Genomic DNA, 112,778 nt, shown 5'->3' with positions numbered 1-112,778 from the left:
GCGCTCCTCGGCTGGTCGAGCGTGGCCGGATCCGTGAGGGCACGCTCGCCTACGTGGAGAGCACCACGGGCCGGCGGGCTCGGCACGCATACGACCGGGTGGCCGCACGGCTGGCCGGTGAGGAGGAGCTGGCCGTGTTCGGTCTCACCGGTCCAGCCGCCGTGCTCGTCGTCCGGCACGTGGTGTTCGACCTGGACGAACGGCCGTTGGAGTTCGCCGAAGCCGTCTACCCGCCGGACGCCTGGACCTACGAGCAGCAGTACACGATTCACTGACCTGCGCCGTCTGAGGATTCCTTAGGACCCCTTGCCCACCCCAAGTGGCATATGCCACTCTGTCAGAGCTGGCATATGCCACTAGCCAGATGACCAAGTGGCTAGGCGCATGTTCAGCGCGGACGAGATCACCAGGCGAGGTGAGATGAGCGACGGGCGAACGGCCAAGGAATGCCCCTCGTGCAAGGGGCGTGGCTGGAAGTGGGTGTCCGCGAGGCGAAGCCTGCTGGTACGGCGGGCTGCTCTCGGGAGCGGGCCGGAACCGAACCTCCGGCGAACGCAATGCCTGTGGTGTTCGCCTTCTTCTCGGGCGACGGCGGCCTGATTGGGCTGCGGGGCCGGCGGCGTGGTGGATGGTCGGCGCGGCAGGTGACTCCTTCGGTCGGCCGTACCTGGAGGGGAGGCCATGCCGCTGCGTCGCCGGTTCCCGCTTCGAACGGGTGGGGAGTGGACGCGATGGGTTTTGATCGGGCGCGGTTTGAGGCGGCGAACGTGCGGGTGGCGTTCGGGCCTCGCCGGTTGCATCTGGCGGCGCTGGATGCGGTGCTCGCCGGGCGGCAGGAGCTGGCGTGCGGGATCGTGGCGCGGAGCGGCGTGCCGATGTTGACCGTGGTCGCGGTGGGGGCGGCGCATCGGCCGGTCGAGGTGGGCTGCGACTACCTGAACGGGGCGTGGCTGTTCACCTGGGCCGACAGCGGGAAGCCGATCGGGCCGGTCACGGATCTGGCGAGGGTGGCCGATCAGGTGGCCGCTGCGTTGACCGGGAACGGGGCGGCCCGGTGAGTGGGCGGGACAGGGCCGGTCCGGCCGTGGGGGAGGTGGGCGTGCAGGTGCTCTACCTGCGGGCGGTGATCCGGGTGTACGGGCCGTGGACGACGTCCCAGACGATCAGCGCGGACGAGCGGGCGTTGGCGGTGCGGCGGGTGCGTTACGCCGGTGACCTGCTGGCGGACCTGGAGGCCCGACTACCGCGCAACGGGGTGGGGTGATGGGGCGGGCCGGTGCGGCGCGTGATGTCCGGCGGCTGTTGGAGGCGGGTTTGCGCCTTGTCCACCTCGGGGCTGAGGGAACCGGGATCAGCGAGCAGGCGTTCTTGGAGGTGGAGCGGCTGGCCGTCGAGTTGTCTCGTCGGCATGGTCGGTTGCGGTTTGTGGGGATGCTGGCGGTCGTCGTGCAGCGCGGGGTGGGGGAGCTGGCGCGGTTGACCGGCCGGTCGCCGGAGGACATCGCCGCCGAGCACACCGGGTTTTGCCCTGATCGTGGGCTGCGGGAGTGGATGGCCGAGGTCATGCGTGCCCCGGCCGGTGCCGCGTGGTCGCCGCCTCCGGCGGATGCGCCGATCGCTCCGGCGATGGCGCTGGTGCATCTGCATGTGACGGTGTGCCTGGCCCTGTGCGGTGCGCCGGATCGATGATCCTCTCTCGTAGGGCCTGGTTGAACGTCCTGGTCGGGGGTGGGGGCGGGTGGCTAGTGTGGGGTGGTCGTGTTGTCGAGTGGTCGGGTGGTTTCGATGGCGGCTGGTGGCGCGTTCGTGCCGAAGTATGTGCAGATCGTGGAGACGCTGCGCCGCCGGATCAAGGACGGCACCTACCCGATCGGCTCCAAGCTGCCCTCGGAGGCCGATCTGGTCCGTGAGTTCGGCGTCTCCCGCCCCACCGTGGTGCGGTCCTTGCAGGAGATGGCCCTGCTGGGTGAGATCGAACGCGAACACGGCCGCGGCTCCTTCGTCAGGGCGGTCGCCGAGAACCGCGAGGAACGGCGGCCTGCCCTGGCGGTACTGGACCGGCAGGAGACCGACGACTCGGTCAAGGTCGTCCAGGTCGGCCCGGAGGCGGCCCCGGCCCGGGTGGCGGCCCGGCTGGGGGTGGTGGAGGGGGCGCGGGTGCATCTGCGCCGCTCGGTGAGCTTCCTGGACGCTGACACGCCCGGTGAGGTCGTGTCGGTGTGGACTCCGCTCGACGTCGCCAAAGCGGCGGGCCTGGAACCCTCCGGACCACTGACCGTGCCGCTGCGGCGGCTGCTGACCGCCGGCACCGGCGAACGCCTGTCCCACGTGACAGAACTCCTCACCGCACGCCACCCGGTCGGCTCAGAAGCCGAACTGCTCGGCATCGCGCCCGATGAGCCGGTGCTCGGGGTGCTGGCCTCGGTCGTGGACGCCACCGACCGCGTGGTCCTGGTGGTGGAGGTCGTGCTGCCCGGCTCCCTGCACGACCTCGAAGACACCTACTCCTTGTGATCTAGATCACTTAAATGACTCACATCACGCACGTACATTGGATAGCAACTCGACAATACGAGTGGTCGAGAAGAGGCTAGGTGATTGTATGGATAGCACTCCTGATACGGGATCACCGATGGTCAAGACGCTTCCGCCACTGGCGCGCGAGGTGGTCGAGGCCGTCGCCATCGAACACGGCGTGTGCATCCGGCCGGTACCGATGCGCCGGGTCAACCTGCACACCGGCGAAACCGAACGGGTGGACGTGCCCTGCGGCCACACCCTCGCCTCGGTCTGCCCACCGTGTGCCGAGCACAAGCGCAAACTCCGCGCCGTCCAATGTGCCCAGGGCTGGCACCTCGACTCCGAACCCGTCATCGAGCGGGCCGACCCAGATGCCGAACAGCGCTACCTGATCGAGTTGCGCGCCAAGGCCCAGGCCCGGCGGGATCGCGTCGAGGTCCACGGGCCGGACGACGGCGGAGACCTGGCCTGGTGGGATGGCCTCCTCCTGGAACTGGACCGGGAGATCGAGCGGGCCGGGGTGGTCGGCACCCTCAAGACCGGTGACCAACCTTCTCGGCGGACCCGCTCGACCCGGCGGCGTCAGGACGTCCCGGACCTGCCCCGGCGGCCGGTGGAGAACCGCACGGTCGGGCGAACGTTCCTCGGCCGTGGCGGCAAGACCTTCCGGCCGTCGATCTTCCTCACCCTCACCCTCGACAGCTACGGCAAGGTGCGGGCGGACGGTACGCCGGTCGATCCGGCCACCTACGACTACCGGCGGGCGGCGCGGGACGCGCTGCACTTCTCCAAGCTGGTGGACCGGTTCGTGCAGAACCTGCGCCGGTTCGTCGGCTTTGACGTGCAGTACTTCGCCACTGTCGAACCGCAACGCCGGTTGGCTCCGCACCTGCACATGGCGATCCGCGGGACGATCTCCCGGGCGGAACTGCGGCAGGTGGCGGCGGCCACCTACCACCAGGTGTGGTGGCCTCCCACCGACACCGTCGTCTATCCGAACGGGCGGCTGCCGGTCTGGGACGCGGCGGCCGGTGACGGTGGCGGCTATGTCGATCGTGATACCGGCGTGGTGCTGCCCACCTGGGATGAGGCGCTGGACGCGATCGGCCAGGACGACGCGGCCGAACCCCTGCACGTGGCCCGCTTCGGCGAACAGGTCCACGCGGAGGGCGTGCTGGCAGACTCGCCGGACGCGCGGCGCTGTATCGGTTACCTGACCAAGTACCTGATCAAGAACGTGGCCGAGTGCCACACCGCGCAGAGCGACGCGCAGCGGGCGCACGTCGAGCGACTGGCCGACGCGTTGCGGTACGAACCGTGCTCCCCGACCTGTGCGAACTGGCTGCGCTACGGCGTCCAGCCCAAGAACCCCCGGCCCGGCCTGGTCCCCGGCTTCTGCAAGGGCAAGGCACACCGCCGCGAACACCTCGGCTACGGGGGCCGGCGGGTGCTGGTCTCCCGCCGCTGGTCCGGCAAGACCCTCGCCGACCACAAGGCCGACCGCAAGGCGTGGGTGCTGGCCCGGCTGGCGGAGGCCGGGATTTCGACAACCCGGCCTGAGGACCCGACCGGCGTCTACGTCTGGGAGCGTGCCGGGCCTGGTGACCCGGACGTCAAGCCGTTGGATCACCGGCTCCTGGTCCTCATCGAGGAACGCGTTCGGCAACGTGCCCTGCTCGACCAAGCAACCCAGACGATCACCGATCTTTCGGCAACCGGGAGGGCGGCGTGAGGGGCGGTCACCTGGCAGAGGCGAAGTTGCTGACGGTTCCCGAGGTCATGGCGGCCCTGCGGCTGGGTCGCTGGAAGGTCTACGACCTGATCCGATCCGGCGAACTGGAGTCGGTCACGGTCGGGCGGGCTCGGCGGGTCCCCGCTGATGCCCTCGACAGGTTCATTTCCCAGCTCAGAGAGGATGCGGCCTGATGGCGGACGGCAAGCGGCCCAGACAGCGGGCGAACGGTGAGGGGACCATCTACGAGCGCAAGGACGGCCGGTGGGAGGGCGCCGCCTACGTGCTGACGACGGACGGCACGTACAAGCGGGTCCGCATGTACGGCAAGACCCGTGAGGAGGTCCACGGCAAGCTGGTCGAGGCCCAGCAGCGGTCCAACCGGGGCGTCCCGGTCGCGGACAAGCCGTGGAAGCTGGGCGAGTACCTGGACTACTGGCTTGAGCACATCGCCCGGCCCTCGACCCGGTGGAACACCTACAAGAAGTACGAGCAGACGGTCCGGCTCTACCTCAAGCCCGGTCTCGGCAAGCAGCGGCTCGACCGGTTGCGGGTGGCCAAGGTGCAGACGTTCCTGAACGAGCAGATCAAGGCCGGTCACTCGGTGGCCAACGTCCACATCATGCGCATGGTCCTGGGCGCCGCGCTCACGCGGGCGATGCGCGAGGAACTGATCACCGTGAACGCGGCCCGGCTGACGACCTTGCCGCCGACACCTGGCCGCAAGGTCAAGCCCTGGTCGGCGGACGAGGCGCGGGCGTTCCTGGCCGCTGCGCGTACCGAACGGCTGTACCCGGCGTTCGTCCTGCTGCTGGTCTACGGCCTGCGGCGCGGTGAGGTCCTCGGCCTGTCCTGGGACGACATCGACCTGGACGAGGAGGTCATGCGGATCGAGTGGCAGATGCAGCGGGTGGACGGCCAGCTCACCCGGACGCCGGTCAAGACCGCTGCCGGTCGTCGGCACCTGCCGTTGCTCCCGATCGCCAGGGAAGCGGTGATCGAGCTGGCCGAACGGCAGATGTTCGCCCGGCGCCGGGCCGGTGACGACTGGGAGGAGACCGGCCTGATCTTCACCACCCGCAACGGGCGGCCGGTGGAGCCTCGGAACCTGGCGCGCGTCTTCGAGCGGATCTGCGATCGGGCGGGCCTGCGCCGGATCCGGCTGCACGACCTACGGCACACGTCGGCGTCGCTGCTCAAGAAGATGGGCGTCCCGCCCAGCGACGCAAAGGAGATCTTGGGCCATGCGCGTATCTCGGTGACGCTGGAGATCTACACCCACGGCGACAGCGAAAGCCACCGTGACGGGCTCGGGCGCGTGGCCGGTGAGCTGTTCGGAGATCGGGAAGACTGACGCCGTTGCCGTCACCGTTGCCGTCAGAAGCCCCCACCGGATACCCGGCGGGGGCTTCTGTAGTGGTGGGCCTAGGTGGACTTGAACCACCGGCCTCATCCTTATCAGGGATGCGCTCTAACCGACTGAGCTATAGGCCCCGGGTGCCGCCGTTCGGCGGGTACGGGAGAGGAGATTACCCCATCTCGGGGGGCAACCTGAAATCGGATTTCGTGGCTGCCCCTCCAGAGTACCCGCGGGCGGCGTGGTGTGGGCTACTCGGCCTCCTTGAGGGTGACCTCGACGCCGCCGACCAGGTCGGCGGCCAGGTTGTAGATGACCGAGCCGACGGTGGACAGGGCGGTGATGAGCAGGACGTTGAGGGCGCCGACCAGGACGGTGTAGCCGAAGATGCGGCCGAAGCCGAACCAGCCGCCGGCGTCGACGCCCGTGGTGGACTCGTTCTGGTCGCGGGTGAGGTCGTTGACGGTCTCGCTGATCGCGTCGAAGACGCCGAGGCCGGACAGGATCACGTACAGGACCACGACGGCCACCAGCAGCACGATGAAGGCGACCAGCGACATCACGAAGCTGAACTTCATCACCGACCAGGGCTCCAGCCTGGAGAGCTGGAGCTGGGCTCGGCGCGGGGACTTGCCGCCGGAGCCGCCGAGCCTGGCGACCGCCCGCTTGGCCTTGCCTGCGGCACCACCGGCACCACCGGGGCCGCCGGGACCACCGGCCCCGGCCGGGCCGCCCGCGCCGGGGCGGCCCACGGGCACCGGAGCGCCTCCCTGGGGGGACGGGGGGGCCATGTCCGGAGCGCCCATGGGCTTGGATGCTCCGGACGGGCCAGCGGACGGGCCAGCGGACCAGGCGGGCTCCGAGTCTCTGACCGGGGCGATGCCCTCCGGACGGGTGGCGTCGGGGAAGGACGCGCCGCCCTTGGCCGGGCCGGACGGCGACGCCGGCCCGGACGGCTGGGCGTCGCCCTTGGCCGGGCCGGTGCCGTTGGCGCCGGGACCGGTCGCGGGGTCGGTCTCCGAGGGACGGTTCGTGCTCTTGTTGGGCTGAGTGCTCACTCGTCCTCCTCGCGGCCCGGCGAGCTCATGCCCGCGGGTCGCTGCGACGCCCGGCCGGTCGCGTCAGTCACTGTGGATTCCTTCCCCCCGCCTCGGGGTCGCCCGTCTCGGGCTCCTCCATGGACTCTACGTTCCTCGCGATGGCGACGATGCTGTCACCTTCCGCGAGGTTCATGAGCCGTACCCCCATGGTCTGGCGGCCCGACTGCTTGATCTCGCCGGCGGTCGTCCGGATCACACCCCCGTTGGAGGTCATGGCGAAAACACCGTCCTCCGGACGGACCATGAGCGCCCCTACCAACCTGCCGCGATTTTGCACGATCTTAGCGGTGAGAACGCCCTTACCTCCCCGGCCTTGCACAGGGTATTGGTCAACGGGGGTGCGCTTGGCATAACCGCCCTCGGTGGCCACCAGCACATCCTCCTCGCCGTCGTGGACGACGTGCATGTCCAGGACGTGGCCGGAGTCGAAGCGCATGCCGATCACGCCGCTGGTGGCGCGGCCCATGGGGCGCAGCGACTCGTCGTCGGCGTGGAAGCGGATGGCCTGCGCGCCGGTGCTGACCATCAGCAGATCGTCGGCGGGCGAGACCAGCCGGGCGGCGATCACCTCGTCGTCCTCGGCGAGGTTGATCGCGATGATGCCGCCGGTGCGCGGGGAGTCGAAGTCGGTCAGCGCGGTCTTCTTGACCTTGCCCTGCTTGGTGGCCAGCACCAGGTACGGGGCGACGGAGTAGTCGCGCAGGTCCAGCACCTCGGCGATGTGCTCCTCGGGCTGGAAGGCCAGCATGTTGGCCACGTGCTGGCCGCGGCTGTCGCGGCCGCCCTCGGGCAGCTCGTAGGCCTTGGCCCGGTAGACCCGCCCCTTGTTGGTGAAGAACAGGATCCAGTGGTGGGTGGTGGTGACGAAGAACTGGTCGACGATGTCGTCCTGCTTGAGCTGGGCGCCGCGCACGCCCTTGCCGCCGCGCTTCTGCTCGCGGTAGGCGTCGGTACGGGTGCGCTTGGCGTAACCGCCGCGGGTGATGGTGACGACGATGTCCTCTTCGGCGATGAGGTCCTCGTAGGAGACGTCGCCGTCGAAGGGGATGATGTCGGTGCGCCGCTCGTCGCCGTACTTGTCGACGATCGGCACCAACTCCTCGCGGACGATGCGCCGCTGCCGCTCCGGGGAGGCCAGGATCTCGTTGTAGTCGGCGATCTCGGCCATCAGCCGGTCGTACTCGTCGGTGATCGCCTGCCGCTCCAGGGCGGCCAGCTTGCGCAGCTGCATGTCCAGGATGGCCTGGGCCTGGATCTCGTCGATCTCCAGCAGCCCCATCAGGCCCTGCTGGGCGGCCTGCGCGGACTCCGAACGCCGGATCAGCGCGATGACCTCGTCGATGCGGTCCAGCGCCTTGAGCAGGGCGCGCAGGATGTGGGCGCGCTCCTCGGCCTTGCGCAGCAGGAAGCGGGTGCGGCGGACGATGACGTCGATCTGGTGGTCGACCCAGTGCCGGATGAACTGGTCCAGCCGCAGGGTGCGGGGCACGCCGTCGACCAGCGCCAGCATGTTGGCGCCGAAGGTCTCCTGGAGCTGGGTGTGCTTGTAGAGGTTGTTCAGCACGACCTTGGCGATCGCGTCCCGCTTGAGGACGATCACCAGCCGCTGGCCGGTGCGGCCGGAGGTCTCGTCGCGGACGTCGGCGATGCCCTCCAGCTTGCCGTCCTTGACCAGCTCGGCGATCTTCAGCGCCAGGTTGTCCGGGTTGACCTGGTACGGCAGCTCGGTGACGACCAGGCAGGTGCGGCCCTGGATCTCCTCGACCTCGACCACCGCACGCATGGTGATGGAGCCGCGGCCGGTGCGGTAGGCGTCCTCGATGCCCTTGCGGCCGACGATCAGGCCGGAGGTGGGGAAGTCGGGGCCCTTGATCCGCTCGATCAGGGCCTCCAGCAGCTCGGTGTCGGAGGCGGCGTAGTTGTCCAGGTACCAGAAGACGCCGTCGGCGACCTCGCGCAGATTGTGCGGCGGGATGTTGGTGGCCATCCCGACGGCGATGCCGGCCGACCCGTTCACCAGCAGGTTGGGGAAGCGGGCGGGCAGTACGTCCGGCTCGGAGGAGCGGCCGTCGTAGTTGGGGGAGAAGTCGACGGTCTCCTTGTCGATGTCCCGCAGCATCTCCATGGCCAGCGGGGCGAGGCGGCACTCGGTGTACCGCATCGCCGCGGCGGGGTCGTTGCCGCGCGAGCCGAAGTTGCCGTTGCCGTCGACTAGGGGGTTGCGCATCACCCACGTCTGGGCGAGGCGCACGAGGGTGTCGTAGATGGCGCTGTCGCCGTGGGGGTGGTAGTTCCCCATGACGTCACCGACGACGCGGGCGCACTTGAAGTACCCGCGGTCGGGACGGTAGCCGCCGTCGTACATGGCGTACAGAACGCGGCGGTGCACCGGCTTGAGGCCGTCACGCACCTCCGGCAGCGCGCGGGCGACGATGACGGACATCGCATAGTCGAGATAGCTGCGCTGCATCTCGACCTGGATGTCGACCGGTTCGATGCGCTCGCCCGGTCCACTGCCCCCGGTGGTCACTTCCGTCACTGTCAGGACCTCTTCTTACGTGTAGACGTCGGATGGCCGCCTGCCGCCGCCCGCGCGATGCGCACGCCGGCGGCCCGGGGCACTAGATGTCGAGGAAGCGCACGTCCTTGGCGTTGCGCTGGATGAACTCGCGGCGGGGCTCGACGTCCTCGCCCATCAGGACGCTGAACAGCTCGTCGGCCTGGGCGGCGTCGTCGAGGGTGACCTGCAGCAGCACCCGGTGGGCCGGGTCCATGGTGGTCTCCCACAGCTCGTTGGCGTTCATCTCGCCGAGGCCCTTGAAGCGCTGGACGCCGTCGCGGGGGCGGGGGTCGCGCTTGCCGGCGGCGATGCCGGCCTCGATGATCTGGTCGCGCTCAGCATCGGAGTAGGCGTAGTCGGCGTCCTGGCCGCGCTGGTCCCACTTGATCTTGTAGAGCGGGGGCTGGGACAGGTAGACGTGCCCGGCCTCGATCAGCGGCCGCATGAAGCGGAACAGCAGCGTCAGCAGCAGCGTGTTGATGTGGTGGCCGTCGATGTCGGCGTCCGACATCAGGATGATCTTGTGGTACCGCAGCTTGGCGATGTCGAACTCGTCGTGCACCCCGGTGCCCAGCGCGGTGATGATCGCCTGCACCTCGTTGTTCTTGAGGATCTTGTCGATCCGCGCCTTCTCGACGTTCAGGATCTTGCCGCGGATCGGCAGGATGGCCTGGAAGTGCGGGTTGCGGCCGCCCTTGGCCGAGCCGCCGGCCGAGTCGCCCTCGACGATGTACAGCTCCGAGCGGGCCGGGTCGGTGGACTGGCAGTCCGACAGCTTGCCGGGCAGCGAGGTGGACTCCAGCAGGCTCTTGCGCCGGGTCAGGTCGCGGGCCTGGCGGGCGGCGATCCGGGCGCGGGCGGCCTGGCTGGCCTTGCTGATGATCTCCTTGGCCTGGCCGGGCTCGCGGTCGAACCAGTCCCGCAGGTGCTCGTTGACGACCTTCTGCACGAACGAGCGGGCCTCGGTGTTGCCCAGCTTGGTCTTGGTCTGGCCCTCGAACTGCGGGTCGGCCAGCTTGATCGAGATGATCGCGGTCAGGCCCTCGCGGACGTCCTCGCCGGCCAGGTTGTCGTCCTTGTCGCGCAGCAGGCCCTTGTCGCGGGCGTACCGGTTGACGATGCCGGTCAGCGCCGAGCGGAAGCCCTCCTCGTGGGTGCCGCCCTCGGCGGTGTTGATGGTGTTGGCGAAGGTGTGCACCGACTCCGAGTACGAGCCGCTCCACTGCATCGCGATCTCCACCGACATGCCCTCGGTGTGGTCCTCGAAGGCGATGACGTCGGGGTGGACGGCGTCCTTCTTGGCGTTGAGGTAGCGGACGAAGTCGGAGATGCCGCCCTCGTAGCAGTAGTGCACCCGGCGGGGCTCGTCGCCGCCGTCGCCGTTGAGGTGCTCGGGACGCTCGTCGGTCAGCGTGATGGTCAGGCCCTTGTTGAGGAAGGCCATCTCCTGCATCCGCCGCGACAGTGTCTCGAAGTTCCACTCGAGGGTCTCGAAGATCTCCCCGTCCGGCCAGAACGAGATGGTGGTGCCGGTGGTGTCGGTGGGCTCGCCCTTGGCCAGCGGCGCCGTCGCCCCCCGCCAGGTGTAGGACTGCCGCCACACGTGCCCATCGACCCGGACCTCGGCGTCCAGCCGGGTGGACAGCGCGTTCACCACGGCCGAGCCGACCCCGTGCAGGCCGCCGGAGACCGCGTAGGACTTGCCGTCGAACTTGCCGCCGGCGTGCAGCGTGGTCAGCACCAGCTCGATCGCCGGGCGCTTCTCCACGGGGTGCTCGCCCACAGGGATGCCGCGGCCGTTGTCGGTGACCCGGACCCCGCCGTCGGCCAGCAACGTCACCTCGATGGTGTCGGCGTAGCCGGCCAGCGCCTCGTCGACGGAGTTGTCGACGATCTCGTAGACGAGGTGGTGCAGCCCACGCTCACCGGTGGAGCCGATGTACATGCCCGGGCGTTTGCGAACCGCCTCCAGGCCCTCGAGGACAGTTATGGAACTAGCGTCGTACGCCAAAGGAGATCCTCCTGCCGGGGATGCCCGCCGCCGCATACGCCGCCCTTGAGAGAGTGCGTCCGGCGGTCGTGGTGTGCCCCGTAACACACTGAAAGGGTGTCCGCTGGTCTTCGGTACAGACCTCGGACGACCCGCGACGGCGCAGCATCCTGAACCCGACCCCATTCTACCCGGGCCGTACGTCAAAAAGGGCCACTCACGAGCGCTAGGAGCGCGTTTGGCGGACGATCGCGCCGTCAGACGAACCCCCCCATGCACCCGGGGGGCTTCTCTGGCCTACGTGGCGCTGGCCGCGAAACTCATCAGTAAGCGACCGAACAGATGTTCAGCGGCCCGGCAAGCCCCCGGACGGGGCCTCAGCGCACCCGCCAGCCGCCCGTCCGGCGCGGCCCGGAGGCGGGCCCGACGACCTTCACCCGGCGGACCGTGCCGTGCCCCAGCTCCTCGTTCAGCCGCCGTACGAGCTGGCTCGCCAGCAGCCTGACCTGCTGCGCCCAGGCGTTGGAGTCGGCGACGACGGTCAGCTCGCCGTCCTCGAACCGCTCCGGCCGGGTATGCCGGGCCAGCTCGGGGCCGACGATCCCCGGCCAGTTGCCGAACACCCCGCCGACCGCGGCCCGCTGCTCCCAGCCGCGGGCGGCCAGCAGCTCGCGGATCGCCGCGCCGAACGGCTTGGGGTCGCCGCCCCGGCCGGGGTCGCGCACGGGTTTCGGACGGCCCCCGCCCTTGCGCCGGCCCTGGCCCGGCACAGTCCCCCGCTTGAGGGCGTCGGCGCGGGCCTGTGCGAGCGCCTCGCGGGCCAGCTCGATGCCCGACTTGCCGGAGGCGGGCGCGGAGTCGTGCACAGCCTGTGGATCGTCGCCGGAGTCAGCGTTCACGCTTCACCTCTCCGTCCTCCACGGTGAACGAGGCACCGCTCAGCTCGGCGGGCACGTCCTCGGGCACCGCGGCGGTGATGAGCACCTGCTCGGCCGGGGCCACCAGCTCGGCCAGCCGGCGGCGGCGACCCGTGTCCAGCTCGGCGAACACGTCGTCCAGGATCAGCACCGGATCGTCGCCGTCGGCCCGCAGCAGCTCGAAGGCGGCCAGCCGCAGCGCCAGCGCGAACGACCATGACTCGCCGTGGCTGGCGTACCCCCGCGCCGGCATCTCCCCCAGTTGCAGGACCAGCTCGTCGCGGTGCGGACCGACCAGGCTCACTCCACGTTCCAGCTCCTGCTTGCGGGCCTCGCGCAGCGCCTCCTCCATGAGGGGCGCCAGCTCGTCGCGGCCCGCGCGCTCCGGCCCGGCCGGCAGGCGCTCGCCCAGCGAGCTGCGGTAGCCGAGCGAGGCGGCGCCGCTGCTGGGGGCCAGGGCGCTGTAGGCCTTGGCGACCAGCGGGCCCAGGTCGGCGACCAGGCCGAGGCGGGCGGCCAGCAGCTCGGCGCCGGTACGGGCCAGATGGGAGTCCCACACGTCCAGCGTCGCCAGCACCTCCGGGCCGGGGGCACGGCGGTGCGCGGCGGCCGACTTCAGCAGGGCGTTGCGCTGCTTGAGGACGCGGTCGTAGTCGGCGCGGACCCCGGCGAACCGCGGCGCCCGCGCCGTCAGCAGCTCGTCCAGGAACCGGCGCCGCTCCCCCGGGTCGCCCTTCACCAGGGCCAGGTCCTCGGGGGCGAACAGCACGGTGCGCAGCATCCCCAGGATCTCGCGCGGCCTGGGGACGGGGGAGCGGTTCAGCCGGGCCCGGTTGCTCTTACCCGGATTGATCTCCAGCTCGATCAGCGCCCTGCGGTCCTCGCGCACCACCCCGGCCCGGACGATCGCGCGCGGCGCCCCCTGCCGGATGAGGGGGGCGTCGGTGGCCACCCGGTGGCTGGCGTGCGCGGCGACATAGCCGATCGCCTCGACCAGGTTGGTCTTGCCCTGCCCGTTGGGGCCCACGAACACGGTGACCCCCGGCGCCAACGCGATCTCCGCGGTCGCGTACGAGCGGAAGTCCTGGAGCGACAGGTGGGCCACATGCACGGAACACGAGGGTAGGGCAGCGATCCGACCATCGCGGTCCACACGCGGCCCACGGCCGGTCCGCGCCGGACGCGAACACCCGTCCACAGGCATGTGGACGGGTGTGGACGATCTTCCCGAGGGGGCGGCGTCAGGGGGCCGGGGGAGTGACGTCCGCGCCAGGGGAGTCGGCGCCCTTGGTCGCCTCCGTCGCGTGCCCGCCGAACTGGTTGCGCAGCGCCGCCACCACCCGCATCGCCTCCGACTCCTCCTGCCGGGAGGCGAACCGGGCGTACAGCGCGGCGGTGATCACCGGCAGCGGCACCGCATGGTCGACGGCCGCCTGCACCGTCCAGCGGCCCTCGCCGGAGTCCTGTGCGTAGCCGCGGATGCCGTGCAGGTCGGGGTCGGCCTCCAGCGCGCGGACCATCAGGTCCAGCAGCCAGGACCGGATGACCGTGCCCTCCTTCCAGCTGCGGAAGGTGTCGGTGACGTTGGTCACCAGCCCACTGGCCTTGATCAGCTCGTAGCCCTCGCCGAAGGCCTGCATCATGCCGTACTCGATGCCGTTGTGGACCATCTTCACGAAGTGGCCCGCCCCGACCGGCCCGGCGTGCACGAAGCCGTACTCGCCCTCCGGCTTGAGGGTCTCGAAGATCGGCATCAGCCGCTTCACATGCTCTTCCTCGCCGCCGACCATGAGGGCGTAGCCGTTGTCCAGCCCCCACACCCCGCCGCTCACGCCGCAGTCGACGAAGCCGATGCCCTTGGCGGCCAGTTCCTCGCCGTGCCGCTGGTCGTCCACATAGTGCGCGTTGCCGCCGTCGATGATGACGTCCCCGGCCTCCAGGATCTCCCCAAGGCTGTGGATGGTCTGCCGGGTCGGCTCCCCGGCGGGCACCATCACCCAGACCGCCCGGGGCGCCGGCAGCCGCTCCACCAGCTCCCGCAGACTGCCCACGTCGCTGATGTCCGGGTCGCGGTCGTACCCGACGACCGTGTGGCCGCCGCGGCGCAGCCGCTCGGCCATGTTCCCGCCCATGCGGCCAAGCCCGATCATCCCGATGTGCATCGGTTCAGTCCCTCTCCAACGTGCCGATAAGACGGGCCGCTCAGCCGGGTCGTCCCGATGGGCATGGCTCGGCTCCCACCCGTCATGTCCTGGGCCTGTCGTTCGCCGCCCCGGGCTCCGTCCCGTGTCCATGGTCACGAGACCGGGGCCCGGGGGGCGGTTCCCTGCGGCGGTGGCCTGGCCGCGCGCCCTGCCACCGCGTTCCCGTGGTCGGGCTACCCGGATTCGGGCGGATCATCCGGAAAGCCGCACCGGCATGATCAGGTACCGGTAGCTGGGGTTGGCGCCCTCCTCCGGCGGCTTGCCGGTCAGCACCGCCGGCTTGGTCGGCGTGGTGAACGACAGCCGCGCCACGTCCGAGCCGATCGCCGCCAGCCCGTCCAGCAGGAAGGTGTGGTTGAAGGCGATGTTGATGTCCTCGCCCTCCAGCGTCGCCTCCAGCGCCTCGACGGCCTGAGCCTCGTCCCCGGTCCCGGCCTCCAGGACGACCTCGCCCTGGCTGAACGAGAGCCGTACGGGGGTGTTGCGCTCGGCCACCAGGGACACCCGCTTGACCGCCTCGATGAACGGGCCGGTCTGCACCTCGGCCAGGCCCGCGTACTCGCTGGGCAGCAGCGAGCGGTACTTGACGAAGTCGCCGTCCAGCAGCCGGGAGGTGGTGCGGCGGCCGCCGCCGGAGAACCCGATCATGCCCTCGCCGGTGCCGCCCGCGCCGCCGAGTGCGATCGACACCTCGGCGCCGGTGGTCAGCGACTTGGCGGTGTCGGCCAGCGTCCGGGCGGGCACCAGGGCGACCGCGGAGAAGTCCGGCCGCTCCGGCTTCCAGTGCAGTTCGCGCACGGCCAGCCGGTAGCGGTCGGTGGAGGCCAGCGTGACGGTCTCGCCCTCGATCTCCACCCGGACGCCGGTGAGCATGGGGATGGTGTCGTCCCGGCCGGCGGCGATGGCCACCTGGGCGACGGCGGCGGCGAACTCGTCGCTGCCCACCGCGCCGGCGGCCGGCGGCATGTCCGGCAGGGACGGGTAGTCCTCCACAGGCATGGTGAGAAGGGTGAACTTCGCGCTGCCGCAGCGCAGCATCACCTTGGCCCCGTCGGTGGTCACCTCCACAGGCTGGGGAGGAAGGCTGCGGCAGATCTCGGCCAGCAGCCGGCCGGACACCAGCGCGGTGCCCTCCTCCTCCACATCGATGTCCGTGGTGACCTGAGCGGACACCTCATAGTCGAACGCCGACAACTTCAGCCGGTCGCCCGCCTCGATGTGCATGCCCGCCAGCACGGGCACCGGCGGTCGCTGCGGCAGCGACCGGGCGGTCCAGGCCACGGCGTCGGCCAGGGCGTCTCTGTCGATTCGGAACTTCACGGGCCCCGCCTCCTGCAGGTGTCGCGTCGTGGTGGGTGGGCTCGGGGTCGTGTCGCGGAGCGCGCGTCATCCCCAGGCCCTGAGTTGAGTCGAGATTTTTCTTGAGTAGAGACAAGGTGCAGTACTCGTCATAGGGGCTGTGGATGTTGTGGAAGACCGCCCTTTCCGCAGGTCAGTGCCTGTTTCTTTGTCCACTGGGGGTGTGTGCGGCCGGTGGAGGAGGCGCGCCGGCCTGGGGACGGCGAATCCGTCCCCACACGTCGTCCCCACGTTGTCCCCCGGTTTTCCACGAGTTGTCCGCAGCCTCCGCGCGGAACATCCACCACTGTGGACCGTCGGACGATGATCGTGTGCGTTCTTGGCGGTCTTCCCGGCGGCCGTCCACCGGTGATCCCCAAGCCGTCCCCAGGATGTCCCCAGGTTCTCCCCAGGGCCGGGCAATGCCGTCCCCGGATGTGCACAACGGATCCACCGGTCGTCCCCAGGTTTTCCCCTGGGTTTCCACCAACGATCCACAGAGTTATCCCCAGCCTGTGTGCGTTCTTTACGTCGGGCTTCGTGTCGGACGGCGGAAGGAGCGCGCTCTGGCGGCGCGGCGCCCGTACGGGCACGGCGCCCCCCGAGGGACCGGCTCAGCGCTTGCGGGCCTGGTGCTTGATGCGTCCGGTGAGCTCGGTGACCTGGTTGTAGATGGCGCGGCGCTCGGCCATCAGCGAGCGGATCTTGCGTTCGGCGTGCATGACCGTGGTGTGGTCCCGGCCGCCGAACTGGGCGCCGATCTTGGGCAGCGACAGGTCGGTGAGCTCCCGGCACAGGTACATGGCGATCTGCCGGGCGGTCACCAGCATCCGGGAGCGGGACGGCCCGCACAGGTCCTCGATGGTGGTGCCGAAGTACTCCACCGTCTGCGCCATGATCATCGCGGCGGTGATCTCCGGCCCGGTGTCGTTGGGGATCAGGTCCTTGAGCACCAGCTCGGCCACCCGCATGTCCACCGACTGCCGGTTGAGGCTGGCGAACGCGGTGACCCTGATCAGCGCCCCCTCCAGCTCGCGGATGTTGGTGGCGATCTGCGAGGCGATGAACTCCAGCACGTCCGGCGGCGCGGCCAGGCCCTCCTGGCGGGCCTTCTTCTGCAGGATCGCGATCCGGGTCTCCAGCTCGGGCGGCTGGACGTCGGTGGTCAGGCCCCACTCGAACCGGTTGCGCAGCCGGTCCTCCAGCGTCACCAGGTCCTTGGGCGGGCGATCACTGGAGATCACGATCTGTTTGCTGGCGTTGTGCAGGGTGTTGAAGGTGTGGAAGAACTCCTCCTGCGTCTGTTCCTTGCCCTCCAGGAACTGGATGTCGTCGACCAGGAGGATGTCCATGTCCCGGTAGCGGCGCCGGAACCCGTCGGCCTTGCCGTCGCGGATGGCGTTGATGAAGTCGTTGGTGAATTCCTCGGAACTCACGTACCGGACGCGGGCCCCGCTGAAGAGGCTCTGCGCGTAATGGCCGATCGCGTGCAGCAGGTGGGTCTTGCCCAGCCCCGAGTCGCCGTAGATGAACAGCGGGTTGTATGCCTTGGCGGGCTGCTCGGCGACCGCCACGGCGGCGGCGTGGGCGAACCGGTTGGACGAGCCGATGACGAACGTCTCGAAGGTGTACTTGGGGTTCAGCCGGGCGTGCTCGGAGCCCGGCTTGGGCTCGGCCGCCGGTCGCCGCTGCCACGGCTGCTCGGGCTCGCCGCCGTCCACAGGGCGGTCGGTGCGGTTGTCCACAGGCCGCTCCAGGCGCCCGTGGTCCCGTCCGTGATCCACAAGGCCGTGATCCACAAGGCCGTGATCCACAAGGCCGTCCACCGGGGGCTGCCCGAAAGGGGGCGGCAGCGGTCGGCCCCCTGCCCCGAACGCGCCGTCGTAGGGCTGGGCCCCCGGGCCGGGCATCGGGCGGTGTCCCTGCCCCGGCTCCTCGGGCCGATGCCGCCCGTCGGGAGGCTGCCGGGGGTCGGGGAGCGAGAACAGCCCGGCCGGGCCCTCGCCGTGCCGGCTGCCGGCCCCTGCCGGGTCGTCGAACGAGCGGGAGTCCTCGTGCACGGCGCCGGGACGCAGCGGCTCGTTGCCGTGGTGGTCATGGCGCGATCCCGGCTCGCCCGCGGGCCGCTGTGCGTCCTCGTCGAAGCGCCCGTCATAACGGCCCTCGTAGGGGAGCGCGCGGTCGTTCAGAGGGGAGGGCGCGTGACCTCCGCGCCCCCAGGGCGCCTCGTCGTCGTATCCATGGCGCTGGCCGCCGCTGCCCTCCTCGCCATGGCCACGGGCCTCGGCGGGCGCCCGGTGACGTCCGCTTGACCCCTCGTCACGGGCATGGTGACGTCCCTCATAGCCGCCCTGATGCGGCGGGTACCCGTTGGGACGTCCGGGAGAGTGAGGGCCGTCATAGCCGCGCTCGCCGTGACCGTTGTCACGTGGCAGTGGATAGCCCTGACCGCCCGGCCCGGAGTAGCCGCCCTCGGGATATCCACCGGCTCCCCCGGGGCTGGGGGCAGAGCTGTGGATAACTCCGGGATGGGGCTGCCCCCCATAGGCCGCCGGTGGCTCGGGCACGCGCTCGGAGGGCGACGGGTCGGGCATCGGCTGGGGCGGCTCGGGCTGCACTGTCACCGCGACGCGGATCTCCCGGCCGAGCTCCTGGGACAGCGCCTGGGTGATGAGCGCGCGCAGCCGGGTCTCCAGGGCGTCCTTGGCGAACTCGTTCGGGGCGGCCAGCAGCGCGGTGCCCTCTACCAGGGCAAGTGGCCTCACCAGCGGCAGCCAGGCCCGGTAACTCGGCGGTAGGTCCCCGTCCGAGAGGGCTGCCAGCGTACGGGCCCACACCGACGCGAGGTCACGACCGTCCATACGCCACATCCCTCCCCAGGCTCCGTCGACCAGAGTCCCAAATCGGGTCTCCTGTCACAGGGGACTTACTCTCTCACGCGTCATCCACAGAGTTGTCCACACCTTGTGCACAACCTTTAGGTGGGGTGTGCAAAACTCCGTCGCGGGCTGGGGCGCGGGGGAAGGTTCCTGGCGGAGGACCGATCCGCAGCCGTCGCCGACAGGCTTGGAGGGGCTTGCCGGGGGCGGATCGGGAAAGCCTCGTCGGGCGACGGTAGTGGGTGGCGGCGGGTGCCCGCAACACGGGTACGGGATCTCCGCCGCCCGATTCCGGGCCGGCCGCGCCGGCGCCGGTTCCGTTTGACCGGACGGGGTCCGGACCCGTAACGTTCTACGGTCGAGTCGCTTCGACGGCGATCACGCGTGCCCGCGCACAGCTCTCCCGGGCGGCCGAGCCCTCATCGGCCGGTACAGTCGATGAGGCGAGCATCCAGGGCGAGCAAGGGCGGGCCCCCGCTGCGGGGGACCGGACGCGGCCGGCGATGCGACCGAACAGCCAGACCAACCTCAGGCACCTTACGGCCTGAAGGGATCCACGACCGCAGCACCGCACTGGAGTCTCGAGTGAGCAAGCGTACGTACCAGCCGAACAACCGCCGCCGCCACAAGAAGCACGGCTTCCGGCTGCGCATGCGCACCCGGGCCGGCCGTGCGATCCTCTCCGCGCGGCGCCGCAAGGGCCGCGCCAGCATCGCGGTCTGACCAAGCCCTCCCATGCTGCCCTCCGGTCACCGGATGCGGCGGCGGGACGAGTTCACGCTGGCCGTCCGGCGCGGACGCCGCGCCGGACGGCCTCATGTCGTCGTTCACCTGCTGCACCGTGCCGACACCAGTGAAGGCACCTCCCCCGCGCCCGGCGCCGGGGACCAGGCGCCGGTCCCCCGGGCCGGTTTCATCGTCGGACGCAACGTCGGCAACGCCGTCGTCCGCAACAAGGTGCGCCGCCGGCTGCGGCACCTGGTCGCGCAGCATCTCGACCGACTTCCTCCGGGTAGCCTGCTTGTGGTACGCGCCAATCCGGCCGCGGCCACGGCGCGTTACGACGAGCTGGCCACGGATCTCGGGTCGGCGCTCGACAGGCTGCTACGGCGACGGTCATAGGGGGTCGCTGGCGGACATGACCGCTAACGCAGGGGCCACGGCCCCCGGCGGGACGGCACGGAGCACACCGGCCGCCCGCGTACTCATGCTTCTGGTCCGCGGATACCGGCGCTTCCTCAGCCCGCTGCTGGGCCAGCAGTGCCGCTTCCACCCGACGTGCAGCGCCTACTCCCTGGAGGCGTTGCAGATACACGGAGCCCTGCGGGGCACGTGGCTGACGGCGCGCCGGATCGGCCGGTGCCACCCCTTCCACCGCGGCGGGTACGACCCCGTCCCCCCGCCCAAGGGTGACCTGACCCGTAGCGAGACTGCAGGCCGCACACCGAGCGGCCCCCCTATTGGAGAGCCCAAGGAGCTGCCCGGTGCTTGACTGGCTGTACGAACTCGTCGCTCAGCTCATCATCTGGATTCACAGTGGCCTGAGCACTGTGGTCGACCCCGACAGCGGCTGGGCGTGGGGCGGCTCCATCTTCCTGCTGACCGTCTTCCTGCGGCTGCTGCTGGTCCCGCTCTTCGTGAAGCAGATCCACGCCTCGCGCAAGATGCAGGAGCTGAATCCGAAGATCCAGGCCCTGCGCAAGAAGTACAAGAACGACAAGCAGCGCCTCAACCAGGAGGTCATGAAGCTCTACCAGGAGAACGGCGCCAACCCGCTGGCGGGCTGCCTGCCCCTCCTGGTGCAGATGCCGGTCTTCATCGGCCTCTTCCAGGTGCTGAACGGGATCTCCAAGGCCAAGGAGGGCGAGTCCAAGTACGGCATGTCGGCCGAGCTGATCCACAGCGCCCAGCACGCCGACATCCTGGGCGCCAAGATCCCGGACACCTTCCTCAACGCCTGGGGCACGGACCCGAAGGTGTGGAGCGCCATCGTCGTCACCGCCATCGCGGTGCTGGTCAGCTCCACCACCACGTTCTTCACCGTGCGCGCCAGCATGAAGCGCCAGCCGGTCATGGACGAGAACAACCCCATGGTCGCCGCGCAGAAGATGATGGTCGTCCTGGCCCCGCTGTTCGGCCTGTTCGGCCTGGGCTTCCCGCTGGGCGTGCTGATGTACTGGGTGACCTCCAACACCTGGACCCTGCTGCAGCAGCACTACATCTACTCCAAGTACCCGCCCGTCAACGTGACCGGCAACGGGGACAAGGCGGGCCCCGAGCCGGCCAAGGGGACCGGCCCGGCCAAGGGCAAGGGCGCCAAGACCATCCCCGCCCCCGCCTCCGGTGCCGCCAAGGGCAAGGTCAAGAAGGGGTCCGCGGCGGCTCCCGAGCCGGAGCCGGGGCCGAAGATGGTACGGCAGCAGCCGACCCGCAAGCCGCGCAGCAAGCGCAGCGGGTCCCCCAAACGCTAGATTGTCCATCCCGTCGACGAAGGAGTACCCGTGAGCCAGACCGACGCCACCGAGGTCGACGTCCAGGCGCTCGAGCAGGAGGGCGAGATCGCCGCCGACTACATCGAGGGCCTGCTCGACATCGGTGACTTCGACGGCGACATCGACATGGACGTCGAGGGCGAGCGCGCCCTGGTCGCGGTGGTCGGCGCGTCCCTGGACGAACTGGTCGGCAAGCGCGGCGAGGTGCTGGAGGCCCTGCAGGAGCTCACCCGGCTGGCCGTGCACCGCAAGACCGGCAACCGCACCCGGCTGATGCTCGACATCGGCGGCTACCGCGAGCGCCGCCGCGCCGAGCTGACCAAGCTGGGCCAGGACGTGGCCGCCGAGGTCAAGCAGAGCGGGGAACCCAAGCCGCTGGCCCCGATGACCCCGTTCGAGCGCAAGATCGTGCACGACGCGGTCGCCGCCGCCGGGCTGCGCAGCGAGTCCGAGGGCGAGGAGCCCGAGCGCTTCGTGGTGGTCCTGCCCGCCTGACCGCCTGCGGGGCACGACTCCCCGATCCCTCCGGTACGACAGAGTTCGCCGGGCCGCCCCGCGGCCCGGCGATCGCTTTTTGTGGGGGGTTGCCTCGGCCGGCCGCTTTCGGGCGGCCGTCCCGGCCGGATCGCGGGTGCCGGGACGGCCGCCCCCGTCTCAGGACGACTCTGTCCCGGGAGGGTTCGGCGTCGGGACGGGCGGTTCGCGCTGATCCGGTTCCGTCCCGGGCGGGTGCCGGGGTGGTGGGGCCGGTCAGATCCGTTCCTGCCGGATCTGGGTGCGCTCCTCCCCGATGTGGCGGCCGGGCTGCGGGGGCTGCGCCGGCTCCTGGACGTGCCCGGTGGTCTGCCCGGTGGTCCGCTGGAGCGGCTGGGCGACCGGGGTGGCCGGTGCGGCCGGTGCGGCCGGGTCCGGCCGGCCGTCGGGGGCGGCGTGCACGTGGGGCTGGACGGGCTCCGCGGGGGCGGGCTCGGCCGGGGCGGCGGTCTCCTCCGGGTGGACGATGTAGACCGGCTCCTCGTCGACGATCTCGGCGGTCGCGGCCCGGCGGCGCGGTCTGGTGTAGGCGAAGGTGAAGATCATGCTCGCGATGCCGACCAGGATGAGAATCCAGCCGACCATCTGGATGTTCACTCCGCTGAGATCGATCTGAAGGGCGAACGCGAGAATCGCCCCGATGGCGATGAAGGCTAGGCTGGTTCCGAAACCCATGAGCAGAGTTCCTTCCGGGGGTTGGGACACCGGCCTTCACCCGGAGTCCCGCGTAGGGCTTTCGCTGTGGTAGCTACCCGGTGGACGGTGAATATGCGGGAGAGCGCCCACCGTTCGTCCAGTACCAGGTGACCGCAGGTGCGGCCCGCGTTCCGGTCTGCCGGGGGCGCCCGGCGGCATGCCGGAATTGACCGCCGCTGACGGGAACGGCCGTCCGGCGGCCCGTGTGCGCGTCCGTCGCTGTTTGTGGAACGATTCGTACGGTGGGGGATCCAAAGTCGGTACCGGAGGCGGCACGGCAGATCTTCGGTGACGCGCTGCCCGTGGCGGAACGTTATGCGGAGTTCCTTGCCGATGCCGGAGTGGTGCGCGGTCTCATCGGCCCGCGCGAGGCCGATCGGCTGTGGGAACGGCACCTGATCAACTGCGCGGTGCTGGCCGAGGCGGTCCCGCGGGACGCGGCCGTCATCGACATCGGCTCCGGTGCGGGCCTGCCCGGCCTGGTGCTGGCGATCGTACGGCCGGACCTGTCCATCACGCTGCTCGAACCGCTGCTGCGCCGGACCACCTTCCTCACCGAGGCCGTCGAGCTGCTGGGCCTGGACAACGTTGAGGTGCGCCGGGCCCGGGCCGAGGAGGTCGCGCGCGACTACCAGGCCGACGTGGTCACCGCACGCGCGGTGGCCCCGCTGGACCGGCTGATCGGCTGGGCGCTGCCGCTGCTGCGGCCCGGCGGGGAACTGCTGGCGCTGAAGGGGGAGCGGGCGGCGCAGGAGTTGACGGAGGCCGGGCCGGTGCTGAAGCGGTTCGGTGTCCGGACGGCCGAACTGCACCGGCTGGGGCAGGGTAAGGTCGAGCCGCCGACGACGATTGTTCGCGTGGTCGCCGAACGGGTGCCGCGCCGCGCGAAGGGGTCGAGGAAGAGGTCTTCATGACGACGGGACCAGGACTGGGCTGGCCTGAGGCCGGTGAACCCGCACAGCACGATCCCGCCGGATTGGGCTGGCCGGCGGGAGACGACTCCGGGGACGGCCCGGCCGCACCGGCCGTGCCCGCTCCGGCGGCCCCGTCCTTCACCGCCGTCACACCTTCCGCTCCGAGCCCGTCCTCCGGACAGGCCGCCGCACCGGCCTCCGCCGCGGCGGGGGACGCGCCTTCGGGCCACGCCTTCTGGGGGAACACCACGTCCGGGACCGCGGAGACCGGTTACGTGCCGACCAGCGGCGGCACCGGCGCTCCCCGGACCGGGCGGGCGGCACATCGGGCATCCGCTCAGGGAGAGTCAGAACTCGTGCGCGAAGCGCTCCAGAACGCGGCCGTTTCACGTGAAACAGCGTCGGCACCGGTCCCCGCGGCCGTCCGCCCCGCCCTCCGGACGGCCGCGGGACGGGGCGGAGAGCAGTGGCCCCAGCCGCCCCAGTGCCGGGTGATCACCATCGCCAACCAGAAGGGCGGCGTCGGCAAGACCACCACCTCGGTCAACCTGGCCGCCTCGCTGGCCATGCACGGGCTCCAGGTGCTGGTCGTCGACCTCGACCCGCAGGGCAACGCCTCCACCGCGCTGGGCGTGGACCACCACGCCGACATCCCCTCGGTCTACGAGGTGCTCATCGAGGACCACCCGATGGCGGACATCGTGACGGCGGCCCCGGAGATCCCCAACCTGTACTGCGCCCCGGCCACGCTGAACCTGGCGGGCGCCGAGATCGAACTGGTCTCCAAGGTCGCCCGCGAGTCCCGGCTGCGGCGGGCGCTGGACGGCTACGACACCGCCAGGTTCGACTACGTCCTCATCGACTGCCCGCCCTCGCTGGGCCTGCTGACGGTGAACGCGCTCGTCGGCGCGGAGGAACTGCTCATCCCGATCCAGTGCGAGTACTACGCGCTGGAGGGGCTCGGCCAGCTGCTCCGCACGGTGGACCTGGTCAAGTCGCACCTCAACCCCCGGCTTGAGGTGTCCACCATCCTGTTGACCATGTACGACGCGCGTACCCGGCTGGCCGCCCAGGTGGCCGACGAGGTGCGCGAGCACTTCGGCGACGTCGTGCTGAAGACGGTGATCCCCCGCAGTGTCCGGGTCTCCGAGGCGCCCAGCTACGGCCAGTCGGTGATGACCTACGATCCGGGCTCCAGCGGCGCGCTCGCCTACAGCGAGGCCGCGTCCGAGATGGCCCATCGCGGCGCGGAGGGGACCAGATGACTCAGGCGATCCGGTACAGCACGGCGCGGGTGGCGCCAGGCGAGGTGACGAAGTGACACAGCAGCGGCGCGGTCTGGGCAGGGGGCTGGGCGCCCTGATCCCCACGGGACCGCCCCTCGGCGCGCCCGGGGGCATGGCCGGCGGGGACGGCATGGCGACCGCGCAGATGGAGCCGGTGGCCGGCGCCCACTTTGCCGAGCTACCCCTGGACGCGATCACGCCGAACCCGCGCCAGCCCCGTAGCCACTTCGACGAGGAGGCGCTCGACGAGCTGGCGGAGTCGATCCGGATCGTCGGGCTGCTCCAGCCCGTCGTGGTGCGCCGGGTCACGTCCGAGCGCTACGAGCTCATCATGGGGGAGCGCCGCTGGCGCGCCTCGCGGCGGGCCGGGCTGGAGGCCATCCCTGCGATCGTCCGGGAGACCGGGGACGATGACCTGCTCCGTGACGCGCTCATGGAGAACCTGCACCGCCAGCAGCTCAACCCGCTGGAGGAGGCGGCCGCCTACCAACAGTTGCTGGAGGACTTCGGCGCCACCCACGAGCAGCTCGCCACCCGGATCGGCCGGTCCCGCCCGCACATCACCAACACGCTGCGGCTGCTGAACCTGCCCCCCGCCGTGCAGCGGCGGGTCGCCGCCGGGGTCCTCACCGCCGGCCACGCCCGCGCGCTGCTCTCCCTGGACAGCCCCGAGGCTCAGGACGCCCTCGCTCACCGCATCGTCGCCGAGGGGCTCTCGGTGCGCGCGGTTGAGGAGATCATCGCCATGCGGGACATCGAGGACCCTCCCAAGGTCCCGCGTCAGGGCCGCAAGAAGCCGGTCGCCCCCGCGCTGCGCGCGCTGGCCGACCGGCTGTCCGATCGCTACGAGACCAAGGTCCGGGTCGACCTCGGCCGCAACAAGGGCAAGATCGTCGTCGAGTTCGCCTCGCTGGAGGACCTCGACCGCATCATCAAGGCGATGGCCCCCGATGAGCCCGGCGTCCAGGACCCCGACCTCTGATCTCCACCGCACCGAACGCCCCGGAGCCACCTCCGGGGCGTTCCGCTTTTTCGGGAACGGCCGTCCTCCGTCCATCGCCGCCTGCTCCAGACGCGCGAGCCGGACACCGGGTCCCTCGGACCGCCCCCGCGACCGATGAACCTGTTCATCCGGACGACCTGGACGGCGAGCCCTTGAGAGTGAGCGCGGATGGCGGACACCTGCCTCGGGCCGGGCGCTTCACCTGGACCCCGTCGGTCGCCTCGGACCCGCCCGTGCCGATGTCGTTCTACGGTCTGGGGCGTCGATGTTTCACGGGAAACGTCCGGGGAGGATGTTTCACGGGAAACGACGGCGGGCGATCAGGTCGCGGAGGGTGCGGCCGAGGTCGAGACCGGCGGCGGTGACGGCGCGGGGGAAGAGGCTGGTCTCGGTCATGCCGGGGGCCACGTTCACCTCCAGGAAGTTGACCCGGCCGACGGCGTCCACGATGAGGTCGGTGCGGGACAGGTCGCGCAGGCCGAGGGCACGGTGCGCGGTGACGGCGGCGTCGGCCGCCTGCCGGGCGGCCTCGTCGGAGATTCGGGCGGGGGTGACGAACTCAGTGTCGCCCGCGTCGTAGCGTGCGGTGTAGTCGTACAGCTCCCCGGCCGGGACGATCTCGACGGCGGGCAGGGCGACGGGCTCGCCGTCGCGTTCGATGACGCTCACCGCGATCTCGGTGCCCTCGACGTACCGCTCGATGAGGGCGGCGTCCCCGTAGGCGAAGCAGCCGACCATCGCCGCGGGCAGGTCGCCCGCCTCGCGGACGACCGAGACACCGAGGGCCGAGCCGCCCCGGGCGGGCTTGACGAACAGCGGCAGGTCGAGCCGGCTCACCACCCGATCGAGCAGGGCGGCGGCGCCGAGGTCGTGGAAGACCTCCTTGGGCAGCGTCACCGACGGCGGGGTGGTCAGCCCGGCCGCGCGCACCACCGACTTGGCGGTGGGCTTGTCCCAGGCGATCCGGCAGGCCTGCGGCCCGGCACCCACGTACGGGACGTCGAGCAGGTCGAGGACGTCGCGGATGGCGCCGTCCTCCCCCATGCTGCCGTGCAGGACGGGCAGCACGGCGTCCGGGGGAGCGGCCTGCAGCGCGTCCAGCAGGGTGGCGTCGGCGTCGCGGATCTCCACATCGAGGTCCAGGGAGCGCAGCGCGTCGGCGACCCGGCGGCCCGAGCGCAGCGACACCTCGCGCTCGTAGGACAGGCCACCGGCGAGGACGACGATGTGGCCGAGTTCGGGAGTGCGCAGATCGGCCAACGCCGTTCTCCTTCGTGGTCGTTCAGGCGGTGTCGGGGCCCGGGGTGTCCACACCGGAGCGCTCCGGTGCCCGGCCCGTACCGAAAGTGTCCCGCAACTCGATCTCCCGCTCGACCACGGAGGCCAGCCGGCGGACGCCCTCGCGGATGCGGTCGGGCTCGGGGTAGCAGTACGACAGCCGCATGTTCCGCCGCCCCTGCCCGTCGGCGTAGAAGCCGGTGCCGGGCACGTAGGCGACCCGGTCGGCGATCGCCCGCGGCGCCATCGCCTTGGCGTCCAGCCCCTCGGGCAGGGTCAGCCAGACGAAGAAGCCGCCGGCGGGACGGGTCCACGTGCAGCCGGCGGGCATCATCGACTCCAGCGCGTCGAGCATGGCGTCGCGGCGTTCCCGGTACATCTCCCGGAACGACTTGATCTGCTGGTGCCACGGCTGGGTCATCAGGTACTCGCGGACGGCGAACTGGCTGAAACTCGCATGGCTCAGAATGGCCGACTCGGCCGCCAGCACCAGTTTGGCGCGCACCGCGTGCGGCGCCAGCGCCCACCCGATGCGGAAACCCGGCGCGAACGTCTTGGAGAACGAGCCGAGGTAGATCACGTGGTCGGGGTCGTCGGCGCGCAGCGCCCGCATCGGCTCGCCGTCGAAGCCCAGCAGCCCGTAGGGGTTGTCCTCGATGACGAGCACCCCGTGGGCGGCGCAGATGTCGAGGAGTTCGGCGCGGCGGGCCGCGGTGAGGGTGACGCCGGCCGGGTTCTGGAAGGTGGGCACCGTGTAGAGGAACTTCACCCGCCGCCCCTCCCGGCGCAGCCGTTCCAGCGTCTCGCGCAGCGCGGCGGGGACCAGTCCCTCGCTGTCGAGGGGGACGTGCACCACGTCGGCCTGGTACATGGCGAACGTGCCGAGCGCACCCACGTACGACGGCGCCTCGGCGAGCACCACGTCCCCGGGATCGACGAAGATTCGGGTGAGCAGGTCGAGGGCCTGCTGGGAGCCGACGGTGACGATGACGTCGTCGGGGGAGCCGTGCACGCCCTCCAGCGCCATCACCTCGCAGATGCGGGCCCGCAGCTCCGGGTCGCCCTGGGCGGAGGCGTACTGCAGCGCTTCGGCGCCGCGCCGCCGGGTCAGCTCGTCCAGCATGCCGCCGATGACGTCGAGGGGGAGGGCGGCGATGTTGGGCATCCCGCCGGCCAGCGAGACGACTTCCGGCCGGGAGGCCACGGCGAACAGCGCCCGGATCTCCGAGGCCACCATCCCGGCGGCGCGGTCGGCGTAGCGGTCGGCGTACGGGTCTGTCCGCGAGTGCTGGTGCACGGTTACCTCCGGAGCCAGAGAGCGATATGCAAACTACGTCACCGTCGCGAGTGCGAGGAAAGGGCCCCGCGTCAACGACTCGCCCGGAGCGGCCGATATTCCCGTGAAGCCACGGACCGATGCCGGTTACCCGAAGTCCCCGTCCGATACGATGCCCGAAGGGCCCGTCGGGTTGCCGGAAAACCGCCCGACAGGGTGCCCGCGATCAGGGGACCTTATGGATCCCGTCCCCTGCCGCATCCGTTTCGGGCAGCCCGTGGTCGAGCGCGGGGACAAGCACCAGGGGGTGCCGATCTGGTGTCGCGTCGGCTGGTCAACATCACGCTGGACAACCTCGACGATCTTCCGCGCCGGTGTCGCGGCTGCGTGTTCTGGGAGCTCGATCCGGTCGGCGGCGAGCGGGCGGCGGAGGCCGGCGACCCGGGGCTGGAGAAGGAGGCGTGGATCTCCTCCACCCTGCTGGAGTGGGGCTCCTGCGGCAAGATCGTCTATGTGGACGGGGTGCCGGCCGGTTTCGTGCTCTACGCCCCGCCGCTGTACGTGCCGCGCTCGGTGGCCTTCCCCACCAGTCCGGTCAGCGCCGACGCGGTGCTGCTGATGACCGCGCACGTGCTGCCGGAGTTCTCCGGCGGCGGGCTCGGCCGGATGCTCGTCCAGGGGGTGGCGAAAGACCTCGTCCGCCGGGGCGTCAAGGCCATCGAGGCGTTCGGCGACCTGAAGGGCGAGGAGGGCGGCTGCATGGTGCCCGCCGACTACCTGCTGTCGGTCGGCTTCAAGACCGTACGTCCCCACCACCGCTTCCCGCGGCTGCGCCTGGAGCTCAAGTCGGCCCTGTCGTGGCGTGAGGACGTCGAGGTCGCGCTGGAACGCCTGCTGGGCTCCATGACCCCGGAGGGCGCCCTCCGTCCCGTGTGACGGACGCTCAGGCTCCCGGCCTGACATCGCCCGGGACGTGCTCCCGAACTCCTGGGGTGGGGGACCGGTAAGTACTCTCTTTGGACGGCCGGGACAATAACGGTGCGGCGAGGGTGTCTGGTGCATCCGTACGCCGCACGACGAGTGCGCCTGGCGACGCGGGAGGGCACATGGCGGACGTCTCCGGGATCCGGGCCGTGCTACGAGCGGGCGCCCATGCCCGTACCCGGACGAGGACGACGGGGGCATCGGGGGCATCGGGAGCGAGGGCGGCCGGGGCCTGTGCGGTGGGGCTCGCGCTGGCCGGGGCGCTGGCCGGGTGCGGTGCGGGCGAGGACGAGCGGAGCGGGCTGGGGCGGCCGGGCGGCACGCTCCGGATCGTCGGCGGCGCGGACGTCGAGCACCTCGACCCCGCGAGCGCGAGCGATGTGCACGCCCACGGCCTCAACCGGGTCTTCGCGCGGACGCTGTTCGCCACCAGGTCGTCCAACAACTTCGAGGAGACGCTGCCGGTCCAGGCGGACCTGGCCGAGCAGATCCCGTCCAGGGAGAACGGCGGGATCAGCAAGGACGGCCGGACCTACACCGTCCGGCTGCGCAAGGACGTCCGGTGGAACACCAGCCCGGCGCGTGCGGTCGTGGCCGGCGACGTCGTGCGCGGGTTCAAGCGGCTGTGCAATCCGGCCGCGCCCTCCGGCTACCGCGACCACTACATCGCCACGATCAAGGGCATGGAGTCGTTCTGCCGGGGCTACGCCGAGGTCGACGACGATGACGCCGAGGCGATGGCCACCTACCAGGACGAGCACTCCATCTCGGGGCTGAAGGCCACCGACGACTCCACGCTCGTGTTCAGGCTGACGCGCCCGGCGAGCGACTTCCTCAACATCCTGGCGCTGCCGTCCGCCGCCGCGGCGCCCGAGGAGTACGACCGGTACGTGCCCGACAGCCGGCGGTTCCGCCGGAACATCGTCTCCAACGGGCCGTACCGGATCGCCTCCTACGAGCCCGGCCGCTCCTACGTCCTGGAGCACAACCCCGCCTGGCGGGCGGACACGGACCCGCTGCGGGAACGGTTCGCCGACCGTATCCAGATCACGCTGGGGGTGGACTCCGCCGACGAGGTGCAGCGCCGGATCGAGCAGGGCGCCGCGGACCTGTCCTGGGACCGGCCGGTGCCGGTGCCGGCGATCGAGAGGCTGCGCGGGACCGCGGGTTTCGCGATCCGGCAGACCCCGGGGACCGGCCCGTACCTGCTGGTGGACGTGCCCGATCCACGGGTGCGGCAGGCCCTGCAGTACGCGGTGGACCGGACGGCGCTGATCGCGGTCTTCGGCGGACACGAGGTCGCGCGCCCGCTGCACACGCTGATCGCGCCGGGCAACGCCGGGTACTTCGAGCACAACCCCTACCCCACGCCGGGGGACGCCGGCGACCCGGGCCGCTGCCGGGACCTGCTCGCCGAGGCCGGTCACCGGAACGGGCCGAAGCTGACGCTCGCCCACCGGGACGAGCACGAGAAGATCGCCAAGGCCGTCCGGGAAAGCCTCGGCGACTGCGGCATCGAGGTGACACTCCGCCAGAAGGGTGGCGACCTCACCCTGATCTCCCCCGATCCCGACTGGTACGGCCTCAACGGCCGCTCGGCCCTGGCTCCCCTGCTCGACGGCCACCCCGACCCGCGGGTCGGAGGACTGGCCGAGGACGCCCTGACGGCCAGGAACACCGCCCGCGCCACCGGCCTGTGGAACCAACTCGACCGGCTGGTCATGCAGAACGCGACGGTCGTCCCCCTGGTGGACCGCGCCTGGCCCATCCAACGCTCCACCCGGGTCCGCGACGCGCTGTTCCTGCCGTCCGCCAGGACCTACGACTACACCCGCCTTTGGCTGGCCGACACCTGACCGGCCCGGGACGGGACCACCCCCGCACAGCGGCGGATCGGAGCGGCGCGGCGACGGGCCTACAGCCGGGTCGGTGAACGGCGGGGTGTGCTCTTCAGCGTGGCGGCCAGGTCAGCGGTGGGCGCAGGTTGCTCCCGGTGGATGAGGCGGCGGTGGGCGACCAGGGCGTGGACCTGACCTGGCGGCTGTTCCGGTTGGCCGGTGGGGGCAGGTGGTGGGCGATGTGGGTGATGTGACCGGCGGGCCCTACGCTGGGCGGGTGAGGCTGGCGGAACTTCGGGCGGTGGTGGGGGGCCGGGACTTCCGGTGGCTGTACGCGACACGACTGGTCTCCCAGATGACCGACGGGCTGTTCCAGGTGGCCCTCGCCGGCTACATCCTCTTCTCCCCGGAGCGGAACACCTCGGCGAGCCAGGTGGCGGCGGCCTTCGCGGTGGTGCTGCTGCCCTACTCGGTGCTCGGCCCGTTCGCCGGGGTCTTCATCGACCGCTGGTCGCGCCGGCAGATCCTGCTGTGGGCGCCGGTCCTGCGGGGCGGGCTGGTCGCCGGGACGGCGGCGCTGCTGCTGGCCGGGCACGAGGGGGTGGGCTTCTACCTCGCCGTGCTGGTGGTGATGGGGGTCAACCGCTTCTTCCTGTCGGCGCTGTCGGCGGCGCTGCCGCACGTGGTCCGGCGGGATCTGCTGGTCACCGCCAACGCGTTCTCGGTCACCTCGGGGACGGTCATCTCGTTCGCCGGCGGCGGGATCGGCTACCTGCTGCGGCTGGCGTTCGGCGGCGGGCGGGGCGGTGCGGCGGCGATCCTGCTGTGCGCGGCCGGGTGCTACCTGCTGGTCGGGCTGGTCGCCACCACCCTGGACCGCGGCAGGCTCGGTCCCGACCTGGACGAGGCGCCGCCGCAGACCCGAGAGGCGCTCGGCAACGTGCTGCGGGGGCTGACCGACGGCGCCCGGCGGATCCGGCGGGACCGCCCGGTGGCGCTGGCGCTGACCGCGATCGCCTTCCACCGGTTCTGCTACGGGATCACGCTGATCATGACCCTGCTGCTGTACCGGTACCTGTTCAGCTCGGACGTCGAGGAGGGGCTCGACCGGGCGGCCCTGGTGCTCGGAGTCTCCGGGCTCGGCTTCCTGCTGGCCGCCGTGATCACCCCGCCGGTGGTGCGCCGGATCGGCAAGAACGCCTGGATCATCGTGCTGCTGGGGTCCGCCGCCGTGCTGCTGGCGGTGTTCGGCCTGCCGTTCGCGGACCTGCCGTGGCTGGCGCTGGCGTTCGGGCTCGGCGTCGTCTCCCAGGGCGTCAAGCTCAGCGTCGACACGATCCTGCAGGAGCGCGTGGCGGACGCCTACCGGGGACGGGTGTTCGCCGTCTACGACATGCTCTTCAACGCGACGTTCGTGGGCGCGGCGGCCCTGGCCGCGGCCTCCCTGCCCGCCAACGGCCGCTCGCCCGCCATGCTGCTCGTCCTTGTTACCGCGTACGCGGTGGGCGCGACGGCCTACTGGACGTCGTCCGTCCGGATCGGCAAACCGGCCCGGCTGTAGACCGGCGGCCGGGGCCGCTCCCCGCCCTCCAGAACGCGACCCGGCCTCCGTCACTCACCCAGCACATCCCGCCGAAGACGCGGCGGTCACGAGACCTGGCGAAGGTGTGCAGCCACCGTGCTAGAGGGAGCGGGCGGCGGCGACCATGGCGGTGGTGATCTGGGCGATCTCGTCGGGGGTGCAGACGTAGGGCGGCATCGTGTAGATCAGGCGGTTGAAGGGGCGCAGCCACACGCCGTGGTCCATCGTGACCTTCTGGATGGCGGTGACGTCCACGGGCTGCTCGGTCTCGATGACGCCGATCGCCCCCAGGACACGGGTGTCCCGGACGCCGGGCAGGCCGCTGGTCTCGGCGAGCCCGGCCCGCAGCCCGGTCTCGATGGCGGAGACCTCGGCACGCCAGTCCCGGCCGCGCCCGTCCCGCCCGGTCAGCAACTCGATGGACGCGCACGCTACGGCGGCGGCCAGCGGGTTGGCCATGAAGGTGGGGCCGTGCATGAGCCCGCCGCCCTCGCCCTCGGAGATGCCGCGCGCCACCTCGTCGGTGCACAGCGTCGCGGCCATGGTGAGGTAGCCGCCGGTCAGGGCCTTGCCGACGCACATGATGTCGGGCACGACGCCGGCGTGGTCGGCGCCCCAGAACGTTCCGGAGCGGCCGAACCCGGTGGCGATCTCGTCCAGGATCAGCAGCAGCCCGTGCTCGTCGGCCAACTCCCGCAGCGCCCGCAGGTAGGCGGGCGAGTAGAAGCGCATCCCGCCGGCGCCCTGCACGACCGGCTCCAGGATGATCGCGGCGACCTCGCCGGAGTGCCTGCCGACCAGTGCGGCCAGCTCGTCCAGGTACGCCGGGTCCGGCTCGTCGTCGTACCCGCCGGGCGGCGGGGCCGCGAACAGCTGTCGGGGCAGGACGGCGGCGAACAGGTGGTGCATCCCGTTGACCGGGTCGCACACGGACATGTCGCCGAAGGTGTCGCCGTGGTAACCCCCGCGCACGGTCAGCAGCCGGTGCCGTTCGGGACGGCCCCGGGCCCGCCAGTACTGCAGGGCCATCTTGATCGCGACCTCGACCGACACTGAGCCGGAGTCGGCGAAGAACACCTTGGTCAGCGGCTCGGGGGTGAGGTCCACCAGCAGCTCGGCGAGCCGGACCGCCGGCGGGTGGGTCAGCCCGCCGAACATGACGTGCGCCATCCGGCCGAGCTGGTCGGTGACGGCGGCGTTGAGGACCGGGTGGTTGTAGCCGTGCACGGCCGCCCACCAGGAGGACATCCCGTCGATCAGCGTGCGCCCGTCGGCCATCGCCAGCCGTACGCCCTCGGCCGCCACCACCGGATGGTTCTCCACGGCGGCCGGCATCGGGCCGTAGGGATGCCACACGTGCTCCCGGTCGTAGGACCGCAGCCGTTCGATCTCCCCCGGGGGCAGTGCCGTGTGTTCCGCCATGGAGCCGAGCTTAGGCCCGGTGGCCGGAACCGGTCGCCGCCCCCATCGACAAGTCAACCCACTGGATCTTTGGAACGTCCTGCCTGTAGATCATTAGAGCATTGCGTGAATCTAAATCACAGTGCTGACATCCGTGAACCCTGCACTGAGCCAAAGGAATGCCGTGAAGCGCGCCCTCACCCTGGTGGTGACCTCACTTGCCCTGGCCCCCGTTCTGGCGCCGGGCACGGCCGAGGCCCGGTCCGCCCGGGCCGGCGGCATCAGCATCAGCCCCGGCACGGTCGTTCCGGGCGCCAAGGGCACCGCCGCGGTCACCGTCAAGGTCAAGCTCCCCGGCTTGGACCCCGCGTCGCTGGTGAACATCACCGCCCGCGGACCCCGGAGCGACCGCAACTGGGCCGACGCGAAGGACCCCGACGGTGACGGCGTCTTCGTGGGCACGCTGCGGTTCGACCGGATGAACGAGGCCGGCTCCTGGCGGATCGAGACGGAGATCTACGACGTCGGCAGCGGGAACGCCCACGCCGGGCCGTCGGGCAGGTTCTCGGTCAAGCGCCCCACCCGGCTGACCGTCAACGCCGCGCCCGAGCCGGTGAAGAAGGGCGCGACGATCGGGGTCGGCGGCAAGCTGACCCTGCTGACCCAGTACGGGAAGCCGGCTGACTACGTCCCCTACAAGGGGCAGCGGATCTACGTGTACTTCAAGCGGAAGGGCACCAAGAAGTGGGTGTCCAAGGGGTACACGACGACGAACAAGTCCGGCAATTACCTCAAGAAGTTCAAGGCCGCCTACGACGGCTACTGGTGGCCCCAGTACGCGGGCAGCGCCCAGTACGCGGGCGTGAAGAGCGGCGGCGACTACGTGGACGTCCGCTGACGATCCCCTAGACGCGGTGATCGGCCGGCCGAAGAGCGGGGCCGGCCGGCCGATCACCGTCCATCGGTCCCGGACCGGGGCCACGAAGGCGATGATCGGCCGCCGCCCCGGGGACGGCCGGCACGGGTCCGGTGCCTGCGGCGGGACCCGCGGGATCAGGACGAAGGTGGCTCCAGGCCCTGTTCGGACGCCCAGCGCAGGAGTTCGGCGGTGGCGGCCTCCTTGCCGATCACGCCCTGGTCCAGCCGGACGTCGAGCAGGTGCTTGTACGCCCTGCCCACCAGGGGGCCCGGCGTGATGCCCAGGACCGCCTGGATCTCGTTGCCGTCCAACTCCGGGCGGATCTTGGCCAGCTCCTCCTCCTCGGCGAGCCGGGCGATCCGCGCCTCCAGGCCGTCGTAGGTGCGCCGCAGCCGGTCCGCCTTGCGCTTGTTGCGGGTCGTGCAGTCGGCGCGGGTCAGCTTGTGCAGCCGCGGCAGCAGGTGCCCGGCGTCCCGCACGTACCGCCGCACCGCCGCGTCGGTCCACTCGCCGGTGCCGTACCCGTGGAAGCGCAGGTGCAGCTCCACCAACCGGGACACGTCGGCGACCACGTCCTTGGGGTAGCGCAGCGCGGTCAGCCGCGAGCGGGCCATCTTCGCGCCCACCACCTCGTGGTGATGGAACGTCACCCGGCCGCCCGCCTCGAACGAGCGGGTCTTGGGCTTGCCGATGTCGTGCAGCAGCGCGGCCAGCCGCAGCACCAGGTCCGGGCCGCGCTCCTCCTGCGCGATCGCCTGCTCCAGCACGATCAGCGAGTGGTCGTAGACGTCCTTGTGCCGGTGGTGCTCGTCGATCTCCAGCCGCAGCTTGGGCAGCTCCGGCAGCACGTGCTCGGCCAGCCCGGTGTCGACCAGCAGCGCCAGGCCCTCGCGCGGGTGGGCGGAGCAGACCAGCTTGGACAGCTCGTCGCGGATCCGCTCGGCCGACACGATCTCGATCCGCCCGGCCATCTCGCGCATCGCCCGTACCACCTCGGGCGCCACCGTGAAGCCCAGCTGGGCGGCGAACCGCGCCGCGCGCATCATCCGCAGCGGGTCGTCGCCGAAGGAGTCCTCCGGGCGGCCCGGCGTGCGCAGCACCTTGCGGCGCAGGTCGGCCAGCCCGCCGAACGGGTCGACGAACTCATGCCCGGGCAGCCGCGCCGCCATCGCGTTCACTGCGAAGTCGCGCCGCGCCAGATCGTCGACCAGGGAGGTGCCATAGGCGACGTCCGGCTTGCGCGACTTGGGGTCGTAGGACTCGCTGCGGTAGGTGGTGATCTCCAGTTGCAGGTCGCCCTTGCGCAGCCCGACCGTGCCGAACTCGATCCCGATCGTCCAGACCGCGTCCGCCCAGCCCTCCACCAGCTGCAGCACCTGCTCGGGGAAGGCGTCGGTGGTCAGGTCGACGTCCTTGCCGGGGCGGCTCAGCAGCGCGTCGCGGACCGGGCCGCCGACCAGCGCCAGCTCGTGCCCGGCCGCGGCGAACCGGCGGCCCAGCTCGTCGGCGGTCGGCGGGATCACCCGGCGCAGCAGCTCGGCGATCGCCTGGCGCTGCTGCGGGGTCGGTTCTTCGGAGGGAGCGGCGTTGGGCACGGGCATCGAGCGTAGGACCTCACGAGACGGCTTACAAACAGAAAATTTTGGCGGCGAATACCCGTTGAAGCGAAGGAATTTTGTTCCCAGTCTTCACAGGGTGCTAACCCCGCGTTACGTTCTGAGAACCCCGCGGTGAATCAAGTGAAGCATGGCGGGTATGCGGACAGTCCACCTCAGGCACCGGAGGTCGACGATGAAGGACGCTCTGACCATCCATCGGTCCCTGCTTGAACGGGAGATCGTGCACGAGATCGTACGGCTCCCCCGCCCGATCACGCAGGCCGACGAACTGCCCCGGATGCTCGATCTGCCCCCCGAACGCTGCCTGGCCACTCGGATGTACGGGTGCCTGGACGCCGCCCGCGGCGAGCGCTTCCTGGCCGCGCTGATCGTGCCGGCCGGCAGCCATCCGGACCTGGAGCCGGTACGGCGGGCCGTCGGCGCCCGGCTGATCCGCCCCGCCCGCCCCGACCTGGTCAACTCCATCGCCGACTACTGTGCCGACCTGGTCTGCCCCCTGCTGCTCCCCGACACCGTGCCCGTCCTGATCGAGCAGGACACCATGGACCTGCTGTCCCCTGACGTCGTCGTCTACACCGCCACCGGCGAGCCGCTGACCGCTCTGGGGCTGCGGATGGCCGACCTGTACGCGCTGAGCGGTGCCAAACCCGTGGGGCTCTGCCCGGCCGGGTGAGCGCGGCGGGGCCCCGGCGGAGGGGGATCTTCCGGCCGGGGCCACGGCGGCTTGGGGGGCCTTCGAGCACGGGTGCGGCGGGTGATCGGGGCCAGGGTCCGGCATGACGGTCGGACGAGAGGTGCGGCGGCACTAACATCGACGCGTGATCCGGAGTTCCGGCACCCTTCGCAAATGGACGGTTATGGCTTGAGGGTGTGGCGACGCGCGGCCGTTCTGGCCGTGCTCTCGTGTTACGTCACCGCGACCCCCGCGATGGCGTCTCCACAGCAGGTCCCGGCGGAAGCTCCGGGAAGCCCCGCCACGGAGGCGCGGGCGGCCGTGGTGAGCCCAGCCGAGCCGGGGCGGAGCACCGTCCAGACCCCGCTGAGCCTGGCGATAACCAACATCAACCGCACGGTGACCGCCAAGACCAGGCTCACCCTGCGGGGACACGTGGTGAACCGCTCCGGTCAGCCGCTGGCCGGCGTCCGCTACCGGCTGCGCTACAGCAACCAGCTCATCGGCAACCGCGGCCAGCTCGCCCAGCTCTCCCGGACCAGTGTGGCGAACCTGCCGGCCGTCACCGCCGACCAGCCGCTCGGCAACGGCACCCTGCCCGCCGCCGCCGGCACCCAGGTCCCCTGGAAGATCGAGGTCCCCGTCAAGTCCCTGGGCTTCGGCAACAAGTTCGGCGCGTACCCGGTCGGCGTGGAGTTCTACACCCAGGCCGGCCAGCCGCTGGCCGGGCAGGTCACCTTCCTGGTCTGGCAGCCGCCGGGCAAGCGGTGGTTCAAGCCGACCTCGATCGGCTGGGTGTGGCCGCTGACCGACCGGATGCACCGCACCGGCGACGCCGCCTTCCTCGACGACCGGCTGGAGACCGACCTGGCGCCGCAGGGCCGGCTGGGCGGGCTGGTCACCGCCGCCGAGAAGACCCCCACCCCGATCACCTGGGCGGTCGATCCGGCGCTGCTGGACGACGCGGAGGCGATGACCAAGGGGTACACCGTCCGACCCCCCGGCAAGAACGCCACCAAGAAGCCCGCGAGCGCGACGGCCAAGGGCTGGCTGGACCGGCTCAGGAGGGTCTCCGCCGGCGACCCCTACTTCGCCCTGCCGTACGCCGACGTGGACGCCGACGCGCTGGTCCGCAACAAGCTGAGCAGGCATCTGCAGGTCGGCTACGGCCATATGAAGGTCGCCGCCGACATCCTGGGACGCCAGCCCACCAGCAAGATCGCCTGGCCGGTGCCGGGGGTGTCGGAGAACCGGACCCTGTCGACCATGGCCGAGCTGGGCAGCGAGACGTTCCTGATGAACAGCGCGGTGTTCCAGCCCGCCAACGGCACCTACACGCCCAGCGCCCCGGCCTCGGTGCAGACCTCCGCCGGCCCGCGGGCGGTGGTCACCTACGACCCGGTGCTCAGCGACATCGTCAGCGCCGACACCCGCGACCCCGGCGCCCGGCTGCTGGCCGAGCAGCGCTTCCTGGCCGAGACCGCGATGATCACGGCGGAGCTGCCGCAGGTCGCCCGTACCATCGTGATCGCCCCCGACCGCCGCTGGAACCCCGACCCCGGCTTCGCCCAGAACCTGCTGAAGTGGACCGACCAGGCGGCGTGGCTGGACCCCGCGCAGATCGACCAGATCGCCCGGACCCGGCCCCAGCAGCCGCTGACCTTCACCGGCTACCCGGACTCCTACGCGGCCTACGAGCTGGGCCGCAAGTACCTCGGCGAGGTCAGGAAGATCGCCAACCGCGCCACCGGGTTCTCCGCCATCCTCGTCGAACCGGCCTCCCACCCCTACGAGCGGGCGGTGCTGCGGCTGGAGTCGGGGTCCTGGCGCGGCAACAGCACGCTGGCCCGCCGCGCCCGCTCCGCCCGCGACGAGCTCTCCCGGCAGCTCACGGCCGAGATCGACAAGGTCCGGCTGACCAGCCGGGACCGCAGCTCCATCCAGCTCGCCGGGCGCACCGGCCGGATCCTGATCACCTTCAACAACGGCCTGGACCACAGCGTCCGGCTGAACGTCAGGATCACCTCGCGGTTGCCGGCCAAGCTCCAGATCGGCAAGTACGAGTCCGAACTCCGGCTGGGCCCGCACGAGAACGGCTCGATCTACTTCGAGGTGGAGTCCTACGCCCAGGGCACCGCCTTCGTCGACGTCGAACTGCTCACCCCGCAGAACAAGAGCTACCGCAAGCCCCACACGCTGACGATCAAGACCACCGGCTACGGCCAGGTCGCCCTGCTTATCACCGGGGGCGCGCTTGCCGTACTCTTCGTCGGCGTCGGGTTCCGCGCGATGAGGGCACGGCGCCGCAACAAGATGGAGGCATCTGGTGACGGGTCACCCGGAGGCGAACCACCCTGGGCGGACGACGCCGGCCGTCCCGCAGCACCGTAACCCGGCGGGCGGGCCGCCGCCGGACGGCCCTCCGGTGGGACGTCACCACGCGCCGCCCTCCGCCGGACCGCCCCAAGCGGCACCGCCACCGGCTGAGACCCCGGCCTCACCTGGCGCCGCCGCCGAACCGGCCAAGGGCGGGCGCGGGGCGAACCTGCTGAGGTCCGGCGCCATGATGGCGCTCGGGACGCTCGCGTCCCGGATCACCGGCTTCCTGCGCACCGCCGTCCTGGGCGCCGCTCTGGGCACCGCCGCCCTCGGCGACGCCTACAACACCGCCAACACCATCCCGGTCATCGTCTACGACCTGCTGCTCGGCGGCATCCTGACCTCGGTGGTCGTGCCGCTGATCGTGCGGGCCAAGGAGCGCGACCCGCAGTACGGCGTCCGGTTCGAGCAGCGGCTGTTCACGCTGGCGGTGCTGGGGCTGGCGATGATGACGGCCGTCGCGGTGCTGCTCGGCCCGATCTTCATCGACTACATCTACGGGCGTGACTTCACCGGCGACAAACGCGACCTGGCGGTGCTGTTCACCCAGCTGTTCGCGGTGCAGATCTTCTTCCTGGGGCTGAGCGCCTTCGGCGGGGCCATCCTCAACACCCGCAACCGGTTCGCCGCGCCGATGTGGGCGCCGGTGCTCAACAACATCGTCATCTGCTGCACCGGCGTGGCGTTCATCCTGGTGGTCACCGGGACGGTCACCCCCGAATCGATCACCGGCGGGCAGGTGGCGATCCTGGCCGGCGGCACCATCGGCGGGATCGCGCTGCAGACGCTGGCGCTGTGGCCGTCGCTGCGCGGCTCCGGGTTCCGCTGGCGGCCCCGGCTGGACTTCCAGCGCGGCGAGCTCGGCCAGATCCTGGGGATGGCCGGCTGGAGCCTGCTGTACCTGGTGCTGACGCAGACCGGCTTCGCGGTGACCACCTCGCTGCTCAACAGCGCCGGCGAGCAGGCCCCCGGGCACGGCTACAGCCCCTACTCCTACGCCTACCAGCTCTTCCAGCTGCCGTACGCGATCATCGGCGTCACGGTGATCACCGCGCTGCTGCCCCGGATGAGCGCGCACGCCGCCGAGGGCAGGACCGCGCTGGTGCGGGACGACTTCTCCGCCGGGATGCGGCTGGCCTCGGTGATCATCCTGCCCGCCGCCGCGCTGATGGTGGTGCTCGGGCCGGAGATCATCGCGGTGGCGCTGGAGCACGGCAACATCGACCACCAGGCCGGTCTGGTGATCGCGCACATCATGCAGGTGTTCGCGGTCGCGCTGGTGCCGTTCGCCATCTACCAGCTCACGCTGCGGGTGTTCTACGCGCACGGCGACACCCGCACCCCCGCGTTCATCGCCGTCGCCACCGTCGCCACGAACGTCGCCCTGGCGTTCACCGCTTACCATGTGCTGGAGGCCGAGCAGGTCGCGATCGGCATCGCCGCCGGGTTCGCGGTCGCCAACACGGTCGGCCTGCTGGTGTCCTGGACGGTGCTGCGCCGCAAGCTCGGCGGCATGGACGGCCGCCGGATCGCCGGCGCCCATCTCAAGCTGCTGGTCGCGATCTGGCCGCTGATCGGGTTCGCCTACGCCGTGCAGGCCATCGTGGACGCCTGGCTCGGCCCGGGATTCGCCCCCGCTCTGCTGTCGCTGATCGTCGGCAGCGCCGGAGGTGGCATCCTGTACGTGGTCTTCGCCAGGCTGCTGCGGGTCGCGGAGGTGCAGACGATGCTGTCCACCGTTTCCCGGCGGCTGCCCGGCCGCGGCTGAACGTCCCGTATCCCGGCGGGGACAACGTGCTCGCCTGGACGTTCATCACAAATTCCGGTCAGGGTGAAGGACGCGCGGTGATTAGACGGTCCAGCCAACCGGGCAACCACTACCATGTTGGAGACTACGGCTTGCCGGGCGACACCCTGCGGAACGCAAAGAGGAGGGTCGGAGGCGTAAGCTGCCACGCCACGATAATGGGACTCGACCACTTGCGCAGGACGTTGCCGTGAGCACGTCCATCATCGAACCCGGAACCCGCCTTTCCGGCCGGTACCGACTCGAGGAGCGGGTCGGTGACTCCGGCGGATCCACCCTGTGGAAGGCGATCGACGAGATCCTGGCGCGTGCCGTGGCCGTGCGGACCTTCGACCCCGGCTTCCCCCGGGTGACCGAGGTCGTCACCGCCGCCCGTGCCGCCAGCCGCCTCACCGACCCCCGCCTCACCCAGGTCTTCGACGCCGACGACAGCGGCGAGCAGGCGTACGTGGTCAGCGAGTGGGCGGCCGGCGAGAGCCTGGAGGACATGCTCAGGCGGGCTCCGCTGGAGCCCGGCCGCGCCGCCACCCTGCTGTACGAGGCGGCCGAGGCCATCGCCGCCGCGCACGCCGCCGGGCTGTCCCATCTGCGGCTGTCCCCCCGGGACCTGCTGTGGACGACCGGCGGCACGGTCAAGCTGCTCGGTGTCGCGGTGGACGCGGTGCTGGCCGACCTCCGCTCCGACGACCCGGCGCTGGACGACACCCGGGCACTGGGCCGGATGCTGTACGCCTCGGTCACCGCGCACTGGCCGGGCGACCCCGCCGACAGCGACCTGCCCGCCGCGCCCGAGGTGGACGGTCTGTGCCGGGCCGCCCGTCAGGTCCAGGCCGGGGTGTCGCTGGCCCTGGACACCATCATCTGCCGCGCCCTCGGTCTTCCCGCGCAGGGCGGGCATGAGCCGCTGACCACCCCGGCCGACCTGGCCGCCGCGTTGAAGAGCGTGCCGCGCACCCCGCTGCCGCTGTTCGCCGGCCCGGCCGTGGGTCCACCGCCCGCCGTGGTGCCCAGGCCGTCGCGGCCCACCAGGCCCGCCGGCCCGGCCGGACCCGCGGGCCAGACCCGTCCGGCGTCCGTCCCGGCGGCCTCGCCCGCCGAGCCGCGGCCCCCCCGTCCCCAGCCGTCCTCGCACCGCGCGCAGCACAACGGGTACGCGGCCCCGCACGCCACCCGCCCGGCCGGTATACCGGGCGGCCAGGACCGCCGTCCGGTCAGCCGCACGCTGCTGGCCGTGGCCGCCGCGGCCGTCACGGTCATCGTCGGCATCAGCGCGTGGGCGCTGTCCAGCGGCGGTGACGACGACCCCGGCGCGCAGGGGAACGGCACCCCCACGCCCACCGGCACCTCTCAGCCGCCGGCCCCCAAGAAGCTGCCGATCAAGAACGCCACGGGCAAGTACGAGGAGCGGCAGGCCGGGCATCCCGACCCCACCGTCCTCAAGACCGCCGGCCTGGTCCACGACGGCAAGAACGGTACCGCGTGGCAGTCGCAGAGCTACGCCGACCCGATGTTCGGCAACTACCTCAAGGGCCTCGGTGTCGTGCTCGACATGGGCTCGGTCGTCAGCATCGAGCAGATCAAGCTGAACGTGCCGGACGGTGGCGCCGGCGCGACGCTGGAGGTCAGGGTCGGCAACGAGGACGCGCGCGGGGCGATGCAACAGATCGCCGAGCGCTCGACCGAGGCCGGCAGCTTCCAGATAGAGCCCGGCAAGGCCGTCCGGGGCCGGTACGTCCTGCTGTGGTTCACCAAGCTGCCCTCCAGCAACAAAGCGCAGATCGGCGAGGTCACGGTCCTCGGTCGGCCCGGCTGAGCGCGACCCCGGCGGCCTTCCCTCACCGTCCGGTATCGGAACGGCCCATCACCCGGCGGGCCGTGCCCCGCCGGGGAATCAGTCGGTATCGTGCCTGTCAGTGAACATGTCCCCATCCCCCCTGGAATTCGTGGTGCCAACTCCAGCAGCCGCTACCGAGAATCAGGACGCGCGGCCGTGGCGTCCGTGAGCGCGTCGCCCATGGACGAGGTCTCCGACAAGGAGCTGCTCTCCCGGCACGCCCAAGGGGACCCGCACGCCTTCGGCGAGCTGGTCAACCGGCACCGGGAACGGATGTGGGCGGTCGCGCTGCGCACCCTCGGTGACCAGGAGGAGGCCGCCGACGCTCTCCAGGACGCCTTCCTGTCGGCGTTCCGCGCGGCCGGCCGGTTCCGCGGCGACGCGGCCGTCACCACCTGGCTGCACCGCATCGTGGTGAACGCCTGCCTGGACCGGCTGCGCCGCAAGGCGATCCGGCCGGCCACCCCGATGGGCGACGAGGCCAAGATCGACGCGCTGGCGCCCAAGCTGCCCGACCCGACCGACGGGCACGGCACGCTGCTGGACGTCACGGCGGCGCTGCGCGAGCTGCCCTACGAGCAGCGGGCCGCGCTGGTCCTGGTCGACATGATGGGCTACGCGGTGGACGACGCCGCCGCGTTCCTGGAGGTCCCGCCCGGCACCGTCAAGAGCCGCTGCGCCCGGGGCCGCGCCCGGCTCGCGCCCCGGCTGGCGCACCTGCGGAACCGTCAGTCGCGCGGAAACGTCGAAGGAACGGACACGGAAGGAGGTGGCCGTCCCAAGTGAACCCCGCACACCTGGACTACGATGCCCTGGCCGATCTGGCCGAGGGCCTGCTCGACGACGCCGATGCCGCCTCCGCCAACGCGCATCTGGACGATTGCGCCGAATGCCGGGAGCGGTCCGCCGAGATCGCGGACGTCTCCCGGATATTGGCGGACGTTCCCGTACCACCGATGCCCGCGGAGCTGGCTGCGCGCATCGACGAGGCCATCCGGGCCGAGTCGATGCACGGATCAGGAGAGCACGCCACCATCGCGAGCATCCCGCACCATGCACTGGAGCGGCGGCGCGGGAAAAGGCGTCTACGGGTGATATCGGCCGCCGCGGCGGCGGTGGTGGTGCTCGGCGGCGGCGCCGTCCTGGGCAACATCACGCTCAACGGCTCGCTGGACGGTGACGACCATGCGGCGACCTCGCACGCCCCGGCGGACCGTGCCAGGCGCGAGGGCGGGGCCGCACCGCTGAACGCCGGCGCCGTCACCGTGACGCGCAGCGGCACCGTCTACCGGTCGGCGACGCTGGGCGAGCAGGTCTCCAGCGTGATCACCAGGGCCGGTGGTCTGCCGAAACTGGAGCGGCCCCCGGCCGGCCTGATCGGCTGTGTCGACCAGGTGACCCTGGGCACCCAGCCGGTGCTGGTCGACTCCGCCCGCTTCGAGAACCGTGAGGTCACGGTCATCGTGGTGCACACCGACGGCTCCAGCTGGCGGGTCGTGGTGGCCGGACCGAAGTGCTCGGCGGACGTCCGCGACGTGATCGCGGAGACCGAAGTCCCCGCCACGACCCCCTGACCGGGCACCCGTAGCGGATCCCACCGGCACCACGGGCTCGCCCACGACGCTCATGTCACCGGCGCCCGGGGAACGGCCCGGTGTCCCGACCTCCGGAGGTCGGGACACCGGGCCGTTCCCCGGGCGGGCCGTGGGGCTGATGTCCGTGCTCGTGGGTGTTCCGGCGGGTGCGTCTGCTGCCGGGTCGTCGATCGGACGGGGGCGTTCTCGGCCGTCCGTCGTTCGCGGCGGTGGCCGTTCTCAGGCGTCTCAGGCGTCGTCGGGCAGGTCGGTGAGGAAGTCCAGCACAATGCGCCAGGTGCGCTCGGTGGCGTCGGCGTCGAAGTCCGGCAGGTCCGGGTCGGTGTACAGGTGGCCCGCGCCCCGGTAGCGGTGCACCTCCACGTCGGCGCCCGCCCGGCGCATCCGCAGGTACCAGGCGTTCAGCCAGTCGTCGGTCTCGTACGGGTCCGGGTCGGCCACGTGCAACTGCACCGGGATCTCGGTCGCGGCGTCGTCGGCCACGTCCGACGTGCCGTGCAGCAGCACCAGCCCGCGCGCCCGTTCGTCGGCCAGCGCCAGGTTCTGGGCGAGCGCCCCGCCGAGCGAGAACCCGGCGTACACCAGTCCCTGGTCACAGTGGGGTGCGGCCGCGGCCACCGCCCGGCGCAGCAGCTCGTCCCGGCCGAGCTCCTCCCTGATCGCCTCGGCGTCCTCGGGGGTGTCGGCCACCCGGCCCGCGTACAGGTCCGGGACGTGCACCTCGTGCCCGGCCGCGCGCAGCCGGTCCGCCGCCGCGTGCACCGCCGGCCGCAGCCCGTACATCGAGTGCAGCAGCAGGATCCGCGCCACTGGTCTCCCTTTCTCCGCAGGTCTGGGACGGTGGCATCCTCCCACCACCGTGGGGCGCGCGGCGTACCGGGAATCCCCGGGCCCTAGGATCGGTTGACGCCACTGTCGGAGCGGGTTACGCCGGGGCCGTGCCCGAGAGCGGGCGGCCCGGCCCGACCGACCGCATCGGAACGAAAGGCGCACACGTGAGCGACGTCCGCAACGTCATCATCATCGGCTCGGGCCCGGCGGGCTACACGGCCGCGATCTACGCGGCGCGGGCCGACCTCAAGCCGCTGGTCTTCGAGGGGTCGGTGACCGCCGGCGGAGCCCTGATGAACACCACCGACGTGGAGAACTTCCCGGGCTTCCCCGACGGCGTCATGGGCCCGGACCTGATGGACAACATGCGCAAGCAGGCCGAGCGGTTCGGTGCCGAGCTGATCGCCGACGATGTCACCGCGGTCGATCTGACCGTCGAGCCCAAGGTCGTCAAGGTCGGCGACGAGGAGTTCCGGGCGCGCTCGGTGATCATCGCCACCGGTTCGGGCTACCGCGAGCTGGGCCTGCCGAACGAGAAGCGGCTGTCGGGCCGCGGTGTCTCCTGGTGCGCCACCTGTGACGGGTTCTTCTTCCGTGACCAGGACATCGTCGTGGTCGGCGGCGGCGACACCGCCATGGAGGAGGCGACCTTCCTGACCAAGTTCGCCCGGTCCGTCACCGTGGTGCACCGCCGCGACGAGCTGCGCGCCAGCAAGATCATGCAGGACCGGGCGTTCGCCAACGACAAGATCCGCTTCGTGTGGGACAGCGAGGTCGCCGACGTCCTCGGCGAGGACCGGGTCAGCGGCGTGCGCATCCGCAACCGCAAGACCGGCGAGGAGAGCACCCTCGACGTCACCGGGGTGTTCATCGCCATCGGTCACGATCCCCGCAGTGACCTGTTCAAGGGCCAGCTCGACCTCGACCCCGACGGTTATCTGCTGGTCGAGGCCCCCTCCACCCGTACCAAGATCCCCGGTGTGTTCGCCTGCGGCGATGTGGTGGACCACGTCTACCGACAGGCGATCACCGCCGCCGGTACCGGCTGCGCGGCCGCCATCGACGCCGAGCGCTGGCTCGCCGACCAGGGCGAGGCCGAACTCGTCCACCAGCCCGACGCCTGATCGGGCGCCCCTCCCGCACCATCCCGAGCCCCGCCGGGCCCACGCCCGGCGGGGCTCGGTCGTTCCCGCCGCGGATGCGGTCTCGTCGAACCGAATCAGGCAACGGTCGTGCCCGCCCTCTGGCGATCGTCGAGTTCCTTGGTACGGCTCCGGCGGCGGGACGGCCGTCCCCGGCGGCCGCGGGCGGTGGTCCGGCGACTTTTCCACACCCTGTGGACGAATCGCGCCATCAAGGACGGGCTGCCCGGCGTCGTGGCCGATGAGAGCCCCGAGAGGGCCGGGACGCCGGTCATGGCTGTGGAAGGCGATGAGGACACCGGTATCAGGTGCCCGGGACAGGCCGCAGGAGAAAGTCGTTCCCGTGAGACACCAGGGCCGATCCGGCCGAGATGGTGTGAGTGGAAGGAACGCAGCACGTGAACGCCGAACAGCAGGACATGCCGGCCCGGGGTCGTTGGGCACGCCGAGCGGCGACCGTACTCGTGGGCGGGGCCATCGCGGCCGGTGGGCTCGCGGCGCTCGCGGTCCCTGCGCACGCGGCGCCGACCGGATGCACCGTCCAGTACCAGTACCCGGGGGCCAAAGCGACGTGCACGGAGGGCGACGGCCTGTACCGAGCCAGGGCCACGTGCCTGTCAATGCGGATGGTCGGCCAGAGGCTGGTCTGGAGTGAGTACACCCGGTACGGCTCCTGGGTGGCCCCCGGCCCTGACAGCGCCTCCCTCGCCGATTGCCTCCCGGGAAGCGCCAAGGCCATCGGCATCGAGTACGCCTGATCGGTTCGTTCCGAGGCGACTCCGAGCGATCGGAGTCGTGCGGAGCGGGACCCGGGCGAAGGGAGAGCGCCCGGCCGGGGCGGCCTGTCCTGTCCCGGGAGGGCGGACGGGACCATACGGGACACCGCTCATGGGAGCGGGCGGGGAACAGGACCTCGGCAACAGGCTCCCGGGACGGGCCGACTGCGAACGTACTGCCGTGAAATGCCGAGGCCCGGTGGGCGGGCCGGCTCCGTGGGAGCGACGGCGTAGCGAAAAGGAGTGAAACGCATGGACAGCGAGCGGACACAGGACGTGCCGACCCGGGGCCGGTGGGCACGCAGGGCGGCGACCATGCTGGTGGGCGGGGCCATCGCGGCCGGTGGGCTGGCGGCGGTCGCGGCGCCGGCGCACGCGGCGCCGTCCGGCTGCACCCTGACGAACCAGTGGACCGGGTACCAGGCGACGTGCACGGAGGGCGACGGCCTGTACCGCGCCTACGCCAGGTGCACGAAGCTGATCTTCAACTCGCCGGCTCTGCCCAGGCGGGTCTACTACAACGAGTACGGCGAGTGGGCGACCCCCGGAGCCGGCAGCATCTCCACCGCCAGGTGCCCCTCGGGAGCCTGGACCGAGTACGGCCTCATCCAGTACTCCTGATCCGCTCAGGCCGGAGTGGCCGCCGCACGCCCGGACCGTAGGACGGATCCGCTCCACGACGATCGCCCGACCCGCCTGCTCAGAAGGTAGCCCCCGGCCTCTCGCAGGGCGGGCCGGGCGATCCCGTTCCGCCGGGGGCTCCGCGCCGCCCGCCCCGCCGCGGTGGAGGCCCGGCGAACGGAAGGCGCCCGGCCGGAAGGATCCGGCCGGGCGTCCTGAGGTCGTGCGGGACGGGCGTCCCGCCCAACCGGATCAGCGCTCGACGTCGCCGCGGATGAAGGCCTCGACGGCCTCGTGGGCCTGGTCGTCGCTGTACTGCTCCGGCGGCGACTTCATGAAGTAGGAGCTGGCCGACAGGATCGGGCCGCCGATGCCGCGGTCCTTGGCGATCTTGGCGGCGCGCACCGCGTCGATGATGACGCCGGCGGAGTTGGGGGAGTCCCAGACCTCCAGCTTGTACTCCAGGTTGAGCGGGGTGTCGCCGAAGGACTTGCCCTCCAGGCGGACGTAGGCCCACTTGCGGTCGTCCAGCCACGGCACGTGGTCCGACGGGCCGATGTGCACGTCGGCCTTGGCCATCTCGTGCGGGATCTGCGAGGTGACCGACTGGGTCTTGGAGATCTTCTTGGACTGGAGCCGGCTGCGCTCCAGCATGTTCATGAAGTCCATGTTGCCGCCGAAGTTGAGCTGGTACGTGCGCAGCAGCTCGACCCCGCGGTCCTCGAACAGCTTGGCCATCACCCGGTGCGTGATGGTGGCTCCGACCTGCGACTTGATGTCGTCGCCGACGATCGGCACGCCCGCCTCGGTGAACTTGCGGGCCCACTCGGGGTCGGAGGCGATGAACACCGGCAGCGCGTTGACGAACGCCACCCCGGCGTCGATCGCGCACTGGGCGTAGAAGCGGTCGGCCTCCTCCGAGCCCACCGGCAGGTACGACACCAGCACGTCGACCTCGGCGTCCCGGAGCGCCCGCACCACGTCGACCGGCTCGGCGTCGGACTCCTCGACCATCTGGCGGTAGTACTCGCCCAGGCCGTCGAAGGTGTGGCCGCGCTGCACGGTCACGCCGGTCGGCGGGACGTCGCAGATCTTGATGGTGTTGTTCTCACTGGCGGTGATGGCCTCCGCGAGGTCCATCCCCACCTTCTTGGCGTCGACGTCGAAGGCGGCGACGAACTCGACGTCACCGACGTGGTAGTCGCCGAACTGGACGTGCATCAGGCCAGGCACCCGCGTGTCCGGGTCCGCGTCCTTGTAGTACTCGACGCCCTGGACGAGCGAAGCGGCGCAGTTGCCCACGCCGACGATGGCCACGCGCACCGAACCCATCCGAATGCTCCTTCTCATGATCAGCTGGGACGTCCGACCGGCATGCTCTAGCGGTCGCCGTCCGTGGTGTTGTCTGCGGACTTGCCTGACGACTTCTCCCGCGCGGCCCGCCGGCTCTCCTGCTCGGCGCGTTCCCGGCCGATCAGCTCGTTGAGCCAGCGGACCTCGCGTTCGACGGACTCGAGCCCGTGGCTGTGCAGCTCGAGGGTGTAGCTGTCGACCCGTTCCCGGGTCCGCGCCAGGGCGGCGCGCACGCTCTCCAGCCGCTCCTCCAGCCGGCTGCGCCGGCCTTCGAGGATGCGCAGGCGTACGTCGGCGTCGGTGTGCCGGAAGAAGGCGAAGCGGACGCCGAAGCCCTCGTCCTCCCACGCCGCCGGGCCCGCCTCGGTAAGGAGCTGCTGGAGCCGCTCCTTACCCTCGGCGGTGAGCTTGTAGACGATCTTCGACCGCCGGCTCTGCAGGGTCAGCGCGACGTCGGGGCCCTCCGGCCGGTCCTCGACGAGCAGCCCCTGCGCCAGGAGCTGCTTGAGGCACGGATACAGGGACCCGTAGGAGAACGCGCGGAACATGCCGAGCAGGGTGTTGAGCCGCTTGCGCAGCTCGTACCCGTGCATCGGGGCCTCGTGCAGCAGGCCGAGCACGGCGAGTTCCAGCACACCCGAGCCCTTTCTGCCCGCCATGAAGCCCTCCGCATCTACGATCCTTGCTCGGCGGTTTAGACCGTCTCGCTCAGATGTATCGCTCTAATGTATCGGCTCGATACATCGCCACGATACGTACCGGTTACGCATCCTGGCAACCGGGCATCAACTTCGCGATCTTCCAACCGTCATGCGCCGGACGTACGCTGCCGCCATGGCGGTGCCCGTCGCGCACCGCCGGCACGACCGGTGAACCCGTCAGGGGGCGCGGATGACGCAGGCCGGACCGCGACCACGGCTGGTGGTCGACTATGGGCTCGCCAAACGGGCGGCCCTGCGGCGGCTGCGCGCCGGGCACCTGGCCAAGGCGGACGCCTGTGACGCTCACCCGTACCTGCTCCGGGCGGCCAAGTACCATGGCGAGCCGACCGACCACAGGTGCCCGGTCTGCCGCAGGGAGAGGCTCACCCATGTCACCTACGTCTACGGCGACGAACTCGGCCCCCACGCCGGACGGGTCAGGACGACCGCGGAGCTCGCCGCGATGGCCTGTGAATACGGTGAATTCAGGGTCTTTGTGGTCGAAGTGTGTCAAGGTTGTTCTTGGAACCACTTGACGGTGTCGTACGTCCTCGGCCATGGAGAGCCGCCCCGCAGCCGGCGGGGACCCGCCTCCCGGGGAAGCTGACGGGAACAGGACTGCCCCGCAACGCCGCGGGGTGATCAGTCGCGCGTTCTTCCGGCTTCAGCTCCCTACCGCCGTGGGCGGGATCGGACGCTGCACGGCGGTCGCCCCCTCATTCGCCTGCGCAGTACTGTCGGACGACGCACCAACGCCGTATCCCAGTAGCCGAACGAGGTCGCGTGAGTTACCCAAGCCAGAACGGACCGCAACGCGGACCGGGCAGACCGGGCGTGCCCGGCACCCCGTCCGCCGGCCGCCGGGCCGGTATGCCCGGTGGCGCGCCAGGTGGCTCGGCCAGGCCTGGGCGAGCCGCAGCCCCCGGACACGGTGGTGCTCCCGGTCGCCCGGGCGGCCCCGGTCGCCACGGTGCACCCGGTGGCAGGCCCCATGTCCCCACCGGTAACCCGATGGGCCCCGGCGGTCCCCCTCGCCCGCCCCGTCCAGGAGGTCCAGGTGGACCGGGTGGACCGGGTGGGCTGGGCGGGCCGGGCGGCCCCCGCTCCGGTCGTCCCGGAGGGCCGGGCGGCCCTGGAGGCCCCGGACGACCCGGTGGCCCTGGCAGGCCCGGGGGACCCGGCGGCTCCGGAGGATCGGACGGCCCCGGCGGGCGGCGCGGCAGGGGCGGCAAGGGCGACAAGCCGAAGAAGACCGGCTGGCGGCGCTACGTCCCGTCCTGGAAGATCATGGTGGGCATCCTCGGCCTGGGCTTCCTCAGCCTGTGCACGCTGGTCGGCGTGGCGTACGCGATGACGCCGGTGCCGAAGGCGGGCAACGAGGACGCCACCAAGACCGCGGCGATCTTCTACTACGACGACGGCAAGACCGAGATCGGCCGGATGGGCATCAACCGTGAGCTCGTCACGATCGACAAGATTCCCGATCACGTCGAGGATGCCGTGATCGCGGCCGAGAACCGCAGCTTCCGCAACGACCCCGGCGTCTCCGTCAAGGGCATCAGCCGTGCCGTGTGGGTCAACCTCACCGGAGGCGAGACGCAGGGCGGCTCGACGATCACCCAGCAGCTGGCCAAGAACTACTACCTGACCAACGAGCAGACCATGAGCCGCAAGTTCAAGGAGCTGTTCATCTCGGTCAAGCTCAGCAATCAGAAGAGCAAGAACCAGATCCTCGAGGACTACCTCAACACGATCTACTTCGGCCGGCAGGCGTACGGCATCCAGGCCGCCTCCCGGACCTTCTTCGGCGTCACGGTGGACAAGCTGCGGCCCGACCAGGGCGCGCTGCTGGCTGCGATCATCCAGCAGCCCGGCAACTTCGACCCGCGCAGCGAGGACTACAAGGACCAGACCCTGGAGCGCTACCGGTACGTGCTGGACGGCATGGTCAAGACCGGCCGGCTGACCAAGGCCGACTACGACAAGTACCAGGCCAAGCTGCCCTACACCCGGCCGCTCAACTCCAACGAGACCTTCGCCGGCGACCGGGGCTACATGATCAAGCGGGCCATCAAGGAGCTGGGCCGCGACCAGGGCATCACCGAGGAAGAGATCATCCGGAACGGCCTGCACGTCGTCACGACCTTCAACAGGGCCAAGATGAAGGCGGCCAAGGAGGCGGCCGAGAAGACGATCTCCTCGCTGGACCCCAAGCGCAAGGGCAAGCACGTCCAGGTGGGCATCGCCTCCGTCGAACCCGACAGCGGCCGGGTGGTCGCCATCTACGGCGGCCCGGACTTCCTCAAGCACGAGTTCGACAACGTGTGGCAGGGCTCCTCGCAGGCCGGCTCGGCGATGAAGCCGTACGTGCTCGCGGCCGCGCTGCAGAAGGGCTGGAGCCTCAAGAGCCTCGTCGAGGGCCGGTCGGGGATGGCGTTCAACGCCCAGGGCAACCCGGTCCCCGCCGGGACCCCGGGAGCCACCATCCCGATTCCCAACAGCCACAACGGGCAGGCCGTCGATCTGGTCACGGCGATGAAGGAGTCGACCAACACCGCGTTCGTCCAGCTCGGCATGAAGGTCGGCCTGCCGACCGTGGCCGAGACCGCCGAGAGCGCCGGAATCGCCAGCGACCTGCTGGAACCCCACCGCAACGCCTACGGTCTGTCGCTGGGCATCAACAGCATCCGCCCGATCGAGCAGGCCGCCGGCTACGCGACGTTCGCCAACGGCGGGACCTACTACCAGCCGCACGTGGTCGACAAGGTCTACCAGAAGGACCACAAGACCCTGCACAAGAAGCTGGTGTGGAAGAAGCGGACGAAGGTCTACGGCGAGCAGTCCGAGGGGATCACCGCCGACGCGACCTACGCGATGCAGCAGGTCGTCCTGGGCGGTACCGCCACCGCCGCGCGGCTGCCCGACCGGCAGGCGGCCGGCAAGACCGGTACCACCGACAACAACGTCGCCACCTGGTTCGTCGGGTACGTCCCGCAGTTGTCGACCGCGGTGGCGGTCTACAACGACGAGAAGAAGTCGCTGGTCCTCGACGGCCAGGTGGTCCAGGGTGGCACCGTCCCGGCCACGCTGTGGAGGTCCTACATGACGCAGGCGACCAGGGGCCTGGCGGTCAAGGCCTTCCCGCCGCCCGCCTACGTCGGCACGGCGCAGCGGTTCGTCCCCAAGCCGACGCCGTCGGTCACCGAGACCCCGCCCTGCCGTCCGAACCAGCAGAGCACCCCGGAGCGCCCCTGCAAGCAGGAGGAGGAGCCGCGCAACAACCGGCCCTGCCGCCCGGGCTTCCCGCCCCGCAACTGCGACCCGAACCTGCCGCCGGACGACAACCAGGACCCGCCCCCGGGTTTCTGCCGGCGGTTCCCGGACAACCCGCTCTGCCAGGGCGGGAGCACCCCGACGCCGACTCCCAGCGGCGGCGGCAGGGACAACGAAGGTCCGGGCCAGGAGCAGTTCGCCAGGCCCCCGGAGTGAGCGTGACATGACAACGGCTGTGGCGGGTCCGTCCGGTGGCGGGCCCGCCACAGCCGTTTCGGCGGACTGGTACGGAGGGCCTCGGTGACGCTGGTAGTAAGGATGCCGTGACATTGCTCCAGGACAAGGACGCCGAGACGGCCCAGGGCCGGGGCGCCGCGCTGCTGACGCGTGTCCGGCCGGTCGACCGCCTGGCATTGTCCCTGTGGGCGGGTGCGTGGCTGGGCGTGATGTTCTTCGTCGCGGTCGTCCCCCGGGTGCTGCCCACCGTCTTCGACGGGCGGCCCTACCTGGAACGGTGGGCGCAGTGGGACGCCGTCCGGTTCGTCAACCTCGCCACCTACGGCTACGACGGAGTCCCGGGGCAGCCCGATCCCGGCTGGCCCGCCTTCTTCCCCGGCTACCCGATGCTGCTGCGCGCCGTCGGGACGGTGGTCCCCGACATCCGGATCGGCGGGCTGCTGCTGTCGGACTACCGGCTGATCGGGCTGGCGATCTCGCTGGTCGCCGGGGCGGTCACGATGGTCGCGCTGGCCCGGATCGGCGAGCGGGAGGGCCCCGAGGGCACCGGCGGCCGTGCGGTGGTCGCCCTGCTGGCGGGACCGCCGGCGGTGTTCCTGTTCGCCGGGTACTCCGAGGCGGTGTTCCTGGCGCTGGCGCTGCCCGCCTGGCTGCTGGCCCGGCGCGGACGGTGGACGGCCGCGGCGCTGCTGGCCGTGCCGGCGGCCGGAGTGCGGATCACCGGGCTGTTCTTCGCCCTGGCGCTGATCGTGGAGTTCCTGGTGGGCGAGCACGGCCGGCGCGAGGTGGGCTGGCGACCCGCGGCGTGGCTGGCCCTGCCGTTCACGCCGCTGCTGGCCTACTCCTGGTACCAGTGGACCCGCACCGGCGACTGGCTCGCCTGGCAGCACGCGCAGGAGGCGGGCTGGGACCGGCACCTGGTGTGGCCGTGGGAGTCGTTCAAGACCACCTGGCAGGCCGCCTTCCAGAGCGACTACGAGTTCACCCTGGCGTTCCGGATCGAGATGTTCGCCGCGCTGGTCGGGGTGCTGCTGACCGTCTACCTGCTGGTCAAGCGGCGCTGGCCGGAGCTGGTCTACGTGGGGCTCCAGCTCGCCGCGCTGCTGCTGTCGTCGTACTACCTGTCGGTGGGTCGGGCCATGCTGCTGTGGTGGCCGTTGTGGATCGCCGTCGCGCGGTTCGGCATGCGCCGTCCCGGGCTGTACGCGGCGGCCGTCGCGGTCTCCACACCGTTCGCGGTGCTGCTGCTGCTCACCTTCACCTCGGGCTCCTGGGCGGGCTGACCGCCGCGCCTATGCCAGGCGGTCGACCAGGAAACCGGTCAGGGCGATGATCTCCAGCACGTCGACCACCGCGAGGATCCCCCAGGACCAGTTGATCATCCGCCGTGCGGTCTGCGGTGAGGTCCGCACCCGTTCCAGGCCCCTGTCGTTCAGGATGATGGCCAGGACTCCGAGCGGCAGGACGGCGAAGACGGCCAGCGTCCCCATGACGAAGGCGATCGGCACCGCCTTGCGGGTCAGGGTGCCGTCGGCCTGGACGCCGAGCGGGAGCCGGGGCGGCTGGGGGGCGGCGATCTCGGGAGACGCGATGCTCATGGCGTTCACCTCGGGGCGGGAGGATGATGCCCAGACTGTATCCGCGATCAACTCCGCGTAAAACCCCACCTACGGGATCGGCGGCCTCCGAGCCGCCCGCCGTCGACACGACCGGCGGATCGGGCCCCCTACGGGAAGCGTTCCCGTAACGCGGTGCTGGGGAAGTCGGTCAGCGCTTGCCGCCCCGCTTGCCGCACCTACGGGGAACGTTCCCCGGGTCGGCGGGGTCGGCTCAGCCGAGCCTGGTGCGCAGCAGGGCGATGTCGGCGGCCTGGCCGTTTCGCGGGGTCTCCACCACCACCGGGGCGCCGGCCGCGCGGACCACCGACAGGATCAGCTCGGTGTCGATCGTGCCGCTCTCCAGGTTGGCGTGCCGGTCGGCGCCCGAGCCGAACGCGTCCCGGCTGTTGTTGCAGTGCACCAGGTCGATCCGGCCGGTGATCGCCTTGATCCGGTCCACCGCGTCGACCAGCTCCTCGCCGGCCGCGTGCGCGTGGCAGGTGTCCAGGCAGAAGCCGAGCCGGGAGTCCACGTCGGTGACCTGGGAGAGCACCTCCCACAGCCGGGCGATCCGGTCGAACCTGCGGGCCATCGCGTTGCCGCCGCCCGCGGTGTTCTCGATGTAGATCGGGATCGGGCACTCCAGGCGCTCGAAGACCTTGCGCCAGTTGTCGAAGCCGGTCTCCGGGTCGTCGCCGGACAGCACGTGGCCGCCGTGCACGATCAGCGCCTTGGCGCCGATCCCGGCGGCGGCCTCCAGCTGCTGGGTGAGGATCTTGCGGCTCGGGATCCGGATCCGGTTGTTGGAGGTGGCCACGTTGACCACGTACGGGGCGTGGACGTAGACGTCCACACCGGAGCCGTCGAGGTCGGCGACCGCCTCGGGCACCACCGGCTTCTTCCAGCCCTGCGGGTCGCCGAGGAAGAACTGGACGACGTCCGCCTCGACGGCGCGGGCGCCCGCCAGGGGGTCGTGCTGGTCGACGTGGGCTCCGATGCGCATGACCCCGAGACTATCCGTCCCCGGTGACACCGGCGGGGTCTCCGGCCGCGAGCACCGCCGTACCGCCGCCGTGCGCCCGCCCGGCCCGGCGCGGCGGCGCGGACGGCTCAAAGGGAGAAGCCACCGTGCCGCAGGGCGAAGGCGGCGCCGACGAACGAGCCGATCATCGCGATGACGTTGAAGAAGCGCTCGCCCGTCGTGGCCGAGACGAGCTGCGCGTACAGCGCGATCGGCAGCCCGATCACCCCTGCCACCGCACCGAAGAGGTGGGTGGGCGGAATGCCCCCCAGCACCAGCGCGCACATCCCGAGCACGAAGGCGGTCAGGGTGAGGGTGTTCTGCAGCGGATGGCGTTCACCGTCGTTGTTCAGCAGCGCGGTGCGGCGGGCGCGTCGCCTTTCGAGGATCTTCGACATGGGTGCACCCTCCTCACTGCGGACAGGCCTGGTCGGATGAGGATTCCCGGACGAAACCCCCTCAATCCCGCGCGAGCCCGGCGCGCCGCCGCGCCGCCGGGCGAGCGGCCCCGCGCCGGGAACTGTCGGCGCCGCGGGGTAGTCTCGAACACGACTTCGAACATTGCTTCGAACCGTGAGCGGACTCGGGAGGTGCCCGGTGGTGGACATGAGCGATCTCGGGGTCATCGGCGACGCGGAGCTGGTCGAGGAGCTGTCGATGCTGACCACCCAGACGGCCCGGATGCGGGCCCGGATGGCCGACATCATGGCCGAGCTCGACCGGCGCCGCCGCGCGGCCGGCGCCGGACGCCCCGGCGGCCATGTGCACGGCGCGCGGCGGTGAAGCCGCCGGTTGGCCGCGGGGGAGCCCGGCCCTTGGTAGCCTGTATCGGTTCCCGCAGGCCGCGCGACGACACCGCGGCCCGCGGTGGGACGCCAGCGTCCTCCTGTCACGGAAACGCCGTGACCGCCTGAGTCCAGAGGAGGTAGGGACACAGCATGCGTCGCTACGAAGTCATGGTCATCCTCGACCCCTCGATCGAGGAGCGCGCCATCGCCCCCTCGCTCGACCAGTTCCTCACCGTCGTCAAGAACGGCGGCGGTTCGGTGGAGAAGGTCGACATCTGGGGGCGCCGGCGCCTTTCCTACGAGATCCAGAAGAAGGGCGAGGGCGTCTACGCGGTCGTCGACCTCACCGCCGAGCCCGCCATCGTCAAGGAGCTCGACCGGCAGCTCAACCTGAGCGAGACGGTGCTGCGCACGAAGGTCATCCGCCCCGAGGTCCACTGACCACCGTCTTCGGTGGGCCGCCCCGACAGAGCCGACAGAGGGAGCCAGCCTCATGGCAGCAGGCGACACTCAGATAACGATCGTCGGGAACCTCGTCGAGGACCCGAACCTGCGCTTCACCCCCAGCGGTCAGGCGGTGGCGACCTTCCGCATCGCCTCCACCCCGCGCTTCTACGACCGCCAGTCCGGTGAGTGGAAGGACGGCGACGCCCTCTTCCTGACCTGCAACGTCTGGCGGCAGGCGGCCGAGAACGTGGCCGAGAGCCTGCAGCGCGGCATGCGGGTGATCGTGCAGGGTCGCCTGAAGCAGCGCTCGTACGAGACCCGCGAGGGTGAGAAGCGCACCGTCTACGAGGTCGAGGTCGACGAGGTCGGCCCGTCGCTGCGCAACGCCACCGCCAAGGTCAACAAGACCCAGCGGCAGGGCGGCGGTTACGGCGGCGGCCAGGGCGGCGGCTTCGACCAGGGGGGCGGCGGCTTCGGCGGCGCTCCCTCCGGTGGTCCCTCCGGCGGCCAGGGCGGCGGCGCCCCGGCCAACGACCCCTGGGCCACCGGCGGCGGAGGCTTCTCCGACGACCCGCCGTTCTAGCCCGTCCCGCCGTCCGGCGTCGGTCCGTCACCACGGCGGGTCCGCGCCGGCCGGCGACCGTGCACCACCGATGCGGCTCGCGCGTCCCCGGACGCGCCGCCGCGTCACCGATTCGACAGACAAGACCATTCCCGCGACAGCGGGGCTCTCATCAACAGGAGCACCACGATGGCCAAGCCACCGCCGCGCAAGCCCAAGAAGAAGGTTTGCGTGTTCTGCCAGGAGAAGATCTCCTACGTCGACTACAAGGACACCGGTCTGCTGCGCAAGTTCATCTCCGACCGCGGCAAGATCCGTGCTCGCCGGGTGACCGGCAACTGCACCCAGCACCAGCGCGATGTCGCCACCGCGATCAAGAACGCCCGCGAGATGGCGCTGCTGCCCTACACCAGCACCGCGCGCTGAGGGGAGGACGTCCGATGAAGCTCATTCTCACCCAGGAGGTCACCGGGCTCGGCGAGCCCGGCGACGTGGTCGAGGTCAAGGACGGCTACGGCCGCAACTACCTGGTCCCGCGCGGGCTGGCGATCCGCTGGACCCGGGGCGGCCAGCGCGAGGTGGACTCGATCAAGAAGGCCCGGTCGGCCCGGGAGATCGCCACCCTGGAGCAGGCCCGCGAGGTCGCCGACCGGCTCCGCGCCCTCAAGGTGGTCCTGCGCACCCGCGCCGGCAACGGCGGCCGGCTGTTCGGCTCGGTGACCGCCGCCGACATCGTCGGCGCGGTCAAGGAGGCCGGCGGTCCGGACCTCGACCGGCGACGCGTCGAGATCCGCAACCCCATCAAGACGGTCGGCGCCCACCAGGTCGCCGTCCGGCTGCACCCTGAGGTCGGCACCACGGTCGAGGTCAACGTGGTCGCGGCCTGAGGGTCGCCGCAACTCGGCCGTACGGCATCCAGCCGCACGGCACGCCAATCGAAGATCGCCATACGGCCGGGACTTCCCCAGGCACACCGGGCCACGTGCAACCGCACACCCCCCGGAACCCCCTGGACGAGCCCCGGCCGTTCGCGTTCCCGCATCCCCTGCCCGGCGGTCGGCACCGGGTTTGAAAATCGGCGGCAAGCTGGGTCCTGATCTGCCAAGTGGCGGCGTAGACGCTTTGGCCTCCCTTCGGCGGTCGCTACGGTCCGTGCTGAATGTCGCGGTGAGAGGGGGGCCTGGTGACCGCATGTTCGAGGGACGGATCAGGTGATCACGGGGGAGCGCCGGCGGCGCGGTGGCCGTCCGATCGGCACCGCGGGGAGCCGGAGGCCGTTCTCCCGGGCGACGGGATCAGCCGCCGGGCACTGCTGGGCGGGACGGCGGGCGCTGGGCTGATGGCGGTGTTCCCGACGGGTGACGAGGCACGGGCGGCGGGACGGGACGACACGGCCGGGGGACGCGGCGCCGGGGGCGGGGGACGCGGCATGCCCCGCGTGCACACCCGTAGGCAGTGGGGCGCCAAACCGCCGAGGCATCGGGCCCGGGTCCTCGACCGGGCGCCCGACCACATCGTCGTCCACCACACGGCGACGACGAACACCAAGGACTACTCCAAGGCGCAGGCGTACCGGCTCTCCCGCATCGTCCAGCGGTTCCACATGAGGCAACTGGGCTGGGACGACATCGGGGAGCAGCTCACGATCAGCCGGGGCGGCTACGTGATGGAGGGACGCAACCGCAGCCTGGCGGCCATCAGGAACGGACGCCATGTCGTCGGCGCGCAGACGCTCGGCTACAACGACAGCACCATCGGCATCGAGAACGAGGGCAATTACTCCAACGCCCCGGTTCCGGTACAACTGTGGGCCTCGCTGGTGGACACGTGCGTGTGGCTCTGTTACGCCTACGACCTCGATCCGTTCCAGGCCATTGTGGGGCATCGCGACTTCGGCTCCACCGAATGCCCAGGCGACGTCCTGTACCAACGGCTGCCGGAGCTCCGCTGGGTGGTCGCCCGCCGACTGGGCGTCCAGGGCGAACGGGTGGCGACGCCCGGCCACGGCGACCTGCACGTCCCGAACCAGGACTCCGCGTCGCGGACGGTTCTCCGTGGCGTCCCCGATCCGCCGGCGCAGCCTGACGGCATGGCCTGACGGCGCGGACAGCGGGCGGCGGCGCCCGGGCACGGCACCTGCACGTCCCGGATCAGGATTCTGCGTCACGGCCGGCTCTCCGCGACGTCCCCGATCCGTTGGCGTGGCCTGACGGCGCGGATCCCGGGCGGCGTCCGGGTGGGGTGACCTGGATGTTCCGGATCGGGGCTCCGCGTCGCGGGCGGTTCTCCGCGGCGTTCCTGATCCACCGGCGCGGACTGACGGTGCGGATAGATGGCCGGGACGCGGGTTCTGATTTCCGGACTTGGGACTGGATTTTCGGGAAAGCCGGACGCCATCATGCCCTGAGGGACACGAAGGGCAGGGCATGGCGGGCGCGGACTCCGGCAAGCGGCCGATCAGCGGCCTGGGAATCGTCGCACTGATCTGCGGGATCGTCTGGGTGTTCGGGCTGGGCAGCGTGCTGGCCGTCCTGCTGGGGCATCTCGCGCTGCGCCGGATCGGGAGTCGGGACCAGCGCGGGCGCTGGACCGCCGTCGGGGGGCTCGTCCTCGGTTACCTGGGACTCTTCCTGCTGCTGGTGCTGTTGCTCCAGGGCGGTGTCACCATCGAGGAGGACGTCCCCCACTGACGGCGGTGCATCGTCAGCACTCGGGCCTGGTGTAGCGGGTACGGCGGCGGGCGATCTCGGGGTCGATCCCCTCCACCAGCGACCAGATCCCGGCCACCCGTTCGACCAGGGTCTCGGGCGGCAGGCCGACCAGCCCCTCGGCCGCCAGGTCGTCGATCGCCTGGGCCAGCCGGGCCAGCCGTTCCCCCTTGTTTGAACACATGTTCGAAGCCTAGCGGAACGGGCGGAGCCTTCGAGCACACTTTCGAAAACGCGTCCCACCAGTCACAAGACTTCAGCTTCGTACCGCGCCTGTCACCAGCCAGGCGTCGCCACGGGCCCGCAGGCCGAGCGTGACCAGCCGGGTGGCCATCCACAGCCCGATCGCCGCCCACAGCCCCGCCAGCCCCGCACCCAGCCAGTACACCAGCAGCGCGGCGGGCAGGAACACCGCCGTCGCGATGGCCGTGGCGACGGCCAGGTACCGCATGTCGCCGGCGCCGATCAGCACCCCGTCCAGCACGAAGACCACTCCGGCGACGGGCTGCAGCGCGGCGACGAACACCAGCGCCGTCAGCAGCAGCGCGCGCACCCCCTGGTCGGAGGTGAACAGCGCCGGCAGCCACGGCCGTACCGCCAGCACCGCCACCGCGAAGACCACCCCGCCGACCACGCCCCACTCGACCATGCGCCTGGTGGCGGCCCGCGCCCCCGGCACGTCCCCGGCCCCCAGGTACCGGCCGGTGATCGACTGCCCGGCGATGGCGATGGCGTCGTGCGCGAACGCCAGCAGTGTCCACACCTGGAAGCTCACCGGATAGGCGGCGGTCTCGTCGGTGCCCATCCGTGCGGCGACCGCCGTGCCGACGATCAGCACCAGACGCAGCGCCAGCGTCCGGACCAGCAGGTGCGCGCCGGACCTGACCGAGGCCCGCAGCCCCGCGCCCGACGGCCGTACCGCGGCGCCGTGCCGCCGGGCGCCGCGCAGCACCGCGGCCACGTACACGGCCGCGCCGCCGGTCTGCGCGATCACGGTCCCCCAGGCCGAGCCCGCGATCCCCCACTCCAGAACGAGCACGAACAGCACGTTGAGGACCAGGTTGAGGCCGAACGACCCGACCGAGACCCACAGCGGCGTCCTGGCGTCCTGCAGGCCGCGCAGCACCCCCGTACCGGCCAGGATCACCAGCATGCCGGGGATGCCGAACAGGCTGATCCGCAAGTAGGTCTCGGCGTACGGGGCGACCGCGGGGTTGGCGCCGAACGCCTCGACGATCCAGGGGACCAGCGGCCAGCCCAGGGCGATGACCGCCACACCGAGCACCAGCGCCAGCCACATGCCGTCGATCCCCTGCCGGATCGCCGCCCGCGGGTCGCCCGCGCCGATCTGCCGGGCCACGGCGGCGGTCGTGCCGTAGGCCAGGAACACGAAGACGTACACCAGCGTGGCCAGGGCCTGCCCGGCGACGCCGAGCCCGCCGAGCTGCGCCGTGCCCAGCCGCCCGACGACCGCGCTGTCGGCCAGCAGGAACAGCGGCTCGGCCACCAGCGCGCCGAACGCGGGGACGGCCAGCCGCAGGATCTCGCGGTCGTGGGGATGGCGGAGACGGGGACGGCGGAGGGGGAACCGCGTGCGACGGGAGGGTGGACCGGGCATGACGAAGATCGAGACTACCAGTGACGTAATGATCGTCATACTTATTGGTGCCTTACATTGCCGTCCTGGCGCCGGGTCGGCCGGACTTTCTTGCCCGCACAGCCGGTGGATGACGTCCTCCCAGCTCAGCTCGGGTGCGTGACGGAGGTCACGGGCGTCGTCCCCAGGGTTGTCCACAGGTCGTGCACACCGTCTCCCCGGTGTATGCACAGTTCGTCCACAGGGTTGTCCACAGATCCTTTTGCGTCCTGCGGGCGGCGCTCGCAGAATGTCGTACCCATCGGTTAGACCCGTGTCAGTGGGGTGGGTGTGCCGGCCGCTCCATCGATGGACGAACGGTTCGCATGGGAGCGAAGAGACGGGGTGGAGCCGTGAGCGTGACCGATCTCGGGTCGCACGAGCGGGAGTTCGAGCGCACCCCGCCGCACGACGTGGCCGCCGAGCAGTCGGTGATCGGCGGCATGCTGATCTCCCCCACCGCGATCGCCGAGGTCGTCGAGATTCTGCGGTCCTCCGACTTCTACCGGCCCGCCCACCAGATCCTGTTCGACACGATCCTGGACCTGTACGGCCGCGGCGAGCCCGCCGACGCCGTCACGATCGTCGCCGAGCTCACCAAGCGCGGCGAGATCAACCGGGTCGGCGGCGCGCCCTACCTGCACACCCTGATGGCCACCGTGCCCACCGCGGCCAACGCCGGCTACTACGCCAAGATCGTCCGGGAGCGGGCGGTGCTGCGCCGGCTGGTCGAGGTCGGCACCCGCATCGTCCAGCTCGGCTACTCCTCCGACGGCGCCGACGCCGACGAGGTCCTCGACCGCGCCCAGGCCGAGGTCTTCGCCATCGCCGAAAAGCGCACCGGCGAGGACTATCTGCCGCTCAGCGAGATCATGCCCGGCGCCCTCGACGAGATCGAGGCCATCGGCAGCCGCGGCGGCCAGATGACCGGCGTCCCCACCGGTTTCTCCGACCTGGACGCCCTCACCAACGGGCTGCACCCAGGCCAGATGATCATCGTGGCTGCGCGCCCTGCGATCGGGAAGGCACTGAACGTCGACACCCCGTTGCCCACGCCGGACGGCTGGACGACCATGGGGGAAGTGAAAGTCGGCGATCATCTGCTGGGTGCCGACGGGAAACCGACCCGGGTCGTGGCCGCGACCGAGGTCATGACGGATCGTCCCTGCTACGAGGTGGAGTTCTCCGACGGCGAGGTCATCATCGCCGACGCCCAACACCAGTGGCGGACCAGCGTGGCACGCCGCCCGGCGGGGCGGAGGACGCTCGGGAGCCGTGGCAAGGCGAGCCTCTTCGGCGGGAGCATTTCTCACCCGTCCCGCAGTGCGTACGACAGGCGCGGATCCCGTATCCATGCGGCCGTGTCGCGGACGCGAATGCCGGAAACGGCGGGAACGGGCTTCCTCCCCGGCGCCGCCGGACCTGGCATTCTCCGCAGCAGGTCCGGCCTCGTTCTCCCACCGGCCCCGCACCCGCGGGACGGACACCGGTCCGTCACCGGTGATCCGCGCGGCTCAGCGGCGGTCCGGATGGCGCGGTGGGACGAAGGGAGTGTCGGCCTCCTCGGGACGTCGGTCAGGACCACCGAGGAGATCGCCCGGACGCTCCTCGGCGACGACGGCAGGCCCCACCACGCCGTGCCGGTCGCGGCACCGTTCGAACTACCGCACGTCAGGCTTCCCGTCGATCCGTACCGGCTGGGCGTCCGGCTGGGCTCCGAAGCCGGCGGACGTGGCGTGAGCACCGGCTCCGGCGATGAAAACCCCGAGGACGTCGCCGGGATCCGGTGTTCGGGACCTGATCGCCGCGGACTGCCCGATCTCACCACCGGAGCCGATGGCTTGGACGGCGGGTGGGACGCGTCCGTCGGTGAGCCCGGCGGTGTCGCCTGTGGGCAGGGTGGTCCTGCCGGCGGAGCGGACGGGTACGGTGCGCGAGGTGATGGGCGTATCCCCGTGCGTTACCTGCGTGCCTCGGAGTCGCAGCGCCGCGCGCTGCTGGCGGGGCTGCTGGACGCCGGAGGGACGTGCGCCGACGATGGCCGGGTCCGGTTCACGACGCGGAGCCGCCGGCTGGCCGAGGACGTCCGGGATCTTGTGATCAGCCTGGGGCACCAGGCCACCGTGGAGACCGGACCGGCCGAGACGGTGCCCGGCAGCGCCTCACCTCGCCACGTGGTGTGCTGCACGCCGGCCGACACGGTGTTCCGGCTGCCGCGCAAGGCGGTCCGGCAGAAGCGCGCCGTCCACCCCGAGGCGTGGGTGCGCCACATCGTCGACGTCCGGCCGATCCCCAGCGTGCCGGTGCGGTGCGTCCAGGTCGACAACGCCGACCACATGTACCTGGCGGGCCGTTCCTGCATCCCCACCCACAACTCGACGCTCGCACTGGACTTCGCCCGGGCGGCCTCGATCAAGCACGGGCTCACCTCGGCGTTCTTCAGCCTGGAGATGGGGCGCAACGAGATCACCATGCGTCTGCTGTCGGCCGAGGCGCGGGTGGCGCTGCACGCGATGCGCTCGGGCACCATGCAGGACGAGGACTGGACGCGGCTGGCCCGCCGGATGAGCGAGGTGGCCGAGGCCCCGCTGTTCATCGACGACTCGCCGAACATGTCGATGATGGAGATCCGGGCCAAGTGCCGCCGGCTCAAGCAGCAGCACGACCTGCGCCTGGTCATCATCGACTACCTGCAGCTGATGACGTCCAACAAGCGGGTGGAGAGCCGCCAGGTCGAGGTCTCGGAGTTCTCCCGCTCCCTCAAGCTGCTGGCCAAGGAACTGCAGGTCCCGGTGATCGCCCTGTCCCAGCTCAACCGCGGCCCCGAACAACGCACCGACAAGAAGCCGATGGTCTCCGACCTGCGCGAGTCGGGATCGATCGAGCAAGACGCGGACATGGTGATCCTGTTGCATCGTGAGGACGCCTACGAGAAGGAGTCGCCGCGGGCGGGGGAGGCGGACCTGATCGTGGCCAAGCACCGTAACGGGCCCACGGCCACGGTGACGGTCGCGTTCCAGGGGCACTACAGCCGCTTCGTCGACATGGCGCAGTAGCGGCCTGGCCGCTACCTCGGCCACCGAGGCCCTCTCCCCGGCGGGCCGGGGTCTGCCCGGCCAACGGATGGCTCTGCTCACTGCGACTTGACAAAAGAGGTGCCGAAGGCCGGGCCGACCCCAGTCGGCCCGGCAGCCGGCGAACCGGTCGTCCAGCGGGTGGGTGATGCGCTGCGGCAGGCTGGCGCGGGTGTCAGGCGGGACGTTGTCTGCGGTACAGGACGTGGCGTTGCAGGCGGTGGCCTGGGGCGAGGTGGGGGTGGTCGAAGTCGTCGGCCGGGTCGTAGGTCATGCCGAGCCGGCGCATGACCGCCTGGGAGCGCAGGTTGGTCGTCGCGGTGATGGCGACGATCTCCTGCAGGCCGAGTTCTGCGAAGCCGAAGGTCAGGGCGCGGCGGGCGGCCTCGGTGGCGTAGCCGTGGCCCCAGGCGGCAGGGGCCAGTCGCCAGGCCATCTCGACGGCGGGGGTGAACGGGGCGTCGAAGAGCACCGGTGCCAGCCCGGTCATCCCGATGAACTCTCCGGTCGCGGCGATCTCCAGGGCCCAGAAGCCGTAGCCGTGGGCGTCCAGCACGGCCTCGATCCGGTCCACCAGCGCGTCGCTCTCGGCCCGCGAGAGGGGGGCCGGGAAGTGCTCCATGACCTGTGGGTCGGCGTTGAGCGCGGCGAACGGCTCGCGGTCGGCGTCGCGCCAGCGGCGCATGATCAGGCGTTCGGTGCGCAGGACGGGATGGCCGGACATCCGTCCAGCCTAGTCGATCATGGTCGGTTGACATGCGGTTTTTCTGTCGGTAGGGGCGGATATCGTCGCCGGTGGCGGCTCTATTGGGGAAGGACGTGCCACCGTGAAGTTCCGTATCGATCACCATGACCTCGCCGAGGCGGTCGGGTGGGCCGCGCGGACCCTGCCGGCCCGGCCGGCCCTGCCCGTGCTGGCCGGGATGCTCATCGAGGCCACTCCGGACGGGGTGACACTGGCCGGGTTCGACTACGAGGTGTCGGCGCGGGCCGCGGCGGAGGCGGCGGTGAGCGAGCCGGGCCGGGTGCTGGTGCCCGGACGGCTGCTGGCCGAGATCGTGCGGAGCCTGCCCGCGCAGCCGGTGGAGATCTTCACCGAGGGCGCGGAGGCGGTCGTCCGGTGCGGCAGCGTCGAGTTCGGTTTGCTGACCATGCCGGTGGAGGACTACCCCACCCTGCCGGAGCCGCCCGCGTCCGCCGGGACGGTGCCCGGCGAGGCGTTCGCCACCGCGATCGCCCAGGTGGTGGTGGCGGCCAGCCGGGACGACACGCTGCCCATGCTGACCGGGGTGCGGGTGGACATCGAGGGCGAGGTGATCCGGCTGGCCTGCACCGACCGCTACCGGATCGCCTCCTGCGAGCTGCGCTGGTCACCGGTGTCCGCCGGCTTCTCGGCGGCGGCGGTCGTCCCGGCCCGGACCCTGGCGGACGTGGCCAGGTCGCTGCGGGCCGGCACCGAGGTGGCGCTGTCGCTGACCGGGGCCGGCGACAGCCTGCTGGGGATCTCCGCCGCCGGCCGCAGCATGACCACCCGCCTGCTGGACGACCAGTTCATCGACTACCGGGCCCGGCTGGTCGGGGAGTGGACCTCGGTAGCCGAGGTGGCGACCGCGCCGTTCGTGGAGGCGATCAAGCGGGTGGCGCTGGTGGCCGACCGCAACGTCCCGGTACGGCTGGCGTTCACCCAGGGCTCGGTGCGCATCCGGGCGGCCTCCGGCGATGCCGCCAGGGCCAACGAGACCCTGTCGGCGGACCTGGACGGTGACGAGGTCGACATCGGCTTCAACCCGCAGTTCCTGCTCGACGGGCTCGCCGGGATCACCTCCATGACCACCCGCCTGCACTGCAATGGCCCCACCAAGGCGGCCCTGCTGACCCCCGGCCCCGCACAGGACGACGAAGCCGACGTTGAGCAGGACGACGCCTACCGCTACCTGCTGATGCCCATCCGCCTGGCCGGCTGACCCGGCGGGCGTGTCCGACGACCAGGGAGTGCGGCAGAGCACGGACGGCACCATCGTCGTCACTGGCCATTACCGGGGCACCGCACGGGCCACCGGACGCGCCTACGAGGCCGAGTTCGTCCATCTGTGGCGGGTCACGGACGGCCGGATCTCGTGGCTGCACCAGTACACCGACACCGTCCGCTGGCACCAGGCCCTCGCCCCGGCGACCGGCTGACCGCCCCGCCGCCACCAGCGGTCCGAGAGACCCGGATCTCCAACGGTCGGCGGCGCCACCAGCGTCCTGGCGCCTTGTCGTACGGCCAACGGTCGGCTCGTCGGGTTCGACTGTGGGTGATCCGGGAATGGCGTTCTGTGCCTGCACCTCACCCACCACTGTCCCGGCAACGCGCGGCCCACCAGGTCCGCCGGGACGGGCATGCGAAAGACCCCTGGCCTGCCGACGCAGGTCAGGGGTCTTCTCATGTGGCGGTAGTGGGATTCGAACCACCCTTCGCCAACGTCCCTGGCCTGCGGCAATCGCGAAAGTAGCAGGTCATCGCTGGATGAGTCCAAGCCTGTCAGGACGTAACGAGACACGCTGAACGACCCGTGACCCCCTGGGAACCCCCAGCAGAGTCCCGCGCGGGCACCATGGCGCCGAACATGACGAGACCCCGACCGCTGCCGGTCGGGGTCGCGTGCGAGGGCCTGGGCAGGGGACCTCTGGCGACCATGGGCCAGGCGGGCCCGCCCGCCATAATGGTTTTTGCGAGAAGTGGCTCAAGTGCTGAGGAGCACGCTATGTGGATCACGAGTTCGCTGCCGTACCTGTCACCTCGGGGCGAGGGGGAGGCCGACCCTTGGTCGCAGGAGGCGGCACGGGCAGGTCAGGCCGGTACTCAGAAGCTTCGGGAGGTCGTCTCGGAGACGCCGCCGGTCGAAGTGGCGGCGATGTTGGAACTGCCGGAGGGCGCATCCGCGGTGGTTCGGCGCCGAACGATGCTGATGGACGGTCGTCCGGTCGAACTGACCGACTCCTGGTATCCGGCGGACATCGCAAGTGGAACGGCGCTCGCCGAGCCAGGGAAGATCAGGGGTGGGGCCGTGACGCTGCTCGCCCGGCTCGGTTACGTCGTCCATGAGGCGAGGGAAGAGGTCGAGGTGCGCAATGCGACGCCCCAGGAGGCGGCCGAACTGGCGATCCCCGGGGATGCGCCGGTGATCGTTCTTCGACGGACCTGCTTGACCGCCCAGGAGGTTCCGTTCGAGGCATCGGTCATGGTGATGGTTCCGGAGGGGCGTCGCCTTCGCTATCGGCTGATCGCAGGCTGACCGGTGCCGCGACGAGCTGACGAGCGTCCGCCCTACGAGCAGATGGCGGCGGACCTGAGGGCCCGCATCATGGCGGGTGACCTTGAGCCGGGAACGCGGCTGCCCTCGACCGCGCGCTTGGTGGAAGAGTTCGGAGTCGCCAACACCACGGTTCAGAAGGCGTTGGGAGTGCTCAAGGCAGAGGGGTACCTGACCAGCCGTCAGGGCAAGGGCGTCTTCGTCCGTGACCGCCAGCCGTTTCGTGTCGAGGCCGGAACCTACTTCACGCCTGAACCGGGCGGCTACTCCTACGAACTGCTTGAAGTGGCCGAGGTGGTGCCTCCGGCCGAGGTCGGGAAGGTGTTCGGCCTGGACGTGTCCGAGCCGGCGCAGATGCGTAAGCGACTGCTCAGGCACGCAGGCCGGCCGGTCGAGGTTGGTTGGTCGTACTACCCACTGAGCCTGGCCCGCGGGTCCGCACTGGCCGAACCGCACAGGATACGGGGCGGTGCGCCGCGCGTGCTGGCCGAAGCCGGGCTTCCGCAGCGCTACCACGTCGACGAGGTGTCGGCGCGGATGCCGACAACTGAGGAAGCCGACCTGCTGTCGCTTCCGAACGTTCCGGTGATCCGTCAGTTCCGGGTCGTCTACTCCGACGGCGATCGGCCGGTAGAGGCATCCATCCTGGTCAAGGGCTCGCACCTGTACGAGCTGCAATACCGGCTGCCTGTCTGACGGTCGTCGCCGGTTCCGCTGATCCCGCTTTGCCCTCTTGAATGCTTATCGCGATAGGCGTTAAAGTAAAGCGCGTTCGGCAACTACTCGTGACTGAGAGTGAACCCTGCTCTTGCTCGTGCTCAGCGCATGAACAGGCGGGACAACAGAAGAGCCGCCGCGCGGTCGGGGTCTGAGATTGGACACCTCCCCCGACCGCGCGGCTTCCACCTCACCAGGGAGGCAAGATGACGATACCCGGCGGCGAGAACGCCGCCTTCGCCAACCAGCGCGTACAGGAAGAGGCGGCACTTGCCGCGCTGCGCCGCGACTTCACCGGTCACAGGATCTGGCGCTCGACGCGCTACGACGGGAGGCTCGGTGACTGGGTCGCGACCCTGCATGACCCGAATGCAGGGGTCGACCCCACCGTCATCGGGGGGAGCGCCGCCGAGCTGCGGACCAGGCTGGTCGAGGAGCGTGACCGCGCGCGGAAGGGGCCGGAGCAGGCGCGGAGGCGGGGCCTGTGACCACCGTGATCACGGCCGGACGGCCGTCGACCTGGTGGTCGCCCGACATCAGCCCCGACCAGGTAGAGGCCCTTCTCAAGGAGGCTTTTCCCGCGGTGGACTTCGTCCACTTCGGCAAGGCTTCGCGCAAGTGGTGGGCGATGGTGCACGGACGCATGATCGGTGCGCCCGACCTCGACCAGCTCTACCAGCAGATCAGCGACCAGCGGTCCGAGCTCGCCGACACTGCCGTCGACGCGCAGCCCGTACCGGCCGAGGCGTCGCCCCCTGTCGTTCCCGCCGCACCGCCTCCGTGGCCGTCGACGGGCGTGGACGGCCGGGCCACGCCTCGCACGGGCGTGCCGCTTCCTGCGGTTCGGACACCGGCGGCTCCACCAACGGGCTCGGCGGGGCACATGCCGTTGCCCCACTGCCCGGTCGCATCGCCCCGCCCCGCCCCGCCGCTCTACCCGCCACCGGGACGCCTTCGGCGGTTCCTCAACGCCTGCCGCCGCTTCTTTCTCGGAGAGGACGGCGAGGACTGGTGACCGGTGAGCACGGTTTCGAACCGCTGGATAGCTGGTGGCTGCACGTGCCGAGGTTGAGCAACGCCTTCCAACTCCAGTGCTTCGCCGACGATGCGGTCCGAAGGTTGTGGTGGGGCAATCAGGTGGTCGGCGCCATCGAACGGCACCCCGTCGCTGGGGAACGCTGGTTCAGCCTCGGCCGCGATGGTTTGCGCCTCATACCGGAACCGGATGTTGAGCCTAACGGCCTCTACGCCGACCCCGAAGCGGCGTTGCTGCACGCCCGCGACGCCTGGCGCGCTCGGGATGCGACCGTCTATGACGCATTGGGGCTCGACTATTGGGTCGAACCTCGCTTCCGTCGAGGCCGCGGTGTCGAATCGCTGTGGCTTGGTCGCACCCACCTGGGACTCATTCAGCCCGCTCCCGGCGGCACGTGGTCGGCGTTCCCGACCGAGGACGCACCGGCGGCCTCCGAAGGGGCGATCACCGACGCGGCCGAGGTAACCCGAGACGGCACTTACCCCACCCGCCACGCCGCCCTGCGGGCGGTCCAACACACCTGGCGCGCCCATCTGCACCGCATCTTGGGCGTCCGCCCCTAGCCATCACCGAACACAGGTTTCCGGCGCGGACCGACCGCGCCCAAGGCGTCACAAGGAGGACGCTGTGATCATCACCACCGACCGGACGGCACGCGCCGTCAAGGACCCCCGCGAGCTGCTGGGCTACCGCCCTGGCCTGTTCGACACGCTCGCCGCCTACGTCGCCAAGCACCAGCAGGTGACCCTGCCCTACGCCGAGGGCGTCGTCGAGCAGACCCTCGTCTGGTTCAAGGCGTGCGCCGACAACCCGACCGTGCGTCTGGGCATGAGCGAGTCGGTCGACCACGGCTGGCACGCGTTCCTGCTGCACTCCCAGGAGTACGCCGAGTTCTGCGAGCGGATGTTCGGGACCTACTTCCACCACGTCCCGCCGCGCCCCGGCCAGTCCATGACCGAGCAGGAGATGGCGGCGACGCTGCCCGCGCTGTACGCCACCGGATACCCGGTGGACGAAAGCCACTGGAACGGCGTCGCCTACGGCTGCTGCCCGCCAGACCCGTGCACCCGGGCCAAGCCCGAAAACAAGCCGGACGCGACCACGGCGGCCACCAACTGCCGGGGTGGCACCGGCGCGCCGCCGCCTGGCGCGTTCGCCACCGCACGGGTGTGATCGACTGGCAGGCTCTCCACCATGGACCGTGTCGACTGGGAGAACCTGCCGGACGCCCTGTATGAGGCCGTACACCAGCAGCTCGGTCCTTTGGCCAAGGTCCAGGCGATCGCGGAAGGCCGCCGTACCGCGCTGGTCGCCGCCGCCTGGACCCGGTCGGGGGACCGGCTGTTCCTCAAAGGCGCTCCGGTCGCGTCCCGCGCCGGCGAACAACTCGCCCGCGAGCAGGCGGTCGCACCGTATGTCGCCGCCATTGCCCCCGAACTGATCGCGGCGGTCGAAGCGGCGGGCTGGCGTCTGCTGGTCTTCGAGTACACCGATGGGGTTCGTGGTGATTACAGCCCGGCCTCACCCGACATTCCCAAAGTCCTGGACATCCTCGCCGAGCTGGACCGGACCGAGGTTCCCAGCGAGGTGCCCTTGATCTGTTTCGAAGCCCGCTGGTCCAGCTACGCCCCGGCCGGCCGGGAACTTCCCCGCCTCGCCGGTTCCGCTGTGCTCCATACAGACCTGAACCCGACCAACATGCGCGTTGGCGACACTGTGTGCTTGGTGGACTGGGCCGCGGCCAGCCGCGGCGCCCGCTTCGTCAACCCTGCCGACTTCGTCGTCTGCCTCATCGCCTGTGGCCACACCCCCCACGATGCCGAAGCCATCGCCGCCGCCCTTCCCGCCTGGCAGGACGCGGACTCGGCCGACATCGACTACTACGCGCGCACTCTCTCCACGGCATGGCTCCACGCGTTCTGGGACCGGCCGCACCCATGGGCTAAGGCCATCGTGACCGCTGCTCAGCGATGGGTCATGCACCGGCGCGACCTGTGCCTCGCTGCGCGCTGATGCCGTACGTCATCAAGAGCGTCTTCCCGGAAAGGGTGGGCCTTTTCACCGGCCTGGCGATGATGCTGATGTCGACCGGTGCCGCGATGTCCTCGGACGGCCGTCCGCTGGACGCGGTCGAGCTCGTCGCGCACCGAACCAGGAACGACGACCGCGCGGACGCGCACGGCCATCTCGGGACCGTAGGCGGGGCGCCAGGCGACGCCGAGCAGTGTGCCGACCCACGGCCATCGGGCTTCGGCGAGCCGCACGAGCGTGTGTAGCCGGCGATGGTGATGCCGGTGATGCCGGTGACGAGCGCGGTCGAGGTGGCGTCGTCGACCGTGGCGCCGGCGAACGCGGTACAAGGGGTCGCCGTGCTGGAGGGTCTTCTTCTCGATCCCCTCGGCGCACCGCGACCACCGTCCCCGCTGCGCTCGTGTCTTCGTCCCGGTTGCCAAGACTCGCACCTCTTGTCCGCGACCCCGTGATCGAATGCTGGTTCGAATCACGCGGTCGATCTTGTGCGGAGGCGGGTTCTTCGCTCTCATCCGAGGGGGTGCGTCCCGGTCGGGAACCCCCAGAGACGGAAAAACCGCCTCCGGCGCTGCGTTGCAGCAGGTCAGAGGCGGTTTTCCTGGGCGGTGGTGGTGGGATTTGAACCCACGGATGAGTTGCCCCATCACACGCTTTCGAGGCGTGCGCCCTCGGCCACTAGGCGACACCACCGCCGCGAAGCCTACCCGACTCCGGGGCGAGCATCGAACTCCTATCCGGCTCTACGGCGCGCGAAGAACTCGGTCAGCACGGCTCCGCACTCTTCGGCGAGGACCTCGGCGATCACCTCGGGCCGGTGGTTGAGCCGGCGATCACGTACGACGTCCCACAGAGAGCCCACGGCGCCCGCCTTCAGATCGACGGCGCCGTACACGATGCGCTCCACCCGGGCCAGCACGGCGGCGCCCGCGCACATGGTGCACGGCTCCAGCGTGACGACAAGGGTGCACCCGGCCAGCCGCCAGCCCCCCAGCCGGGCCGCGGCCGCGCGCAGGGCGACGACCTCGGCGTGCGCGGTCGGGTCGGCCGTGAGCTCCCGCTCGTTGTGCCCGGCGGCGATGACCTGGCCGGTGGCGTCCAGGACGACGGCGCCGACCGGAACGTCCCCGTCGTCCATGGCGAGCCGGGCCTCGGCGAGCGCCAGCCGCATCGGCTGCTCGAACTCGGCGTGGACGGGGTCGATCTCGCGAGCGTCGTTCATGAGGGTCAGGCGCGGAGGCCGTCGAATTCCTCGCCGAAGCCGAGCTGTTCGGCGATCTCGAAGAGGGCGTCGCCGGGCAGCACCCGCTCCCCGAGCTCGCCGAGGCGCGCGGCGTCCACGCCGAGATCCGCCAGCAGGTCGGGGTCGCCGCCCGCCTCGCCTTCGGGGACCTCCCCGACGAACTGGTGGAACAGCCCGGCCAGCCCCTCGTCCCGGGCGGCCGACAGGAAGACCCGCGGCTCCCCCTCGCCGTCGATACGGGCGATCGCGAACCACTCGTCGTCCGCCTCGGCGAGCAGCAGGACGGTCTCGCCGAGGGTCTCGACGGCGGCCTCGCGCATCAGATCGGTGAGGTCGTCGACGACCTCCGCCTCGTCCAAGGCGGCCTCGGCGCCGACCCAGCCCTGCGGGGTCCGGGCGAAGACCACGGCGAAGTACGACACGCACTCATTGTGAACCAGGACTACCCGATGGTGTCGAGGGCCCGCTCGAAAGGAGGACCGAATCCGAGCCGTTCGGAGATGCTGAGCAGCATCTCGTCCGGGTACAGGTCGAGATCCCCGGAGATGGCGCCGAGCTCCATCTCGTCCAGCCCGAGGTCGGCGAAGATCGACATGTCGCCGACCGGCAGCACCTGGTCCAGCTCCTCGTCTTCGGGGATGGGGATGTCGAGGTGGTCGAGCACCTGCCCGGCCAGCGGCCAGTCCACCGAGGCGGTCACATCCGACAGGAACACCATCACCTCGTCGCCCAGCACCCGGATGGCCACGAAGAAGTCGTCGCCGACCGCGACCAGCCCGATGGTGCCGCCGATGCTGGGCTGCTGGCGCAGGGCATGGATCAGCCCCGCCAGATCTCGGGTGAGCGCGACCGGAAGAACCTCGGCCTCCCAGCAGTCGTCTTCGCGATACACCACGACGGCGAAGTCCGTCGCGTCAAGATCCGTCATCATCACCCCATCGGCGCGGTACCTGCCTGGGCATGGTCGCAGATGCCGCACGCATGCGCGCACGCACCCGCCAAACTCGGCGGGCCGTGCGGGGCCAGGTGACGAGTCGCCGCGGCCCTTCTTCGCGGGCGGTGGCGTCGAGGTCTCTGGTCGGTGGGCGGCGCCTCCGGGAGGCGCGTACGAGCCGGCGGTCACGCACCTGCTAGTGGAGCCGGAACGTCCGTCGGCGCAGGGCGGCATGGATACGGGCACGGCGAGATCGGTGCGGCGTCACGCGTCGTCGCAGCTCCCGGGCCTCGGCGAGCTCGCGTAGGAAGATGGCGCGCCTGCGCAGCCGGTCCCGAACCTCCTCGGGGGTTGGCTCTCCGTTGCGCTCTGTGCTCATCTTCCGATGATTCCCCGGGTGGCGTCATCCATGCCCGGTGCCGCCGGACGGGTGGGCTACCGTGATCTGCATGGAGACCCTGGCCGTCGACCATCCGCTGGTCGCGCACAAGCTGACCGTGCTGCGGGACGCGAACACCGATTCGCCGACGTTCCGCCGACTGGCCGACGAACTCGTCACGCTGCTGGCCTACGAGGCCACCCGTGACGTCCGCGTGGCCGAGACCACCGTCCGGACCCCGCTGACGGACGCCAAGGGCGTGCAACTGGCCACCCCCAAGCCGCTGGTGGTGCCGATCCTGCGGGCCGGGCTGGGGATGCTGGACGGGATGACCCGGCTGCTGCCCACGGCCGAGGTCGGCTTCCTCGGCATGATCAGGGACGAGGGCAGCCTGCAGGCCCAGACGTACGCCACCCGGCTGCCGGAGGACCTGTCCGGGCGGCAGTGCTACGTGCTGGACCCGATGCTGGCCACCGGCGGCACCCTGGCCGCCGCCGTCCGGCTGCTGCTGAGCCGCGGCGCGACCGACGTGACGGCGATCTGCCTGCTGGCCGCGCCGGAGGGCCTGAAGTACATGGAGAACGCGTTCGCCGACACCGACGCCCCCATCCGGGTGGTCACCGCGGCGGTCGACTCCCACCTGAACGACCTGGGCTTCATCGTCCCGGGCCTCGGGGACGCCGGGGACCGGCTCTACGGGGTCGTCTGAGCGGGGCGCCCCACCGTCTCTGCGGCACGGTTTCGCCGGGCGGTCGCCGAGGGTACGGGCGTACTACGGAACGTTGACCTTCGTTCCTCTCCGTCACCCGGTCGTACGGGGGAACCGGGTCGGCGCGAGCGAGGCGCTGGGGATCGGCATGGGTTACCACGAGAACGGCGACCTGACCGGATACGGGGCGGTCGCGGATCGGCTGACCAGGGAGTTCGCCGGGGTGCACGACTCGGCCACGGTGACGCGGTACGTCGCGGCCGCCCGGTACGGCGCCCGGGACGTCACCGGTTCCGCGGCACCTGACCTGGTGGAGCGGATCGCCCGCAAGCATCTGCGGGTGCTCGCGGCGGTGGCCGCCGAGAAGCGGCGCCAGGCAGCCCCCGGCCTCGCGGCCCCGCAGTCCACACCAGAGCATCCCGTCTGAGGGCCCGGGAGCTACCCCTGGGGGAGCGTTGTGCCTACCCGCGTGCGCTCGCTTACGTGGGTTCCTTTGCCGTGAGTGGCCGCTGATGTAAGACTGACCTGGGGTCAGTGGGTCACCGTGCTCCGGGAGGCAGTCGTGCCCGCCAAGAAGTACGCCATGGGGGCCGCTGCGGTCTCCGTGGCCTTCTGTCCAGCGAGATCGTTCGAAGGCCCGTCGGCCCGGTCCGAGGGCGGAGTCATATGAGGCTCGTCACACCCGGCGACTCGGCGCCCGCCTCCGTCAACAAGTACCTGCTGCCCCACGAGAGCCAGGTCATCACCGTACGGCGACACCCGGCGGTGCTCATGGCCCCGGTGGGGCTGGTGCTGGGCGGGCTGATCGTCGCCGGGGTGCTCAGCAACGTGGTCGACGCCGGCCAGTCGCTGAACTGGATCTGGTGGGGCTGGCTGCTGCTGCTCGGCTGGTTCGTGTGGCGGGTGGCCGAGTGGTCGGTGGACTACTTCGTGATCACCAACCAGCGGATGATCCTCACCACCGGGCTGATCACCCGCAAGGTCGGCATGATGCCGCTGGCCAAGGTCACCGACATGAGCTTCGAGCGGTCCATCGTGGGGCGGATGCTCGGCTACGGCTCGTTCGTGCTGGAGTCCGCGGGTCAGGACCAGGCGCTGCGCACCGTGGACTACCTGCCCTACCCCGAACAGCTCTACCTCGAGGTCTGCGAAATGATCTTCCCCAACAAGAACGCGACCGCCGACGACTGACCTGCGGACCCGGTGGCGGCCGGCTCCGGGGGCGCGCTGGACGGCGCCCGATCCCGGGGTACAGGTCGCCAATGCGGCCGAATGACAATCTTGTCCGCGTTGCTTGGGTTACTCTCGGGGTGCGTCAGCCCGCCAACGTGCAATCATGTCGGAACCCCAGCCGCCTGATTACTTCCGCTAAGTGAGTCCACATGCCGGGTCCAGGCAACGTCGGTGAACGCGTCCGCAACCTGCGGCTGACCAGACGCATGTCGCAGGCACAACTCGCCGGCCACGACCTTTCTGACAGCTACATCTCGCTGATCGAGTCGGGCAAACGCACGCCCACGCCGGCGGTGCTCCGGCTGCTCGCCGAGCGCCTCGGCTGCACCTCGGAGTACCTGGCCGAGGGCATCGAGCCGGAGCAGCGCGCCCATCTGGAGGTACGCGAACGGTACGCCCGCCTTTCCCTGTCCGCCGGTGACGCCTCCGCCGCGCTGGCCGGCTTTGACGATGTGATCTCCGGCAGTGACGATCCGGAGCTGACCACCCGCGCCCACTGGGGCCGGGCCCAGGCGCTGGAGGCGCTGGGCCGCGTGGAGGCGGCGATCGGCGTCTTCGAGGAGCTGCGCGAGCAGGCCGAGCGAGACCCCGGCCGGGCCAGCGCGCTGCCGGTCCTGGTGGCCCTGGCCCGCTGCTACCACGCCGTCGGCGACCTCGGCCAGGCCATCGCCCTGGGCGAACGGGTGCTGGCTCGGCTGCACGACCTGGAGTTGACGGCGGGCGAGGAGCACACCGAGGCCAGCCGGGTGCTGCTGCTGGCGTACGTCGACCGGGCCGACCCCGAACGCGCCCACCGCCTGGGCCGCGAGGTCCTGGGCATCGGTGCGCCCGCCGAGGGCTCCCTGTCCGACGCCTACCGGCACGCCAGCGCCGTCGCGCTGGAGCAGGGGGCGGTCGGCGACGCCCTCCATCTGGCCGACCAGGCGCTGGCCGCCCAGGACGAGGGCGCCCGGATCCGTGCGCAGGCCAGGTTGCACATGGCGGCCGCCCGGGCCCTGCTGCGCGGCGTCCCCCCGTTCGGGGACGCGCCGCATCCGGCGGCGGAGGCCATGGAGCTGCTCAATGGGGCCGCGTCCGACCTGCGCGGGGCCGAGGCGATCGACTGCGTCATCGAGACCGCGCGGGCCCTGGTCCTGCTCGGCGAGCCGGACCAGGCCGTCGAGGCCGTGGAACGGGAGCTGGCCGGTATGTCCGCGGACTCGTCCGTTCCGTCGGCGGGACCGGTCCAGGACCGTGCGAAGGGCGCCGCCGCGCCGCAGGTGAACGGCCGAGGGGAGACCGGCGGCGAGCCGCCCTACACCGGCCGCGACGACCTCGGCTTCGGCGCCTCGGAGGGACACCACGGTCCCGGAGCGCAGCGCGGCGGTCTCGCTCTCGGGGCCGATGCGCGGGCCTTCCAGCTCGTCCAGGCGAGGCTGATCGTCGCCCGCGCCAGGCTGGCGCAGAACGCCCGAGGCGCCGCGCTGGAGGTGCTGCGGGACACCGCCGAACGGCTGGACCACCTCGGACGCGAGGGCCACGGGCGTCCGGTCGCCCACCTGCTGCGCGAACTCGGCGAGCTGTTCGAGGCCGCGGAGGACGCCACCGGCGCCACCGCCGCGTACCGCCGCGCCCTGGAGGCGGCCGGCCTGCGCCCCTCCTTCCGGCACCACTCCGCCCTGGACCCGGAGGCGACCTCGGACGTCACCCTGCCCACCGCCACATGACCCGATAACCCGCCTCCGGCCCGCGGATGGGACGCCACCGGCACGACCACGGCGCCCTGCCCGCAGGCCGGGCCCCTTCCCGCTCCCAGGCGCGCACATGCCCGCCCACCGAGCACTCGATCCAGCCGAACGGATCGGCCCGAGGCCTGGGGCCTCGGGCCGATCCGTTCGGGGTGGTGTGAGGTCGCTGACATGGTGGGATGAAACGGGCTGTCGCCGCTTATGGTCGTAACATAGAGACATGGGATGATTGGCTCACCGGGTTGGTCATCGCGTTCCGATGGTGGGGGATCTGATGACTTTGCGCACGGCTCGCCGTTCGTCTCTGGTGGATCAGGTGATCGACCAGCTCAAGGGCGAGATCGTCGCGGGCGCGTGGGCCGTGGGCGACAAGATCCCGCCGGAGCCCGTGCTGTCGGAGACTCTCGGCGTCGGGCGCAACACCGTACGGGAGGCCGTCCGCGCGCTGACCCATGCCGGGCTGCTGGAATGCCGGCAGGGTGACGGCACCTACGTCCGGGCCACCAGCGAGCTGTCCGGCGCGATGCGGCGGCGCCTGCGGACCGCCGAGATCCTGGAGATCCTCGAAGTGCGGCGCGCCCTGGAGGCGGAGGCGGCACGGCTGGCCGCCGCCCGCCGCACCGACGCGGACGTCGCGGCGATCAGGCGGGCCCAGGCGTGCTGTGAGGAGGCGCTGGCGTCCAGGGACCGCACCGCGTTCGTGGAGGCCGACCTGGCCTTCCACACGGCGGTCGTCGAGGCCACGCACAACCGCGTGATGATCGACCTCTACGGCGACTTCAGGGAGGCGCTGCGCGCCGGCATCACGGCCTCCCTCGACCTGCTGGAGCATGGGGACATCGAGGTCCCCCATTCCCCCATCGCCGACGCCGTGGTCGCCGGAGACGCCGAGGGCGCCGAGCGGGCCACGCACACCTGTCTGGAGGCGGTGTTCCGCTTCCTGAGCGGACTGCCCTCCGGCTGACCCCGAGGCCGTCGTCCCTCTCCGTCCCCCGGGCCCGACCGGCCCTGACCACCTGAGCGAGTTCCGCCGCGTACCCCGCCGGCGGAGCCCTGCCCAAGTCGTATCGGCGAAAGCAGCATGAGCTCCTCCACTCCCCGTGTCAGCCGTTCGGCGGCCGCCTGGACCGTCGCCGGCCTCGTCCTGCTCGCCCTCAACCTGCGCGCGGCGATCACCGGCGTCTCGCCGCTGCTGGACGACCTGCAGCACGCGCTGGGGCTGTCCACCACCGCGATGGGCGTGCTCACCACCCTGCCGGTGCTGTGCCTGGGCGCCTTCGCCGCGCTCGCGCCGCCGCTGGCCCGCAGAGTCGGCACGGAGGTGACGCTGACCGGCGCGCTACTGCTGATCATGGGCGGCATCCTGCTGCGGTCGGCGCCCTGGCCGGGCGGGCTGGCGACCGCGGCCCTGTTCGCGGGCACGGCGATGGCCGGGGCGGGGATCGCCATCGGCAACGTGCTGATGCCGTACGTCATCAAGAGCGCCTTCCCGGAACGGGTGGGCCTGTTCACCGGCCTGGCGATGATGCTGATGTCCACCGGCGCGGCGCTGTCCTCCGGGCTCGCCGTTCCGCTGAACGAACTGGGCGGCTGGCGGACGGCACTGGCCGTGTGGGCGGTCCCGGCACTGGTCGGGGTCTCCGTCTGGGCTCCACTGGCGGTCCGGCGCCGTGCCGCCGCGGCCGTGTCCGCCGGGACGGAGCCCTCGGCCTCGCCCGGCGATTCCCGGACGACGCCCGGCGTTTCCCCGCAGGCCGGGAAGCCGGCCGACACGGTGGCTCAGGGCGCTGGGACGGCGTCTGATGTTCCGCCGCAGGCCGGGAAGCCGACCGGTGTGGTGGCCCAAGGTGCGGCGCCGCGCGGCGAGGGCGCTTCCGGGTCGGTGCTGCGGAGCCGGCTGGCCTGGTACGTGACGCTCTTCATGGGGATGCAGTCGCTGACCTTCTACGTACTGATGTCGTGGCTGCCGGCGATCATGCGGGACCACGGGTACACCGCCGCCACGGCGGGGCTCATGCTCTCGGTGACGATGCTGCTGGGCATCCCGACCGGGATGGTCATGCCGGTGCTCGCGGCGCGGCGGGCGGACCAGCGGCCGTTGGTCGTGGCCGTGATGGCGCTGTTGATCGGCGGGGTGGCCGGGCTGCTGCTGGCGCCCGAGGCCGGCTGGCTGTGGACGGTCGTGCTGGGGATCGCTCTCGGCGCCGCCTTCCCGCTGGCGTTCACGCTGATCACGCTGCGTTCGGCGACCCCCCGGGCGGCGGCGGAGCTGTCCGGGATGGCGCAGACCACCGGATACCTGCTCGCCGGCGCGGGCCCGTTCCTGATCGGGGTGCTGAACGAGGCGACCGGCGGCTGGCGGGTGCCCCTGGCGATCCTGCTGGTCTGGTTGCTGCCGGAAACCCTGTTCGCCCTGCGCGCCGCACGCCCGGGCCATGTCGGGACGACCTCGGCCGCCGACCTGACCCGGATCGAGCCGACCGAAGCGCCCCGGCCGCAGCAGAAGGTTGACCCCCAGGACGCCCTGACCAGGACGGGCCGGCCCTCCTCCTGAAACCGGCCCGCAGCCGTCCACCCACTGAGACCTCCGGACGACGCACCTGGAGCCGCCTCCTATGCGGGCATGGCGGGCTTCCTCGCGTTCGGTTTCGGGTCTGGACGCGGTGGTGGTCAGCCTGCGGTGACGAGGGCCACGCCGGCGACCGCGACCGCCAGGCCGATGTGCTGTACGACCCGTAGGCGTTCGCTGTAGAGGAGCCTGGCCAGCAGTACGGTGATCGCCGGGTAGAGCGACGTGAGGACCGCCGCCAGGCTGAGCATCCCCTGGCGGGCCGCCATGAAGTACAGGGCGTTCGCCAGGCCGTCCAGCAGACCGGAGACGATGGCCAGAGCGAGCGTCGGCCCCCCGAGCGACCTGAGGGTGTGGAGTCCTCCAGAGGGCGGATCGTTCGCCGGGATGGCGGGCGTACCGCCGGACCGGACCCGATGGTGGTGGACCCGGCGGGCGACGAACGCCGCGACGACGACGCCCAGGCCCGCCAGGCGGGCGGCCATCGTGGGCCACAGCCCGCTGTCGTCCCCGGCCTGGTGCAGCAGCACGAAGAACGTCCCGAAGGCGGCTCCGGACACCGCGGCCAGGACGGGACCGTTGCCGGCCGCCCGGCGCAGCAGCCGGGTGGTACGCCCGGCGACGGCCGGGGAGGCGCCGGGCGCGGTCTGTGGACCCGCGGCCGCGGGCTTGGGCGCCTCCATGCTGACCAGGCCGATCGCGATCACGCACAGGACGACGCCGGCCAGCACCCCGGTGTCCAGCCGTTCCCCGCGGAGCGTTCCCACGGCGACCGGCAGCACCGCGGCGGTCAGCGCCGAGACGGGGGCGATCACGCTCATCGGTCCCTGCGCCAGCGCGCGGTAGAAGGTGATCAGCCCGGCGCCGCCGGCCAGCCCGGAGGCCGCGCCCCAGGCCAGCCCGGACGGGGTCGGGGTCCCGCCGGCCACGATCGACGCCACCGTCAGGCACACCACTCCCGCCGGGACGCTGATCAGCAGCACCCGCAGCACGGCGGTACGGCGGGAGGCGGCACCGCCCATGAAGTCGGCGATGCCGTAGGCGAACGCCGCCCCCAGGGCGAGGGCGGTCACCATGTGCCGTCGCCGATCAGCCGGGTCCGGATCCGCACCTCGGGAGCGATCGTGCGCAGCCGGGCGGCCAGGTCGTCGGCCGCCGCGTGCAGTCGTTCGAGCGGATAGGGCTCCAGCCGCTCCAGCAGGAAGAGGGCGTTCTCGGTCGTCTCGGTGATGCGGGTGCGCACGCACTGCCGCCAGTTCCACCGCCGGCAGGTGACCCCTTGGTCGTCCCGCCACACCACCTCGCCCGCGTCCGGGTGCTCGATGGCCGGCGCGCCGCCCGCCGTGGTCTCGAAGCCCTCGTCGCCTCGGGCCCGTACGAGCCGGGCCGTTCCCTGGTACGTGTCGAGGTCCTCGCCCCCGATGGGCAGCGCGTACTCCACGCTCACCGCGTTGTAGGCGTCGACGACGCGGTTGATGGCCGGAAGTTGGTCCACCCGGCGCAGCAGCGCGTCCACGGACGGACGGGTGCGTTGCGGCTTGGCTCCGAATCCCCGGTACGCCTCCCGCCAGGCGAGCACGTGCGGGTCGTCCGCGGAGCCCTGGGCCGAACGCGCCTGGGCGGCCTCGGCGGCGCGCAACCCGGCCTTGTGCAGCCAGTCGGCCGAGACGTCGTCACTGGCGTCGTTGGCCAGCCCTTCGGCCGTCATGGCCAGGACGGCGAAGTCCGGCCGCAGCTTCTGGACGGCGTCCTCGACCCAGATCTCCGCAAGCATCCATCCACCCCTCGTGTCCGGTCATCGTAATGCCATCCATGGTTTATCAGAATGACCGACGTCCGTGATCCCGGGCAAGCGAGCCGGGTGCGCGGCCCGGCCGGGCCTCCTGCCGCGCCGGCGCGGCTGCCCTACGGTGTACGGGATCCGGCCACCTGGAGGAGAGTGCCCTTGGATGCGCGTGTACGGCCCGGCGGGGAGCTGACATGAACGAGCAGACGGCGATCGGCGAGGCGGTGGCCCGGACCGTCCGCTCGCTGCGGGCGTCCCACGGATGGAGCCTGGACCAGCTCGCGGGACGTGCCGGAGTGAGCAAGGGCGTCCTGGTCGCCCTGGAACAGGGCCGGGGCAATCCCAACCTCGGCACTCTCATCCGGATCTCGGAGGCGCTCGGGGTACCGCTCACCCGCCTGGTCCAGGTGGACGAGGAGCCCGCCGTCCGGGTGCTCCCACCCGAACGGCAGGTGGTGCTCTGGCGCGGCCCGGACGGCGGGACCGGAATCCTGCTGGCCGGCAGCGAGGCCCGCCCCTCCGTGGAACTGTGGCGCTGGGAACTGCGGCCCGGCGAGCCCCGGCACAGCGACCCGCACACGCCCGGCACCAGGGAGATCGCCTACGTGGAGGAGGGCACCCTCACCGTGACCGTCGACGGCCGGCCCCACTCGGTCGAGGCCGGCAGCGCCGCCGTCTTCGCCGGCGACCGCCCGCACTCCTACTCCAACGAGGGCCCGGTCACCTGCCGGTTCGTACTGACCGTCCTTGATCTGTGACCAGCCTCCCGAGGTTCCTCCCGGGCGGCTGGAGGCTCCTCGGCGGCCGGCTGGGGAGTCGGTGAGCGGTGACGGGCTCTGGGAGGCGGTTGTGGGTCTCCGGTGCGCGGGGTGGGGAGTACGCGGCGGTCGAGGGTTTTCCACAGGTGCTGGACGGGTGCGAGAACGGCCGTCGGCAGGGGCTGGAAGGGTCTTCGGCGGGGTGGAGATGTTGCGGGTCGGTTGAAATCTTCGAGCGTGGGGGGATTGTCCGCCGGATTGCCGGGGATTTTCTGAGGAGAGGTCGAAAGGTCGTGATGGTCGCAGTTCTCCCTGGCGGAAGGGGGGAGGGGCCATCGTCGGAAGGGCGCTCGACGGGGGTGGAGACGCTGATGACCGATGGGAGCTTTCGAAGGCGGTCGGGATTTCCCTGGGCGGCCGGGGCCTGCGAGAAGCGGTCGGGAGGCCGTGGCGGCCGGTGGGCGTTGCAGAGGCCCGGCAGCGGTCGGAAATCCCCTCGGCAGGCGGGGGCGGGTCTGGTCCGTTGCGACGGCCGCGCCACGCCCTTGAGATGTCTTTACGGGAACGAGTCCGGGGCGTACCTTCGTCGCACAGTTGTGAAGGCGCCTGCCAGAGGCCCTGTCACGATTGGTGAGCCCCTCTCATGACTTTCCTTCACCCGCAGATCGGCCGCCTGCCGTGAGCCGGCACCAGCCCGACCGGGCAGGCGGGGTCGAAGGCGTGGCGATGCTCCTGGCCGGGGACGAGCGGGGTCTCCGCTCGGACCGGCCCGCCTCCGGCCCGCAGGAGGGCCTTCCCTGGCGGCCGCTGTCACCGCTGTCCATCGAGGCGCCGCATGTGCTGTCGGATGTGGCCGCCTCCTCGCCCGAGGACGTGTGGGTGGTCGGCCAGGCCCATGGGCGTCCGCTGGCCGCACGTTGGGACGGCACGTCCTGGTCCGTCCCGCCGGGGCCGCCGCCGTCCGCCGCCCTGATCGGCGCCGGCCTGGAGGGGGTGGCCGCCGCGCGCACCGGGCATGCCGTACCTGACGGCAGCGGACCCGCCGGTCACACCGACCTGCGGAACGAGCCGGCCGGGCGGGACGCCCTGGCCGAAGTGATCGCGGTGGGTGGCGCCTATGACCGGCTGCTCGGCACCGAGATCCCACTGATCCGGCACTGGGACGGGACCGGATGGGCCGAGATGGCCGCCCCCGCGCTGCCCGACGCCGACAGCGCCCAGGGCTACGTGCTGACCGATGTCACGATGGTCGCCCCCGCCGAGGCGTGGGCGGTCGGGCATGGCTCCGGCAGAGGCAACGGGCTGGTGGCCCTGCACTGGCACCACGACCGGTGGCATCCCGCCGGACTCCCGGACATCGCCCAGGGCAAACTGCTGGCGGTCTGCGGCACCTCACCCTGGGACGTGTGGGCCGTCGGCGCCGCCGACCGGGCCGGACTGGTCGTCCACTACGACGGCAGGGCCTGGCAACGGATCCGCACTCCGGCCACTCGCTTCCCGCTCACCGACGTGACCGCCGTGTCCCCCGATGACGCATGGTGCGCCGGCGGGGGCAGCGTGCTGCGCTGGAACGGCCGTAAGTGGTCCCGCGTCAAGACCCCGATCGAGTCGGCCAACACCGTGACCGCCGTCTCCGCCACGGACGTGTGGGTGGGCGGCGCCCAAGGCGAACTGGCCCACTTCGACGGACATCGCTGGACCTGGATGACCGCACCGGGAGACCTCCACGGCACGGCCGTCTGGCGCTCCTCCACTGTCGCACTCCCCACCTCGGCCCCCGGCGCCGGCATCGGTGCGGCGGTCTGGATGGTCGGCTCCCGCCGCTTGGGCGGTTCTGTGAGCACCCCTCAGCACCGCAGCTTCACCTCTCAGTCCGGCGAGGGCTGACCTCTCCGCCACGATCACCGCACGCCAGGCCGTGAAGTCCCAACGCCGCTCAACGATCCGGCCCGCTCAACGATCCGGCCCGCTCAACGATCCGGCCCGCGCTCACCGCAGGACGAACGCCCCCGAGCGGCACGAACGCACTCATCGCAGGCGCGGGCGTCTGGTTGAGGTTTGACGGTCTCGTGCGCACTGGCCGCGTCACCTCCGGGGCCGGTCGTCCCCTGGCCGGCGGTCTCCGCCGGTGTGCGTCGACGACTCCGGCCTCGAACTCGATCATCACACCTCAATGAGCGGTACGAGCGCGCTCATCGCAGGCGCAGGTGTGTCCGTGGAAAGGGCCGCGTGCTCATGGACGGTGAGGAAGTGCCCGGTCCTCGTCCGCCGGCCTGCCGGGTGGGGTGTTCGCGTGGTCGGCGTCGACGGAGCGTCACCGATGTCGGATACTGCCGATGGCCGGGGTCGCCGTGGTGGACGCCTCAGCGGGAGTCGAGGTCCAGTACCCGAGCGTGCAGGACGACCCGCTGGTGGAGGGCGGCGCGGAGGGCCCGATGCAGGCCGTCCTCAAGGTAGAGCTCGCCCCGCCAGTGGACGACATGGGGGAAGAGGTCACCGTAGAACGTGGAGTCTCGGGACAGCAGGGACTGAAGATCCAGTTCTCGTTTGGTCGTGATCAGCTGGTCCAGCCGTACCTGGCGAGGCGGGACCTTCGCCCAGTCCCCGGGCCTGAGCCCATGCTCGGGGTAGGGACGTCCGTCACCGACAGCCTTGAAGATCACCCCAAGAGTCTACGGCGTGGAATCAAACCCGAGAAGGCACCAGGACTTGCGGTTCACCACTTCAGTAACTCCAGGTAAATAATCTGTTGCGCGGCCTCCGCGGCCAGCCCTTGATCGTCATGGCCGATCGCCCTCCGCCACCGGGGATCGCGACCTTCGCGATCACCTTCGCCGCCGCCTCCGGGGTGTCGCCGCCCAAGAAGAGTAAACCAGACATTGTGTCGTAAATCACTCATGTCCTCCCTGATGGTGTACCTCCAGGGAGCCGTTCGTCGAGCACTCGCTGACATGACGTACCTGGTCAAGCGCCCCGCCCGGCATCCAGACGAGGGCATGCGCCCCCGACCGGAGATCGAATCCGCCGCCCGGCGACCACCAGGAAGCGCCCTCAGGCGACTGTCAAGGAGCGTGCAGACGGCCGCCGGGGAACGCCGCGCAGGCCCCCACCGAAAAACGCCGACTGGTGACCATCGACGGGGGTGTGGGCGAGGCGTGGCCGAGCGGGCCTTCACGCACCGATGGGTGAGGAGACCCGGACACGCCGCGGAATGCATTCGATCTTCTTGACGCCGAGACGGACGGTGCATCGGTGACGTCGAGGTGGACCGGCTCACCGGCCCGCGAAGACATCGAGACGGCCGACCTCCGAGGCGGGCGAAGCCGATCACCTTCACCGCACTCGGAGGTCTCCCGTCGATCAAATGCCCGACACGCCGCTGCCGCCGAAGGCGATCAGGCTAGGCGGCCAGGCCGATGGCCTGTTTGGCGGCTGTGATGGTCGGGGCGGCGAGTTCGGCGGCTCGTTCGGCGCCTTTCCGCAGGATGGCCTCCACCGTGCCCGGATCGTCGGCCAGGTCGGCGTACCGCTGCTGCAGGGGTTCCAGGAGCGCGATCACGGCGTCCGCGACATCCCGTTTGAGGGATCCGTAGGACGTGTAGCGGTCCGCCAGCGACTCCAGGTCCGGCTCGCCGACACATCCGCCGAGGATCTCGATCAGATTGCCGACCCCCGGACTGCCCTCCAGGTCGTACCGCACCCGCGTGCCGGAGTCGGTGACGGCCCGCATCACCTTCCGGCGGACGACGTCGGGCGGGTCGAGGAGCCGGATCGTCCCGGGCGCGTCGTCAGGATCGTCCTTGCTCATCTTGCGGCGCGGGTCCTGCAGGTTCATCACCCGGGCGGCCACCTGCGCCGGCGCCATCTCGGGAACGACGAAGACGGTCCCGTACGCACGGTTGAAGCGCACGGCGAGGTCGCGGGCCAGTTCCAGATGCTGGCGCTGATCGTCGCCCACCGGAACCTCGCTCGCCCGGTAGGCGAGGATGTCGGCCGCCATCAGCACCGGATAGGTCAGCAGCGAGACCCTCGTCCCCGGCCTGCCGCGCCCCTTCTCCTTGTACTGGATCATCCGGTTCAGCTCACCGACGTACGCGGTGCACTCCAGCAGGAAGGACAACTCGGCATGCAGGGGCACGTCGCTCTGCCGGAACAGCACACAGGCGTCCGGATCGAGCCCGGCCGCCAGGTACAGCGTCGCCGTCTCCCTGGTGAGGGCCCGTAGCCGCGCCGGCCGGTGGTCGACGGTCAGAGCGTGCAGGTCGACCACCGAGAAGACGCATCGCCCCGTGTACTGAACGTCGGCGAAGCGTCGCAGGGCGCCCAGATGGTTCCCCAGGGTCAGCCGTCCGGTGGGCTTGATGCCGGAGAAGACGACGCGTTGCCGTTCGTGCCGTTCCATGGATCCGCTCCTCGCGCTTCAGGCGTGCCGCCCGGCGCGGAACCGGCCCATGAACGCTTGAGGCCGCCCTCACCGGGGCGGCCGCTGCGTCAGTCTGCTGTGCGCACGTCAGGGTGACCGCCCTCAGGCGGCCCACCAGGCATGGAGTCGAGTACGCACACGGCGAGAGTACCGGCCGGACGCCCACCCCGCCATAAGAGGCCGGACAAGCGCCGAGGCCGGTACCCCTGGGGTACCGGCCTCGGCAGTGCCTGATCGGCGTGGCGGAGGATGCGAGATTCGAACTCGCGAGGCGTTGCCACCAACACGCTTTCCAAGCGTGCGCCCTAGGCCACTAGGCGAATCCTCCGCAGAGAAGCTTACCGGGTTCCGGGCACTGATCTGACATCAATTACCGCGGTGAGCGGCAGGGAGCCGTAGACGTGGGGGAACGTGTCGCCGTCGGCCGTCTCGTAGCGCACGTCCAGGCCAGTGGGGTCGATCACCAGCAGCACAAGATCCTCCGGGGCCACGTCGCCGTAGAACCTGTGCAGCACCCCGGCGGTCTGCTCCTCAGACCGCGAGCAGTGGATGAACCCCTCATCGGCCAGGGTGCGGCCCCGGGTCGACATCTCGTACGGACCGCCTGCGGCACGGGCGGCGTCCCAAGCGGTGCGGTCGGCAATATGGAAAATCTCGCCCTTGACCTCCTCCCCTCCCCGAAGGGAGGGGAGTCCCACCGTCGCCGGTCGGGTTTCCTGCTTCACCGCCGGTCGCCCGCCCGAGAGCACTCTCGTTGAGGTCTTACACCAGCTCCACAGGCGTTTCACCTCTCCGCCGGCCCGGCGGCGAGAAGGTTCTTCGCGGCGTTGACGTCCCGGTCATGGACCGTGCCGCAGCCGCACGCCCAGTCGCGGACGTGCAGCGGCATCGCCTCCTGCCGGGCGCCGCACGCCGAGCACAGTTTGGAGGAGGGGAACCACCGGTCGATGACGACCAGGTCCCGCCCGTACCAGGCCGCCTTGTACTCCAGCATCGCGCGCAGCTCCCGCCACGAGGCGTCGGAGATGGCGCGGGCCAGCGAGCCGTTCTTGACCAGGTTGCCAACGGTGAGGTCCTCGATCACGACTGTTTGATTCTCACGGACGAGCCGAGTCGACACCTTGTGCAGGAAGTCCCGCCGCCGGTCGACGACCCGGGCATGCGCGCGGGCCACCCGCAGGCGGGCCTTGGCCCGGTTGGCCGAGCCCTTGGCCTTGCGGGACAGCGCCCGCTGCGCCCGGGCCAGCCGCTTGCGGTCGCGCCGCTCATGCCGGGGATTGGCGATCCTCTCCCCGGTGGACAGCGTCACCAGAGCGGTGATCCCGGCGTCCACCCCCACCGACTGCTCTACCGGGTCCAGCGGCCGGATCTTCTCCCCAACCAGCAGGGACACGAACCAGCGCCCGGCCGCATCGCGGGACACGGTGACCGTGGACGGCTCCGCAGCCGCCGGCAGCGGCCGCGACCACACGATGTCCAACGGCGCATCCATCTTCGCCAACGTCAGCTCACCGTCCCGCCAGCGAAACCCGCTGCGGGTGTACTCGGCCGACGCCCGCGACCTCTTCCGCGACTTGAAGACGGGGTATTTGGCGCGTTTGGCGAAGAAGTTGGTGAACGCCGCTTGCAGGTGCCGCAGCGCCTGCTGGAGCGGGACCGAGGAGACCTCCGCCAGGAAACCGTACTCCGGGGTGCGTTTCCACGCCGTCAGCCACGCCGAGGACTCACCATAGGAGACGCGGCGGCCCTGCTGGGTGTAGGCGCGGATCCGCTCCTCCAGCGCCTTGTTGTAGACCAGACGCACGCACCCGAACGTACGGGCAAGCTCTTGGGTCTGCTCGGGGGTCGGGTGGAAGCGGTACTTGTAGGCCCGCTTCACGAGCTGCGCCATGCCCCGCATTTTACGGGGCGACCGGCTGCCGATGACGTTTTCACATCACAACGTGCCGCATCGTGCCGCGTTCCCTGCCCCGCCTGAAGGCGGGGGTCTCCACGCTCCAAGGAGTCAGATGAACGAAGAGTGTAATCAGCGCCCGAAGCCTTCCCCGGCCGGGCGGACGGCCACGATTCCCCACACATCTGATCTCCACCCCTTGACGATCCGAAGCCGCCCTCGGTCGAGCGGCCGGCGAGAGCCGGACCCGGGCCGGGACCGGTGGTCGTGCCAGGCGGGTGGTAGGGGCCGGGATCGGCGGTCGTGTCGGGTGGGTGGTGGGAGTGGTGCTCAGGCACGGGCCGGATGCCATAGACTCGGAGGCGACCCCTCGCATGGCGTCATCCTGTGAACCTCCCCAGGGCCGGAAGGCAGCAAGGATAAGCAGGCTCTGACGGGTGTGCGGGGGGTCCTTTCGCTTCTCACTGGACGGACCCCCAATGAGTCTGGCTCTGTACCGCAAGTACCGGCCAGCGACGTTCGCCGAGCTGAAGGGGCAGGAGCACGTCGCCGAGCCCTTGCAGCAGGCACTGCGCAACGGCCGCATCAACCACGCGTACCTGTTCAGCGGGCCCCGGGGCTGTGGCAAGACCTCCAGTGCCCGAATTCTGGCCAGATCGCTGAACTGCGAGCTGGGTCCCACTCCGGAGCCCTGCGGCAAGTGCGACTCGTGCGTGGCCCTCGGGCCCGGCGGCAACGGGCACATCGACGTGATCGAGATCGACGCGGCCTCCCACGGCGGTGTCGACGACGCCCGTGACCTGCGGGAACGGGCCTTCTTCGCGCCGGTCTCCGCGCGCTTCAAGGTGTACATCATCGACGAGGCGCACATGGTCAGCCGCGAGGGCTTCAACGCCCTGCTGAAGCTGGTCGAGGAGCCGCCGCCGCACCTGAAGTTCGTCTTCGCGACCACCGAGCCCGAGAAGGTCATCGGCACGATCCGGTCGCGGACCCACCACTACCCGTTCCGGCTGGTGCCGCCCGGGACGCTCCGGGAACTGGTGGAGGAGATCCTCCAGGCGGAGGGCGTGAAGTACGAGCCGGCCGCGCTGCCGCTGGTGGTACGGGCCGGGGCGGGCTCGGCCCGGGACACGCTGTCGATCCTGGACCAGCTGCTGGCCGGCGCCGACGACACCGGGATCACGTACGCGCGGGCCGTGTCACTGCTGGGCTACACCGACGCCTCCTTGCTGGACGAGGTGGTGGACGCGTTCGCCGCACGGGACGGCGCCGCGATCTTCGCCGCGATCGACCGGGTGGTCGAGAGCGGCCAGGACCCCCGGCGGTTCACCGCGGACCTGCTGGAGCGGGCCCGGGATCTGGTGATCCTGGCGAACGTCCCCGAGGCGGGCTCCTCGGGGTTGCTGGACGCTCCGCCGGACGAGCTGGAGCGGATGCAGCGGCAGGTGGCGGGGCTGGGCTCGGCGGAGCTGGCCCGGGCGGCCGACCTGCTGCACACCGGGCTGACGGAGATGCGCGGGGCGACCTCGCCGCGGCTGCTGCTGGAACTGGTGTGCGCCCGGATCCTGCTGCCGGCCGCCTACCAGGACGAGACGTCGCTGCTGGCGCGCGTGGAACGGCTGGAGCGCCGGGCGGCCATGGGCAGCTCCGACACGACGGCCATGGCCGCCGCCCCGTTCTCGGCCGGTGCCCCGGCGGCCGGGGGCGCCTCGGCGGCTGCAAGTGCTCCGGTGACGGGGCGTGCGGCACCGCAGGGGGCATCCCAGTCCGCCTCCCAGACCGATGCTGCGCGCCCGTCCGTCGTATCGGCAGGTTCGACAAGTCCGTCTGCTCCTTCCATGCGTCCGAGCGGCCCCCCCGCTGGGCCGGTCGGGCAGAACGCCGGGTCGGACGAGGCGTCCGCGCGGGCGGCTCATGCCCAGCGACCAGGACCTTCCGGACCAGGCCGGGGGCCTGATGCCGCTCCCAGTGTGGGTGGCCAGGGCGCCGCGCCGGGAGTGGAAAGACGTTCTGTGGAAAACCGGCAGAGGCCGTCCTCGCCGTCCCCCTCCTCCCCGCCCGCACAGCCGCCGGGCGGTGCCTCCGCCGCGCCGGGCGGCGGGGGACTGGATGTGACGGCGGTACGGCGGTCGTGGCCGGACATCGTCGAGGCCGTCAAGCACAAGAGCCGGGTCGCCTGGATGGCGATCATGTCCGGTGTCCAGCCGGTCTCCCTTGAGGGCAACCTGCTCACCCTCTCGTTCGAGGCCGAGGGCGCCCGCACCAACTTCACCAACGGCGGCCGGGACGCGGTGTTGCGCGAGGTCTTCCGGGAGTTCCTCGGCGTCGAGTGGCGGATCGACACGGTCCTGGCCGGTGCCGCGCCGGCCCCCCGCGCCACGGCGGCACCCGTGTCGCCGCCCCAGTTCGCGAGCCCCCCGCCGTCCGCTCCGACGGCCCCCGCCCCGGCCCCCCGCCCCGCACCGGTGGCCCGGCCGTCCCGGGAGCCGGTACCGCCGCCACCCGACGAGCCGCCGCCGCCCCCCGAGCCCATCGACGAGAGCGACGAGGTCGACCCCGAGGGCGACGCCGACGCCGACGGCACCGAGGCCGAGATCAGCGGAATGGCGCTCATCCAGCGCGAACTGGGCGGCCAGATCATCCGCGAGATCGACAACTCCTGACCTCACGGACGTCCGGCGACGGGGCCGACCTCGTACCCAAGGCCGGCGGCACGGAATCACTGCTCGGGTCGGGTGCCAACGGTGATCGTTCTGGGCGGTCGCCGGGGGCTACGCTGCGGTTCGTGGGATCTTCTCGTGGGTGGGCGGCGAGTGCCATCGCCCGGGTGGAGCGGGACGTGGTCGTCACTCCGCTGCGGGAGGTGCCGCTGCCTCCCGAGTGGGGGATCGGGCTGTCTCTGAAGGACGAGTCGGCGCAGCCCTCGGGCAGTGTCAAGCACAGGCTGCTGCGTGCGGCGTTCGTACAGGCCCTGGCGGCGGGGCAGATCACCGAGGGCGGCACGGTCGTGATGGCCTCGGCCGGACCGGCCGCCGTGGCCGGGGCGTACTTCGCCCGGATGCTCGGCCTGGACTTTGTCGTCGTCGTTCCCCGATCCACCAGGCCCGAGAAGGTCGCCGCGATCGAGGCGGCCGGCGGGCGCTGCCATCCGTACCACCCGCCTGCCGCGATCTACCAGGAGGCCCGGCGGCTGGCCGCAGACACCGGCGGTTTCCACCTCGATCACTTTGCGGCCGCCCACGCCATCGACTGGCGCGGCGTGACCAGCACCGACGGGGTACGTGGCGGGAAGGTCACGGGCGGCGGTCATGCCGGTGATGGCAGTGCGGGGTACGGCGACGGTGTCTTCCGCGGTGGTGACGTTCGCGGTGGGGCTGTCGAGGGCGGTGCAGGTGGCGGGCATATCGCCGGGGAGATCTTTGAGCAGCTCGGGCGGTCGCCGGAATGGATCGTGGCGGGGGCGGGGACCGGGGCGACGTCCGCGACGATCGGGCGCTTCCTGCGTTACCACGGGTACGAGACCCGGCTGGCGGTGGCCGATCCGGAGAACTCCGCGTATTTCCCCGGCTGGGCCAGTGGCGTGTCCGACTACGCGACCGGGATGCCGTCGCGCATCGAGGGCATCGGCCGTCCGCGGATGGAGCCCGGCTTCCTGCCGTCCGCGATCGACCTGGTCGTCCCGGTCCCGGACGCCGCCGCCGTCGGCGCGCTGGCCCATCTGCGCGCGCTGACCGGTATCGCCGCGGGCGGATCCACCGGCACCTGTCTGTGGGCGGCCTGGCGGCTGATCGACAGGATGCGGGCCGAGGGCCGACGCGGTGACGTCGTCGTGGTCATGGGCGATGCCGGCGCCGCCCCCGTTCTGGACGGCGACGCGTACGCCGCTGCCATCGGCCGCTTCCTGGAGACCGGCTCCCTCGACGTTCCCCAGTAAGAACCGGTCACTTCCGGCAACCACAGCATCGGATGCGTGCGAGGCCCGACCGGCCTCCGGCCACCCGATCCGGTTCCCGCTCGGCCACTCGGTCTGGTCTCCGCTCGGCCACCGTTCCGGTCTCCGTTCGGCCATCCGATCCGGTCCCTGCTCGGCGACTCGATCTGGCCCTCGGCCGACCACTCGGTCTGGTCTCCGCTCGGTCACCGTTCCGGTCCTCGACCGACGACTCGTTCCGGTCCTCGGCCGGTCGAGCTTTGCCGAATCTGAAACCGCCGGGTGGCCCGTTCCGCAGGCTGGACCGGGTAGGTCCGTGACTCGCAGGCCAGGATGGAGGGCCTGCGGGCGGTGGTTCGGACCGCCGTGGCGTGGGGACGGGTGGACCAGGGCGCCGCCACGGCCGGATCCGGCAGGCTCGGGGGTGTGTCAGGGATTACTTGCATGGCCGGGGTGCGGCCTGAGGGTCCTTGCGGAACGGACGATATTGTGAGTCGAGTGAGCGCGAGAGACACCGATTGGGACGGCGTGCGGCTGCACGTCGTCACGGGGAAGGGCGGCACCGGCAAGACCACCGTGGCGGCCGCGCTCGCGCTGGCGCTGGCCGCGGGCGGGCGGAACGTCCTGCTGGTGGAGGTCGAGGGACGGCAGGGCATCGCCCAGCTGTTCGACTGCCCGCCGTTGCCGTACGAGGAGCGCAAGGTCGCCGTCGCGCCGGACGGCGGAGACGTGTACGCCCTGGCGGTGGACACCGAAGAGGCGCTCATCGAGTACCTGGAGATGTTCTACAACCTCAAGCGGGCCGGCAAGGCGATGAGCAAGCTCGGCGTCGTCGACTTCGTCACCACGATCGCCCCGGGCCTGCGGGACGTCATCCTGACCGGCAAGACCAGCGAGGCCGTGCGCCGTAGGAACGCCGACGGGTCGTTCGCCTACGACGCGGTGGTGCTGGACGCGCCGCCGACCGGGCGGATCACCAAGTTCCTGAATGTCAACGATGAGGTGTCCGGGCTGGCCAAGGTGGGGCCGATCCGCAACCACGCCGACACCGTGATGCGGGTGGTGCGCAGCCCCGAGACGGTGGTGCACTTCGTGACGCTGCTGGAGGAGATGCCGGTCCAGGAGACCCTGGACGGCATCGGCGATCTGACCGAGGCCGGGCTGCCGGTCGGCGGCGTCATCGTCAACATGGAGCATCCGCCGATGCTGGACGCCGGGGACCTGGCCACGGCCGAGGCCGGGGGGCTGGACACCGACGAGATCGTCCGCGGGCTCAAGGCGGCCGGGCTGGAGCACGACGCCGAGCAGACCGCCGCCGTGCTGGCCGCCGAGGCCGTTGACCACGCCCGGCGCACCGCGCTGCAGCGGCGTGAGATGGAGCGTCTGGCCGCCCTGTCGCAGCCGAAGTACGTGCTGCCGCTGCTGCCGGACGGGATGGACCTGGCCGGGCTGTACGAGCTGGCCGAGGCGCTCCGCGAGCAGGGGGCGGCCTGAGCCATGAGGACGCCCCGCGGCATGGACACCGAGAGGACCCCATGAGCGTCCACAGGACCCCGCCGGTGCTGGACGTCGACACGCTGATCGACGACCCCCGTACGAAGATCATCGTGTGCTGCGGCTCGGGCGGCGTGGGCAAGACCACCACCGCCGCGGCGCTCGGCCTGCGGGCGGCCGAACGGGGCCGGGACGTGGTCGTGCTGACGGTGGACCCGGCCAAGCGGCTGGCGCAGTCGATGGGCCTGTCGGAGCTGGACAACAGCCCGCGCCGGATCGAGGGCGTCGAGGGCGACGGCGAGCTGCACGCCATGATGCTCGACATGAAGCGCACCTTCGACGAGATCGTGGAGGCGCACTCCGACCCGGACCGGGCCAAGCAGATCCTGGCCAACCCCTTCTACCAGTCGCTGTCGTCCAGCCTGTCGGGGACGCAGGAGTACATGGCGATGGAGAAGCTCGGGCAGCTGCACCGCTCCGGGGCCTGGGACCTGATCGTGGTGGACACCCCGCCGTCCCGCAACGCGCTGGACTTCCTGGACGCGCCGGAGCGGATGGGCCGGTTCCTGGACGGCCGGTTCATGAAGATCCTGGCGACCCCGGCCAAGACCGGCGGCCGGCTGGGCGTCAAGGTGCTCACCGCGGGGTTCGGCGTGTTCACCAACGTGCTCAACAAGGTGATCGGCGTTCAGCTGCTGCGGGACGTGCAGACGTTCGTGGCGGCCTTCGAGACCATGTTCGGCGGTTTCCGGGAGCGCGCGGACAAGACGTACCGGCTGCTGCAGACCCCCGGGACGGCGTTTCTGGTGGTGGCGGCCCCCGAGCCGGACGCGCTGCGCGAGGCGTCCTACTTCGTGGAGCGCCTGGCCGAGGAGCGCATGCCGCTGGCCGGCCTGATCGTCAACCGGGTGCACGCCGTCGTCCCCCACACCCCGACGGCGGCCCGCAGTCAGGCGGCGGCCGAGACCCTGGACGAACGCGGCGAGCACCCGCTGGCCGCCGCGCTGCTGCGGCTGCACGCCGACCGCAGGCAGTTGGCCGCCCGCGAGGAACGGCTGCGCGAGCACTTCACCTCCGCCCACCCGGCCGTCCCGGTCGCCTCCGTGCCCGCCCAGGCCGAGGACGTCCACGACCTGGAGGGTCTGCGCCAGGTGGGCGACGACCTGGCCGGCAACCGGGCCGCCGCCACCGCCCGCCCCGCCTGACCCGGGCGAAACATGCCGGCCTGGGGAAAAATGGCCGGAATTGCCTAGTCCGTTTCCCTTGGCCGGGTGCGGTTCCCTGAGCGGGTGTTAAACCGGTCACCGTGCCGTGGCCACATCCGGCCACGGCCGACACGCCGTACGGGTGTGGTCACGCACACCGCAAGGTCAGGCCGTCATGACGACATGGCAAGGCCGCACCCCTGTCCTGGGTGCGGCCTTGCCATGTCATCAATGCCGTTACCGCCTCGCCGCGGACCTGTACGGGCACCAGGACCCGTACGGGGCGCGGCAAGCCGCCTGACCGCCGACCGTTGCTAGCTGGCCACCAGCTCGCCCTGGTCGTCGGCGGACCGCTCGTACTCCTCCTTGGCCGTCTCCAGCAGGTCGCGCCACGAGGACACGTCCGGCCGCCGGCGCAGCAGGGCACGACGTTCGCGCTCGGTCATACCGCCCCAGACGCCGAACTCGATCTTGTTGTCGAGAGCGTCCGCCAGGCACTCGGTCCGCACCGGGCAGCCGCGGCAGATGAGCTTTGCCCGGTTCTGGGCAGCGCCCTGCACGAACAAGGCGTCCGGGTCCGCGTTACGGCAGGCGGCGCGGGCGGTCCAATCCGTGATCCACATCTTGGCCCCACTCCCCTAGGGTCTGTGTCGATTGCGCTCCATTGGCCGGACGGGCGCGGACGTCAGGCCGCCAAACGAAAGCCGTGGGGAAGAACTTACGGAAGTAAGACAGGTTTCAACAGTCCCCGAGGGGCCCATTCTCGATATAGCCCGCCCGGGCCATTCCGCCGGATCGGACTAGTCACCCGTCTGTGGTAGGGCTCCGGGACGCTCCGGGGCGACCCGCGGCACTGACAGGCTTCTCAACCCGGAGGGCTCCCGGCGGCTTGACGTTCCCTTGACACCGGCCGGGCCGAGTGGACAATTCCCCCCACCCCGCGGGAGCCGCGGCGGGCCACCGGGACGAGCCGGGCGCAGGCCGTCTCGGCCCAGGCAGTCCGGCCATGCGGCCGGCAGGACGGGTCGGGCGCAGTGGCACCCGCATTCGCGTACCGGTAGGGCGACCGGTCGCCGGGACGAGCCGGGGCGGCACGAGCATTTCCGTGATCGACAGATTGGCGACCGGCGCCCGCAGAGGGGCAGGACATGGTGATCAGTGCCGTGCGGAGGGTCGGGTGGGACGGTTGCGCAGCCCCAGGTTGACGGTCTGCTCCGGATGCACAGGTCATCCACGGGTACCGTAGGTGCCGTGCTTGCGCAAAAAGATGGTCGGAGTAACGCGCTCGTCCAGCTGATGCGGCTGCTGGGAGCGGGCGTGGTGGCAGGGATCCTGGTGGCGTTCATCGCGCTGCCGGGGGTCGGCAGCGTCGGACTGACCGCACGGGACGCCGCCCACGACTTCCAGGACATGGACTCCGACCTCGACACCGCGCCGCCGCCGGAGAAGACGGTCGTCTACGACGCCCAGGGCGAGCAGGCGGCGGTGTTCTTCGACAAGTACCGCGAGTCGGTGACCCTCAACAAGATCGCCCTCATCCTGCAGAAGGCGGTCATCGGCATCGAGGACTCGCGTTTCTACGAGCACGGCGCGCTGGACCTCAAGGGCACCCTGCGCGCGCTGGCCACCAACGCGGGCAGCAGCGACACCCGCCAGGGCGGCTCCACCCTCACCCAGCAGTACGTCAAGAACCTGCTGGTCGAGAACGCCCAGACGGACGAGGAGTACCGCAAGGTCACCGCGCCCACCGTCGAGCGCAAGATCCGTGAGCTGCGGTACGCGCTGACCGTCGAAGAGACGATGTCCAAGAACCAGATCCTCGAGGGGTATCTGAACATCGCCTACTTCGGCGGCGGCGCCTACGGCGTGCAGGCCGCCTCCAAGCGCTGGTTCAGCAAGCCCGCCGACAAGCTGACCCTGCCCGAGGCCGCGCTGCTGGCCGGCATCACCCAGAACCCCAGCGCCTACGACCCGAACCTGCACCCCAAGGCGGCGCGCGAGCGGCGCGACACCGTGCTGTACCGGATGGCGCAGCTCAAGATGATCACCAAGGCGGAGGCCGACGCGGCGGCGGCCAAGCCGATCAAGCTGAACGAGGACAAGCCGGTCGGCGGCTGCGAGACCAGCAAGGCGCCGTTCTTCTGCGAGTACGTCAAGTACGAGATGTATCTGATCCTGTCGGACGGCAAGTACTGGCAGATGTCCAAGGAACGCCAGGCCGAGATCCAGAACCGGCTCAAGCGCGGCGGCTACACCATCCGCACCACGCTGAGCATGAAGGCGCAGAACGCGCTGGACAAGGCGCTGCGCGGCACGGTCTCGCCGACCAGCAACAAGGTCGCCGCCGAGGCCATGGTCCAGCCGGGCACCGGGCACATCAAGGCCCTCGGCTCCAGCAAGCGGTTCGGCGCGGGCAAGGGCAGGACCACCCTCAACCTCGCCGCCGACAACCAGCACGGCGGCGGCGTGGGCGTGTCGGCCGGGTCCACGTTCAAGACGTTCACCCTCGCCGCCGCGCTGGAAGAGGGCATCCCGATCCGCACCAGCATCCACTCGCCCAACCGCACCGTCGTCAGCGGCTTCAACGACTGCAAGGGCGGCGGCTTCGGCCCCTGGAACGTGGCCAACGCCGACCCCGCCGAGAACGGCCCGTACAACCTCAAGAACGGCACCTGGCTGTCGGTCAACACCTTCTACGCCTTCCTGCAGAAGCGGGTCGGGCTGTGCGACGCGGTCAAGATGGCCGAGCGCTTCGGCATGAAGCAGGGCACCGGCAAGCCCCTCCAGCAGGTCCCGTCCCAGGTGCTGGGCGTGAACGAGGTCGACATGGTGCACCTGGCGGCGGCGTACGCGGGCTTCGCGGCGCGCGGCAAGTACTGCGAGCCGGTGGCGGTCACCGAGGTCGTCGCACCGGACGGCAAGAAGCTCAAGCTGCCCGAGAAGAAGTGCAAGCAGGTCGTCGAGCAGGGCGTCGCCGACCAGGTCAACGAGATCCTGCGGGGCGTGCTGACCCGGGGCACCGCCAAGAACATCGGCGGCATCGGGCGGCCCGCCGCCGGCAAGACCGGCACCTGTGAGGACTTCCACTGCGCGGCGTTCGCCGGCCACACCCCGAACATGGCCGCCGCCGTCGCCTACTGGGACTACCGCGGGCCCTGGCAGCACAAGGTCTACGGCGTCTATGGCGCCACGATCCCGGCGCCGATCTGGGCGCGCAGCATGCGCGGCGCCCTGGCCGGCGAGCCGGCCCCCAACTTCAACACCCCGGTCGGCGACTTCGGCGACTTCACCAACGTCCCGGACGTGCGGGGCCGCCGGCTCCCCGAGGCCATGGCGGCGCTCCGGCGGGCCGGCCTGGAGGTCGAGGTCGCGCCGCGCCCGATCCCGTCCGACCGGGAGCGGGGCACGGTGGCCAACACCTCGCCCGGCCCCCGCGCCGAGATCGAGCCGGGCGGCAAGGTGATCGTCTACCTGAGCAACGGCCGGGACCGCGGCCGCCCCCGGAACGAGAACGACGGCTTCCGGTGGCCCTGGGAGGACTGACCTGATGAAGAATCAGGCCCCGCTCACCTCCTGAGCGGGGCCTGATTCTTTACCGTGCCGATCTCGTCGGCCGTGCCCGTCTTGTCATTCGCGGCGGTCTCATCGGCCGTGCCGGTCCCGTCGTTTCCGTCGGCCTTCCGTCCGCCGCGTGACCTGATCCCGTCGCCATGCCCGGCGGCTTCGATGGTCCGGCGGCCGAGACGTTCCGAGCCGCTCCGGGCCGTTCGGTCAGGCGGTCAGGCGGCGCTTGACCTCGGCGGCCACCCGGGAGCCCTCCGCGCGGCCCGCGACCTTCGGGTTGACGACCTTCATGACCTGGCCCATCGCCTTCGGGCCGGAGGCCCCGGTCTCGGTGATCGCGGCGGTGACGATGGCCGCCAGCTCCTCGTCGGACAGCTGGGCGGGCAGATAGTCGGCCAGCACCGCGCTCTCGTCGCGCTCGGCCTGCGCCTGCTCCTCGCGTCCGGCGTCCGCGAACGCCTCGGCGGCCTCGCGGCGCTTCTTGGCCTCCCGGGTCAGCACCTTGATGATCTCGTCGTCACCGAGCTCCCGGGCCTGCTTGCCGGCCACCTCCTCGTTGCGCACCGCGGTCAGGGCCATGCGCAGCGTGCGGGTCCGTACCTCGTCACGTGCCTTCATCGCGGCCGAGAGGTCGGCTTCCAGCTTCCCCTTGAGAGCACTCATGGTCACCATCATGCCCGTAGGCGCACTGGAGCCTCATCCCGATTACCGGGTTGTGTGGATCGTTCGGCAGACCAGCACATCTCTGACAGCATGGGAACGTCGGGAAAGGCCCGGTCCGTAGGAGAAAACCGTGCGCAAGCTACACGCCGTACCGCTGGGTCTGCTGACCGCCGGTGCCACCACGTTCGGCTATGCGTCGGTGATCGAGCGGAACTGGTTCCGGCTGCGCCGCTTCGACGTGCCGGTGCTTCCGCCCGGCCGTTCACCCGTCAAGGTGCTGCATCTGTCGGACGCGCACCTCACCCCCGGTCGCAAGCGGCTGATCCGCTGGGTGCGCTCCTTGGACGAGCTGGACCCCGACCTGGTCGTCAACACCGGCGACACCATCTCCCACCCGGACGCCATCGGCTCCTTCCTGGACGCCCTCGGCCCGCTCCTGGAGCGCCCCGGGGTCTTCGTGTACGGCTCCAACGACCTGTACTCGCCGGTCCTGAAGAACCCGCTCCGCTACATCTGGCGGACCAGCCAGTCCGACTACAAGCGCCGACGCCGCCGCCCCGACCTGCCCTACCGGGAGCTCGGCTCGGCCCTGTCCGCGGCCGGCTGGCTGGAGCTCAACAACCGGATCGGCCGCCTCAAGGTCGGCGGGCTGGACGTGGAGTTCGGCGGGATCGACGACTCCCACATCAACCGCGACCGCTACGACCAGATCGCAGGCCCGGTTGACCCCCGCGCCGACGTCCACCTGGGCGTCATGCACTCCCCGGAGCCCCGCAACCTGGACCGCTTCGCCGCCGACGGCTACGACCTGCTGCTGGCCGGCCACACCCACGGCGGCCAGGTCTGCGTCCCCTTCTACGGCGCCCTGGCCACCAACTGTGGCATCGACCGCCCGCGCGTCAAGGGCCTGCACCGCCACAACGGCGCCTGGCTCCACGTGTCCGCCGGCCTGGGCACCTCCCCAACGGCCCCGTTCCGCTTCTGCTGCCCACCCGAGGCCTCCCTGCTCACCCTCGTCCCCCGCACCCCCTGACCCGTCCACCCGGAAACCGGAACGCACCACCCCCAACCATCCGCTAGACTCGTCAAGGCGCCGGGAGTTGGTACACCTCCCGGGCAGCCACCACCGGGGTGTAGCGCAGCTTGGCAGCGCGCTTCGTTCGGGACGAAGAGGTCGTGGGTTCAAATCCCGCCACCCCGACGCTGGTCAGGCCCTCTTTCGGGGCCTGGCTCGGAGGACGGCAACGTCCTCCTGTGGGAATTCTGTGGGACGATCTTCGGATCGTCCCACAGCTGTTTTCCGGGCAAGGCCCTGGAGCAGCTCGTCCAGTACTCCCACCGGCGACCGCGGGTGCAGCGCCGCCCGCGCTCGCAAAGCCGCTTCCCAGCGCTCGGTCAGCTCCTCCCGCAGCTCGGACCGCATCGCCGACGTCACATGCGAGTAGCGGGCGCCTCCGGGCGGCCGGTCGACAGTGGCCCGATCAGCGCTGTGTTCGGTGGCCTGGTCGGCGGCGTGTGCGGCCAGGACGCCGAGCCGGGCGTGGGCGAGCATCGCCAGTGTGATGTACCGATACCAGGCGCCATAGCGGCGGACCCCGTACTCATCCAGCCCGACCTCACACAGTCCCGCGGTGGCCGCCCGCGTTCACGCCACCACACGGTCCCTCACGAAGTGAGACTGGAGTGCTAACCGCCGACGATGAGGCCTCCGTCGGCGATGCAGGCCTCGACGAACTCCGCCATCACCCTGACGTCGGTCATCATCGTGCTTCCGAGCCCCGCGCCCACCATCTCCCAGTAGGCCCAGACGAGCTCGGAGCCGCGGTCGCCGCCGAGGATGCGGACGATCGCGCGGCACTCGGCGACGTCGGCGAACCCGCCCTCCCCGCCCTCGAACCTGCGCATCTCGATGGGGACCGGCTCATCGTGCCCTCCCAGTGACAGGATCGCCCGGACATGGGCCATCTCGATCGAGTCGAGCACCAGCGTGCGGGCACCGCCCGCCGACCTCATGACGAACTCCATGACCGCAAAGTGTCCCCTTCGGACCCCGCCCCTCCCAGGGACCCCCGTCACCTTCCGTCCGGGACGACCGGCCCGCGAGGAGGGTCTTGGCGTCGGAGACCTCGGTGTAGACCTTCATGGTCATTTCGATCTGGGCGTGCCGCTGGATGCACATGGCGACGCGGGGATGGACGTCCAGCACAGCGAGGAGCATCGCGCGGGTGTGCCGGGTGTCATGGACGGTGATCTTGGGGACGCCCGACTTGCGGCATCGCTCCTCGAAGCTGCGGTTGACGTTGTGCGGGCCGATCGGCTTGCCGTAGCGGGTCGTGAAGACCAGCCCGGTACCCGTCCAGTCGGCCCCGGCCGACCGGCCTCTAGCGTCGTTATGCGCCCGTGTGCCGGGAGCGGGCCTCGTTGATTTCCGCCTCGTGGCGTACTGCCCAGTCGGCCAGCGCTGACAGCGGTTCCAGCAGCGTGCGGCCAAGCGCGGTCAGGCTGTACTCGACGCTGGGCGGCACCGTCGGGTGCACCTCGCGTCGTACCAGCCCGTCGGCCTCCAGAGCTCGCAAGGTACGGGTCAGCATGCGTTGGCTGATGCCTTCGATGGCGCGGTGCAACTCGTTGTACCGGTGCGGACGACCCCCGAGCAGGATCACCAGCAGCATGCTCCATTTGTCGCCCACTCGCCGGAACACGTCCCCGACCGGACACGCGGCCAACTCGTCGGCGGGCACCGGGCGAGGCAGGTCGTACGCCAGCACAGAAGGAACACCGGTGTGCGTACCGGACATGAAACTGCCTTCTTTCGCCATCCGCCGGGGCGGCCCATGATCAGACGTGCCGCTGACGAGCCTAGGGAGTCATACCGTGCCGGACCAACCGCCCAAGACCGTCATCATCAGCGGCGGAACCACCGGCATGGGCCGGGCGGTCGCCCTGGAACGGCTGGCCAGGGGCGACCACGTCACTGTGATCGGCAGTAACGAGGCGAGGGGACGCGCCCTGCTCGACCGGGCCGCCGGTCCGAACCTGCGGTTTCTGCGGGCGGACTTGTCCTCGATCGCCGAAGTCGAACGGGTCGTCGCTGACATTTCCGGGCAACATCAGGCGATCGACGCGCTGGCGTTGTTCGCCAATCGGATCAGTCCCAAGTACAACGAGACCCCGGACGGACTTGAGTTCACCTTCGCTCTGTACTACCTGAGCCGCTATCTGCTCGGTCACCGGCTACGCCCACTTCTCGACGCCGCCCCCAACCCCGTGATCATCAACGTGGCCGGTGTCGGCAACACCGCAGGAAAGATCTTTTGGGACGATCCGCAGTTGACACGCCGTTACGGTCAGGTGCGCGCCCAACTCCAGGCCGGCCGGGCGAACGACCTGCTCGGCGTCGCGTTCGCCGGCCAGACGGAGAGCAAGATCCGCTACATCCTCTACCATCCCGGGTTCACCCGCAGCGGATCCGACGCCCACTCGAACCCGCTCATCCAGAACACGATCGAACTGCTCGCGAGGTTCTTCGCCCGCCCTGTTGTCGACGCGGTCCGGCCGATCGTCGAATGGATCGACCACCCGCCCGCAGGTGCGCTGTCCGCGATCGACCGCGGCAAGCCCGTCGACTTGTCCTTGAAGACCTTGAACCCTGACGATGCCGCCCGTCTCGCCGCCTACACGCAAGACCTGCTGCGCAGCCGTGGCCGCTAGCGCGAGTGCAGCCGAGTGCCGCAGGTCAGGGCGGTTTGGCGAAGGGGTCATTTCACTGACGCACGTCATGGTCCGCGTGTGACGACATCGGCCACGCCCGCCGCCCGATCGGCGTAGTCGGGCCGCGTTCTAGGCGGGGCCGAGTCCGAGGATCCGGGTGAGGATGGTGAGCTGGTCGGCGTAGTGGTGGACGAACTCGGGGGAGCGGGGGTCCACCTGGCAGACGCCCTCGATGACGTGCGGGAGTGTGGTGGTCGCCATCGCGGCGGCCATCAGCATGACGGTCAGACAGGCCGGGTCCACCTCGGCGGGCAGCCGGCCGGCCGCTTGCAGGGCACTGATCTCGTCGATGCTGCGTTGCAGTCGCTCCGCGCGTGGTGCGTGGTCGGGGTCGGTTTCCGGGCCGGTGTACTCCAGGCCGCTCCACGCCATGAGCCGGACGCCGTCCGGGTTGTTCAGCGCCTCCAGCGCGTACTGGTGGATCTGCTCGGGCAGCGGCATGCCGGGCGGCGCCAACTCGCTCTCGCGCTGCCGCCAGTGTTGCGATATGGCCTGGTAGAGGCCTTCCTTGCCGTCGAAGTAGTAGGAGATCAGCTGCTGGTTGACGCCGGCCCTGGCTGCGATCGCGCTGATCCGGGCGCCGGCGTACCCGTGCGCGGCGAACTCGGCCGCCGCCGCGTCCAGGATGCGCTTGCGGGTGCGGTCCGGATCGCGCTGCCGTTCCTGCGGCTTGGGTGATCGCCGGGGCTTGGACGGGGACACGCCACGATCGTACCTACGCCTGACCAGCCCAACCGACGGGACAACTTAATCAAACAGACAGTTGATAAAGTTAGATGAGTGGTTGATTATGGTGGCCGGACGTCATGATGACGTCCGTTCGGGTGCCGGTGGTGATGGCCATGACCCTGTCCTGGGGGTGAGCCACGGATGATCCGTCGGCTTCGGCCAGCGCGACGATGACGGGAGTGCCGAGACGATGACCCGACCGTACGACCACAGAACCCCTGTGCTCATCGTGGGAGGAGGTATCACGGGCCTGTCCACGGCGCTTTTCCTCGCACGGCAGGGGGTCCGCCCGACGCTGGTCGAGCGCCATCCGTCCACCGCGCTGCTGCCGCAGGCACGGGCGTTCAACCCGCGCTCGATGGAGATCTATCGCGCCCTCGGCCTGGAAGGGGAGATCCGTGGCCGCACGTCGATGTCGGCCGACCTCCCGGAGATGATCGGTGCGGACACGCTGACCGGCCGGGAACGGTTCCGCATCGATCTGCTGGCCCACGTCCGGCCGCCGGCGACCGTCAGTCCCACCGACTGGCAGATGATCGATCAGGACGAGTTGGAACGCATCGTGCGCGCCGCCGCCGAACGCGGTGGCGCCGACGTGCGGTTCGGCGCCGAGCTGGTCTCCTTCGCCGCCGATGCCGACGGCGTGACGGCCGTCGTGCGCGATCTCGGCGGCGACGATGAGTACCAGGTCCGCGCCGATTACCTGGTCGCTGCCGACGGTCACCGCGCGGGCGTGCGCAACCGGCTCGGCATCGGCGCGGACGGGCCCGGTGTCCTCTTCCACGCCGTGCATTTCGTCTTCGACGCCGACCTCACCGCTGCGTTGCGCGGACGCCGATTCCTGCTCGCCTACCTCGATCGGCCGGCGATGGGCACGGCCCTGGTGCCGACGCGTGAATTCGGACGGTGGTCGCTCGGGGTGCCCTACCGCCCGGAGACGGGTGAGAGCCCCGACGACTTCTCCGAGCAGCGCTGCGCCGAACTGGCTCGGGCCGCAGTCGGGGATCCAGACCTCGACCTCACGCTCGTGCCCCCGGTTCCCGGATGGCCTCAGCTGGTCTCCAGCAGCGCGATCGGCGGGTGGGTCGCACACCGGTACCGGGCCGGGCGGGTGTTCTTCGCCGGCGACGCGGCCCACGTCGTACCGCCCTCGGGGTCCTACGGCGCGAACACCGGCATCGCCGACGCGCACAACCTGGCATGGAAACTCGCCGCCGTGGTCAAAGGCCGAGCGGGAGACCCGCTTCTGGACACCTACGACGACGAGCGCCGCCCGGTCGCACAGGTAACGCTGGAGACCGCGATGCGGCACCTGCATGACCGCCACGAAGGCACCGGCGAAGACGTCACGGCGATCGACGACCTGACGATGACCTTCGGATACCGGTACGACTCCGCGGCCGTCCTCACCGAGACGCCCACCCCGGACGGACCGGTCGAAGACCCACGCCGGCCCAGCGGCCGCCCAGGTCTGCGCGCACCCCACGTATGGCTGGACCGGGCAGGGACGAGACTGTCCACAATCGACCTGTTCACCGGCGCCTTCACCGTGCTGATCGGCCCAGACGGCGAGGAGTGGGCCACGGCGGCCCGGACGGCGGCGGCGTCACTGGACGTCGAACTGGACGTTCACCACATCGGTGCCAAACTCCACGACGTTGAAGACCGGCTGCCGGACGCCTACGGCATCACGAGAACCGGCGCGACCCTCGTCCGACCGGACGGATTCGTCGCCTGGCGCGCCGCCGACCTTCCTCAGCGGCCGGAGCACGACATACAGCGGGCATTGACCCACCTGCTCGCACAGGATGCCCGCCACGACTAGATCGTTGACGGGAAGTCGTCGTTCTCCGGTCCCGAGGACATGGCACTTTGGCTGGTCTGCGACAGGCTTTGCCGCTGTGCTGGTCCGCAATCGGCGTCATGGTGTGGGGGTTACGTACGTCCTCTGTTCTCGTTCGGCACGTCGTCCGGGATGGGGTGGAGGGGAAGGCGTAGGACGAACCGGGCGCCACGGGGGCTGTCCTCGATTCTCAGGCTGCCGTCGTACGCCTCGGCGATCTGTCGGGCGATCGCCAGCCCCAGGCCGGTGCCTCCGGTGCCCCTGTCGCGGGCGGTGTCCAGGCGGGCGAAGCGTTGGAAGACCACCTCGCGCTTGTCCGGATCGATGCCCGGCCCGTCGTCGATCACCTCCAGCAGTGCGATTCCGTGCGGGAAGCGTTGGGCGTCCCACTGGGGACCTGGCGCACGGCGCAGGCGGACGGCGACGGTGGAGGCGGCGTGCCGTTCGGCGTTGTCGGTCAGGCTGGTGAGCAGGCGTGACAGCAGTGTTCGGTCGCCGTTCACCACCACGCCGGGCTCCAGCGCGTACTCGAACCTCTTGGCCGAGTTCTGTCGCTTCTCGCGCTCTGCGGTCACGAACTCGGCAAGGGCGATCGGCTCGCCCCCGGCCGGCCTGTTCACCTCCAGCCGTGCGATGGTCAGCAGGTCGTCCACGATCGCCTCGAGTCGGTCCACGCTGCTCAGGACGGCGTTGCCCAGCGTGGGCACACTGGTGTCCTCGGGCGCGTACAGAGCGTCCTCGACCTCGGCTCGTATCGCCGCGATGGGGGTGCGCAACTCGTGTGAGGCGTCGGAGGTGAAATGGCACTGCTGTCGCATCGCGGCCTGGAGGCGGGCCAGCGTGCGGTTGACGCTCCCGGCCAGGTCGTGGATCTCGTCCAGGCTCGGCGGAAGGGGGACCCGCCGGTCGGCGCCGGTCTCACTGATCCTGTCGAGTTCGGCCCGGATGGCGGTCACCGGTTTGAGAGACGTGGTGACGATCCGATGGCCGAGCCCGGTGATCGCCAGAGCCATCAGCGCGGCGCCTCCGACCACTGTTCCCGCCAGCCATGGGGTGACGTACCGGGGAACCGCGGGAGAGGCGCTGTAGACGGTCCAGTCCTGCCCCTCCCGGTGAGCCGACTGTGCGACCACGATGTTGCACTCGCCGGAGGGAAAGACTCCGCCGCAGACGACACCGGTGCGCATGTTCCTGCCGTCGGGGTCGAAGTCGGCCATGGGCGGCTTGCCCTTCAGTTGCGGTGTGGAGGCGACGACCACTCCCGCGGGATCGACGACCTGCACGTTGCGATCTTTCTGCTCGGCCAGCGGTGCCGCCAGTTGGTGGTGCTCCACTTGGTGGGCCACCCGGCCACCGGCCGCGATGACCTCGTCCCTGCGCTCCGCGGTGGCGAACCGATAGGCCCCGGTCATGACTATCACGACCATTAGCACAAACAGCAGCGCCGCTACCGTCCCGGCGAAAAGGGTGATGCGGGTTGTGATCGACCAGCGTCGTTGATTGTTCATCCGTCGATGTGCTTCCTGTCCATGGCCGACCGGCTTCGATCGGCGGGCCGGTCCGCGACGTCATGCTCTGCGGCCTGGCGCATCACCGGCGGGCGGAGCACGAACCGGGCTCCCTCGGGAGAGTCCTCGACAGTGAGGGGTCTGCCGTGGGCCTTTGACGTCTCGGGACAGATGGCCGGACGGGCGTCCTGGACGACGTCCTTCGCGGCTCTGTCACGAATCCCGAGATCGACAAGAGCACCGACCATCACGAAGACGATCAGTGACGGCACCCCCACGGTGGGCCTGTAACGCCCCTGGGTGGAGTGCGGGTACGACCAGCGCTGCCACTTGAACTTCAACGACACGTTCCCCCTCTCTTGGTACCGAAGAGGCCCTTCGCGGGCCCCTGGGTGCAATCCCGCCATAGGTCGAAGTCAAAAATCGCCTATGCATCCGTCGATCATTGGAAAATCAGGGGATTTCGGGCGAATCCGCTCTCACCTGGGCGCGGGGTGGGGCTGGTGAGGTCTTGTGACGGTCCGAGTGGAGGGTGCGCCGTCCGCGTCGCGTGATGACGAACGGCCGTTCACCTGGTGCGAAGGCGAGAGGGCATGTCGTTGATCAAGGCCAGGTCCGGAAAGGCACCCGCTGGTAGCGTGCGCCACCCCAGCCGGTACGGAACGTGATGCCAGGATTGCTCTCGGTTCGTCTCCGGCCTTCGTCCGCTGGTGGAGGAAGGTGGACCACATGCTGTGTCAGGTCCCGACGCGGTAATCCGCCGGGGACTGATCGGGGCGAAGAAAGTCCTGCCGATGGGGTCACCGCTTAAAGCACTTCCCAGGGAAAGGCATGCAGGGCGTACGGGCCGCGTCGGCGGGCGGGAAAGCAAGGTACGGTCACAGCCCGTGACCGGCAGGCTGTGTTACGCCGCACGCCGAGAACGACATGGGCCCCAAAGGGAGGAATCGTGCTCAAGCGACTGGCAACGGCCGGCGTTCTGGCTGCAACCGTAGGCGGCATGCTGGTGAGCGCCGCACCCGCGGTGGCCGACAACGGCCCCCATGCCCCGGGCAAGGCCAGGAAGCATTCCAAAACCTCCCAGAACGGCTGCGGCACCTACGGTGAGAAAGCGACCATGATGCGCAGCCTGGAGATCCTCGAGATCCACTACATCGTGATCGGGAACTCCCCTCAGGTGGGCTTCACGATTGCCGACTGCAAGCAGGATTAGCAGGGCCGGCGCTCCAACGGCGAAGACCGCCTCAGGGTTGTCCGCGCCTCAGAAGCCCGTCTCTCCGGTCGATTCCGGCGAAGACCGTCTTGTTCCCCCTGTCCAAGGAAATGCCGAGGGAGTGTCCGGGATGTGCGGGCCGCGTCGGCGAGCGGTAAAAGGTATGGTCGCAGTCTGCGAGCGGCGGGCTGCGTTGCGCGCCGAGAACGACATAAATCCCAGAGGGGGAATCGTGCTCAAGCGACTGGCAACGGCCGGAGCTCTGACCACGGTCGTGGGCGGCATGCTGGTGAGCGCCGCACCCGCGATGGCCGACAACGGAGCCTACAGCCTGGACCAGCACGGGAGCCGCCAGGGGGCCTCCGAGAACAGGTGCACTAACTACGGCGAGAACAGAACCCTGGTTCGCAGCCTGGAAATCCTTGAGTTCCACAACGTCGTGTTCGGTGGGGATGGCCGCCAGGTGGGTGTCACGACCAACACGTGCGTGCAGAGTTAAAAGTGCGGCCGGGCGCCGGCCCGTGGCATGACCGGGGATCGTGACGTCCGATCTTGCACGCAGGCCGGTGCCGGATGAGCTGCGGGAGCCGGCCGAGCCGTCGATCCCGCGGGTGCGGCAACGTTCGCCTGTCGCGGGGTCACTTGACCTGCCACAGGACTCCGGTGCCCCACTTGGGGTTCACCAGGTAGTAGTACCCGGCCTGGGCGCTTGGGGTGATGCGCAGGTCGAGGAAGGCGGTGCCGGTGGGGCCTCCGGTGACCTTGTAGGTGGAGTGGAAGTTCCGGGTCAGGAATCCGTCTTGCTGGGCGCCGGAGCCGCTGTGGTAGAGGTAGAAGTCCGTGGGGCCGGTCGTGGGCAGGCCGCCGAAGGCGAAGGTGATCCGGCCGGTGCCGGTACGGGTGAACGCCCCGTCGCTCGGGGGGTCGGTGACGAGGAAGATCCTCGGTTTGGCAGCGCGGGTCACCTCGATCTTGCGGGTGGCCCTGCGGTCCCCTTGGGCGGCGGTGAGAGTATAGGCGCCTTCCTCGTCCCCCGGGAGGAAACGCATGTCGAACTGCTCTCGATCGGTGACCTGCTCGGATGCGGACTGGTCGTATTCGGGCGGCAGGTCGCGCCGTTTCAGGACCTTTCCGGATGGGCTCGTCAAAGTCACCGTGACCTGTCGGCTCCGATCCGAGCCGACCACGCAGAAGGACCCGTGGAAAGGGATCGAGTCGGTGTGGGGCTCGCGCGGGTCGGGGGCGTCGGGGTAACCGTACTCTTGGGCCTCGGTCTCGTAGGGGGTCTGGAGGGAGAATTTCTGCTGCTCGTAGCAGGGATCGCCGCCGCCTCCCACCGGGGACCTCAACTGCTGGTCGATGCCCGCCGGGCGCTGGGCGGGGTTGGGATCCTCGAGAACAGCTTCGTGACGTGGCGCATTACTGCCCGCCGCGGTCGTCGGGCGCTCGACCGGAGGGCTCGCACGCGGCGGCTCTTCCGTGGAGGCGCAGGCTCCGCAGGTCAGCAGCAGAGCGGTACCGGCCGTGAGAATTCCTGCGGTGGAGCCCATGCGTATCTCCCTCCAGGGATACTCAGGCCTGCCCTGACAAGGATAATGGGAGCGCATGCGGCCGACTCATTGATCAGGGAGTACCGATGGCGGCCGAGACCAATGGCTCCCCGGAGACCGAAAACGAGGCGGACCTCGGCGGGACCGGCAACGGGACCGGCGCGACCCGGGGGCACGACAATGCCCTGCCCGCAGAGGTCACGCCGGACGAGCGACCTGGCCGCGAATCGCAGGAACGCGAACCACCGGAGCGGGAGGACGGCCGCTGGCGCAAGCTGGCCCCCTGGGGCGGTGTGCTGGTGACGGTCATCGGCCTGGTCTCCGCCGTGGTGGGGATACCCGGAGCCTGGCCGGCGTTCTGGCAGGTCCTGCCGTTCACCGATCCGCCGCCGCTCAACGGGGCGGTGAACATCGTCGTCTCCCCCATCGCGATCGACGCGCCGAAGAAGACGGACAAGGACCACAAGACCGCCCGGCAGTTCGGTGACGCGCTGCTGGCGATGGTGCAGGACGAGATCGCCGAACCCGGACGCATCGAGGTCGGGCCGGCGGCCGACGACGACGTCGGCGTGTACCGTACCGAGGCGGGCCGCGCCGAACGGCTCGGCAGGGACCTGTCGTCCCGCGGCGGGCACATCGCGATCTCCGGGACGCTCATCCCCGGGACCGTCGACCGGCTCCGGGTCGAGGTCTACCTCGACCGGAACAAACTGGACGAGGCCTACCAGCTCGGGGGACTGCAGCCGATGTCCACCGCGGACTTCGGCGACATCTCCACCAACCCTGCCGCGCGTCGCAACGCTCAGGACTTTCTGCTGCGCAAGGCCCGCCTGTACGCCCGGCTCCTGGTGGCCGTCGGTGAGTACGCGGCAGGCGGCGAGCAGGGCCTCGACAAGAGCATCAAGGCGATGCGCGCGTTGCAGCCGCAACTGTCCGGGACGGCCGAACGCTCCTTCGGCTGGCTGCTCATCGGAAACGCCGAAGCCCGCGCGAAACGCCGGGACGAGGCGGTGCGCGCCTACCGGAAGGCCCTCGAAGCCGATCCGGACTCCATTCGCGCCGAACTCGGGCTCGCCGAGATCGCCTACCTGCGTGCCGGA

At 70.8% G+C, this 112,778-nt stretch carries 109 protein-coding genes, 4 tRNA genes, 1 other RNA gene and 1 pseudogene (2 of these 115 cut by a window edge); 71 read left to right on the top strand and 44 right to left on the bottom strand.

Features of this window, described 5'->3' with window-relative positions; genetic code table 11:
* The 8 genes from C4U03_RS28310 to C4U03_RS28275 form a co-directional block, all read left to right on the top strand.
* On the top strand, positions 1 to 275 hold the end of the coding sequence (locus C4U03_RS28310) for a GntR family transcriptional regulator (RefSeq protein ID WP_200827525.1). The gene continues 487 nt to the left of window position 1, outside the view; the window shows 275 of its 762 coding nt (coding positions 488-762); its start codon lies off the left edge, out of view; it ends in the stop codon at positions 273 to 275.
* Positions 276 to 731: 456 nt separating this feature from the next.
* Positions 732 to 1,058 carry a hypothetical protein gene (locus tag C4U03_RS28305; RefSeq protein ID WP_103941863.1) on the top strand — a complete coding sequence of 109 codons (327 nt, stop codon included), beginning with the start codon at positions 732 to 734 and terminating at the stop codon, positions 1,056 to 1,058.
* A 41-nt stretch (positions 1,059 to 1,099) separates the two neighbouring features.
* Positions 1,100 to 1,264, top strand: a complete 165-nt coding sequence (locus C4U03_RS41330; protein WP_200827524.1) for a hypothetical protein — start codon at positions 1,100 to 1,102, stop codon at positions 1,262 to 1,264.
* Positions 1,264 to 1,689: a hypothetical protein gene (locus C4U03_RS28295; protein ID WP_103941858.1), complete on the top strand. Its 426-nt coding sequence runs from the start codon at positions 1,264 to 1,266 to the stop codon at positions 1,687 to 1,689. The genes C4U03_RS41330 and C4U03_RS28295 overlap by 1 nt, the downstream gene beginning before the upstream one ends.
* A 96-nt stretch (positions 1,690 to 1,785) precedes the next feature.
* Positions 1,786 to 2,514, top strand: coding sequence for a GntR family transcriptional regulator (locus C4U03_RS28290; protein WP_103941856.1), 729 nt, complete (start codon positions 1,786 to 1,788; stop codon positions 2,512 to 2,514).
* 118 nt (positions 2,515 to 2,632) lie between these two features.
* Positions 2,633 to 4,252 carry a replication initiator gene (locus tag C4U03_RS28285; RefSeq protein ID WP_103941854.1) on the top strand — a complete coding sequence of 540 codons (1,620 nt, stop codon included), beginning with the start codon at positions 2,633 to 2,635 and terminating at the stop codon, positions 4,250 to 4,252.
* Entirely contained in the window at positions 4,249 to 4,446 is a 198-nt protein-coding gene (locus C4U03_RS28280) for a helix-turn-helix domain-containing protein (protein ID WP_235018215.1), read from the top strand. Before C4U03_RS28285 ends, C4U03_RS28280 begins: the two co-directional genes overlap by 4 nt.
* Positions 4,446 to 5,606 (top strand): tyrosine-type recombinase/integrase, encoded by a 1,161-nt coding sequence (locus tag C4U03_RS28275; protein ID WP_103941852.1) that lies wholly within the window; start codon positions 4,446 to 4,448, stop codon positions 5,604 to 5,606. The genes C4U03_RS28280 and C4U03_RS28275 overlap by 1 nt, the downstream gene beginning before the upstream one ends.
* A 63-nt stretch (positions 5,607 to 5,669) precedes the next feature.
* On the opposite strand, the gene C4U03_RS28270 is transcribed toward C4U03_RS28275, so the two are convergent.
* The 9 genes from C4U03_RS28270 to dnaA all read right to left on the bottom strand — a co-directional run bounded on the left by C4U03_RS28270 (position 5,670) and on the right by dnaA (position 18,579).
* Positions 5,670 to 5,746 (bottom strand) — tRNA-Ile (locus tag C4U03_RS28270).
* A 114-nt stretch (positions 5,747 to 5,860) separates the two neighbouring features.
* Positions 5,861 to 6,667, bottom strand: a complete 807-nt coding sequence (locus tag C4U03_RS28265; RefSeq protein WP_235018214.1) for a DUF3566 domain-containing protein — start codon at positions 6,665 to 6,667, stop codon at positions 5,861 to 5,863.
* 67 nt (positions 6,668 to 6,734) lie between these two features.
* Positions 6,735 to 9,248 carry a DNA gyrase subunit A gene (gene gyrA / locus C4U03_RS28260; protein WP_103941850.1) on the bottom strand — a complete coding sequence of 838 codons (2,514 nt, stop codon included), beginning with the start codon at positions 9,246 to 9,248 and terminating at the stop codon, positions 6,735 to 6,737.
* Between the two features lie 82 nt (positions 9,249 to 9,330).
* On the bottom strand, positions 9,331 to 11,280 hold the full coding sequence (gyrB, locus tag C4U03_RS28255; protein ID WP_456119807.1) for a DNA topoisomerase subunit B: 1,950 nt from the start codon (positions 11,278 to 11,280) through the stop codon (positions 9,331 to 9,333).
* Positions 11,281 to 11,636: 356 nt separating this feature from the next.
* Positions 11,637 to 12,158, bottom strand: coding sequence for a DUF721 domain-containing protein (locus tag C4U03_RS28250; protein WP_235018213.1), 522 nt, complete (start codon positions 12,156 to 12,158; stop codon positions 11,637 to 11,639).
* Positions 12,148 to 13,380, bottom strand: a complete 1,233-nt coding sequence (gene recF, locus C4U03_RS28245; RefSeq protein WP_407701460.1) for a DNA replication/repair protein RecF — start codon at positions 13,378 to 13,380, stop codon at positions 12,148 to 12,150. The genes C4U03_RS28250 and recF overlap by 11 nt, the downstream gene beginning before the upstream one ends.
* A gap of 37 nt (positions 13,381 to 13,417) precedes the next feature.
* Positions 13,418 to 14,338 (bottom strand): phosphogluconate dehydrogenase (NAD(+)-dependent, decarboxylating), encoded by a 921-nt coding sequence (gnd, locus tag C4U03_RS28240; RefSeq protein ID WP_103941842.1) that lies wholly within the window; start codon positions 14,336 to 14,338, stop codon positions 13,418 to 13,420.
* A gap of 234 nt (positions 14,339 to 14,572) precedes the next feature.
* Complete coding sequence (gene dnaN / locus C4U03_RS28235; protein ID WP_103941840.1) at positions 14,573 to 15,700, bottom strand: DNA polymerase III subunit beta; 1,128 nt, start codon at positions 15,698 to 15,700, stop codon at positions 14,573 to 14,575.
* A gap of 632 nt (positions 15,701 to 16,332) precedes the next feature.
* Positions 16,333 to 18,579: a chromosomal replication initiator protein DnaA gene (gene dnaA, locus C4U03_RS42890; protein WP_103941838.1), complete on the bottom strand. Its 2,247-nt coding sequence runs from the start codon at positions 18,577 to 18,579 to the stop codon at positions 16,333 to 16,335.
* A 603-nt stretch (positions 18,580 to 19,182) separates the two neighbouring features.
* Here dnaA and rpmH point away from each other — a divergent pair.
* From rpmH to C4U03_RS28205, 5 genes are read left to right on the top strand one after another with little or no spacing between them, the layout of a single operon-like run.
* Positions 19,183 to 19,320 (top strand): 50S ribosomal protein L34, encoded by a 138-nt coding sequence (gene rpmH / locus C4U03_RS28225; RefSeq protein WP_103941836.1) that lies wholly within the window; start codon positions 19,183 to 19,185, stop codon positions 19,318 to 19,320.
* A gap of 12 nt (positions 19,321 to 19,332) precedes the next feature.
* The gene (rnpA, locus tag C4U03_RS28220) at positions 19,333 to 19,719 is read left to right on the top strand and encodes a ribonuclease P protein component (RefSeq protein WP_103941834.1); all 387 of its coding nucleotides are present in this window, start codon (positions 19,333 to 19,335) and stop codon (positions 19,717 to 19,719) included.
* Positions 19,720 to 19,735: 16 nt separating this feature from the next.
* Complete coding sequence (yidD, locus tag C4U03_RS28215) at positions 19,736 to 20,089, top strand: membrane protein insertion efficiency factor YidD (RefSeq protein ID WP_103941832.1); 354 nt, start codon at positions 19,736 to 19,738, stop codon at positions 20,087 to 20,089.
* Positions 20,082 to 21,068: a membrane protein insertase YidC gene (yidC, locus tag C4U03_RS28210; RefSeq protein WP_103941830.1), complete on the top strand. Its 987-nt coding sequence runs from the start codon at positions 20,082 to 20,084 to the stop codon at positions 21,066 to 21,068. Before yidD ends, yidC begins: the two co-directional genes overlap by 8 nt.
* A gap of 30 nt (positions 21,069 to 21,098) precedes the next feature.
* Positions 21,099 to 21,584 carry a Jag family protein gene (locus C4U03_RS28205; RefSeq protein WP_103941827.1) on the top strand — a complete coding sequence of 162 codons (486 nt, stop codon included), beginning with the start codon at positions 21,099 to 21,101 and terminating at the stop codon, positions 21,582 to 21,584.
* Positions 21,585 to 21,839: 255 nt separating this feature from the next.
* Here the strand turns inward: C4U03_RS28205 and C4U03_RS28200 are convergent, their stop codons facing one another.
* Entirely contained in the window at positions 21,840 to 22,298 is a 459-nt protein-coding gene (locus C4U03_RS28200) for a DUF6458 family protein (protein WP_103941825.1), read from the bottom strand.
* Positions 22,299 to 22,561: 263 nt separating this feature from the next.
* Here C4U03_RS28200 and rsmG point away from each other — a divergent pair, with 263 nt between their 5' ends.
* From rsmG to C4U03_RS28185, 3 genes are all read left to right on the top strand, one after another.
* Positions 22,562 to 23,233, top strand: a complete 672-nt coding sequence (rsmG, locus tag C4U03_RS28195; RefSeq protein WP_200827523.1) for a 16S rRNA (guanine(527)-N(7))-methyltransferase RsmG — start codon at positions 22,562 to 22,564, stop codon at positions 23,231 to 23,233.
* 356 nt (positions 23,234 to 23,589) lie between these two features.
* Positions 23,590 to 24,498, top strand: a complete 909-nt coding sequence (locus C4U03_RS28190) for a ParA family protein (RefSeq protein WP_103941824.1) — start codon at positions 23,590 to 23,592, stop codon at positions 24,496 to 24,498.
* Between the two features lie 52 nt (positions 24,499 to 24,550).
* Positions 24,551 to 25,501 (top strand): ParB/RepB/Spo0J family partition protein, encoded by a 951-nt coding sequence (locus C4U03_RS28185; protein WP_103941823.1) that lies wholly within the window; start codon positions 24,551 to 24,553, stop codon positions 25,499 to 25,501.
* A gap of 318 nt (positions 25,502 to 25,819) precedes the next feature.
* Here the strand turns inward: C4U03_RS28185 and C4U03_RS28180 are convergent, their stop codons facing one another.
* Positions 25,820 to 26,782 (bottom strand): D-alanine--D-alanine ligase family protein, encoded by a 963-nt coding sequence (locus C4U03_RS28180; protein ID WP_103941820.1) that lies wholly within the window; start codon positions 26,780 to 26,782, stop codon positions 25,820 to 25,822.
* Between the two features lie 22 nt (positions 26,783 to 26,804).
* On the bottom strand, positions 26,805 to 28,037 hold the full coding sequence (locus C4U03_RS28175) for an aminotransferase-like domain-containing protein (RefSeq protein WP_103941901.1): 1,233 nt from the start codon (positions 28,035 to 28,037) through the stop codon (positions 26,805 to 26,807).
* A 357-nt stretch (positions 28,038 to 28,394) separates the two neighbouring features.
* Between C4U03_RS28175 and C4U03_RS28170 the strand changes: the two genes are divergently transcribed.
* From C4U03_RS28170 to C4U03_RS28160, 3 genes are all read left to right on the top strand, one after another.
* Complete coding sequence (locus C4U03_RS28170) at positions 28,395 to 29,012, top strand: GNAT family N-acetyltransferase (protein ID WP_103941817.1); 618 nt, start codon at positions 28,395 to 28,397, stop codon at positions 29,010 to 29,012.
* Between the two features lie 170 nt (positions 29,013 to 29,182).
* Positions 29,183 to 30,916 carry an ABC transporter substrate-binding protein gene (locus C4U03_RS28165; protein ID WP_103941815.1) on the top strand — a complete coding sequence of 578 codons (1,734 nt, stop codon included), beginning with the start codon at positions 29,183 to 29,185 and terminating at the stop codon, positions 30,914 to 30,916.
* Positions 30,917 to 31,175: 259 nt separating this feature from the next.
* A complete protein-coding gene (locus C4U03_RS28160; protein WP_103941899.1) occupies positions 31,176 to 32,459 on the top strand; it encodes an MFS transporter in 1,284 nt (427 codons plus the stop codon).
* A gap of 120 nt (positions 32,460 to 32,579) precedes the next feature.
* Here C4U03_RS28160 and C4U03_RS28155 read toward each other — a convergent pair whose 3' ends face one another.
* A complete protein-coding gene (locus C4U03_RS28155) occupies positions 32,580 to 33,902 on the bottom strand; it encodes an adenosylmethionine--8-amino-7-oxononanoate transaminase (RefSeq protein WP_103941814.1) in 1,323 nt (440 codons plus the stop codon).
* Positions 33,903 to 34,065: 163 nt separating this feature from the next.
* Here C4U03_RS28155 and C4U03_RS28150 point away from each other — a divergent pair, with 163 nt between their 5' ends.
* The gene (locus C4U03_RS28150; protein WP_103941812.1) at positions 34,066 to 34,779 is read left to right on the top strand and encodes a hypothetical protein; all 714 of its coding nucleotides are present in this window, start codon (positions 34,066 to 34,068) and stop codon (positions 34,777 to 34,779) included.
* 155 nt (positions 34,780 to 34,934) lie between these two features.
* On the opposite strand, the gene C4U03_RS28145 is transcribed toward C4U03_RS28150, so the two are convergent.
* Complete coding sequence (locus C4U03_RS28145) at positions 34,935 to 36,401, bottom strand: CCA tRNA nucleotidyltransferase (protein ID WP_103941810.1); 1,467 nt, start codon at positions 36,399 to 36,401, stop codon at positions 34,935 to 34,937.
* A gap of 190 nt (positions 36,402 to 36,591) precedes the next feature.
* Between C4U03_RS28145 and C4U03_RS28140 the strand changes: the two genes are divergently transcribed.
* The 6 genes from C4U03_RS28140 to C4U03_RS28110 all read left to right on the top strand — a co-directional run bounded on the left by C4U03_RS28140 (position 36,592) and on the right by C4U03_RS28110 (position 44,686).
* Positions 36,592 to 37,092, top strand: coding sequence for an aminoacyl-tRNA deacylase (locus C4U03_RS28140; RefSeq protein ID WP_103941809.1), 501 nt, complete (start codon positions 36,592 to 36,594; stop codon positions 37,090 to 37,092).
* A 174-nt stretch (positions 37,093 to 37,266) separates the two neighbouring features.
* Positions 37,267 to 39,483: a DUF6049 family protein gene (locus tag C4U03_RS28130; protein ID WP_268817545.1), complete on the top strand. Its 2,217-nt coding sequence runs from the start codon at positions 37,267 to 37,269 to the stop codon at positions 39,481 to 39,483.
* Positions 39,484 to 39,517: 34 nt separating this feature from the next.
* Entirely contained in the window at positions 39,518 to 41,239 is a 1,722-nt protein-coding gene (gene murJ / locus C4U03_RS28125; protein ID WP_407701459.1) for a murein biosynthesis integral membrane protein MurJ, read from the top strand.
* Positions 41,240 to 41,468: 229 nt separating this feature from the next.
* Positions 41,469 to 43,091 (top strand): protein kinase family protein, encoded by a 1,623-nt coding sequence (locus C4U03_RS28120; RefSeq protein ID WP_103941802.1) that lies wholly within the window; start codon positions 41,469 to 41,471, stop codon positions 43,089 to 43,091.
* 177 nt (positions 43,092 to 43,268) lie between these two features.
* Entirely contained in the window at positions 43,269 to 43,898 is a 630-nt protein-coding gene (sigM, locus tag C4U03_RS28115) for an RNA polymerase sigma factor SigM (RefSeq protein WP_268817544.1), read from the top strand.
* Positions 43,895 to 44,686 (top strand): anti-sigma factor, encoded by a 792-nt coding sequence (locus C4U03_RS28110; RefSeq protein WP_103941799.1) that lies wholly within the window; start codon positions 43,895 to 43,897, stop codon positions 44,684 to 44,686. Before sigM ends, C4U03_RS28110 begins: the two co-directional genes overlap by 4 nt.
* A gap of 249 nt (positions 44,687 to 44,935) precedes the next feature.
* On the opposite strand, the gene C4U03_RS28105 is transcribed toward C4U03_RS28110, so the two are convergent.
* Entirely contained in the window at positions 44,936 to 45,517 is a 582-nt protein-coding gene (locus C4U03_RS28105) for a dienelactone hydrolase family protein (protein ID WP_103941797.1), read from the bottom strand.
* A gap of 185 nt (positions 45,518 to 45,702) precedes the next feature.
* Here C4U03_RS28105 and trxB point away from each other — a divergent pair, with 185 nt between their 5' ends.
* The 3 genes from trxB to C4U03_RS28090 all read left to right on the top strand — a co-directional run bounded on the left by trxB (position 45,703) and on the right by C4U03_RS28090 (position 48,077).
* The gene (gene trxB / locus C4U03_RS28100) at positions 45,703 to 46,662 is read left to right on the top strand and encodes a thioredoxin-disulfide reductase (protein ID WP_103941795.1); all 960 of its coding nucleotides are present in this window, start codon (positions 45,703 to 45,705) and stop codon (positions 46,660 to 46,662) included.
* Between the two features lie 416 nt (positions 46,663 to 47,078).
* Positions 47,079 to 47,438 carry a hypothetical protein gene (locus C4U03_RS42130; RefSeq protein ID WP_103941793.1) on the top strand — a complete coding sequence of 120 codons (360 nt, stop codon included), beginning with the start codon at positions 47,079 to 47,081 and terminating at the stop codon, positions 47,436 to 47,438.
* Between the two features lie 270 nt (positions 47,439 to 47,708).
* A complete protein-coding gene (locus C4U03_RS28090) occupies positions 47,709 to 48,077 on the top strand; it encodes a hypothetical protein (protein ID WP_103941792.1) in 369 nt (122 codons plus the stop codon).
* A 252-nt stretch (positions 48,078 to 48,329) separates the two neighbouring features.
* Here the strand turns inward: C4U03_RS28090 and C4U03_RS28085 are convergent, their stop codons facing one another.
* Positions 48,330 to 49,409 carry an inositol-3-phosphate synthase gene (locus C4U03_RS28085; protein WP_103941790.1) on the bottom strand — a complete coding sequence of 360 codons (1,080 nt, stop codon included), beginning with the start codon at positions 49,407 to 49,409 and terminating at the stop codon, positions 48,330 to 48,332.
* A gap of 47 nt (positions 49,410 to 49,456) precedes the next feature.
* Positions 49,457 to 50,089, bottom strand: a complete 633-nt coding sequence (locus C4U03_RS28080) for a PadR family transcriptional regulator (RefSeq protein ID WP_103941788.1) — start codon at positions 50,087 to 50,089, stop codon at positions 49,457 to 49,459.
* Between the two features lie 232 nt (positions 50,090 to 50,321).
* On the opposite strand from C4U03_RS28080, the gene C4U03_RS28075 reads away from it, so the two are divergent.
* The 3 genes from C4U03_RS28075 (at position 50,322) to C4U03_RS28065 (ending at position 54,924) form a co-directional block, all read left to right on the top strand.
* The gene (locus C4U03_RS28075; protein WP_103941786.1) at positions 50,322 to 50,738 is read left to right on the top strand and encodes a DUF5318 family protein; all 417 of its coding nucleotides are present in this window, start codon (positions 50,322 to 50,324) and stop codon (positions 50,736 to 50,738) included.
* A gap of 680 nt (positions 50,739 to 51,418) precedes the next feature.
* Entirely contained in the window at positions 51,419 to 53,620 is a 2,202-nt protein-coding gene (locus tag C4U03_RS28070; protein WP_200827522.1) for a transglycosylase domain-containing protein, read from the top strand.
* 107 nt (positions 53,621 to 53,727) lie between these two features.
* On the top strand, positions 53,728 to 54,924 hold the full coding sequence (locus C4U03_RS28065) for a mannosyltransferase family protein (RefSeq protein WP_146087558.1): 1,197 nt from the start codon (positions 53,728 to 53,730) through the stop codon (positions 54,922 to 54,924).
* Positions 54,925 to 54,933: 9 nt separating this feature from the next.
* Here C4U03_RS28065 and C4U03_RS28060 read toward each other — a convergent pair whose 3' ends face one another.
* From C4U03_RS28060 to C4U03_RS28050, 3 genes are all read right to left on the bottom strand, one after another.
* Positions 54,934 to 55,239, bottom strand: a complete 306-nt coding sequence (locus C4U03_RS28060) for a hypothetical protein (RefSeq protein WP_103941780.1) — start codon at positions 55,237 to 55,239, stop codon at positions 54,934 to 54,936.
* A 232-nt stretch (positions 55,240 to 55,471) separates the two neighbouring features.
* On the bottom strand, positions 55,472 to 56,242 hold the full coding sequence (locus C4U03_RS28055; protein WP_103941778.1) for a deoxyribonuclease IV: 771 nt from the start codon (positions 56,240 to 56,242) through the stop codon (positions 55,472 to 55,474).
* Positions 56,243 to 56,349: 107 nt separating this feature from the next.
* Positions 56,350 to 56,658 carry a hypothetical protein gene (locus C4U03_RS28050; RefSeq protein WP_103941776.1) on the bottom strand — a complete coding sequence of 103 codons (309 nt, stop codon included), beginning with the start codon at positions 56,656 to 56,658 and terminating at the stop codon, positions 56,350 to 56,352.
* A gap of 208 nt (positions 56,659 to 56,866) precedes the next feature.
* Between C4U03_RS28050 and C4U03_RS28045 the strand changes: the two genes are divergently transcribed.
* The 7 genes from C4U03_RS28045 (at position 56,867) to C4U03_RS28015 (ending at position 60,747) form a co-directional block, all read left to right on the top strand.
* A complete protein-coding gene (locus C4U03_RS28045; protein ID WP_235018210.1) occupies positions 56,867 to 57,043 on the top strand; it encodes a hypothetical protein in 177 nt (58 codons plus the stop codon).
* A 155-nt stretch (positions 57,044 to 57,198) separates the two neighbouring features.
* On the top strand, positions 57,199 to 57,489 hold the full coding sequence (gene rpsF / locus C4U03_RS28040; protein WP_103941774.1) for a 30S ribosomal protein S6: 291 nt from the start codon (positions 57,199 to 57,201) through the stop codon (positions 57,487 to 57,489).
* A 52-nt stretch (positions 57,490 to 57,541) separates the two neighbouring features.
* Entirely contained in the window at positions 57,542 to 58,078 is a 537-nt protein-coding gene (locus C4U03_RS28035) for a single-stranded DNA-binding protein (protein ID WP_103941773.1), read from the top strand.
* Positions 58,079 to 58,246: 168 nt separating this feature from the next.
* On the top strand, positions 58,247 to 58,483 hold the full coding sequence (gene rpsR / locus C4U03_RS28030) for a 30S ribosomal protein S18 (protein WP_019631633.1): 237 nt from the start codon (positions 58,247 to 58,249) through the stop codon (positions 58,481 to 58,483).
* Positions 58,484 to 58,497: 14 nt separating this feature from the next.
* A complete protein-coding gene (gene rplI, locus C4U03_RS28025) occupies positions 58,498 to 58,944 on the top strand; it encodes a 50S ribosomal protein L9 (RefSeq protein WP_103941771.1) in 447 nt (148 codons plus the stop codon).
* A 542-nt stretch (positions 58,945 to 59,486) separates the two neighbouring features.
* Positions 59,487 to 60,155 carry a peptidoglycan recognition protein family protein gene (locus C4U03_RS28020; RefSeq protein WP_235018209.1) on the top strand — a complete coding sequence of 223 codons (669 nt, stop codon included), beginning with the start codon at positions 59,487 to 59,489 and terminating at the stop codon, positions 60,153 to 60,155.
* A gap of 328 nt (positions 60,156 to 60,483) precedes the next feature.
* Positions 60,484 to 60,747 carry a DUF4190 domain-containing protein gene (locus C4U03_RS28015; protein ID WP_103941767.1) on the top strand — a complete coding sequence of 88 codons (264 nt, stop codon included), beginning with the start codon at positions 60,484 to 60,486 and terminating at the stop codon, positions 60,745 to 60,747.
* Between the two features lie 13 nt (positions 60,748 to 60,760).
* Here C4U03_RS28015 and C4U03_RS28010 read toward each other — a convergent pair whose 3' ends face one another.
* Together C4U03_RS28010 and C4U03_RS28005 are read right to left on the bottom strand one after the other, a co-directional pair.
* A complete protein-coding gene (locus C4U03_RS28010) occupies positions 60,761 to 60,949 on the bottom strand; it encodes a hypothetical protein (RefSeq protein ID WP_103941765.1) in 189 nt (62 codons plus the stop codon).
* Between the two features lie 72 nt (positions 60,950 to 61,021).
* On the bottom strand, positions 61,022 to 62,383 hold the full coding sequence (locus C4U03_RS28005) for an MATE family efflux transporter (RefSeq protein WP_103941763.1): 1,362 nt from the start codon (positions 62,381 to 62,383) through the stop codon (positions 61,022 to 61,024).
* Between the two features lie 371 nt (positions 62,384 to 62,754).
* On the opposite strand from C4U03_RS28005, the gene dnaB reads away from it, so the two are divergent.
* Complete coding sequence (dnaB, locus tag C4U03_RS28000; protein ID WP_407701458.1) at positions 62,755 to 65,457, top strand: replicative DNA helicase; 2,703 nt, start codon at positions 62,755 to 62,757, stop codon at positions 65,455 to 65,457.
* Positions 65,458 to 65,650: 193 nt separating this feature from the next.
* Here dnaB and C4U03_RS27995 read toward each other — a convergent pair whose 3' ends face one another.
* Positions 65,651 to 66,199 carry a GNAT family N-acetyltransferase gene (locus tag C4U03_RS27995; RefSeq protein WP_103941759.1) on the bottom strand — a complete coding sequence of 183 codons (549 nt, stop codon included), beginning with the start codon at positions 66,197 to 66,199 and terminating at the stop codon, positions 65,651 to 65,653.
* Between the two features lie 103 nt (positions 66,200 to 66,302).
* Between C4U03_RS27995 and dnaN (C4U03_RS27990) the strand changes: the two genes are divergently transcribed.
* The 10 genes from dnaN (C4U03_RS27990) to C4U03_RS40675 all read left to right on the top strand — a co-directional run bounded on the left by dnaN (C4U03_RS27990) (position 66,303) and on the right by C4U03_RS40675 (position 72,800).
* A complete protein-coding gene (gene dnaN, locus C4U03_RS27990; RefSeq protein WP_103941757.1) occupies positions 66,303 to 67,439 on the top strand; it encodes a DNA polymerase III subunit beta in 1,137 nt (378 codons plus the stop codon).
* 10 nt (positions 67,440 to 67,449) lie between these two features.
* Complete coding sequence (locus C4U03_RS27985; RefSeq protein WP_200827521.1) at positions 67,450 to 67,656, top strand: nuclear transport factor 2 family protein; 207 nt, start codon at positions 67,450 to 67,452, stop codon at positions 67,654 to 67,656.
* Positions 67,657 to 68,222: 566 nt separating this feature from the next.
* On the top strand, positions 68,223 to 68,753 hold the full coding sequence (locus C4U03_RS27980) for a GntR family transcriptional regulator (RefSeq protein ID WP_103941755.1): 531 nt from the start codon (positions 68,223 to 68,225) through the stop codon (positions 68,751 to 68,753).
* Between the two features lie 42 nt (positions 68,754 to 68,795).
* The gene (locus C4U03_RS27975) at positions 68,796 to 69,467 is read left to right on the top strand and encodes a GntR family transcriptional regulator (protein WP_200827519.1); all 672 of its coding nucleotides are present in this window, start codon (positions 68,796 to 68,798) and stop codon (positions 69,465 to 69,467) included.
* Positions 69,468 to 69,694: 227 nt separating this feature from the next.
* Positions 69,695 to 69,976 (top strand): hypothetical protein, encoded by a 282-nt coding sequence (locus C4U03_RS27970; RefSeq protein ID WP_103941751.1) that lies wholly within the window; start codon positions 69,695 to 69,697, stop codon positions 69,974 to 69,976.
* Complete coding sequence (locus C4U03_RS27965; RefSeq protein ID WP_103941749.1) at positions 69,973 to 70,503, top strand: hypothetical protein; 531 nt, start codon at positions 69,973 to 69,975, stop codon at positions 70,501 to 70,503. Before C4U03_RS27970 ends, C4U03_RS27965 begins: the two co-directional genes overlap by 4 nt.
* A complete protein-coding gene (locus C4U03_RS27960; RefSeq protein ID WP_103941747.1) occupies positions 70,500 to 71,087 on the top strand; it encodes a hypothetical protein in 588 nt (195 codons plus the stop codon). The genes C4U03_RS27965 and C4U03_RS27960 overlap by 4 nt, the downstream gene beginning before the upstream one ends.
* A 64-nt stretch (positions 71,088 to 71,151) precedes the next feature.
* A complete protein-coding gene (locus C4U03_RS27955) occupies positions 71,152 to 71,697 on the top strand; it encodes a glycine-rich domain-containing protein (protein WP_103941745.1) in 546 nt (181 codons plus the stop codon).
* Between the two features lie 21 nt (positions 71,698 to 71,718).
* Positions 71,719 to 72,537 carry a hypothetical protein gene (locus C4U03_RS27950; RefSeq protein ID WP_103941743.1) on the top strand — a complete coding sequence of 273 codons (819 nt, stop codon included), beginning with the start codon at positions 71,719 to 71,721 and terminating at the stop codon, positions 72,535 to 72,537.
* The gene (locus C4U03_RS40675; RefSeq protein ID WP_160147128.1) at positions 72,537 to 72,800 is read left to right on the top strand and encodes a hypothetical protein; all 264 of its coding nucleotides are present in this window, start codon (positions 72,537 to 72,539) and stop codon (positions 72,798 to 72,800) included. The genes C4U03_RS27950 and C4U03_RS40675 overlap by 1 nt, the downstream gene beginning before the upstream one ends.
* 358 nt (positions 72,801 to 73,158) lie before the next feature.
* Here C4U03_RS40675 and C4U03_RS27940 read toward each other — a convergent pair.
* From C4U03_RS27940 to C4U03_RS27920, 5 genes are all read right to left on the bottom strand, one after another.
* A tRNA-Ser gene (locus C4U03_RS27940) sits at positions 73,159 to 73,245 on the bottom strand.
* A gap of 40 nt (positions 73,246 to 73,285) precedes the next feature.
* Positions 73,286 to 73,774 (bottom strand): tRNA adenosine(34) deaminase TadA, encoded by a 489-nt coding sequence (tadA, locus tag C4U03_RS27935; protein ID WP_235018207.1) that lies wholly within the window; start codon positions 73,772 to 73,774, stop codon positions 73,286 to 73,288.
* 5 nt (positions 73,775 to 73,779) lie between these two features.
* Positions 73,780 to 74,217 carry a tRNA adenosine deaminase-associated protein gene (locus C4U03_RS27930; RefSeq protein WP_103941739.1) on the bottom strand — a complete coding sequence of 146 codons (438 nt, stop codon included), beginning with the start codon at positions 74,215 to 74,217 and terminating at the stop codon, positions 73,780 to 73,782.
* A gap of 20 nt (positions 74,218 to 74,237) precedes the next feature.
* Positions 74,238 to 74,723 (bottom strand): tRNA adenosine deaminase-associated protein, encoded by a 486-nt coding sequence (locus C4U03_RS27925; RefSeq protein WP_407701457.1) that lies wholly within the window; start codon positions 74,721 to 74,723, stop codon positions 74,238 to 74,240.
* A 202-nt stretch (positions 74,724 to 74,925) separates the two neighbouring features.
* Entirely contained in the window at positions 74,926 to 75,108 is a 183-nt protein-coding gene (locus C4U03_RS27920; protein WP_103941735.1) for a hypothetical protein, read from the bottom strand.
* Between the two features lie 70 nt (positions 75,109 to 75,178).
* On the opposite strand from C4U03_RS27920, the gene upp reads away from it, so the two are divergent.
* The 6 genes from upp (at position 75,179) to C4U03_RS27890 (ending at position 81,331) form a co-directional block, all read left to right on the top strand.
* Positions 75,179 to 75,817 carry a uracil phosphoribosyltransferase gene (upp, locus tag C4U03_RS27915; protein WP_103941734.1) on the top strand — a complete coding sequence of 213 codons (639 nt, stop codon included), beginning with the start codon at positions 75,179 to 75,181 and terminating at the stop codon, positions 75,815 to 75,817.
* A 73-nt stretch (positions 75,818 to 75,890) separates the two neighbouring features.
* A complete protein-coding gene (locus tag C4U03_RS27910) occupies positions 75,891 to 76,244 on the top strand; it encodes a hypothetical protein (protein ID WP_407701456.1) in 354 nt (117 codons plus the stop codon).
* A gap of 239 nt (positions 76,245 to 76,483) precedes the next feature.
* Positions 76,484 to 77,008, top strand: coding sequence for a PH domain-containing protein (locus C4U03_RS27905; protein ID WP_103941731.1), 525 nt, complete (start codon positions 76,484 to 76,486; stop codon positions 77,006 to 77,008).
* A 191-nt stretch (positions 77,009 to 77,199) separates the two neighbouring features.
* Complete coding sequence (locus C4U03_RS27900) at positions 77,200 to 78,756, top strand: helix-turn-helix domain-containing protein (RefSeq protein WP_103941730.1); 1,557 nt, start codon at positions 77,200 to 77,202, stop codon at positions 78,754 to 78,756.
* Positions 78,757 to 79,051: 295 nt separating this feature from the next.
* On the top strand, positions 79,052 to 79,741 hold the full coding sequence (locus C4U03_RS27895; protein WP_103941891.1) for a FadR/GntR family transcriptional regulator: 690 nt from the start codon (positions 79,052 to 79,054) through the stop codon (positions 79,739 to 79,741).
* 117 nt (positions 79,742 to 79,858) lie between these two features.
* Positions 79,859 to 81,331, top strand: a complete 1,473-nt coding sequence (locus C4U03_RS27890) for a CynX/NimT family MFS transporter (protein ID WP_103941728.1) — start codon at positions 79,859 to 79,861, stop codon at positions 81,329 to 81,331.
* A gap of 116 nt (positions 81,332 to 81,447) precedes the next feature.
* On the opposite strand, the gene C4U03_RS27885 is transcribed toward C4U03_RS27890, so the two are convergent.
* Both C4U03_RS27885 and C4U03_RS27880 read right to left on the bottom strand, forming a co-directional pair.
* Complete coding sequence (locus C4U03_RS27885; protein ID WP_103941726.1) at positions 81,448 to 82,422, bottom strand: EamA family transporter; 975 nt, start codon at positions 82,420 to 82,422, stop codon at positions 81,448 to 81,450.
* The gene (locus C4U03_RS27880) at positions 82,416 to 83,120 is read right to left on the bottom strand and encodes a B3/B4 domain-containing protein (RefSeq protein ID WP_103941723.1); all 705 of its coding nucleotides are present in this window, start codon (positions 83,118 to 83,120) and stop codon (positions 82,416 to 82,418) included. The genes C4U03_RS27885 and C4U03_RS27880 overlap by 7 nt, the downstream gene beginning before the upstream one ends.
* Positions 83,121 to 83,326: 206 nt before the next feature.
* Between C4U03_RS27880 and C4U03_RS27875 the strand changes: the two genes are divergently transcribed.
* Together C4U03_RS27875 and C4U03_RS27870 are read left to right on the top strand one after the other, a co-directional pair.
* On the top strand, positions 83,327 to 83,890 hold the full coding sequence (locus C4U03_RS27875; RefSeq protein WP_103941720.1) for a helix-turn-helix domain-containing protein: 564 nt from the start codon (positions 83,327 to 83,329) through the stop codon (positions 83,888 to 83,890).
* Positions 83,891 to 84,610: 720 nt separating this feature from the next.
* Positions 84,611 to 85,777, top strand: a complete 1,167-nt coding sequence (locus tag C4U03_RS27870) for a beta propeller repeat protein (RefSeq protein ID WP_146087557.1) — start codon at positions 84,611 to 84,613, stop codon at positions 85,775 to 85,777.
* Between the two features lie 476 nt (positions 85,778 to 86,253).
* On the opposite strand, the gene C4U03_RS27865 is transcribed toward C4U03_RS27870, so the two are convergent.
* From C4U03_RS27865 to C4U03_RS27845, 6 genes and pseudogenes are all read right to left on the bottom strand, one after another.
* Positions 86,254 to 86,553, bottom strand: a complete 300-nt coding sequence (locus tag C4U03_RS27865) for a type II toxin-antitoxin system VapB family antitoxin (RefSeq protein WP_103941716.1) — start codon at positions 86,551 to 86,553, stop codon at positions 86,254 to 86,256.
* 61 nt (positions 86,554 to 86,614) lie between these two features.
* A complete protein-coding gene (locus C4U03_RS42120; protein WP_235018205.1) occupies positions 86,615 to 86,785 on the bottom strand; it encodes a hypothetical protein in 171 nt (56 codons plus the stop codon).
* Between the two features lie 505 nt (positions 86,786 to 87,290).
* Entirely contained in the window at positions 87,291 to 88,292 is a 1,002-nt protein-coding gene (gene trpS / locus C4U03_RS27860) for a tryptophan--tRNA ligase (protein WP_103941715.1), read from the bottom strand.
* 261 nt (positions 88,293 to 88,553) lie between these two features.
* Positions 88,554 to 88,641, bottom strand: a tRNA-Ser gene (locus C4U03_RS27855).
* 10 nt (positions 88,642 to 88,651) lie between these two features.
* Positions 88,652 to 89,011, bottom strand: a complete 360-nt coding sequence (locus C4U03_RS27850; RefSeq protein WP_200827529.1) for a DUF952 domain-containing protein — start codon at positions 89,009 to 89,011, stop codon at positions 88,652 to 88,654.
* Positions 89,012 to 90,204 (bottom strand): annotated as a pseudogene (locus tag C4U03_RS27845) (RNA-guided endonuclease InsQ/TnpB family protein); the annotation flags it as partial.
* 364 nt (positions 90,205 to 90,568) lie between these two features.
* On the opposite strand from C4U03_RS27845, the gene ffs reads away from it, so the two are divergent.
* The 5 genes from ffs (at position 90,569) to C4U03_RS27815 (ending at position 96,837) form a co-directional block, all read left to right on the top strand.
* Positions 90,569 to 90,664: signal recognition particle sRNA small type (gene ffs / locus C4U03_RS27840), an RNA gene on the top strand.
* A gap of 22 nt (positions 90,665 to 90,686) precedes the next feature.
* Positions 90,687 to 92,870, top strand: coding sequence for a DNA polymerase III subunit gamma and tau (locus tag C4U03_RS27835; RefSeq protein WP_103941713.1), 2,184 nt, complete (start codon positions 90,687 to 90,689; stop codon positions 92,868 to 92,870).
* Between the two features lie 122 nt (positions 92,871 to 92,992).
* Positions 92,993 to 94,141, top strand: a complete 1,149-nt coding sequence (locus C4U03_RS42115; RefSeq protein ID WP_407701455.1) for a PLP-dependent cysteine synthase family protein — start codon at positions 92,993 to 92,995, stop codon at positions 94,139 to 94,141.
* Between the two features lie 495 nt (positions 94,142 to 94,636).
* On the top strand, positions 94,637 to 95,632 hold the full coding sequence (locus tag C4U03_RS27820) for an ArsA-related P-loop ATPase (protein ID WP_235018201.1): 996 nt from the start codon (positions 94,637 to 94,639) through the stop codon (positions 95,630 to 95,632).
* 41 nt (positions 95,633 to 95,673) lie between these two features.
* Positions 95,674 to 96,837, top strand: a complete 1,164-nt coding sequence (locus C4U03_RS27815; protein WP_103941709.1) for an ArsA family ATPase — start codon at positions 95,674 to 95,676, stop codon at positions 96,835 to 96,837.
* A 314-nt stretch (positions 96,838 to 97,151) separates the two neighbouring features.
* Here C4U03_RS27815 and C4U03_RS27810 read toward each other — a convergent pair whose 3' ends face one another.
* Positions 97,152 to 97,460, bottom strand: coding sequence for a WhiB family transcriptional regulator (locus C4U03_RS27810; RefSeq protein WP_103941707.1), 309 nt, complete (start codon positions 97,458 to 97,460; stop codon positions 97,152 to 97,154).
* Positions 97,461 to 98,088: 628 nt separating this feature from the next.
* On the opposite strand from C4U03_RS27810, the gene C4U03_RS27805 reads away from it, so the two are divergent.
* The gene (locus C4U03_RS27805) at positions 98,089 to 100,380 is read left to right on the top strand and encodes a penicillin-binding protein (RefSeq protein ID WP_160147127.1); all 2,292 of its coding nucleotides are present in this window, start codon (positions 98,089 to 98,091) and stop codon (positions 100,378 to 100,380) included.
* Between the two features lie 228 nt (positions 100,381 to 100,608).
* Here C4U03_RS27805 and C4U03_RS27800 read toward each other — a convergent pair whose 3' ends face one another.
* Positions 100,609 to 101,064, bottom strand: coding sequence for a GatB/YqeY domain-containing protein (locus C4U03_RS27800; RefSeq protein WP_103941885.1), 456 nt, complete (start codon positions 101,062 to 101,064; stop codon positions 100,609 to 100,611).
* Positions 101,065 to 101,194: 130 nt separating this feature from the next.
* Here C4U03_RS27800 and C4U03_RS27795 point away from each other — a divergent pair, with 130 nt between their 5' ends.
* A complete protein-coding gene (locus C4U03_RS27795) occupies positions 101,195 to 102,097 on the top strand; it encodes a metallophosphoesterase (protein WP_103941703.1) in 903 nt (300 codons plus the stop codon).
* 94 nt (positions 102,098 to 102,191) lie between these two features.
* A tRNA-Pro gene (locus C4U03_RS27790) sits at positions 102,192 to 102,265 on the top strand.
* Positions 102,266 to 102,750: 485 nt separating this feature from the next.
* Here the strand turns inward: C4U03_RS27790 and C4U03_RS41325 are convergent.
* Genes C4U03_RS41325 through C4U03_RS27770 form a run of 3 tightly spaced genes read right to left on the bottom strand, consistent with a single transcriptional unit; the run spans position 102,751 to position 103,862 of the window.
* A complete protein-coding gene (locus tag C4U03_RS41325) occupies positions 102,751 to 103,089 on the bottom strand; it encodes a hypothetical protein (protein ID WP_200827531.1) in 339 nt (112 codons plus the stop codon).
* Positions 102,986 to 103,555 (bottom strand): tyrosine-type recombinase/integrase, encoded by a 570-nt coding sequence (locus tag C4U03_RS43050; RefSeq protein ID WP_103941699.1) that lies wholly within the window; start codon positions 103,553 to 103,555, stop codon positions 102,986 to 102,988. Before C4U03_RS43050 ends, C4U03_RS41325 begins: the two co-directional genes overlap by 104 nt.
* Positions 103,455 to 103,862, bottom strand: a complete 408-nt coding sequence (locus tag C4U03_RS27770; protein ID WP_103941695.1) for a winged helix-turn-helix transcriptional regulator — start codon at positions 103,860 to 103,862, stop codon at positions 103,455 to 103,457. The genes C4U03_RS43050 and C4U03_RS27770 overlap by 101 nt, the downstream gene beginning before the upstream one ends.
* 76 nt (positions 103,863 to 103,938) lie before the next feature.
* On the opposite strand from C4U03_RS27770, the gene C4U03_RS27765 reads away from it, so the two are divergent.
* Positions 103,939 to 104,775 carry an SDR family NAD(P)-dependent oxidoreductase gene (locus C4U03_RS27765; RefSeq protein WP_103941694.1) on the top strand — a complete coding sequence of 279 codons (837 nt, stop codon included), beginning with the start codon at positions 103,939 to 103,941 and terminating at the stop codon, positions 104,773 to 104,775.
* Between the two features lie 129 nt (positions 104,776 to 104,904).
* Here the strand turns inward: C4U03_RS27765 and C4U03_RS27760 are convergent, their stop codons facing one another.
* Positions 104,905 to 105,537 (bottom strand): TetR family transcriptional regulator, encoded by a 633-nt coding sequence (locus C4U03_RS27760; RefSeq protein ID WP_103941692.1) that lies wholly within the window; start codon positions 105,535 to 105,537, stop codon positions 104,905 to 104,907.
* 217 nt (positions 105,538 to 105,754) lie between these two features.
* On the opposite strand from C4U03_RS27760, the gene C4U03_RS27755 reads away from it, so the two are divergent.
* On the top strand, positions 105,755 to 107,389 hold the full coding sequence (locus tag C4U03_RS27755; protein ID WP_103941691.1) for an FAD-dependent oxidoreductase: 1,635 nt from the start codon (positions 105,755 to 105,757) through the stop codon (positions 107,387 to 107,389).
* 110 nt (positions 107,390 to 107,499) lie between these two features.
* Here the strand turns inward: C4U03_RS27755 and C4U03_RS27750 are convergent, their stop codons facing one another.
* On the bottom strand, positions 107,500 to 108,819 hold the full coding sequence (locus C4U03_RS27750) for a sensor histidine kinase (RefSeq protein WP_160147126.1): 1,320 nt from the start codon (positions 108,817 to 108,819) through the stop codon (positions 107,500 to 107,502).
* 1,045 nt (positions 108,820 to 109,864) lie between these two features.
* On the opposite strand from C4U03_RS27750, the gene C4U03_RS27740 reads away from it, so the two are divergent.
* Both C4U03_RS27740 and C4U03_RS27735 read left to right on the top strand, forming a co-directional pair.
* Entirely contained in the window at positions 109,865 to 110,128 is a 264-nt protein-coding gene (locus tag C4U03_RS27740) for a hypothetical protein (RefSeq protein ID WP_146087556.1), read from the top strand.
* A gap of 232 nt (positions 110,129 to 110,360) precedes the next feature.
* Positions 110,361 to 110,627: a hypothetical protein gene (locus C4U03_RS27735; RefSeq protein ID WP_103941683.1), complete on the top strand. Its 267-nt coding sequence runs from the start codon at positions 110,361 to 110,363 to the stop codon at positions 110,625 to 110,627.
* Between the two features lie 139 nt (positions 110,628 to 110,766).
* Here C4U03_RS27735 and C4U03_RS27730 read toward each other — a convergent pair whose 3' ends face one another.
* A complete protein-coding gene (locus C4U03_RS27730; RefSeq protein ID WP_146087555.1) occupies positions 110,767 to 111,678 on the bottom strand; it encodes a hypothetical protein in 912 nt (303 codons plus the stop codon).
* An 86-nt stretch (positions 111,679 to 111,764) separates the two neighbouring features.
* Here C4U03_RS27730 and C4U03_RS27725 point away from each other — a divergent pair, with 86 nt between their 5' ends.
* Positions 111,765 to 112,778, top strand: partial view of a tetratricopeptide repeat protein gene (locus tag C4U03_RS27725; protein WP_103941679.1) — the 5' portion only. It continues 438 nt past the right edge of the window; only the first 1,014 of its 1,452 coding nucleotides appear in the window; it begins with the start codon at positions 111,765 to 111,767; its stop codon lies off the right edge, out of view.

This window comes from Thermomonospora echinospora, assembly GCF_900108175.1.
In the GTDB taxonomy this organism is placed as follows: domain Bacteria; phylum Actinomycetota; class Actinomycetes; order Streptosporangiales; family Streptosporangiaceae; genus Thermomonospora; species Thermomonospora echinospora.
Note: the sequence above shows the minus strand (reverse complement) of the source record. Positions and strands in the feature narration are given on the sequence as shown.

Bases quoted from the DNA above. Each gene is read 5' to 3' on its own strand.
- C4U03_RS28305 (WP_103941863.1), top strand. From the start codon at position 732: ATGGGTTTTGATCGGGCGCGGTTTGAGGCGGCGAACGTGCGGGTGGCG.
- C4U03_RS28295 (WP_103941858.1), top strand. From the start codon at position 1,264: ATGGGGCGGGCCGGTGCGGCGCGTGATGTCCGGCGGCTGTTGGAGGCG.
- C4U03_RS28290 (WP_103941856.1), top strand. From the start codon at position 1,786: ATGGCGGCTGGTGGCGCGTTCGTGCCGAAGTATGTGCAGATCGTGGAG.
- C4U03_RS28285 (WP_103941854.1), top strand. From the start codon at position 2,633: ATGGTCAAGACGCTTCCGCCACTGGCGCGCGAGGTGGTCGAGGCCGTC.
- C4U03_RS28275 (WP_103941852.1), top strand. From the start codon at position 4,446: ATGGCGGACGGCAAGCGGCCCAGACAGCGGGCGAACGGTGAGGGGACC.
- recF (WP_407701460.1), bottom strand. From the start codon at position 13,380: ATGCCTGTGGACGGGTGTTCGCGTCCGGCGCGGACCGGCCGTGGGCCG.
- gnd (WP_103941842.1), bottom strand. From the start codon at position 14,338: ATGCACATCGGGATGATCGGGCTTGGCCGCATGGGCGGGAACATGGCC.
- dnaA (WP_103941838.1), bottom strand. From the start codon at position 18,579: ATGGACGGTCGTGACCTCGCGTCGGTGTGGGCCCGTACGCTGGCAGCC.
- rnpA (WP_103941834.1), top strand. From the start codon at position 19,333: ATGCTGCCCTCCGGTCACCGGATGCGGCGGCGGGACGAGTTCACGCTG.
- yidD (WP_103941832.1), top strand. From the start codon at position 19,736: ATGACCGCTAACGCAGGGGCCACGGCCCCCGGCGGGACGGCACGGAGC.
- C4U03_RS28200 (WP_103941825.1), bottom strand. From the start codon at position 22,298: ATGGGTTTCGGAACCAGCCTAGCCTTCATCGCCATCGGGGCGATTCTC.
- C4U03_RS28175 (WP_103941901.1), bottom strand. From the start codon at position 28,037: ATGGTGGCCTCGGAGATCCGGGCGCTGTTCGCCGTGGCCTCCCGGCCG.
- C4U03_RS28165 (WP_103941815.1), top strand. From the start codon at position 29,183: ATGGCGGACGTCTCCGGGATCCGGGCCGTGCTACGAGCGGGCGCCCAT.
- C4U03_RS28155 (WP_103941814.1), bottom strand. From the start codon at position 33,902: ATGGCGGAACACACGGCACTGCCCCCGGGGGAGATCGAACGGCTGCGG.
- C4U03_RS28145 (WP_103941810.1), bottom strand. From the start codon at position 36,401: ATGCCCGTGCCCAACGCCGCTCCCTCCGAAGAACCGACCCCGCAGCAG.
- C4U03_RS28140 (WP_103941809.1), top strand. From the start codon at position 36,592: ATGAAGGACGCTCTGACCATCCATCGGTCCCTGCTTGAACGGGAGATC.
- C4U03_RS28130 (WP_268817545.1), top strand. From the start codon at position 37,267: ATGGACGGTTATGGCTTGAGGGTGTGGCGACGCGCGGCCGTTCTGGCC.
- C4U03_RS28090 (WP_103941792.1), top strand. From the start codon at position 47,709: ATGGACAGCGAGCGGACACAGGACGTGCCGACCCGGGGCCGGTGGGCA.
- C4U03_RS28085 (WP_103941790.1), bottom strand. From the start codon at position 49,409: ATGGGTTCGGTGCGCGTGGCCATCGTCGGCGTGGGCAACTGCGCCGCT.
- C4U03_RS28080 (WP_103941788.1), bottom strand. From the start codon at position 50,089: ATGGCGGGCAGAAAGGGCTCGGGTGTGCTGGAACTCGCCGTGCTCGGC.
- C4U03_RS28075 (WP_103941786.1), top strand. From the start codon at position 50,322: ATGACGCAGGCCGGACCGCGACCACGGCTGGTGGTCGACTATGGGCTC.
- C4U03_RS28070 (WP_200827522.1), top strand. From the start codon at position 51,419: ATGGTGGGCATCCTCGGCCTGGGCTTCCTCAGCCTGTGCACGCTGGTC.
- C4U03_RS28060 (WP_103941780.1), bottom strand. From the start codon at position 55,239: ATGAGCATCGCGTCTCCCGAGATCGCCGCCCCCCAGCCGCCCCGGCTC.
- C4U03_RS28055 (WP_103941778.1), bottom strand. From the start codon at position 56,242: ATGCGCATCGGAGCCCACGTCGACCAGCACGACCCCCTGGCGGGCGCC.
- C4U03_RS28050 (WP_103941776.1), bottom strand. From the start codon at position 56,658: ATGTCGAAGATCCTCGAAAGGCGACGCGCCCGCCGCACCGCGCTGCTG.
- C4U03_RS28045 (WP_235018210.1), top strand. From the start codon at position 56,867: ATGAGCGATCTCGGGGTCATCGGCGACGCGGAGCTGGTCGAGGAGCTG.
- rpsF (WP_103941774.1), top strand. From the start codon at position 57,199: ATGCGTCGCTACGAAGTCATGGTCATCCTCGACCCCTCGATCGAGGAG.
- C4U03_RS28035 (WP_103941773.1), top strand. From the start codon at position 57,542: ATGGCAGCAGGCGACACTCAGATAACGATCGTCGGGAACCTCGTCGAG.
- rpsR (WP_019631633.1), top strand. From the start codon at position 58,247: ATGGCCAAGCCACCGCCGCGCAAGCCCAAGAAGAAGGTTTGCGTGTTC.
- rplI (WP_103941771.1), top strand. From the start codon at position 58,498: ATGAAGCTCATTCTCACCCAGGAGGTCACCGGGCTCGGCGAGCCCGGC.
- C4U03_RS28020 (WP_235018209.1), top strand. From the start codon at position 59,487: ATGCCCCGCGTGCACACCCGTAGGCAGTGGGGCGCCAAACCGCCGAGG.
- C4U03_RS28015 (WP_103941767.1), top strand. From the start codon at position 60,484: ATGGCGGGCGCGGACTCCGGCAAGCGGCCGATCAGCGGCCTGGGAATC.
- C4U03_RS28010 (WP_103941765.1), bottom strand. From the start codon at position 60,949: ATGTGTTCAAACAAGGGGGAACGGCTGGCCCGGCTGGCCCAGGCGATC.
- C4U03_RS28005 (WP_103941763.1), bottom strand. From the start codon at position 62,383: ATGCCCGGTCCACCCTCCCGTCGCACGCGGTTCCCCCTCCGCCGTCCC.
- C4U03_RS27995 (WP_103941759.1), bottom strand. From the start codon at position 66,199: ATGTCCGGCCATCCCGTCCTGCGCACCGAACGCCTGATCATGCGCCGC.
- C4U03_RS27980 (WP_103941755.1), top strand. From the start codon at position 68,223: ATGTGGATCACGAGTTCGCTGCCGTACCTGTCACCTCGGGGCGAGGGG.
- C4U03_RS27975 (WP_200827519.1), top strand. From the start codon at position 68,796: ATGGCGGCGGACCTGAGGGCCCGCATCATGGCGGGTGACCTTGAGCCG.
- C4U03_RS27970 (WP_103941751.1), top strand. From the start codon at position 69,695: ATGACGATACCCGGCGGCGAGAACGCCGCCTTCGCCAACCAGCGCGTA.
- C4U03_RS27950 (WP_103941743.1), top strand. From the start codon at position 71,719: ATGGACCGTGTCGACTGGGAGAACCTGCCGGACGCCCTGTATGAGGCC.
- C4U03_RS40675 (WP_160147128.1), top strand. From the start codon at position 72,537: ATGCCGTACGTCATCAAGAGCGTCTTCCCGGAAAGGGTGGGCCTTTTC.
- tadA (WP_235018207.1), bottom strand. From the start codon at position 73,774: ATGAACGACGCTCGCGAGATCGACCCCGTCCACGCCGAGTTCGAGCAG.
- C4U03_RS27925 (WP_407701457.1), bottom strand. From the start codon at position 74,723: ATGACGGATCTTGACGCGACGGACTTCGCCGTCGTGGTGTATCGCGAA.
- C4U03_RS27920 (WP_103941735.1), bottom strand. From the start codon at position 75,108: ATGAGCACAGAGCGCAACGGAGAGCCAACCCCCGAGGAGGTTCGGGAC.
- upp (WP_103941734.1), top strand. From the start codon at position 75,179: ATGGAGACCCTGGCCGTCGACCATCCGCTGGTCGCGCACAAGCTGACC.
- C4U03_RS27905 (WP_103941731.1), top strand. From the start codon at position 76,484: ATGAGGCTCGTCACACCCGGCGACTCGGCGCCCGCCTCCGTCAACAAG.
- C4U03_RS27900 (WP_103941730.1), top strand. From the start codon at position 77,200: ATGCCGGGTCCAGGCAACGTCGGTGAACGCGTCCGCAACCTGCGGCTG.
- C4U03_RS27895 (WP_103941891.1), top strand. From the start codon at position 79,052: ATGACTTTGCGCACGGCTCGCCGTTCGTCTCTGGTGGATCAGGTGATC.
- C4U03_RS27890 (WP_103941728.1), top strand. From the start codon at position 79,859: ATGAGCTCCTCCACTCCCCGTGTCAGCCGTTCGGCGGCCGCCTGGACC.
- C4U03_RS27885 (WP_103941726.1), bottom strand. From the start codon at position 82,422: ATGGTGACCGCCCTCGCCCTGGGGGCGGCGTTCGCCTACGGCATCGCC.
- C4U03_RS27880 (WP_103941723.1), bottom strand. From the start codon at position 83,120: ATGCTTGCGGAGATCTGGGTCGAGGACGCCGTCCAGAAGCTGCGGCCG.
- C4U03_RS27875 (WP_103941720.1), top strand. From the start codon at position 83,327: ATGAACGAGCAGACGGCGATCGGCGAGGCGGTGGCCCGGACCGTCCGC.
- trpS (WP_103941715.1), bottom strand. From the start codon at position 88,292: ATGGAACGGCACGAACGGCAACGCGTCGTCTTCTCCGGCATCAAGCCC.
- C4U03_RS27835 (WP_103941713.1), top strand. From the start codon at position 90,687: ATGAGTCTGGCTCTGTACCGCAAGTACCGGCCAGCGACGTTCGCCGAG.
- C4U03_RS27815 (WP_103941709.1), top strand. From the start codon at position 95,674: ATGAGCGTCCACAGGACCCCGCCGGTGCTGGACGTCGACACGCTGATC.
- C4U03_RS27810 (WP_103941707.1), bottom strand. From the start codon at position 97,460: ATGTGGATCACGGATTGGACCGCCCGCGCCGCCTGCCGTAACGCGGAC.
- C4U03_RS27800 (WP_103941885.1), bottom strand. From the start codon at position 101,064: ATGAGTGCTCTCAAGGGGAAGCTGGAAGCCGACCTCTCGGCCGCGATG.
- C4U03_RS41325 (WP_200827531.1), bottom strand. From the start codon at position 103,089: ATGGAGTTCGTCATGAGGTCGGCGGGCGGTGCCCGCACGCTGGTGCTC.
- C4U03_RS27770 (WP_103941695.1), bottom strand. From the start codon at position 103,862: ATGTCCGGTACGCACACCGGTGTTCCTTCTGTGCTGGCGTACGACCTG.
- C4U03_RS27755 (WP_103941691.1), top strand. From the start codon at position 105,755: ATGACCCGACCGTACGACCACAGAACCCCTGTGCTCATCGTGGGAGGA.
- C4U03_RS27750 (WP_160147126.1), bottom strand. From the start codon at position 108,819: ATGACCGGGGCCTATCGGTTCGCCACCGCGGAGCGCAGGGACGAGGTC.
- C4U03_RS27730 (WP_146087555.1), bottom strand. From the start codon at position 111,678: ATGGGCTCCACCGCAGGAATTCTCACGGCCGGTACCGCTCTGCTGCTG.